The organism is Ruegeria sp. BH8, from assembly GCF_056538065.1.
Genome location: NZ_JBQFSP010000013.1, coordinates 1 through 112,624, shown reverse-complemented (window position 1 = coordinate 112,624; position 112,624 = coordinate 1). Strand labels below are relative to the sequence as shown.

Here is a 112,624-nt window from a genome sequence, read left to right as displayed (position 1 = left end):
CAACTGGAGCTTCGAGTTCTACATGGAACAAAAACACGTCGGCTTCGCAACCGGAAATCACAACATCATGCAGCTCGGGAAACTGTAACCGACTGCACTCGAAATACGCGCGAAAAAACTCTAACTCCAGGAGGAGACCATGGGAGAAATCGTACTTGCCGCCAAAATGACTCACGTGCCTACCCTGCTCATGTCCGAGCAGGAAGGACCGATAAAAGGCAAGCGTCAACCGGCTATTGATGGCCACCGGGAGATTGCTCGTCGCGCCAAGGAACTGGGCGCAACAACTGTTGTCATCTGTGATACGCATTGGGTGTTGAACGCGGGCTTTCACATAAACGCCAACGACCATTTTGAGGGTCTATTCACATCGAATGAATTCCCCCAGTTCATTCAGGACCTGCCCTATAAATATGAGGGCAACCCCGAATTGGGTGATGCGATTGCGCGGATTGCGACCGAAAAGGGTGCTTATACGTTGGCCCATCACCTGGACAGCCTTGAGGTGGAATACGGCACGCTGGTGCCGATGCGGTTCATGAGCCGTGAACACGAAATGAAAGTGGTGTCGATCGGTGCGTGGTGCACCGTGCACGCTCATGACGAGAGCCGTATCGTCGGCGAGGCAATCCGCGAAGCAGTCGAGGCCAGCGACGAAAAGGTGCTGCTGGTTGCGTCGGGTTCGCTGTCGCACAAGATCTGGGCCAACAAGGACTATGCCGCCAATAACGGCACTTTCACAATCAGCTCAGAATTCAATCGCCAGATGGATCTGCACGTGCTGGAAATGTGGAAAAACGGCGATCACGCTACGTTCCTCAAGATGCTGGGTGACTATGCCAACTTCTGCTGCGGTGAAGGTTCGATGCATGATACCGCGATGCTATACGGCGCACTCGGCTGGGACGCTTACGACAAGAAATGCGAGGTTGTGACCGAGTATTTCCCGTCCTCGGGCACCGGTCAGACTAACGTCATATTCCCGGTCTGAGGATCGCGGTTTCCATTCCGATTGCTTGCCCCTGGTGCCTTTTGGCGGGGCAAGCCGTTGATCTATCTAATTCGAACTGATGCAGGTCCCCAAATGCTTCCTTTGAAAGACCCCGGTTTGCTGCGAGAGGCTGCCCTTGTAGGTACACGCTGGATTGAAGCTGACCCGGCCAACGGCCTTGCCGTCACCAACCCCGCCACCGGTGAAGTTATTGGTCATGTTCCCAATCTGGGCGCCGCCGAAACCGCCGAAGCTATTGCTGCCGCCGAGACCGCGCGCCATGAGTGGGCTAAACGCACCGCCAAAACGCGTAGTCAAATTCTGCGTCGCTGGTACGAACTGATGATGGAGAACCAGGACGATCTGGGTGCCATCCTGACAGCTGAGCAGGGCAAGCCACTGGCCGAAGCCAAAGGTGAGATCGCCTATGGTGCCAGCTTCATTGAGTGGTTCGCAGAAGAGGCCCGCCGCGCCTATGGTGATGTCACCCCAGGCCACGCTCCAGACAAACGCATCCTGACGATCAAACAACCCATCGGGGTTGTAGCCGCGATTACGCCGTGGAATTTCCCAAACGCTATGATCACGCGCAAGGCTGGCCCTGCTCTGGCGGCGGGCTGCTCCATGGTTTTGAAACCGGCCAGCCAGACTCCATTCTCAGCTATCGCGTTGGCGGTTCTGGCCGAAAGAGCGGGCCTGCCTGCGGGACTGTTCTCGGTCGTCACCGGCTCAGCCCGTGGCATTGGCGGCGAGATGACCGGGAACCCGACAGTGCAGAAGCTGACCTTTACCGGTTCGACCGAGATCGGAACGCTTCTATATGCGCAATGCGCGCCAACGATCAAAAAACTGGGGTTGGAGCTGGGTGGCAATGCGCCCTTCATTGTATTCGATGATGCTGATCTGGACGCCGCTGTGGAAGGAGCGGTGATCGCCAAGTTTCGAAATAATGGTCAGACCTGCGTTTGCGCCAACCGCATTTACGTGCAGGCCGGTGTCTACGATTCCTTTGCCGCCAAGCTGCGCGACAAAGTAGCGACTTTGCCCACTGGTAATGGCTTTGACGAAGGTATCATATTTGGTCCGCTGATCGATCAGGCGGCTGTCGACAAGGTTGCTGAACACATCGCTGATGCGACCTCGAAAGGTGCCGAAGTCATTCTGGGCGGTAAGTCACACGACATGGGTGGCACATTCTTTGAGCCAACCATTTTGACCGGTGTTACTTCGGAGATGGCGGTCGCGACCGAAGAGACGTTTGGCCCGGTCGCACCCCTTTTTAAGTTCAACACCGAAAGCGAAGTCGTCGCTGCGGCAAATAACACCGAGTTCGGCCTTGCCTCATATTTCTATTCCCGCGACCTGGCTCGCGTTTGGCGAGTTTCCGAGAAGCTGGAATATGGCATGGTCGGAATCAACACCGGCCTGATCTCGACTGCGGAAGCTCCGTTTGGCGGGGTTAAGATGTCTGGTCTGGGCCGTGAAGGCTCGCGCCATGGGCTGGATGACTTCATGGAACTCAAATACCTGTGCATGGGCGGCATCGACACCGCCGAGGAGGCTTAATGCGCTTTGCTACTTTTACCGCCGAAGGGGATACCTTCTTTGGCGCGATTACCGATGATGGTGCGATTGCCCTGAACGGTGATTTCCCCGAGTTTTCCAGCCTGTATGAGGTCATCGCTGCGGGTGAGTTTAGCCGGTTGGCTGCGGCGGCCGAGGGTAAGCCTGTGACCCATTCCGATTTCACCTATGAAATGGTGATGCCGGATGCACGTCGCATTCTGTGCGTCGGCGTGAACTTTCCGGACAGAAATGCGGAATACAAGGATGGCAGCGCGCAACCGGAATATATGTCGCTGTTCCCCCGCTTTGCCAGCGGCTTTACCGGCCACAACCGCCCGCTGATCCGTCCGCCGGAAAACCACACGCTGGATTACGAGGGCGAAGTGGCCATTGTAATCGGCAAGGCGGGTCGCCGGATATCGCAGGACGAAGCCTATGAGCACATCGCCGCGTTGACGCTGTGCAACGAAGGCACGATCCGCGATTGGGTGCGCCATGCCAAGTTCAACGTAACTCAGGGCAAGAACTGGGACAATTCAGGGTCGATCGGCCCTTGGCTGGTGCCCTTCACCGACCCGGCGCAATTGGATGACGCCCGCATTCAAACCCACGTCAATGGTGAGTTGCGTCAGGGCGACACCCTCGACCGCATGATGTTCCCGATCCGGCGCGAGATCGAGTATATCTCGACCTTCATGACCCTGAAGCCGGGTGACCTTATCGTAACCGGCACCCCCACCGGTGCGGGCGCGCGCTTTGACCCGCCAAAATATCTTGCACCGGGTGACGTGGTCGAGGTTTCTGTCGGAGGTATCGGCACCCTGCGCAACACAGTCGAGGATGAGAAGGCATGACACCCGAAGAGCATGCCCGCGCAGCAGCCGACCTGCTTCAGGCCGAACGCACCGGCGACCAGATCGGTCTGCTGAGCCTGCGCCACCCCCAGATGGGTATGGACGACGCTTATGAGGTGCAGAACGCCATCTATCGCCAGAAGCTGGCCGAGGGGCGCAAGGTCATCGGGTGGAAAATCGGTCTGACATCGAAAGCGATGCAAAATGTGCTGAACATCGATATTCCCGACAGCGGCATCCTGTTTGATGATATGGCGTTTGAAAACGGTGGTATGGTCCCTGCGGGCCGGTTCATCCAGCCCCGGATCGAGGCTGAAATCGCCTTTATCATGAAATCCGCCGTCGGTGGCGAGAATGTCAGCCGCGACGACATCGTATCCGCCACGGACTACGTCTCACCGGCGATTGAAATTCTGGACACACGTATTCAGCGTCAGGACCCCGAGACCGGCAAGGCCAGAACCGTCTTTGACACGATCAGCGACAATGCCGCCAATGCAGGGATTGTGCTGGGTACAGAGCGCCACGCGATTGACGAATTCGACCTGCGCTGGGTTGGTGCCTTGACCTTCCGCAACGGTGAGATTGAGGAAACCGGCCTTGGGGCCGGCGTATTGAATGATCCTGTTGAAAGTGTTGTCTGGCTGGCCCGGCGCATGGCGCAATACGGACAAAGTATTGAACCCGGACAAGTGATCCTGTCGGGCAGCTTCATTCGCCCCGTCGAATGCCCGCCAAGCACAGAAATTCACGCCGATTTCGGACCCTTCGGCTCGGTCGATATCAAATTTGATTGAAGGAGCACCTTAATGCCCGCGCCAACAAACCCCTTCAAGGCCGCACTGAAAGCCGGAAAACCCCAGATCGGATGTTGGATTGGGATGGCCAATGCATATGCCGCCGAAATCGCCGCCACATCCAGATTTGACTGGCTGCTTGTTGACGGGGAACATGCCCCGAACGATCTGCGGTCTATCCTTGAGCAAGTGAGGGTCATCGAAGGCACAGGTAGCCAACCGGTAGCGCGCCTGCCAATTGGCGAGACCTGGATGATCAAGCAATATCTCGATGCTGGCGTCCAAAGCATATTGGTGCCAATGGTTGAAAGCGGCGATCAAGCGCGGGAATTGGTGCGCGCGGTGCAATATCCACCACATGGAGTTCGAGGCGTTGGGTCTGCTCTGGCGCGTGCTTCGCGTTTCGCGGCGATCCCGGATTACCTGACAACGGCAGGCGACCAGATTTGCCTGTTGGTTCAGGTGGAAAACCGCCTTGGCCTGGATGCACTGGATGACATTCTGACGACAGATGTCGACGGCGTATTTATCGGTCCGTCAGATTTGGCCGCGGATATGGGGCACATCGGCAATGCTGGCCACCCCGACGTGGTCGAAGCGGTTTTGGACGCGTTGTCAAGGATCGTGGCAGCGGGCAAGGCAGCGGGCATCCTAACGTTGGACCCCGTGATGCAGCGCAAGTGTCTGGATCTTGGGGTTACGTTCCTGGCCACGAATATCGACGTAACACTTTTTGCCAAGTCTATGCGCGGGGCGGCCGAAACTGCGTTGGAAATGTTGCCAGACCAGTGCGCGTCTGGAAATGCGCGAACAGAAATGGCCAGCAAGTATCTTCAGCAGTTATGCAAGCACTGGTCCCACAAAGGGCAAGTCGAATTTGGCGCAACTGAAGGAAACGTTTCGTTTGAAAACCGGCGCGCGGTTGCGATGAAAGCGACGGACGAAGGGCTGGAAATAGTTGCTTCAGTCGGCCCACGTGAGGATTTGAACTTTTGGATGGGTGTTATAGAGGACCACCTGAAACGCTTTGCGTTTCGCGAGGAGTTCGAGGTTGTTTGGAATGCATAGCGCTGGAATGCAAGGGCAACCGAGCGCGCCCGGGACTTTCGGACACCGCCGCAGGCTACGATTTGTAGTCTGCGGGTATTCGACAAGATCCTGCACCGGATTCTGACTCGGGTAAAACAAGCCGCAACTGCGGATTTTCCAAACCTAAAGCGGCATCAACCTCGATAGACGTTGTGACAGTGGAAACAGACAGGCTTGCAACGAGTGATAGATGTCCGGCTTGCCGTCAAAGATGGATGTCACAACAGCCCCTGCCCCATCTACTGCTGGATACCAGCCGCCATGCTGATGATCGACAAATGTTTCATTCGCATAGGTCCAGAGCTTTCTGTACCACTCCTCGTCTTCTGGCCTTCTGTCAAGCACGATCAGAGCGGCAACCGCCCCGATGGCTTCGGTGATGGGCCACCAGAACCGCGAAGCGTTGGCAACGCGGCCATCAAAATCAAGTGTGTAGGCCAACCCGCCATCAGGCAGCCACGCATCTTTCAAAGCCTGCGCAATCAGGTGGCGCGCCGTGTTCGGAGTATTAGGGCTCGTTCGGCCTGACAAATCCCAATGCTGAAGCTGAAGCCGACCCAATTCGAACGAATGCCCCGGCGTTGTTCCGGAAGGCCTGAACATCGGATCGCCCGCATAATCTCGGTTAATTTGCCAATCAGACGAATAGTGTTCGGGAAGCCGCCAGTTTTCACCGGGTGCAATTTTGCCAATGAAAAAGTCCAGAATGCGACCGGCGCGGGACAGGTAGGTTTCGTCCCCTGTTGCCTCAAAGGCAGCCAGCATCGCCTCAACGCCGTGCATATTGGCATTCATTCCACGATATGCGGAAAACGGCGTCCAATCCCTGTTCCATTCATCGCGAAACAGGCCCGCTTCTTCGTCCCAGAAGTGTTTTTCCAGAACATTTCGGACATCTGTCATTAGTTTGTCTGCATCCGGGTGACCCGCCATTTTCGCACTTGCCGAGGCAAGAAGGACAAAGACGTGCCCATAAGCAAGCTTGCGGTCATCCTTGATCTGATCCCCTTCCAGCGCCCAAAGATATCCGCCGTGGTCGCGATCTCGGTGATGGCTTTCAAGATATGCCATACCGTGATCGATGATCCGTTCAGCACCTTGAAAACCAGATAGATGTCCTAATGCATAAGAATGAATCAACCGGGTTGTCGTGTGCAGCTCCTGCAGCTTGCCGAGCAGCGGGCGACCATCGTGACCAAGTATATAGAACCCGGGCTCATCCCGGCAACTTGCGCTGAAGAACGTAAGTTGCCGCTTGGCCTGGTTCATCAACCAATCGCGGTGTCTTGGCGTTTCAATCCAAAACCCGGTCTCGGACTGTGACCCCGGAAGCAATAACTGATTGTCGTTCATCTAAATATCCCGCGGATGGAGTCCTGTCGTGCGCGACTTGGCCCGATCTTCCAAATTGCCCATCATCTCAGCAAGCACGTAGCAACGCTGTACCATCCGAGGCAAACAGATGTGCATTCTGTGCTTGAATGCGCAAACCGAGGCGATCCCCGGATTTCACGGGGATATTGCCATGCTTGCGCACCATCATGGGGCCGATCCCCTCAGCATTGACGTAGATGTTCGTGTCCGACCCCAGATGTTCAACAACATCCGCAACGGCGGACAGATCACCGGCACCGTTTTCCACAACATCGATGTGTTCCGGCCTTACACCCAGTTCTTTGGCCTCAGCGGCAAGGGGTTGATCGAGAATTTTAATTTCAACTCCATTCCCGACATTCACACCAGTTTCAGTTCCCAATACAGGCACAACATTCATGGTGGGTGAGCCGATAAACTGCGCAACAAACTTGTTGGCCGGTCTTTCATAAAGCTCAAGCGGGCTGCCGACTTGCTGGATGTCGCCTGCGTTCAGAACAACGATCCGATCTGCCAGCGTCAACGCTTCGACCTGATCATGGGTCACGTAGATCATGGTCGCGCTGAGCTTTTGATGCAGCCGCGCAATCTCCAGCCGCATCTCGACACGCAAAGCGGCGTCAAGGTTTGACAATGGCTCGTCAAACAGAAATGCGCGCGGGTCTCGGATGATGGCCCGCCCCATAGCAACCCGCTGACGTTGACCACCTGAAAGGGCCTTGGGCAAGCGATCCGTCAATTTGGTCAATCCCAGCGTCTCTGCCGCCTGGGCGACCTTTGATATGCGTTCAGCCACCGGAGCTTTGCGGATTTCCATCGAGAAACCCATGTTCCGAGCGACATCCATATGCGGATAGAGAGCGTAGGATTGGAACACCATCGCGATGTCCCGGTCCCTTGGCCTCACATCGTTCATACGCTCGCCATCGATCAGAAAGTCGCCGCTTGATATCGGTTCAAGACCAGCAACCATGCGCAGCAAAGTGGATTTGCCGCAGCCTGACGGGCCGACCAGAACGATGAACTCACCATCCTGAATTTCAAGATTGATGTTGCGCAGGACCTCGACGGATCCATAGCGTTTTGCAACATCACGAAGTTCGATACGTGCCATGATCTGGCCTCCTATCCTTTGACCGCGCCGGACGTGAGGCCCTGCACGAGATAGCGTTGAATGAAGATGAAAAAGAGGCAACTTGGGATCAGAGCCAGCACGCCAGCCGCCATCATTTGCCCCCAATCGACCGAGAATTTGGAAACAAATGTCAACAAGCCAACCGGGAATGTCATCGCGTCGTTCTTCGAGATCAGCATCAACGCAAACAAGAGCTCGGACCACGCGGCAGTAAAGACAAACCCAAGCGTCGCCCCTAACCCGGGCAATGTCAGCGGGAACACCACTTTGCGCAGCGCCTGAAACCGTGTACAGCCATCCATCATCGCCGCATCTTCCAGATCTTTGGGTATGCCATCAAAAAATGACTGCATCAGGAATGTTGCAAAGGGGATGTTGAACGCAGTGTAGACCACGATAAGGCTTGTCAGCGAATTCAGCAGCCCCAGGTCCGCGATGATCTTGTAGATGGGTGCGATGATCATCAGCAGGGGGAACATCTGGGTGACTAGCATCAAGGCGATGATGATGCGTTTGCCCGCAAAAACGAAGCGGGAAAAGGCATAACCCGCCCCAGCCGCGAACAAGGTCGTAAAGAACGCCGCGCCCAGCGACACCACAAGAGAGTTCCGGAAATAGGCCACAAAATCGGTCTGAAAGATAACCGTTTTGAAGTTTGAAAAGGTCACCTCGCTTGGAAACAGGCGGGTGCCCTCTGAAAAGATCAGTGCGTCCGGCGTCAACCCGATCTTGAGCAACCAATAAAGCGGGAACAACGCAAAGATCAGATAGAACGCAAGTGCCGCGTATTTACCCACAACCAGCAGGGGGTTGGGTTTCCTGACAGCTGACATGGTCAACTCCTCAAATCTTGACCAGCTTCTTGCGAAGCCAGAGCAGGATAACGGCGTAAATCAGAAGGATCAGCAACAGCGCCACAGCAATGGTTGACGCGTAGCCGAAGTCCAATTTTCGAAAAGCGGTGGTGAATATGTAGGTCGACAGGATTTGCGTCGAATTCGCAGGCCCGCCACCGGTCATCACATAGATCAGGTCGGCAAAGTTGGCGATCCAGATCGTCCTCAGCATCACGGTGATCGCGATCATCGGAGCAAGGAACGGCAACGTGATCTTGGTGAAAGTCTGCCAGGGGGTCGCGCCATCGACTTCTGCGGCCTCATAAAGCTCATCGGGTATCGATTGCAAAGCCGCCAGCAGCGTGATCGCAAAGAAAGGAACGCCGAACCAGATATTTGCCGTGATCGGACCCCACATGGCAAGCTTGGGGTCACCAAGGATATTGTAGGGCTCTGACAGAATGCCAAGGGCGGCCAGCCAATGCGGCAGCGGGCCGATGACAGGGTTAAAGAGCCACGCCCAAGTCAGCGCAGAAAGGAAGGTCGGGACAGCCCAGGGTAGGAAAACAAGCGCCTGAAAAAGTTTCTTTCCAAAGAACTGCGTATTCAAAAGCATGGCAAGGCCAAGGCCAAGCAGAAACTGGAACGTTATCGACCAAAAGGTCCAGAACAGCGTGTTCTCCATCGCGATCCAGAACTTGCGGTCTTTCCACAGATCAACGTAGTTTTCAAACCCGATCCAGCCAGAAGCAAAAGGCTTCAACAGCTCAATGGATTGGAACGAATATGAGATTCCGATGATTAACGGAACCATGATCACCGCACTGATCAGAAGAATTGCGGGTGACAAATAGAAAAACGGCTCGACCATGTATTGCAGGTAGAGCGAGCGTCGTGCCCGGGTTTCCCCGGGCCTGACAGTTTTCTGAGTGCGCGAAATCACTGTTTTGCCTTCCACTTGGCATGCTCATCAGTGAGGAACTCAGCCCACTCATCCGCGACGTCCTGCGCGCTGCGCTGCCCCAACAGGGCTTCCTGACTGGTTTCCAGCAGAAGCGTGCTACCAAAATAGCCCCACTGTTCCAGGTTGGTTGGCATTGTTGTCGGCACATATTGCTCGCCGTTCAGTTCCTCAAACCAGCCTTTGAATTGCTCGGTCTGGAAATGAGGATCCTGATCAGCGCCTTTGTGGATCGGAATGACGCCAACGCGTTTTGCCCACGTGGCGTTGGCTTCGGGCGTCGACAAGGCCGCAACCAGATCAAAGGCTTCGTCTTCATGTTCAGTCGCATTGAAGATCGACCAGCCTGCGAACCCAATTGTTGGGAAAGCTTTGCCCGATGGTCCGACAGGCATCGGAATGACCGCGAAATCTTCGGCAGGCATCCGTTCGGCAATAGCGATCAGTGCGTCCGGGTCCTGATCAAGGAATGCACAGGTGCCGGAATAGAAGCCGGCCACGATCTCGTTAAAGCCCCAACTGACGGCATCCTTGGGCGCATACCCGTTCTGATACATATCGATCATGAACTGGATACCTTCGACCGAGCCGGGCTCGTTGATGCGGCTGACACCGTCTTCTGTGAAGAACTCGTTGGTGCCGTTCATGGCTGCGGCGAACATGATCCAGCCATTTGTTCCACCGGGACCACCGCGCAGACAGTATCCGTATTTGCCTTCAAGCTCGGACACCGCGGCAGAGGCAGCCTTGAACTCCTCCATCGTAGTCGGAGGGGTGTCGATACCGGCTTCGGCCAGCAGTTTTTTGTTGTAGAACATCGCCCGCAGGTAGAAGCCGTACGGGATCATATAGAGATCACCCGCCTGGCTGCCCATGGCGACTGTCTTGTCAGTCAGCGAAGCCCCGTGTTCCCATCCGGCGACATGATCCTTGAGACTGACCAGCTGATCGGACCCGGCATAGAGGGCCTGCCAGGTGTCGGGCATTTCAACCACATCCGGGATGTCGCCTCCTGCCACCATTGTTGCCAGCTTTTCGAACGCGTTGCCCCAGGGTAGCGATACAATCTCGACAGTGACGTCTGGGTTATTGGCTTCAAACTCATCAATCAGCCCCTGAAGCACCTCTGTACGCTCGGGGCTTGTAATAACCTCGACCAGTTTCAGTGTGGTCTCGGCATAAGATGCCGAACCCATGAACACGGCCGCAGCCGTCATTCCAGTTAGTAGTTTCTTCATGTTTTCCTCCTGTTGGTTTTTTTGAGCGAACGGTTCTAAGCCGCGCTTTCGGCGAGAGCCGAAGCAAAATCGGCCCATAGATCTTCTGCCGACTCGAGCCCCAAACTCAGGCGCACCAGATTGGGTGAGACCCCAAATTTCTGCATTGAGTTTTGTTCACCAGCCTGAGCAAGCCCGACGCGCGCAGGCAGGATCAGACTTTCGAAGCCCCCCCAGCTCACACCGAGGCGGAAAAGGTTCAAGGCATCAGAAAGTTTTGCGATGTCGACACTGTCATCAAACTCAACCGACATAAGACCGGACCGCCCGGTCAACCCGGGCACGTCGTTGGCACCGGGTGAGTTGACCAGCCTGACCTGCGGAACAGTGGCCAGGCGATCAACAAACGTGTTGGCCGTTGCTTGATGCTGCATCATGCGTGCGTTCAGCGTGCGCAGGCCGCGCGTCAGCAGGAAGGCTTCAAAAGGTGCCAGTTTGGCCCCAAGCAAAGGAAGTGTCAGATCACGGATGCGGGCGATATGGTCCCGGGAGGCAACCACCACGCCCGCAACCGTGTCCGAGTGCCCCGAAATATATTTCGAGGCCGAGTGGATGACGATGTCGATGCCCAATGCGAGGGGGCGTTGGAACACCGGGCTTGCCCATGAATTATCAATCATCGTCAACACATTGTGGCGTCTGGCATGCTCTGCGACGCGACGTAGATCCATCGCCTCAAAAATGATCGATCCGGGGCTCTCCAGATAAGCCACCGTTACATCGGCAAGCAGATCGGGGTCGTTCTCGAAACGCTCCGGCGCATGGTAGTCGATATGCACCCCGAACGGGCGCAGGATGCGCTCCATGAACCGGAATGAATCCGGATAGACATGTTCGACGCAGGCAATCCGGTCACCGGGTTTGACAAATGCCAGCAGCGTTGAGGAAATGGCCGCCATCCCGGAAGCAAATGCAACGGCTGCCTGACCTTGCTCGGCTTCAGCCATAAGCGTTTCAAACGCGGCGACGGTCGGGTTTTCCACGCGCGTGTAGATGGCCGTTTCTGATCTTCCGGCCATCCGGTCTTCAAAACTTTGGTAATTGTCGAAGGTGAACAGTGACGTTTGAACGATCGGCGGCGTGACCGAACCAGCCGCATCCGGGAAGGTTGCTGCAAGACGCGTCGAAAGGTCTTCGTAGTCAGACATTCTGGCTTTCCATGATTTCTAGGACTTCTGCTTCGACCATGTCCATGATCGCGCCGATAATACTTGCGGCTTCGTCTGCACGGCCGGAGACAACTGCTTCGGCCAGCGGCGCATGTATTGGAATTGAGGCCTGCCCCAAGTGTGGTTGACCGAAGGGCGTGTCATATACTTCGTGAAAAGCTTTTTGAATTTGCCGGATCAACTGCCCGAAAAGTGGATTTCCGCACGCTTCATGCAGTGCCGCGTGAAACCGGTAATCGGCCGGCCGCCAATCCTCACCTGCAGAATGAACAGCTATGAGCTCTGCAACGCGGGCCGAAATCAAAAGCCGCTGCGCGTCTGAGCAATTCAGTGCTGCCAACCTTGCTGCCTCGATTTCCAGTGGCCGGCGCACGGCGTGTGTTCGCAAAAGGCTTTCGGCTTCGAGCTTCAGCGTGAGTGGGAGATGGATCGTATTGGCAGATACCTCGGCCGCCAATCGCGTCCCGGCTTTCTTGTTCCGTACAACGATGCCCATATTCTGCCAACTTGTCAGGGCCTCGCGAACCTTCGCCCGTCCGATCCCAAGCTGATTTGCAATTTCGATCTCTGGCGGCAGGCGATCCCCTACTTTCAATCCTTCCACTTCGATCATTCCAGAGAGAGCCTCCAGAACGTCCCGGCCGCTGCTGCCAGCCGGTAGCACCTTCAAGGTGTTGCCGACACTCTCAGCTTTTTCCTTTGGGGGCGTTCTTTTGACCACGCGCGGCTTCTCCGATTCGTATTTCATTCACTTTTACATTTAATGTAGGACAAAATAAACAATAATGTCCGACATTAAAAAAAGCTTGTCATCCTTACAGTTGAAGTCGAAAAATCCGGTCTCGGTCATTTCGCGGCGGGATCAATGCAACCTTAATCGCCTGCGGCTTGTTGGCGGGCTGCGGTCTTCGCGCGTCCGTATATTTGCTGTATTCCGCCCGATTTGCCGTAATCCTGAAACGCCCGCCCAGCGGCGCCTGTAATTGCCGTTAGATTTTTGTCAGCTACGGCTGAATAGTGCTTCTTTACGCTAGGGACCCGCGGTTTCTTGCCCAAAAAAAGATGTGCAAACTTGGCAAGGCTGATCTAACTTTTTAAATGCGGGGGCGCATCTCCGGATAATATGGATTTAAAACATTGAAACCTGAACACCGCGTATCTGCGGCCCCCCGGCATGAACTGCGCAATGTGCGCAATCAGGGGATCGCGTTCCTTGCTTTGGCGTTCTTGTTCAGCATTTTTGTGAACCTGCTTATGCTGACTGGCCCATTGTTCATGTTGCAGGTGTATGACCGGGTATTGGGCTCGCGTGCAGTGGAAACACTGACAGCGCTGTTTTTGTTGGTGGCGTTGCTTTATGCGCTGATGGCGATGCTGGATTTTGCCCGCGGACGCATCGTGGCCCGGTTCGGCGCACGGTTCCAGTCACAGTTGGATGAGCGCGTCTTCGAAGCAACGCTGCGGCGTTCACTTTTGCCGCAAATACGATCTGCCCCGGCAACGGCCTTGCGTGATTTGGAATCCATTCGAAACCTGTGCTCATCCCCCGTTCTGCTGGCGGTGATGGATATTCCATGGACGCCTGTTTTTCTGGGTGCGATTTTCCTGTTTCATCCCTTGCTGGGCTGGCTGGCCGTGGCAAGCGGTGTTCTGCTTGTCGTGATTGCACTGCTCAATCAGGCTCTGACCAGCAGAAAAGTCGCTGAAGCACAAACTGCAGCAGCGCGGGCAAACGCCTTTGCGGAACATGCGAGACAAGCGGCAGAGGTTGTGCGCTCACAGGGTATGCAGGCGGACGTGACAAAGCGGTGGTTGGACCAGCGTTCGAATGCCTTGCGCCAAACCATTTCGGCCAGCGACTGGACAGGCAGTTTTACGTCTTTGACCAAGTCGTTACGACTGTTTCTTCAATCTGCAATGCTTGCCTTGGGCGCGTGGCTGGTTTTGCAAAACGAAATGACACCGGGCGCGATGATCGCGGGTTCAATCCTTTTGGGTCGGGCCCTCGCCCCGGTCGAACAAGCGGTCGGCCAATGGGGCATGATCGAACGTGCGCGAACGGCCTGGACTTCCCTAAGCCGGTTTTTGGATCAGACCCCTCCCGAAGAGCAGCGGATTCGCTTGCCCATCCCGAAAGCGCAGTTGGAAGCCAAATCGCTGACTGTCATTCCCCCCGGGGCAACAACGCCAACGTTGCGGAACGTGAATCTGAAGCTGCAACCGGGCAAGGCGCTGGGTGTCATCGGCAAAAGCGGATCGGGAAAGACGACACTGGCCAAGGCGTTGCTGGGGCTTTGGAATCCGGCAGCCGGTGAAATTCGACTGGGTGGTGCCACTCTGGATCAATATGACTCCAACGATCTGGGCAGCCATATCGGATATTTGCCGCAGCAGGTTACCCTGTTTAACGGGACCGTGGCCGAGAACATCGCCCGGATGTCAGAAAACCCGGATTCCGAAGCGGTGGTGGCCGCAGCCAAGAAAGCCAATGCGCACGACCTGATCCTGTCTTTGGAGAAAGGTTATGGTACCTTCCTTGAAGGCAATGACAGTCAGTTGTCAGGCGGGCAGAAACAGCGCATCGCTCTGGCCCGCGCCCTCTATGGCGACCCTGTTCTGCTTATTCTCGACGAACCAAACTCGGCACTGGACGCGGATGGCACCGAAGCCTTGAACGCGGCCGTGAGGGGGCTCAAGGCGGCAGGCAAAGCCGCCATCATCATGACACACCGCCCGCAGGCCATTTCGGAATGTGACGATCTGGCCGTTGTCGAAAAAGGACAAGTGGTCAGGTTCGGCAGTCGTGACGAGGTTCTCAGCGCAATGGTGCAGAACGCGGGCGCGATTAAGCGCAAGCTTAGCCCCGTAGGTGAATAATGGCAAAAAAGACGACCAAGAAGCAGGCGCAGGCCTGGAGTATGAGAATTCCCGCCCTGGTGGGATTCGCCGCACTTGCCATTTTGGTTGGCGGATTGGGTCTTTGGGCAGTGAAGACGCGCCTCGCAGGTGCGATCGTATCCTCAGGCGTGATCGAGGTACAAAGCAACCGTCAGGTGGTAGAACACCCCGATGGCGGCGTTGTTGGCGAAATATTTGTACGCGATGGTGATGTGGTCGCCTCGGGCGAGATGCTGTTGCGGCTGGATGATACTTTCCTATCGTCCGAACAGACGATTGTGGAAGCGCAGCTTTTTGAGCTTCTGACACGGCGTGTCAGGCTTCAGGCCGAACGCGACGGGCTTTCGTCGCAAGAGTTGGCGGCGCAGTTGCACGAGGTTCAGACGGAATACAGCATTGATCTGGACCTGATCGAAGGTCAGCAAAACCTGTTCGACGCCCGGGTGGAAACCCTATCCAAACAGCAAGAACAGCTGAACAAGCAGCTGGTTCAGATCGAGAGCGAGATTGAAGGCACGCAGGCCCAACTCGTTTCGCTGCGCCGTCAGGTTGAATTGATCGAGGATGAGCTGGAAGACCAGCAAAGCCTGTTGAAACGAGGATTGACGCAAACCAGTCGTGTACTGGCCCTGCAACGGGAAGAAGCCAGCCTGACAGGTGAAATAGGCCGACTGGAAGCTGCTGTCGCCCGCCTCAAAGGGCAGATCGCATCAACCGAGATCCAGATCGTTGAACTGTCTGCAACCCGCCGGGAAGAGGCAATTACCACGTTGCGGGACGTACAGGCGCAAGTTGCTGAACTATCGGAACGCCGACTGTCCCTGTCCGAGCGGCTGACACGATTGGACATCCGCGCACCGGTCAGCGGAACAGTATATGGAAGTCAGGTCTTTGCCCTTCAGTCTGTCGTTCAGCCGGGTGAACCCATGATGTATGTTGTTCCACAGGATACGCCATTGCTTGTCGCCGCGCGCGTTGACGCGATCCATGTGGATCAGCTGCATGTGGGTCAACCTGTCGCCCTGCGGTTTCCGGCCTTCAATCAGCGTGAAACGCCTGAATTGGACGGGCAGGTCAAAAACGTGTCAGCCGATACATTCACGGATGAAAAGTCCGGCTTTACATTCTATCGCGCCGAAGTGGTTATGAATGATGGCGAGCTGGACCGTCTCAACGGTCAGGAGCTTTTGCCGGGTATGCCTGTTGAGACACTGATCAAAACCGATGAACGCACCCCGTTGTCCTATCTGGTCAAGCCGATGGCCGATTACTTCAATCGTGCATTTAGGGAATGACGGCAGGGCTATCTCTGGATAACTGCGCTTTCCCATTCGGCCAGAAAACGGCGGCGTTTTAATCTGTCCAAAAACGTCATCAGCGCTGGATCAAGCCCAATCGTTTCACGTTCTTCGTCCGTGTCAAAAGGTGCCAAAGGCGGGAGGGTGTGGCCCCCACCTGACTGCGTGGATTGCTTTGATACAAGGTGACGAACAAAAGACGCGGCAAATTCGGGTACGGGTGTACCTTCAAGAACCATCACCGTGCGCATCATGGTCGTCTGAAAATCCGACGGCAGGATAACCTCAAGCGTATCCTTGTGCCCGGCGCGCGCATCCGCATAGCTGCCAAGTACATTATAGGCTACGGCGATCTCACCTTTAACAAGATCATCAATCATGTCGCCGGAACAGCAGTACAGACGCACATCCAACCCGCCCATGACTTCCATCAGGCGCCAGAACGTTTCTGACGCACGGGCATCCTGCGTTGCAAACAGATACCCTAGACCGGACTGACGGATGTCATAAGTTCCCACCCGGCCCCGAAAGCTGTCCGGTCGCATTCGAAGAGCTTCAATCAGTTGCTGTCGAGTCTCTGGGACAGGCGCGCCGGAAAAGGCGGCACGGTTGATCACGATGGTCGCGGGCTCGAACGTGAAGGCGAAAAGACTGCGATGCCACTGCGCCCAGGATGGCAGCGATATGTCATCAATCACGCGTCCATAACCGTCATTGGCCAGTTTCAGTTGCAGGTCCATGGCGCTGGAAATGACAATATCGAAATCTTCCGGTGCGGTGCGCACGATCCGATCGATGTCGGCAGTACCCGTCACCAAATACTCGACAGAAATGTCAGGGTTTTCCTTGATAAAGCTGGAAATCATAGGCTCAAACAAAAACGTATCGGTGCTTGAGATGACCCGAATATGTGCCTCGTCTGCTTCGGCGTTGAATACTTGCCGATCCTCCCAGACTTGCGCCTGTGTGACAGCGGGAAACCAAAGGAAGACTAAAGCGATAATGTAACGCATGCGCCGCCTCCCTGTCTGTTGGACAAGGCAAGCGCTCCACCATGCGCTGTTGCAACGTCCTGCGCGATGGTCAGGCCCAAACCGGACCCAATGGTACCACTTGCGTTCTTACCCCGTTCAAACCGACGCGTGAGAGTGTCAATTTCGTTTAAGGGAAACCCCGGGCCACGGTCTTTTACCCGGATTTGAGCCCATGGCTCCGACGTGACTTCGATGCGAACAGAACTGTCGGCCGGAGCATATTTAAGTGCGTTGTCAATCATGTTGCGCACGGCGTTTTGAATGAGGATGGGGTCACCTGAATACATGACCTGTGGGTCGCCACAAAGCGACAACGACAAGTCCTTCATCTCGGCAATTGGTGTCAGGCGCTGCACAAGGTCACTGACCAAAGCGTTCAGGTCAATGTCTTCCCGCTCAAGGTGGTCAGCCCGGAACGTGATCATCGCATGATCCAACAGCTGTCCGGCTGCACGAGAGCTTTCGTCAATGGCACGCACCATCGAGCGCAGCGCCTCGCGGTTTTCTTCTTTTTCAACCCTTTGTAAAGTGGCGTCAGCATAGGACCTGACCGTAGCAAGAGGGGTGCGAACACGGTGGGCCGCCTCGGCAATAAAGTCTTCTGACTGGCTGAGTGACTGATCAAGCCGCCCCATCAATGAGTTCAGTGAAGCAACCAAGGGGGCCATTTCGCGGGGTACCGGCTTTTTGAACGGGCTCAGATCCTGCGGCCCACGGCGGGTGACAGAGGTTGTCAATCTGTTCAGCTGCCCGATGGTCGAGGACGTCGCCCAGAAGGAAAGAGCGGCAGCAAGGGCAAAGAACCCTACGCCCAGAATCGCTGCATTGCGCGAAATCTGGTCCAGAGTTTCGGCCAACGCGTCTTGTGTCTGCCCCAGCGCGACCACCAGTTCGGTTTGCTTATCCAATCCCACCAAAGTCCGGCTGGCGCTGACCTGACGAATGGTTTCACCGCGAATCTGACTGGAACTGAAAAGCGACTTTCCGTCACGCGGTCCAATGGTCGGTGGAAAATCCTCGTATCCGGAAAGAAACGTGCCGTCCTGAAAAATAGAATAGAAGATCCGGTCGTCCGCAGGGGTGCTTAGCATCGCGAAGGCGGCATATGGGATATCGACCTCCAACACCCCTTCCCGCAAAGCGGCCGCATCGAGGATTGAGGCCACCGATGCACCAAGAATGTTGTCTTGTCCCTGTTGCGCGACCTGCGCAGCATAGTTTCGGACTGCGACAAACAGCAGGAACGCAAGTATGGCCGCGCCGCCGATCAGTGTCAGAACCAGCCTGTTCCGCAGCGATCCTGACACATTGGGATCAGGAGGCATGGTCAAGTCTGTATCCCAGCCCACGAAGCGTGGTGATTTTCAGGTCCGAGGGTTCCAGATGCTTGCGCAAACGGCCCACATAAACTTCGATCGCGTTATCAGAGACATCATCATCATAAGAAAACAGCCGGTCCGTTAGTTTTTGCTTCGAAAAAACCTGACCAGGTGCGCTGATGAACAATTCCAACAGGCGCAGTTCACGATTGCGCAGCGACACGGTCTCGTCACCCACGGTCAGATGGCCAGCCAGGGGATCGAATACGATGCCGCCGACTTCTATCGTTGTCTTCGTATTCCCGGATTTGCGACGCAGAACTGCGCGGCAGCGCGCTTCCAGCTCGGCATGATCAAACGGTTTGGTGACATAATCGTCAGCACCAAGATCAAGCGAGCCGATTCGATCCGAAACCTGACTGCGGGCCGTCAAAACGATCACCGGCGTGTCCAAATGGCTCGCGCGATGCCGCTTGAGGAAATCGCGACCGTCCCCATCCGGCAGCATGATATCCAGCAGGATCAGATCGTATTCCTGAGTTTCAACAAAGGCAGTTGCATCACCTAATGTAGACGCGTTATCAACCACATGCCCGTCTAACCTCATGCGGGAACTGATTGCGTTTGCGAGGTCTAGATTGTCTTCGACAAGCAGAAATTTCATCGGGCTTTTATACTATTCTCGCGCGTGACAGGTTGATGTCAGGTTGGTGTGTTTTTGTTCTTCCCAATCTGAGCCGCCATGCGGCCCGTTGTCAAATGGGAGGACATCATGACAACATTCGCACTGGGCCGTCGCGCCCTTATCGCAGCTGTAGCTGCAGTAGGTCTTGCAGGACCTGTTCTGGCTGAAGACCAGGTAGTGGACAGCATCCACTTTCTGATCCCCGGCGGCGCCGGTGGTGGTTGGGACGGTACCGCCCGCGGCACCGGCGAAGCGCTGACGAACGCCGGTCTTGTGGGCACCGCGTCTTATGAAAACATGTCAGGCGGTGGTGGCGGCAAAGCCATCGGCTATCTGATTGAAAACGCCGACAGCAACCACGGGACATTGATGGTAAACTCCACGCCAATCGTGATCCGTTCGTTGACTGGCGTGTTCCCTCACAACTTCCGCGACCTGACGCTGGTGTCGGGTACGATCGGTGATTACGCAGCCATTGTTGTCGGCAAAGACAGCCCCATCAACTCTATGAGTGATCTGCTGGCAGCCTTCGACGCCGACCCGGGCAACACGGCCATCGGCGGTGGCTCGGTTCCTGGTGGTATGGACCACCTGGTCGCAGCCATGGTGATGGAAGCGGCCGGAAAAGATGCGCTTGGCGTGAAGTACATTCCATATGATGCGGGTGGCAAAGCCATGGCTGCCCTTCTGTCCGGTGAGATCGCAGCGCTGTCTACAGGTTTCTCTGAAGCCGTCGATCTGGCCAATGCAGGTGAAGTCAAAATCATCGGCGTCACATCGGCAGATCGCGTAGAGGCCGCCCCAGACGCGATGACCATGAAAGAACAGGGCATCGACACCACCTTTGTGAACTGGCGTGGCTTCTTTGCGGCCCCGGGTCTGCCCGAGGACAAGCTTGCAGCATACCAGGCCGCGATTGCCAAGATGTACGACACCCCGGAATGGGAAGAGGTTCGTGCACGCAACGGTTGGGTGAACATCCACAACTCGGGCGATGATTTCCGGTCATTTCTTGAGCAGCAGGAACAACAGATCGGTGATCTGATGAAGAAGCTGGGCTTCCTCTGAATACAATTTGGGCAGAGCGGTAACCCGCTCTGCCATCCCTGACGACGAAAAAAAGGAGGGGGTCTCATGGCGCTGGATCGCTGGATCGCGCTCATTCTTCTGGGTGTTTGTTTAACATATGGCTACGCCGCTTGGTTCACGATGGACAGTAGTCTTCCCCCTTTCATGCAAAGAAACCCCATATGGCCAAGCACTTTCCCCAAAGTGCTGTCTATTCTGGGGATAATCACGGCCACGATCATTCTGCTGGGTTTCGAAAAAGCTGAACCCAGCGAACCTGAAATCGATTACCGGCGGTTGGGCGATTACCATCTTGGTCAGGCGATCATGCTGCTGGTTCTGATGGTTGTCTACGCGTTGTGCCTGCGTCCCGTCGGGTTCCTGATCTCAACTTCGGCCTTCCTGATCTTTGGGTCTTTTATCCTGGGTGAACGAAAATGGCATATCATGCTGCCCGTCGCTCTGATCGCCACTGGTACGGTCTGGTATCTGGTTCAGGAAGTCCTTGGCATTTACATGCGCCCTTTGCCCGGCATTTTCGGAGGCTGACATGCTTGAAGGACTTCTGATAGGCCTGCAAACGGCATTCTCACTGCAAAATCTGCTGATGGTCGTGGCGGGCTGTCTGATTGGCACATTCATCGGAATGCTGCCGGGTCTGGGCCCGATGTCGATCATCGCCATCATGATCCCGGTAGCTATTTCCATGGGCGACCCGTCCGCTGCGCTGATCCTGCTGGCCGGCGTGTATTATGGCGCCATTTTTGGTGGTTCGACCTCTTCTATTCTGCTGAATGCGCCGGGGGTCGCGGGTACCGTCGCCTCCAGCTTTGACGGCTACCCGATGGCACGTCAGGGCAAAGCGGGCAAAGCCCTGACCATTGCCGCAATCGCGAGCTTTGCAGGTGGCACGTTCGGCGCGTTGCTTTTGATGATCTTCGCCCCTGCCCTGTCTTCTGTCGCGTTGCTTTTCCATTCAGCCGAGTATTTCGCGCTGATGGTTGTCGGCTTGTCGGCCATTGCCGCCTTTGCGGGAACAGGTCAGGTTGCCAAGGCTATCATAATGACAATCCTTGGATTGATCATGGCCACTGTTGGCGAAGGCGTACTGTTCAATATGCCTCGTTTCACCATGGGCATCATGGATTTGCAGTCGGGCTTTGGCTTTATCACACTTGCAATGGCCATGTTCGCGTTACCCGAGGCGCTGTTTCTTGTCCTCAAACCCAAGGACCTTAAGGGGGAAGAAGGCGAAATCAAGGACCTGCGCATAAGCAGGGAGGAAGCCAAAGCCATTGCACCAGTGATTGGCCGCCAGTCTATACAGGGGTTTTTCATCGGCGTTCTGCCGGGTGCGGGCGCAACGATTGCCAGCTTTCTGGGCTACGCGGTTGAGCGTAACATCGCCCCAAAAGCCGAGCAGGACGAATTCGGCAAAGGGTCGATCAAAGGGCTGGCCGCGCCTGAAACGGCGAACAACGCCGCCTGTACAGGCTCATTCGTGCCGCTGCTGACCCTGGGCATTCCCGGATCGGGAACGACGGCAATCCTGCTTGGGGCATTGATTGCTCTGAATGTGACACCGGGCCCACGCCTTATGCTGGACGACCCGCAGATCTTTTGGGCGGTCATCATGTCCATGTTCATTGGCAACCTGGTGCTTCTGATCCTGAATCTGCCGCTGATCCCCTACATAGCCAAAGTACTCTCGGTGCCGCGCAACTATCTGATCCCCTTTATTTTGTTCTTTACTCTGATGGGGGCCTATATCGGACAGAACAATGCAACCGAACTGCTGATACTGGTGGGTTTTGGGGTATGCGCAACGGCGTTGAAATTTGCTGATTACCCACTGGCACCACTGCTGATCGGTTTCATCCTCGGCGGTATGATGGAAGACAACTTCTCACGGTCCATGCAGTTGTACGATGGTATCGCCTTTATCTGGGAACGCCCGATGACGCTGGGTCTGTTGGTTATTGCGGCGCTTCTGGTGCTACTACCCAGCTACCGCGCGCGCCGTGCACAGGCCCGGGCGGAAGGGGTTGCCGAAGGTGACTGACCCGCTGGCGGGAATACGGGTTCTCGATCTGACCAATGTCCTCGCGGGTCCGTATTGTTGCTACCAACTGGCATTGATGGGTGCCGACGTGATCAAGGTCGAGCGCCCCGATGGTGGCGACCTTGCTCGCGTTCTGGGTGCCGATCCCGCCAGAAACAAGGCGGGGATGGGGATCAGTTTTCTGGCGCAGAATGCCGGGAAAAAGTCTGTCACGCTGGACATGAAATCGGAAAAGGGCAAGGCGCTGTTGAAACGCCTTGTCCAGTCAGCTGATGTTCTGGTGGAAAACTTCCGGCCCGGAGTAATGGATCGTCTTGGTCTAGGGTATGAAATTTTGCGCAACTCCAATCCCAACCTGATCTATTGCGCCATCAGCGGGTTCGGGCAGGATGGCCCCCGGCGCGGCGATCCGGCTTATGACCAGATTGTGCAGGGTATCAGCGGCGTGATGTCAATCACCGGAGCCCCCGACACGGCACCGTATCGCGTCGGTTATCCGTTGGCGGACACGGTCGGGGGGATGACGGCCGCCTTTGCAGTCGCGGCGGCATTGAACGCCAACCCACGCGGCACCTATCTGGATGTTGCGATGTCCGAAGCCGTGATTTCGACGATGGGTTGGGTTGTTTCAAATTATCTGGTGGGTGGCGTAACGCCCGGAGCGCATGGGAATGAGAACACAACCTCGGCCCCCTCAGGTACATTTGCCACGCGGGACAACCCGATCAACATCGCGGCCAATCGGGACGAGCAATGGCAGGCACTTGCCCGTTGTCTCGGGCGGGATGACCTGCTGAACAACCCCGACTACGCAACGCGTGAAGATCGCAAAACAAACCGCCACGCCTTACGTACAGAACTGGAACGCACCCTAAAGACGAAGGCCGCGGCCGAGTGGGTGAGTGAATTAAACGCATTGGGGGTACCGACAGGACAAGTTCTGACCGTGCCCGAGGCCCTTGCAGACCCGCAACTTTCCGATCGCGGTCTGATTGGCTCTTTGTTGGTTCACGGCGAACAAATGCAACTTGCAGGCAGTCCCGTCGTAATGAATGGCGCCCGGCGAATGCCGCAAATCGCGCCACCAAAACTTGGGGCCGACAACAAGGCGGTGTGGTCCGAAATCGGATTGACCGACGCGGAAGTCGACGCGCTGAGCAGAGAGGGGATCATATGAGCGATGTGTCAGATTGGTGGGCAACATCCATCATCGATATGGAACCTGGCCGGATAGACCTGCGCGGGGAGCCGATTCAAAACCTGATCGGACGCCTTGGTTTTGCGGAGATGATCTGGTTCATGGTACGCGGCGACCGCCCATCAAAAGCGCAGGCCCAATTGTTCGAAGCCGCGCTGGTCGCGGCAGTCGACCACGGTCCTCAGGCACCGTCGATTGCAACCGCGCGCATGGCGGTTACCTGTGGCCTGCCTCTCAACAACGCGATGGCGAGCGCTGTGAACATGTTGGGCGACATTCATGGAGGGGCTGGCGAGCAGGCCGTGGAACTCTACCACTTTATGGGCCATTACCCTGGCACTTTGGCGCAGGCAATCGATGCGTGGATCGAAAGCCACGGAAAGATACTTCCGGGTTTTGGACACAGGTTTCACACGCCCACAGACCCCCGCGCGCCGCGCCTGATGGATTTGGTCGCCGAAGCGGTGAAAACCCGTGCTTGCGATGGGCAATTCATGCGAATTGCGCAGCAAATCGAGGCAGAACTTGCGCGGCGTAAGGGTAAACCCGTCCCGATGAACATCGATGGCGCAACCGCAGTTATTTATGCCGAGCTTGGGTTTGCGCCACCATTGGCGCGCGGCCTTTTCTGCCTGTCCCGATCAGTAGGTATTCTGGCACATGCCTGGGAGCAGATGCAGCAAGGTGGTCGCAACAAAGGGCCTACCCCACCCTCGTATCGCTGGACGTATCAGCCGGGTTAAGCGCTTTTCCGATGGGACCGATTTGCCAACAGATCGGCGGCCGCACGGGCAATAACCAGCTCTTCATTTGTCGGGATAACCATGGCGACCACTCGGGACAGGTCTGTCGAGATGATCCGATCATTGTCCGCGTTGGCATCGGGATCCAGTTCAATCCCCAGCCACCCCATTCCAGAACATACCCTATCACGTACAAGACGCGAGTTTTCTCCGATACCACCTGTGAAGATCAAGGCATCAATACCGCCCAATATTGCGGCCATTGCCCCAAGTTCGCGGCGGATGCGGAACGTGAAATAGCTGATGGCCTGTCGACTTTCGCGGGTATCTGCGTTTTCAAGGGTGCGCATGTCGCTTGAAAGTCCCGAAAGACCCAGCAACCCTGATTTGCGAAACAGAAGGTCGGAAATCTCTGAGGCGCTCAACCCTTCCTGATCCATTAGATACAACAAAACACCGGGATCAAGCTGACCGCAACGGGATCCCATCGGCAGACCGTCCAACGACGAAAACCCCATGGTAGAACCGACGGATCGCCCCCCAATCATGGCACACATCGACGCACCGTTGCCCAGGTGCGCAACCACGACCCGCCCCGCGTGCAAAAGCGGTGCGGTTTTGGCCAAATGGTCCGAAATGTACTCATAACTAAGCCCGTGAAAACCATAGCGCCGGACGCCTTTGTCGTAATACTCGCGCGGCAGGGCGAATACGTCGTTCTCCCAGGGGTGGTTGCGATGAAAGGCCGTGTCGAAACAGGCAATCTGGGCGGCATTTGGAAAGCGTTCCATAGCTGCCTTGACGCCAGCCAGGTTGTGCGGCTGGTGCAGAGGTGCATACGGAGAAAGCTTGTCCAACTCCTCCAAAGCAGCGGCAGTCAACGGCAAAGGCGTATCGATCTCGGGTCCGCCGTGAACAATACGATGCCCAACCGCGGTGACCTCGCAACTGGGGAAGGCCCGTGACAACAGGTTCAGTACCCAGTCCAGGGCAGCAGCGTGGTCGTGAATATCGCCTGCCGTGCCATTCGCCAGAACTCCACCACCAGATGACCGCGCCTTGACGATTGGCTCAGGCTCACCGATCCGTTCGACCACACCGGCGCACACCATGACTGGATCGTCTTCTGTCAGTTCGAACAGGCCGAACTTCATCGAAGACGATCCGGCATTCAGGGTCACGACATGTGTCATGCATATCCTCTGGTTTGCGAAAAGGTGAAGTTCCTAAGGTTTACTGATCCGCTCTGGTACAAGGTTGAGTTTAAGACATTACCCAAGACTACGAGCCAGCCAACCGCTACAAACCCTGGTCTTTGCAAATCTCCATGGAAGAAAAGATCGTTCAGCCCATTTTTTTCCGGGGTGCCAACATCACCTTCATTCCTGCCAACCTAGTCGTAATCATGGATTGGAACACGTGCAAGGCACTAAGCTGACGCTGTCAAACACGGGTTCCGAAGCAAAGTTCACTTCATCCTCCGCGACGGTTTCCTCCACCCCCTTGTTTTCGCATGGTCAACCCAATGCGTTTTCTCGCGACATCAACATCGACGACACGTACTTTAACCACCTGCCCGGTTTTAACCACGTCATGCGGATCTTTGACAAACCGGTCCGCCAGCTGGCTGACATGAACCAGCCCATCCTGATGCACGCCGATATCCACAAAAGCGCCGAAAGCGGCGACGTTGGTGACTGTGCCTTCCAAAACCATTCCGGGTTTCAGATCGGTGATTTCTTCGATGCCATCGGTGAAAGATGCGGAGACAAAACTGGGTCTGGGGTCGCGTCCGGGCTTTTCAAGTTCGGCAAAGATGTCCCGAACCGTCGGCAGGCCGAAATCCTGAGTTACAAATTGTTCCGCCCGCAACCCCTTTAACGCGCCATCATGGCCCATGATGTGACGGATATCGCGACCGCAGGCGGCAACGACCCGGCGCGCAATGTCATAGGCTTCGGGGTGCACTGAAGACGCGTCTAAAGGCTCTGAACCGTCCCTGATGCGCAGGAAACCGGCGCATTGTTCGAACGCACGTGGTCCAAGGCGGGCGACGGACAGCAAATCCTTCCGCGATAGGAAGGGCCCATTCAGGTCACGGTGGGTGACAATCGCTTCGGCCTGCGCCGGACCCAGACCAGACACGCGTGACAGCAAAGGGGCAGATGCGGTGTTCAGATCAACCCCGACAGCATTCACCACATCCTCGATCGCGGAATCCAGCGACTGTGACAGGCGATGCTGATCCACATCATGCTGATACTGGCCAACACCAATGGATTTCGGTTCGATTTTAACCAGCTCGGCCAAGGGGTCCTGCAATCGGCGCGCAATCGAGACCGCGCCACGTAGCGAGACATCCAGATCCGGAAACTCGCGCGCAGCCAGTTCAGATGCGGAATAAACCGAAGCGCCAGCTTCTGACACCACCACTTTTGTTGGTGCTTTCACCGTCTTGGGTAGAAGTGCAAGAGTGTCTGCAACCAACCTTTCGGTTTCACGGCTGGCCGTCCCGTTCCCGATTGCGATCAGTTCGATCCGATGAGCTGATATCAGATTGAGGATACTGGCCTGTGCACCTCGCAGATCATTCTTCGGCTGAAACGGGTACAAGGTGTCGGTGGCGACAACCTTGCCGGTCGCATCAACAACAGCAGCCTTTACGCCCGTACGAATGCCCGGATCCAGACCCAAGGTCGCCTTGGCACCTGCCGGTGCGGCAAACAGCAGATCCTTGAGGTTTCGCGAGAAGACCTGAATGGCTTCGTCTTGCGCCCGGCTGCGCAGGTCAGCCATCAGTTCGACCATCATGGACAGCGAAAGTTTCACCCGCCAAGTCCAGCCCGCGACTTTGCGCAACCACACGTCTGCTAGCCCAGTGCCACGTGTCTGTAGATGGGCGGCGACAATCGTCTCGGCCCGCGCGGCACCAAACTCCGGTTCAGGCGCGATATCCAGCGTGACGATGCCCTCTTTGGATGCCCGCAGCATCGCCAATGCCCGATGTGACGGCACGTCCGCCCACAATTCGGAATGGTCAAAGTAGTCACTGAACTTGGCGCCGTCCTTTTCCTTGCCTTCTATGACCTTTGCGCTGAGCAGAGCCTCGTGCTGCATGAAACTGCGCAATTCGCCCAGCAGAGCGGCGTTTTCTGTCAACCGCTCGGTCAAAATATCCCGCGCACCGTTCAAAGCATCCCGGGTCGTTGTTACCGCCTCGGTGAGGTACGCCGCGGCTAATATTTCAGGGTCGCAGTTGCGGTCCGCCAGAATAGCGTCAACCAAAGGTTCAAGCCCATTTTCGCGTGCAATCATCGCCTTGGTGCGCCGTTTTGGCTTATACGGCAGATAAATGTCTTCCAACTGCGCTTTGGTTTCCGCGCGCGCAATGGATTTACTCAGATCGTCGGTCAGTTTGCCCTGATCCTTGATCGAGTTCAGAATGGTTTCACGCCGCGCTTCAAGCTCGCGCAGATAAGTCAGCCGCTCAGACAGCAGGCGCAATTGGGTGTCGTCCAATCCTCCGGTTGCTTCTTTCCGGTATCGGGCGACAAAAGGCACGGTTGCTCCTTCGTCCAGTAGCTTGATCGCGGCACCGACCTGCTCGGAACGTGCCTTAATCTCGGTGGCGATAGTGCGGGCGATACGGTCCAATGGTGCCTCCTGAAGCGACGGTGGAAGAACTTCTTAACCAGCCGTTTCGGCAAGGGGAAGACCCTTGGTTCACTCCGCAGTCAGGCCGTTTCAGTTTGGCTGTTCATCAAGTCAGCACGCCAGGCAGTGTCCACATCAAACCCACGGCATAAGTCCGCGATACGGGCTACGCGTGCTTACCGAATGGGCCATATGTGCCAAGGTCACCAGATCATAAACCGGCAGGCTCAATTCCTTCTGAATTGAGGCCGCGTAAGGCGGTAGATCGGTGCATTCCAGTACCAGCGAACGGATTTCCGGTGTATCGCGTTTCAGTTTGCGTACAGCATTCAGAACTTCAGCCTCAATCAGATCGGTATCCATTCGGGTGCGCGTATTGCGCAGGATGACTTCGGCGAACTCGGTCGTGTTCTCAAGACCCTGCACAGCTACGGGGATATCTCCTGCCCCAACCCCATCGAAATGGCGTTGCGTCAGCGCCGAGGAATCGGCGGTTATCACTCCTACCGGTGCACTGGCACCGGTCATGTAATAAGCCAGCGGCACCTGAATCAGGCTTGAGGCAAAAACGGGCACGGACACGGCTTCGGCCAGCTCTTTCTGGAACAATGCAAGAAACCCGCAACTGCCAGTGATGGCCCGCACACCTTCGGATTCAAGCCTCTGCGCGCCTTTGATGAAGGGCTCCAGCAACTCTGGTGTCGGGTTGTTCAGCAGCTTTGGTACTGTGACGCCTTCAATCATCTCATACAGCACCGGGAACGGAAGACTCGATGGGTTTTTGATATGGCCCGGAGGTTTGGGGAAATAGCTTTCCAGGCACAAAACTCCGATGGATGCCCCGCAGATATTCTGTCCACCTGGGTAGATCGGCATGACGTTGTGATCCTTCTCGAGAAGTCGCTTCGCGTGTTTTAAAACCGCGACAAGGCAAATGGGTCCAGACTGATGTTCAGACGCTGTCCAGCTACCAGATCGGCCACAAGCTCTCCGGTTTTAGGCGCCATCATCAGGCCATAGTGGGAATGACCGAAAGCGCTGAACAATCCCTGATGTCCGTCAATCGGCCCGATGGCAGGCAAGCTGTCTGGAAACGATGGGCGGCGCCCCATCCAGAATTGCGTGTCGGCGGTATTAAGATCCGGTATCATTGCCTTGGCTTGTCGCGTCAGTAACGCCTGTTTTCGTGGATCGGGCGGGGCATCTACACGCGCAAACTCGGCGGTGCCTGCCACACGCAGCCCGCCCTGCATCGAACTGGCAACCACTTTGGCATCCACATCCATGACCGAATTCTGAAGGCTCGCCAAAGGTGCGGGGAACTGAACATGGTACCCGCGTTCAGCAGCCAGCGGCACAGACAGACCCAAAGGTTTCAAAAGCTCGGCAGACCACACACCTGCAGCCAATATGACTGTATCAGCCTGAAGCGTATCGGTCTGGGTTGTCAGATGCCACCGCCCCTCGTCGGTACGGTTCAGTTTTCGAACTTCGGCCCGAATAAACTCAGCGCCTTGTTGGCGCGCTTTTTCAGCCAGAACCGCGCCAATCTGACCGGGTGATGTAATCCGTGCCTGACCTTTGATAAGGATCGCTGCTTCGAAATCCTCGGATAGAGCGGGTTCAATTCGGCGCAACTCTGGGCCGTCGATCCTCTCGAGTTGCCCACCTTTCTCCTGTCGGATCAGATATCCCAGCGCCTTCAGGTCAGCTTGATTCGGGTGTCGGAAAGCATGGATGTAGTTGGAATCGACAATCAGGTCTTCATAACCAGTGTTCTGCAAATGACGTCGATACAACTCTATCGACGGTCTGCAAAGAAGCTCCATCGCATCCGAGATTCGGCGGACCGATCGTTCATCAGATGCTTTCAAAAACCTCAGGCCCCAAGGGACCATCCTCGGCCAGAACGAGGCCCTGACGGACAAGGCGCTTTTGGGGTCCAGCAGCATCCGGGGGATTGCCTTCCAGATACCGGGAACCGCTTGGGGGATCACTGACCATGGCGAGACGACACCAGCATTACCGAATGAGGTCTCCTGCCCGGGCTCTCCCCGGTCAATCAACCGCACGGTTTTGCCACGTTCCTGCAATGACAGCGCGCAGCAGATGCCGACGATCCCGGCGCCGATTATGGTAACACGTTCAGACATGTCAGGCCGTTGCTTGAGTTCGGGTGCGGGCGATCAACTGCGCAACGATCACGGGTGACGCCACTGCCAGCGCGATCAGGTCTGCCGTTAACGTGGGTGCCACGAAGATGATCCCGGCAAAGGCAATCAGAATACGAGACAATACGTTGAGCGGTTGCAGCCAATATCCGACGACCGCCGCGGACAGAGCGATGACCCCCGCTATGCAGCTTGTCGCAGTATATGTGAATTCCCAAAAATCAAACCCAGTGGAAGACACGAACAACAAAACCGGCGCATAGACGAATGCCATCGGCGCTATCACCTTGCCCAACCCGAGCGTAAACGCGGACAGCCCGGTGCGGAACGGATTTGAGTTGGCGATCGCAGCTGCCGCATAAGCCGAGGTACAGACCGGAGGTGTAATTTCGGATACCACACCGTAGTAAAGCACGAACAGGTGGCTTGCGATGGGCGGAACACCCAACTGAGCCAGCGCGGGCTGCGCGACAGAAACCAGCATGATGTAAAGCGCGGTGGTCGGAATACCCGCCCCCATCAAGATGCAGACGACAGCGATGAAGATCAGTGAGATGAACAGTTGCAGGTCTTCGATTGCAAACAGCTGGAAGCTGCCGAACGAGATCATATTATAAAGATCCGCCGCCAGATTGCCTGCCCCTTGCGTGACCATAAATCCGATACGAAAGCCGATACCGGTGGTGTTGATCACACCCACAACAATACCGACAGCGGCGGCAGCGGCACCCACCGCCAGCGAGTATTTTACGCCCAGTTCGACAGCAGCCAGCATCTCGGGCACTTCGATACGTTTTTGTGGGTTCAGTGTGGCTGTCACAGACAGCGCGCAGAGTATCGCGGTCATTGTCAGGTCGAACCCGCCATCCGAGAATTTCCACAACACAAAGGCCAGAAACGCCGCCGCGTAAATCAGCGTTGGTGGCTGCTTGATACGCGACATACCCGCGATCACCGCCAGCGATATGCCGCAGAAGGCCGACATGAATGGCGTGTAACCGGTAAACAGCACCACCAGCAGGCCAATCAGGGGCACGATATTGGCCCAACCTTCAGCCCAGACAGCTTTAAGCTGCGGTAATTGCTCTTTCGTCAGACCCTTCAGGTTCAGCTTGCGCGCCATCAGATGCACAACTGCAAAGACACCCACGTAGTGCAGAAGCGCCGGGAAGATCGCCGCAATGACAATAGTGGTGTAAGGCACCTCTAGGAACTCGGCCATGATAAAGGCCGCGGCTCCCATGATGGGCGGGGTGATCTGGCCGCCCGCCGAGGAAGCGGCCTCGACCCCGCCCGCGAAATGGCCCGGATAACCCAGGCGTTTCATGTTCGGGATGGTTAGCGCTCCGGTTGAAACCGTGTTGGCGACTGAAGACCCCGAGATCGTTCCAAAGAATGCCGATGAAACGACCGATACCTTGGCCGGGCCACCTGTATAGCGACCCGCCAGAATGGTGGCATTGTCGATAAACAACTGTCCCAACCCGGTGCGCTGCGCGATCACACCAAACAAAACGAAATGGAAGACTATGGTCGAAACGACCCAAAGCGTGACGCCATAGATGCCTTCCTGCGGAAAGTACATCGACGACACGAAGGTTTTGAAATTTACACCGGGATGCTGCAACAAACCGGGAAAATAAGGACCAAGCAGAGCGTAAGAGATGAATACGCAGATAATCAGCGGCAGCACCCAACCCAGCGTGCGACGGGCGATGTCAAGTACCAGCAGAATGATAACCACGCCAAGAAAGACATCGTAATTGTTGGGATTACCCATACGAAAAGTCTGTTCCTCGATCCCGAGAAAGGGAATACCGCGCCAGGCAAATCCAACGTAAAGCGCCGCAACGATGCCAAATGCCATGAATACCAGGTCATAAAGCGGGACGTTCCCAATACGAAACCTGCTGATTTTGAGCGCATATAGGTTTTTAGCCCCGACAATCGGAATGGTCGCGTAAACCAGTATGAACAACAGGGCCAGATAAATGCCCATGTGCCAGTGGTCCGCCGGCAAGCCGAAACCTGCGGTGAAGAATTCATAGGACGCGAATAACAGGGCAACAACCCGCAGAACCTTGGCCGTGTTCGGTGTAACCTGACGTACTGCGGCGCCTTCGTCGAACTGTTCTTCGATGGCTGCCAGTTCTTCGGCTGTCAGGTCGTGGTCATCGCGTGTTTCGGTCTCGGACATGATGGCCCTCTGATTGCGCGTGTAAGGAGAGTGCGGTGCCCCGCACAGGGGCACCGACGACAGGCTTCAATGAGGTTCGATTACTGCAGAAGGCCTGCTTCTTTGTAGAACTTCTCTGCACCAGGATGCAGGGGGACACCCAGTGCTTCGACTCCGTCCAAAGCTGTGTCAGCTGTGATCTGCTTGCCTTTGGCGTGACCGTTGTCCAGCAGTTTTCGGGTGTTGTCGTTCCACAGTGCTTTGGTCAGCTGATAGACCAGTTCTTCGGACAGATCCGACGACACAACCAGCATAGCGCTGACCGCTGGGGTCTTGGTTTCGGTGTCAATCCCTTCATACACACCGCCCGGTATGGCGGAAGGGATATAGGCCGGAATGATCTCGTTGATCTTAGCAAGGTCTTCGTCACTGAACGAGTGCAGGTTCATACCTTTGGTCGATGACAACTGCACCATAGCGGCGACCGGCCAGCCAGCTGCGTAGAAATACGCGTCCAGCTGCCCATCGGCCAGACGCTCGGCGCTCTGACTGTTGTTCAGCTCTGCTTCGTCCATGTTATCGCGGTTCACGCCCCATGCATCCAGCATCTGCAGCACGGCCACCTGTGTGCCTGAACCCGCCTGTGCGATACCCACGCGCTTGCCTTTGAGATCGCTCAGGTCACCAATGGTCTGACCTGCGGGCAGAACCAGATGCAGATCCTCTGGGAACAGGTTTGCCACAATGCGCAGCTTGGGATGCGGCTTGCCTTCGAACTTGCCTTCGCCCAGATACATCGAACGGGTGACATCAGCGGCGGCCAGACCGGCCTCAAGCTCGCCATTCTCCACTGCCGCGTTGTTAAAGACTGACGCAGTTGTTGATTGTGCAATCGCGATCAGGCCGGGTACGCCGCACTGACCACCTTCTTCGCAGGGGCGCGAGCCCGGAGGGGCCGAGATCCCATTTGCGATGGTTCCGCCAATCGGAAAATAGGTGCCGCCTGCACCACCGGTGCCAATACGGAAAAAAGTTGGGTCCTGTGCAAGTGCGGGCGCGGCCATAGCACCTGCCAAAGCCAGACCTGTCAGGCATTTCATCAGTCTCATCGTAAGCTCCCAGTTTTGGATCATTGGATTCGGTTTGTCCGAACTCTGATCCAATCAGCCTATGGAGATTTACCATAAATACAAATTTGTTATATTTAACTAAACTGAAGTTTGGCTTATGGATTTGGAATGAACCTTACTCAATTGACTGTTTTTCGTGAGGTGATGGAAAGCGGCTCTATCTCTCAAACCGCAAAAAAGCTGAACCGGACACAGCCGGCCATCAGCCTTGCGCTCAAGAACCTAGAAAAAAGTTTGGGGCTGATCCTGTTCGAACGAAGAGGGCGCCGTTTGATTCCAGTACCGGAAGCACACTACCTATTGTCGGAAACCACTGGTATTCTGGACAGATTATCTACGATTTCCAGTACGATGCACGGACTTCTTAAAGGGAGTTCCGGTAGCTTGAATATTGCAGCGATGCCAGGCCCTTCCACTTTTGCCTTTCCGAATTTCATCAGCCGTTCAGTTGGTGGAAACCCCGATATACAAATCACACTTTCAACTCGCAGCTCTCCGCAGATTATGGAACTGGCGGGTACTCAGAACATCGATTTCGGGTTTGCTGATTTTGAACATCCGACAGGTAAGCAACCACAGTTCTCAGCCGAGATCATAAGCGGCGACTGTTTTTGCGCGCTGGACAGAGACAACCCCCTGGCGAAAGAAAGCGCCGTTATGATATCCGATCTTGACGGAGTTCCAATGGGCGGGCTGCATGACACGCATCCGTTTCAGGAAAAAGTGCGACAAGCGTTTCAGATGGTCTCGGCGAATTATACGCCAACCGTGACCTGCCAATATTTTCTGCCGCTTATCCCTTTTGTCGGATCGGGCCAATGCTGCACGATTGTCGATCCGTTGACAGTCGTTACCGAGCGGGAGTTGAACATTTCAAACGACCGTGTCGTGTTTTTGCCCTTCAGTGAACCGTTGAGGTATGAATATGCGATCCTGTCACCGAACCACCGGCCTCCGTCTCAGCTAGCGTTGCAGATCAAAGCCGGCTGGAAGGCAGAGGTTTTGTCGATGCTACATCGAACAGGTGCCAACCCACAGACAGAAATCGCCTGAAAACATACACGTTTCCAGTGCTGCTCAGTTGCGTTGTTCAATTGATGACTCCAGCGTTGACCGCAAAAGTTGCGCATCAAGCGGTTTGTAGAGCAAAGGCAGATTGGCGCGCTTGCAGCGCCTGGCCAGTTCAGGTGATCGGTTGGCCGAAATAACGCAGCCGGGCAGAGGCCCAAACTCGTTCGTCAGGGCATGTATCGCGTCGACACCGGTTCTGTCGTGGTTCAAATGAAAATCGGCAACTATTGCGTCGGGCAGAATGTCAATTTCGCGAAGTAGATTGATTGCTTCGTCTTCGCTTTCGCTCTCCAAAACCTCGACCCCCCAGGATTCGACTGTCATGGTCAGTGCGCTACGAAGATTTTCATCATTCTCAATCAACAATACGACCGTGTTACCAAGTATGTTGTAGCCCGGATCGTGGGCCGCAGGGGCACTGCCGCATGCAGTCTGCTCTTCCTGTGCCAACGGTACTTCGACCGAGAATCCAGTTCCTTTGCCTACTTCGGAATACAGCTGGATTGGATGTTGCAACAGCCCACAGGCGCGCTCTACGATTGCAAGGCCCAATCCCATACCTTCTGCGGCACTGGCATCAGAATGCAGGCGCTGAAATTCCTGAAAAACGAGGTCTCTTTGGTCTGACGCGATTCCGATGCCCGTATCCCAGACCTGCAAGGCAATTGCGCCTTCACGACGCCGCACACCGACCAGAACTTTTCCGGTCTCGGTATACCTGATCGCGTTCGACAGCAGGTTCTGCAAAATCCGACGCAAATAGCTGGCGTCGCTGGTCACACGCGCGTTTGTGTCAACAAATGACAGTTCAAGCCCTTTTGCCTGCGCAACCGGGCGAAATGCGTCTTCCATCTGAGAAAACAGCGCACTCACTGATATGGTGGACAAATGCGCGGTGGCCCGTCCTGAATCCAGCTTCGAGATATCCAGCAGCGCTTCCAGAATGTGTTCAACGCTGTTCAGCGCACTTTCAGCCTTGCCTGCAACAGTCCTTGCGTCGTCTTTGTCCAGGCCGCTGCCCAGCGATGCAACATAAAGCTTTGCCGCGGAAAGAGGTTGTAACAGGTCGTGGCTGGCCGCTGCCACAAATCGCGACTTGGACGCGTTTGCACGCTCGGCCTCGTTCAAAGCGTCAGCCAGTTCCATCGTGCGTGATGTTACGCGTTGTTCCAACAGCTCTTTGGCTTCGTATAAGGCCTGAGCGGACTTTCGTTCTGCGGTAACATCGGTGAAAGATATCACAAAACCCCTGTCGGGCATTTCCTGAGCAAACACAGAAAGTATTTTCGACCTTCCACGGTGCATCTGAAATTGCAGAGGACGGCGATAGGTTTGCCGCGTCACCCAATCCAGCAGATCGGCTTCCGTTATTCCCTTCTGAAACTTGATGTTCGCGCTGAGGCGGTTGGACAGCGATTCAAACCGGGTCCCCATCTGAAACTGCGCGATCGGAATGGCCAGCAACTCGCTGGCGCGGTTGTTCCACCCGATCAGACGGTGTTTGTTGTCAAAAATACAAACGCCCTGTTCGATATGTTCCAGCGTTGCGCGGATCAGCCTGGCCTTGTCATCCAGTATCCGGTCACGTTCCTGCCGTTCGATCCGCATGATATCGGTCACATCGGTTTGCAGAATAACAGTGCCGCCATCCGGCGTGCGGTGTTCGGATACTTGCGACCACCGATTGCCAACAAGCCGGACGTTGAACACCACATGATCGTCCGTGTGCCGATCCAGGCGGCTTTTGGCCCAGTCTGTCGGGGTCATTGTTTCAGGCAGGGACAGAAACCCTGATCGGCTGACCAGTTCGACATATGCGGCAAAGCTCAATCCCGGGCTCAGCCGCTCCTGAATGTCAGGCATATGCAGACCAAAACGGCTGTTACACAGCACCAGTTTTTCGTCGCGATTGAAAAGGGCGAACCCTTCCTGCACCGTTTCGATTGCATTGGCCAGGTCCGCGCGTGCGGCTTCGGTATCCTTGTTCGCCTGTGCCAATCTGGCATTAGAATCGTTCAGCAATTCAAGGGCGCGTTCCAGATCATTCGTCCGGGCGCGGACCTCTTGTTCAAGCACGGCCGCGCGCTGAAACTGCGCATAGGCTGCGCCTGACGCATCGGTGGATTCCTCTACCCGGCGCATCAGCGCTTCGGCGATCTTGCGAAGTTTCTCGTTCTGGCGGTCAACCGAGTCCGAGGGGTCTGTAAGATGCTCGATCATGCGTTACTCTTTCTCGGGTGGATAAATCGCAACACCCGTCAGAGTTTGGTTCACGTGGATGGAATTGTACTGCTCTCCGTAGGTTGAAAATCCGACAACGTGATTGCGGGCCAGAATGTCCGAGATGTCGCGCGTCTTTTGCTTTTCTTGTGCTTCCAGTCGGCGGAGAATGCAGTCGCAACCCAGAATGGTGTCGGGTTGCCGTTTCTCGGTCAGAAGGCCGATTTCTTCCTCAAGGTGCTCGACCATGTCCCTTGGTTCGGCCAGCGTCAGCACAAGCCCTTCATCAATGGCCGAGAAAAAGACAAGGTCCCCGTTGCCCGCCACCTGCTGAATGGCGCGGACGTGATGCTGCCCGCCAATCTGCACAACAACGGGGTGCGCCGCAAAGGTGAATGTCGTCAGTTGTTCCGGGTCCTTGCCAAGGATACGGGCGTACTCGCGGGCGGCGGGCTCGGCGTTGATCTCCTGAACGATGCGTTTTGCCGGATCGGCCTTGGTCACCACCATACGCCGGGTCGTTGGTACCAGATGATCGGTTTTGAACACCTTGATCGGGCACCGCGTACGAACCTGAGTCAGTATGGCAGCATTGCTCAGTGCTTTGCCCTGATGCAGCACATAGGTACGCCCGAACCGGGTTCCATCACCGGCCGATCCGCCAAACAATGGCACCGGCCCCAAGCCGACGGCCAACTCGGAGGTCAACGCATCCTCTTTGGTCGACAATCCGTCGATCATCAGGAATGTAAATTCATGGTTCCAGTCGGGCGCCGTGACCATCATGGCATTTCGGTTGTGGATCATCTCATTGATGATGCTTTCCGCCTCAAAATCGTTCAGATCGGAAACCAGGACCGTACGCGTGTCGAAATGGGATTGCGGAAGGCCGATTGCGACGATCTGATCTTCGCAATAACCGCTATCCGCAAGTTCTCCGGCGGTGGTGCAGCCAACCACCGGCGTAGGCGCAAACACCTGCTCGGCTTTGGCAATGACCGCAGCCGCGTCCGCGTTCGGACTGACGAACAATATCACCAGCGCAAGTGGCTCAGCCCCGAATTGACGTTCGAGCACCCCAAGCGCCTGCCCGGTGTCGTAACGCACGAAAGCCGTTTTGACGATGCCTGTCGCACCGGTCCGGGCTGTCGCCCACCCGACTGCTTGGTCCATCGAGCCTCCTCCCTAAAGCGCGACGATGTGGTGAGAGTATGACGCTTAGCCGTGGTCTTGCAAGACGCTGGCAAACGAAGCTTTCTTTGCAATCAGAACGGCTTGCGTCCGGCTTTGCACACCCAGTTTCCGCATGATTGCCGTGACATGCGCTTTGACCGTGGGTTCCGCAATGGACAGGTCATAGGCAATCTGTTTGTTCAGCTTGCCCTCACAGATCAGTTGCAGAATGCGGGCCTGCTGATTTGTCAGCGTCGCAAGCCGATTGACCGCCTCGGCGTGTTCATCCTCTTCAACATTGATCAGAACGCACCCTTCGGGCACGAAAACTTTGCCGGAATGCACTGTCTCGAATGCCAGGCGAAACACATCGCGTTGGCTATGCTTGGGTACATAACCCGATGCGCCCGCCTGAATCACCTGACTGACAACGCGATTATCCGTCATCGAGGACACCACAATAACCGGGGCATTCGCAGCAGCCTTCAGACGGACAAGGCCGTCCAGCCCCTCCACATCCGGCAGGTTGAGGTCCAGCATGACCGCGTCCGGTTTCAGCCCACCTGACAGAAGTTCCATCGCGCCTTCCAGTCGGTCCGCGGTATGGATTTCGCCGATCTGCGCCACGCTTTGCAAGGTCATCGACAGCGCGTCGCAAAACAGGGGGTGGTCATCGACGATCAGCACTTTCTCGAAGCCAGATCTTTCGACGGAGTCTGCAAGCATTTGGTATTGCCTTTTTTCAATCAGGTTGCCCCCAGTTTATCCAATCCTAACAACGAAAGTAATCTGCGCCTACTGGCCCAAAGTCGTACATAAGATCGGCTCGGCGACACCTACACCCAAGGTCTAATAGGCAGGGCGAAAAACACCACGTAGCGTAAGAAAAAACACCTGGAGAAGAGAAATGGAGCTTAGTGACAGCCGCGTCATTGCCGCGCCGCGATCCAAGGTCTGGGACGCGCTTTTGTCGGCTGAGGTTCTGAAAGAATGCGTTCCGGGATGTCAGGAAATGACGGGCTCGGTCGATGACGGATTCGAAGCGACGGTGGTGCAGAAAGTCGGCCCCGTAAAAGCGACCTTCAAAGGGGCCGTTACCCTTTCTGATATCGTAACGCTTGAAAGCGTGAAGCTCTCGGGTGAAGGTAAGGGTGGGGCTGCTGGTTTTGCCAAGGGTGCGGCCGATGTCAGTTTGTCTGATGTGCCCGAAGGTACTCTGCTGACCTATACCGTCGACGCACGTGTCGGTGGCAAGCTGGCCCAGCTGGGCAGCCGGGTCATCGATGGCGTCGCCAGAAAAATGGCCGACCGGTTCTTTGAAAATTTTCAGAACGCGGTCGAACCCGAAAAAACACCCGATCCGGAAACCTCGGATCAGGTTCAAGCCGAACCTTCTGCCGAGGGTGAAGGCGGCGAAGCAAAAAAAGGTTGGTTCAAGCGCGTATTGGGCGGTTGAACCGTTGGAATTCAGGGAGGAGAAAGTCATGAAAATTTCCATGACCGTGAACGGCAAGGCTGTTAGCGGCGAGGTTGAGGGCCGGACGTTACTGTCCGGCTTTCTGCGCGAGCAACTGTCATTGACGGGCACGCATGTCGGCTGTGATACGGCCCAGTGCGGTGCCTGCGTTGTACATGTGAACGGCCAGGCCGTGAAGTCGTGCAATATACTGGCGGTCGAAGCTGACGGCGCTGACGTTGGCACAATCGAAGGTCAGGCAAATGCGGATGGTTCGCTGAATGTGATCCAGCAAGCCTTTCAGGATCATCACGGCCTTCAATGCGGGTTCTGTACTCCGGGTATGGTGATGAGCGCCGCAGCGCTGCTGAAAGACAACCCACGCCCGTCTGAGGCCGAAATACGGAAATATCTGGAAGGCAACCTGTGCCGCTGCACAGGCTACCACAATATCGTCAAGGCGATCATGGCCGCCTCAGGTCAGGACGTCGGCAGTATCGCCGCGGAATGATGCCGCTGCGGGCGTAAACGTTGCGCCCGTGGGACAAGTGAAGGGTGCAGCAGCATCCGTTTATGGGAGGAGAACAAGCAATGCCCAAAGACAGTGGCATCGGAGCCAGTTCCAAGCGACGCGAGGACGTCCGCTTTCTGACCGGAGCAGGCAACTATACCGACGACATCAACGTACGTGGTCAGGCTTACGTATATTTCCTGCGGTCCGACATCGCGCATGGTCGGATCAATTCTGTAGATACATCATCTGCCGAAGGTATGCCCGGTGTGGTCAGAGTATTCACCGGCAAAGACTTTGAAGGCGTGGGCGGAATGCCCTGTGGCTGGGAAGTGACCGACAAGCACGGCGCGCCGATGCAGGAACCACCACACCCAATTCTGGCACAGGGCAAGGTGCGCCATGTGGGCGATCCCATTGCCGCCGTGGTGGCTGACAGCCTGGAACAGGCCCGTGACGCGGCCGAGGCTATTGATCTGGATATCGAGGAACTGCCCGCCGTGATCGACATGAAATCCGCGGCGCAGGAAGGCGCGACGCTGGTTCATGACGATCTGAAAAACAACATCTGCTATGACTGGCAGCTGGGTGAGGTCGACGACGCCAAGGTGAACGACGTCTTTGCCAATGCCGCGCATGTCACCACTTTGGATCTGGTGAACAATCGGCTGGTCGCCAACCCGATGGAGCCGCGCGTGGCTGTGGCCGAGTACAGCCGGGGCACGGATGAATATACGCTCTATACCACTTCGCAGAACCCGCATGTCATCCGCTTGTTGATGTGCGCGTTCGTTCTGGGTCTGCCGGAACATAAAGTCCGCGTCGTAGCCCCGGATGTGGGCGGTGGTTTTGGCACCAAGATTTTCCATTACGCAGAAGAAGCGTTCTGCACCTTTGCCGCCAAGGCCTGCAACCGCCCCGTCAAGTGGACAGCCAGCCGGTCCGAGGCATTCATGTCGGATGCGCAGGGTCGTGACCATGTCAGCACGATTGAACTGGCTCTGGATGCGGATAACAATTTCATCGGCCTGCGGACCAACACCTATGCCAATCTGGGCGCCTATCTGTCGACCTTCTCCAGCTCGGTTCCGACATGGCTGCACGGGACGCTGATGGCAGGCAACTATAAGACCCCGGTCATTCAGGTGAATGTGAAGGCGATGTTCACAAACACGGTGCCGGTGGACGCCTATCGCGGCGCTGGTCGACCGGAAGCAACCTTCCAGCTGGAGCGTGTCATCGACAAGGCTGCGCGCGAGTTAGGTGTCGATCCGATCGCCCTGCGTCGCCAGAATTTTGTCACGCAGTTCCCCTATGACACGCCAGTCGCGCTGACCTATGACACCGGGGATTATAACGGGACCATGGACAAGCTTGAGGCCGCTGCCGATCTGGCGGGTTTTGCCGCACGACGCGCGCAGAGTGAGGCCAAAGGCAAGCTGCGCGGTCTCGGCGTCAATTGCTATATCGAGGCTTGTGGTATCGCGCCTTCGAATATCGTCGGCATGTTGGGAGCCCGTGCAGGTCTTTACGACGCGGCGACAGTTCGGGTGAACGCCACTGGTTCGATCAGTGTTATGGTCGGCGCACACAGCCACGGGCAAGGCCATGAAACAGCCTTCCCGCAGGTCGTGGCCGACATGATCGGCATCGACGAGTCAATGGTCGAGATCGTGCACGGCGACACTTCGAAGATCCCGTTCGGCATGGGCACCTATGGCTCACGCTCGCTGGCGGTCTGCGGCTCGGCTATGGTCAAGGCCACCGAAAAGGTGATCGACAAGGCCAAAAAGATCGCAGCCCATTTGCTGGAAGCGTCCGAGGCAGATATCGAACTTAAGGACGGTCAGTTCAGTGTTGCGGGGACCGACAAGTCGGTGGCGTGGGGGGATGTGACCCTTACGGCCTATGTCCCGCACAACTATCCGCTGGAAGTTGAACCGGGACTGGAGGAAACCGCGTTCTATGACCCGGCCAACTTTACTTTCCCGGCAGGGGCTTATGCCTGTGAGGTCGAGGTTGATCCAGACACAGGTCAGGTCACGATTGAGAAGTTCACGGCGGCGGATGACTTTGGCAATATCGTCAATCCAATGATCGTTGACGGACAAGTGCATGGCGGTATTGGTCAGGGCATCGGTCAGGCCCTGCTGGAGAACTGCGCCTATGACGAGAACGGCCAATTGCTGAGCGCGTCGTTCATGGACTATGCGATGCCACGCGCCGATGATGTCCCGTTCTACGGCGTGGATCATTCCAGCCAGACGCCCTGTACGCACAATCCGCTGGGCGTGAAGGGTTGCGGCGAGGCCGGAGCGATCGGCTCACCGCCAGCGGTGGTCAACGCGGTGCTGGATGCGTTGAACTCGGGTGGAAGGGCTGTTGATCATATCGACATGCCGATGAGCCCGTCACGCGTTTGGACTGCGATGCATGGTTGAGAGGTTGGGGTGCGAGGGGCCAGCCCCTCGCGCTCCCTGGGATATTTATAGCCAGATGAAGGGCGGATCAGCGCCTTTCGGAAAGGAAGAACGAAATGTACAATTTCGAGTTTGAGAAGCCCTCGACCATTGCTGACGCAGTTGCAGCATTGGCAACAGAGGATGCGCAGGCGTTGGGAGGCGGGCAAACCCTGATCCCGACATTGAAACAGCGATTGGCGGCACCGTCCAAACTGGTGTCGATGGGCGGCATTGCCGAGATGCAAGGCGTCTGCGTTGATGATGACGGCTCGGTCTCTGTTGGGGGTGCAACACCTCACGCTGTCGTTGCTCGCGACGCTGCAGGATCTTATCCCGCGCTGGCGGCATTGGCTGGACAAATTGGCGACCCGGCAGTGCGCAATCGCGGAACCATCGGTGGTTCGGTTGCGAACAATGACCCGGCTGCCTGCTATCCGGCGGGTGTGCTGGGATCGGGCGCAACCGTGGTGACCAACGCGCGTCAAATTGCGGCAGATGACTTTTTTCAGGGCATGTTCACCACAGCCCTGGATGAAGGAGAGATCATCACCTCGATCCGCTTTCCGGTTCCGCAGGCGGCAAGCTATCAAAAATTCCAGCAACCAGCATCGCGGTTTGCACTTGTTGGGGTATATCTGGCCCGTTTCACGGACGGCGTGCGCGTGGCGGTGACCGGCGCAAGTGAGGATGGCGTCTTCCGTTGGAGCGAAGCCGAGCAGGCGCTGAACAAGGAGTTTCGCCCGGACGCCTTGATGGACCTTCGGATTAACCCCGCCAACATGATCGCTGATTTACATGGCAGCAAGAAATACCGGGCGCATCTTGTGTCGGTCATGACCAAACGCGCCGTGGAAGCCTGCATGTAGGCATTTCACGACAAGATGCTCAAAAGCCCCGGTTTTTACCGGGGCTTTTTCGTTGAGATATGGTTTTGATGTCTCACCAAGGTCGGGCTGGCCAGCACTTTTCCGTTGTTTGAGGGTCGTGGCCAGTGTCTGCGCAAAATGAAATCAGGCCGCCCATTTCCGGGCGGCCTGATCAAGTCATAAACTAAGCTTTCGCTTTATTCGGCGGCTTGTGCACCTGTAGCGGCGTGTTTGTCACGCTGGCTGTCGCGGAACAAAGCTTTGGCCAGAGCAATACACATCAGACCCATCACAGCAGTAAAGGGCAATGCACCGATGATCATCGCGTTTCGCAGCGCATCCATCGGGTTGTTTTCACCGGCTGCGAGGATCAGAGCGCCGATCACAGCCGTCAGGATGACACCCCAGATGATGCGGTGCTTGATGCCCGTCTCCTGGCTGCCACCCGACATGATGGTGTTCATCACGAGAATGCCCGAGTCTGCCGACGTGACGAGGAATGTCATGATCAGGATCACGCACATCACGTTCAACATTGACAGCAGACCACCGTCAATCATGTAAGATAGTGTCACGAACAGCTTGTTGGTGTTCGATGCGCCGATGATTGCACCTTCTGCAGCGCCTGCCAGTTCCAGATCAATCGCAGTTCCTCCCAGAACAGTCATCCATGCAAAGCACACCAAAGCCGGGGCGAACACACAGCCTACGATGAACTCGCGGACAGAGCGTCCTTTCGAAATGCGCGCGAGGAACAGGCCCACGAAGGGCGAGAACGCGATCCACCAGGCCCAGTAGAACGTGGTCCAACCCGACTGCCAGCCGAACTGACGCCCCTGCTCACCCGCCGCATAAACGGCTGCCAGGGTTGCTTCATCCAACTCTGCTGCTGCCCCTTCCAGGCCGCTCTTGAAACCGTCAAAGCTGCCCCACGCATTGGTAGCTCCGCCCATCAAATCATTGGCATGGGCTTGTGCTTCGGCAGGCAAAGCCGCAGCGAAGGCTTCAACTGACAGCGGGCCATAGGCGTTAAAGCTGAGCGACAGGATATGCAGGATATAGTCGACCATTGCCGTGCCATAAGTGGTCATGGCAAAGACGAACGAGCCGAAGACGATAAATGTGCCCAATAGGATGATCGACAATACGAGGTTCAGGTTCGACAGATATTTAACACCACGACCAACGCCTGATACGGCCGAAATAATCGACAGACTCATGATGATGACCAGACCGGCGATCAAACCTACTTTGCTTGGGGTTGGAACTTCGCCACCCAGATCCATGACCCATTCCATACCGGTGATGGCATAAAGCCCGTCGATGAACTGGCTGACACCATAGCCGATGGTGACGGAAACACCGAGGATCGTCGCAACAACACCCAGAACGTCAACCACATGGCCGAAGAATCCATTGACGAAGCGGCCGAACAGGGGCGTCAGCGCCGAGCGGATGGTGAGAGGCATGTCGCGTGTATAAGCGTAATATGCCAGCGACAAACCGGTCACCACATAGATGGCCCAAGCGTGAAACCCGTAGTGCAAGAAGGTATAGCGGTAAGCCGACTGCAGCGCTTCGGGTGTATTTCCAACGACCGCCTCGGATACGACTTCGGGGTTCGAACCCCACAGCCCCAACGGTTCTGCGGTTGCAAAAACCATCAGACCAACACCCAGGCCGGCGCCGAACATCATGGAGAACCATGAGAAGTTTGAAAACTCGGGCTTTTCACCGGGTGTTCCCATCACACGGCGACCCGTGGACGGAATAGCGGCGACAACGGCCAGAAAAACGAGGAACAACCCGACAATGACAATGTAGAAGCTGTTGAAAAGCTCAAGCAGCCGCCCGTTCAGGCTGCCAAGCGTGCCGTTTGCATTTGCAGGGAATACCAATGCCCACAGAACCAGCGCGACCATGATGGCCTTGCTGATCAGGGCAATTGGGACGCTGTAGTTTTCATAAAAACCGGCATCCGCCGTCTTTATCTCAACGTCCGTGAATGGATCGGGTATCGACATATTGCGTTTTCCTCCGTGTGTTCGCCGTTTCTTGTTCTTTGGATTTCTGCTTGGGGTGCACCGCGCGGGACGGCGTAAACAAACATGCCCAATGCACCAAACGATCAGCGAGTTGACTGCAACTCAGCTGAGATTTACGGGGAAGACCACACACCATGTGGGATCGCCCACCGCTCTTTTCCTCCCAGATTGTGTTCGCTTGCAAAAGCTGTTGGTTCGTTGTGGCAAGTCTGTCTGCCGTTGAACCTGGTAGCAGCTTCGCAAGAAGTGGTTGCGCCCTTCAATTCGGGAAAACCTATGACAGAGGTTAGGGCAGCTCACCCAAGAATCCGACCCTTATGCTACTCGAAACGACGCTCTCGGTTACTCGAAACACGTGTTAGCGAGAACAAGTAAAGGGCGTGATTGTGGTTCCTTCTACAGTTTCAATACCAGTTTGTCCGACTTGGCCCGCGAAACGCATGTGCACAGGAACTCATGCGTTTCCTGCTCTTGCGGAGTAAGTATACCGTCGCGATGATCAACTTCGCCGGACACGACATCAACGATACAGGTTCCGCAAAGCCCTTCGGAGCAGCCGAAATCAACCTGCACACCATTGGCCTGCAAAACCTCCAGAATAGATTGGTCCTTGCCAACGGGATAGACCGCGCCGGTCGACTGGATCTCGATCTGGAAATCGGCGTTCGGGGCATGTTCAATGTCCGACGCGGCGGCGAACCGTTCAAAGTGTATCGCGCCGCCACGCAGCAAGGCACCTGCTTCCAGTACCGCATTCAGCATCGGTTCCGGGCCGCAGGTATAAACGTCTGCGCCCATCGGCATCGATTGCATGACCGATCTCAGATCGAATACCCCGTCTGTGTTATCACAATGCAAATGATACCATTCATCCAGTCCAAGCGCCCGGAATTGCGCATCCATCGCCGCGTATTCTTTCGAACGAACAAGATAGTAGACACGAAAATCCTGCCCTCGGTTCAGCAACTCACGTGCCATTGCAACCAATGGTGTGGCCCCGATACCGCCAGCGATCAAAGTGACGTGCCGATCATGGCTTTCGAGTTTGAAATGGTTGCGGGGACCGCCAATTTCCACGGTCGCGCACTCTTGCAGGTCATGCATCGCCAGTGACCCGCCTCGCCCTTCGTCTTCGCGTTTGACGGCCACGTTGATCAGGCGTCCATCCTGGCTCCAGCTCCACAGCGAGTATTGCCGTATCAGACCGTCTTCAAGATGGATGTCCACATGCGCCCCGGGCTCGAGGCTGGTGAAGCGCCCGCTTTCGATCTCGAAGCAGAAATCAGAGGTGTCGGGACTGAGTGGTGTTTTTCGCACAAGGCGGGCAACTTGAGTATCCATCACTTGTCCTGTTCGGTCTCACGTGGCGTACATTCTGCGTCTTTCAGCAAACAACAGGAAAAAAGATAGATTTCAATTGCAAAATTTCTAACATTCGGGTGAATTGAGCTCACCCAGAGTTCAAAAGCCAACAAACCTCCATGTCTCGACGCCACTACAACCTTCCTCCACTTACGACACTATCGGCCTTTGAAGCCGCCGCTCGGCATCTCAGTTTCAAGGAAGCCGCAAGCGAGCTTTCCGTGACGCCTGGTGCCGTCAGTCATCAGATTAAGGCGCTGGAAAGCGAGCTGGGCGCGGCCCTTTTTGTCCGAAAGCACCGCGGCGTGGAACTGACCGAGGATGGGCAAGACCTGTTTGAGGCACTCGGCACTTCGTTCCGGCAGATTTCAAAGGCACTTGAAAAGATTCGCAGCAATGATTCCGAGAACCACGTAACCGTTGGATCAACCACTGCAGTCGCCGCACTTTGGCTGTCGCCATCTGTCATCCGGTTCTGGCAGGATTTTCCGCACGTGAAAGTGAACCAGATGGCGCAGGACAAGGCCTTCACGGACCGGCCGGATATCGACCTGTTCATCCGCTATGGCCGGGACGCCAACGCGCAACTCACGCACACGAAACTGTATCGCGATATCCTGACACCCGTTTGCAGCCCCCAGATGGCCGCGGACCTTAAAGGGGCCAGCCTTGAAGACCTCGTGCAGCGGCGGCTGATCCATCTCGAAACTCAGGACAGCACCTGGACGACCTGGTCATCCTGGTTCCACGACCTCGGGTTTTCTGGAGTTGTTCCCGTGGAATCGCGGGTGAACAGCTACGCGCTTGCCCTTCAGGTGGCGCGTAAAGGGGCGGGCCTTGCGCTGGGATGGAAACGTCTGGTCCAGCCCATGCTGGCTTCGGGGAAACTCGTCGCGCTGGAGGAATTCAGCCTGCCCGCCCCGGACAACTTCTATCTTGTCGGTCGCCCGGACGATCAGCTTTCGGAAGGGGCGCTGGCTCTCAAGAATTGGTTGCTCAACGAACTGTCTGAAGGTTCGGTTTAGCCTGCCTCAATTTGCCATTAGGTTTTTTAGTATTGAACGTGGGCGGCCTCAGCCGCCAATGGATGCAGCGATAAACTCATTCAAAATCACTCAGGAGTGGCCGATGAACAAGCACGCACCGCTTTCGTCTGTTCTGACACCGGTAAACACCGCAAAGGGTCTGCCGAACGAGCATTATATTGATCCCGCAGTTTTTGCCGAAGAACGGGATGCGGTCTTGTTTGCGAACTGGTCCGGCATCGGCTTTGGCAAAGACATTCCCGAGGCGGGAGATGCATATCCGATCGATTTCCTCGGTGTGCCGCTGTTGATGGTTCGTGATCGCGACGGTCAGATCGGCGTGTTCCAGAACACCTGTCGTCATCGCGGCATGATTTTGGTCGACAAGCCGCAAAAAATCCGCGGCGCGATCCGCTGCCCCTATCACAGCTGGTGCTACGGCCTGAATGGTGAATTGCGGACTGCCCCTCATGTCGGTGGCCCTGGGCAGAACACCCATGAGGATCTGGACTTCGCCGAGTTGGGCCTTATCCGCATCCGCTCGTATGTCTGGCGGGATGTTGTCTTTGTCAATGTCAGCGGCGACGCGCCGGAATTCGAAGATGTCCATGGCGAGTTGATGGAACGCTGGAAAGAATTCGATCAACCGATGTATCACGGTGGCGCTGGCGCATCGGTTTATCTTGAGTTGAACTCGAACTGGAAACTGGCTGTTGAGAACTACTGCGAAAGCTATCACCTGCCCTGGGTTCATCCCGGCCTGAACAGCTATTCGCGTCTGGAAGACCACTACAACATCAACGAACTGGGCAAATATTCGGGTCAGGGCACCTATGTCTACCGCCAGTTCGAGGGTCACGATGGCGAAAAGCTGGATGATTTCGAGAATCTGAGTGAGCAGTGGAATGACGGCGCGGAATATATCGTCGTTTACCCGAATACCCTGCTGGGTGTTCAGCGTGACCACGGCTTTGCCTTCCTCATCGATCCGATCACGCATGAGCGTTCGAACGAACGGATTGAGCTCTACTACGCCAAAAAACCCGAAGACGCACCCGAACACGAAGCGCTGCGTGCCAAGAATGCGCAACTGTGGAAAACAGTGTTCGAGGAAGACGTCTTTGTGGTTGAAGGCATGCAGAAAGGCCGTCACGGCGTGAAATTCGATGGCGGCCGTTTCTCGCCCGCGATGGACGGCCCGACCCATTGTTTTCATCATTGGGTGGCCACGCAAATCGAAAAAGCCCGCGCTGAAGTGTAAGCAATCCTGAAAATGTTGATCTGGTCAGGCCCTTCTGACCAGATCGCGGATCGGTTGTAACAACAGCAGACGGGACGGCGTTGCGTCTTTTGTCTCCTAGTGGACAGCCGGTGAATTCGCTGAAAGGGTCACAGTGGATCTGGACGAACTCGACAAACACCTCTTGCGGGCCCATGCGGAAAAAGATGTACCCGCATTGATCCGGCTGTATCACCAAGCGGCGATTCTCGCCGAAGAGCGCCAGCATCATGAAGCCGCGTGCTTCTATCTGACCCACGCATTTGTGTTTGCGCTGGAATACGGCGCGCCGGAGGCAGATGAGTTGAACCTGAAGTTGTTTGAACGTGGCCGCGCACACCGATTGACGTTCTGACGAGCTCATTTGCTTAAGCGTACCGCGACGCTAGGCAATTTTCAAAGTTTGAGTTTAGCTGACTTCATTCGATCTCGAATTTTGTCGACATTGTCGATGGGCCAGTCTTCATGAAAGAACAGGCGCGAACGAAAACGCGCGAGATAGCCAAAATGCGAAACGAAGCTCAGGCCGTGGTCATCGGCGGGGGAGTGATCGGGTGCTCGATCCTGTATCATTTGACCAAACTGGGATGGTCGGATGTTGTTCTGTTAGAGCGGGACGAGCTGACCTCGGGGTCAACCTGGCACGCAGCCGCCAACATTCACGGATTGCACGACAGTACCAATATCAGCCGCATCCAACATTACACGATGAGCCTGTATAAAGCGCTGGAAGCTGAAACCGGTCAAAGCTGCGGAGTATTCCAGCCCGGCTCGTTATACTTGGCCCAGACAGAAGAACGCGAACATCAGCTGAAGCTACAGGCCGCAAAGGCCAGGCTGTATGGCATGAATTTCTATGAGATCAGCATCGAGGAAGCCCAGAAGCTGAACCCGCTGGTCAATTACGAGGGCATCCGTTGCGTGATGTTCGAACCCGATGGCGGCAATGTGGACCCGTCGGGCGTGACCAATGCCTATGCGGTCGGCGCACGTCAACGTGGGGCGCAGATTCACCGTTTCACTCCGGTCACCGCAACCGAGCAGCAGGAGGATGGTAGTTGGATCGTCAGAACGCCAAAAGGTGACATCAGGACACGCTGGGTGGTGAACGCAGCGGGCCTGTGGGGGCGCGAGGTTGCTGCACTGGCTGGAATCGAACTGCCGCTGCAACCTACAGAGCACCAGTATTTCGTAACCGAATCCATGGCGGATGTGAAAAGCCACGGCACCCGCCTGCCGTCTGTGTCGGACCGGGATGGAGAGTATTACCTGCGTCAGGAAGGCAACGGCTTGCTGGTCGGCGCCTATGAGAAAGACATGAGGTTCTGGGCCGAAGAAGGCACGCCGCTGGATTTTGCCCACGACCTGTTCCCTGATGATCTGGAACGGATCGAAGAGAACGTGATGAACGCCATCGAACGCCTGCCCGCGGTTGGTGAAGCCGGGATCAAGCGTGTCATCAACGGCCCAATGATCTGGTCTCCGGATTCGAACGTTCTGATGGGGCCGGTGCCCGAGGTCGACGGCTATTTCTGCTGCAATGGTATCATCCCCGGCTTCTCGCAATCGGGTGGCATGGGCCTGATGGCAGCGCAATGGATCATCGAGGGTGAAACGGAATACGACATGTTCGCCTGGGATCTGGCGCGTTTTGACAGCTGGGCCACCAAGGCATTCACCAAAGCGCGCGTGGCAGATCAGTACAGTCATCGGTTCGCGATCCATTTCCCCAATGAAGAACGCAGCGCCGGTCGTCCGGCACGGGTTCGCCCGATCTATGAGGCGCAGAAAGCCATGGGCGCGGTTTTTGGCCTGAACGCCGGTTGGGAACATCCGCTGTGGTTTGCCGCAACGCCCGGCACCAAAGACACCAATGGCTTTACCCGTCAGAACTGGTGGGGACCGGTGGGCGAGGAATGCAGGATGTTGCGCGACCGTGCCGGGATCATCGATATCTCGAATTTCGCCAAATATGTCTGCAAGGGTCCGGGTGCAGCAGACTGGCTGAATGCCGTCTTTGCAAACACCATGCCCAAAACCGTTGGTCGGTCCTGTCTGACCCCACTGATTTCAAAGCGCGGCGGTATTGCAGGCGACTTTACCGTCACCCGCGTGGCTGATGACGAGTTCTGGGTGATCGGCTCGGGCATGGCAGAACGGTATCACAAACGCTTTTTCAAACAGGTTCCGCTGCCTGAAGGCACCGCTTTCGAAAGCAAAACCGAAGCGATGTGCGGCTTTAACGTGGCCGGGCCCAAATCCCGTGACATCCTGCAACGTCTGACCAACACATCGCTGGCAACCGAAGATTTCCCGTTCATGCGGTCCGCCAAGATCGAGCTGGCGGGAGTCCAGGTCCTTGCCCTGCGCGTCTCCTTTACTGGCGATCTGGGGTGGGAGCTGCATTGCGCCACCCAAGATCAAGCACGACTGTACAATGCCTTGATTGAGGCAGGCAAAGAGTTCGGGGCTGGCCCTGTTGGCAGTCGGGCACTGATGTCTATGCGGGTCGAAAAGGGCTATGGGTCTTGGAGCCGCGAATACAGCCCGGAATACTGGCCGCATGAAGTGGATCTTGATCGCCTCTGCAAATTCGAAAAGGACTTCCTCAACAAGGCAGCTGCGCAGAAAGTATTGCAGAACCCGGCTCGGGAAGACCTGGTGATCCTGCACCTTAACGAAACGGATGTGACAGCGTCCAACGCGGATGCAACAGGTGGCGAGCCGATCTTCAAGAACGGTGAAGGGATCGGTCGGGTGACCTCAGGCACCTATGGCTACACCGTCGGAATGTCGTTGGCCTTGGGATATGTAAAAAATGCCCAGCCAGGTGATGAGGTCGAGGTTATGGTTCTGGGGCGCCCACACAGGGCCACAATCCTGCATGAACCGCCCTTTGATGCCGCAGGAAGAGCGCTTAGGGCTTAAAACCGCAATAGCTCAAGGCGTTGCCCTTCGGGATATTCCGTCACTTCTGCCGGGATGATCGCCAATCCATCCGCTTGCGCAAGCAAAGCAACACGACCACTGTAGGACGGCTCCATCAGACGCAATCGGGGCCGTCCGTCCAGTGTGTGACCGTCAATCTGAACCGGGCGATATTCCTGTCGGCCTGCGGTGCGGTACAAAGGTTCCGACAGAACTGCTTGTACGGCTGCGTGCGGTGTGTGGTGCAGACCGGCGCGGCGCGCCATCATCTGCGATCCGAAAATTTGCCAGGTCACAAAAGCAGAAACCGTGTTACCAGGCAGACCGATGTAAAGCGCACGGCCACGCCGACCGAACATGATGGGCTTGCCCGGTTTCATTGCGACTTTCATCACATCCGTCACGCCACCGATCTCGGTGAACAGACGCGGCATATGATCTTCATCGCCGACAGAAACACCACCGGTTGTGATAATCAGGTCAGAGGTTTCAGTCGCGTCCAGCAAGACCTGTTTCAAAAGCTCGGGATCATCTTCAACCTGCCCCCGGTCCGTGAGTTCAATCCAAGGCTTCTGCAACAGCGCAAGCAGCATGTAACGGTTCGAATTATAGATCTGCCCCGGCCCAAGGGGCTCACCCGGTTGGCGCAATTCACTGCCGGTTGAAAAGATCAAAACCTTCAGCTTGCGGAGGACCACGACCTCGCCATACCCGGCGGAAGCAAGGGCTGCCACCTCACGCGGGCCAATCTCGCAGCCGCGCCGCAGGATCGGCGCTCCGGCACGAAGGTCTTCACCGGCACGCCGGATATGTTGCCCGGGCTTTGGACGGCGGCTGAAGCGAATTTGTCCCTCCACAAAATCACAATCTTCCTGCATGACGATGGCGTCGTAATCAGAGGGAACGGGCGCTCCGGTAAAAATCCTCAGCGCGCTACCCACAGGTGCAGCATGAGATCCGCTGTCCCCCGCCGCGATGCGACCCGCCACCGGCATCTGGAACAGGTCGGTATCGCCAAGATCGGCTGTTCGAACCGCATAGCCATCCATTGCCGAATTGTCGAAAGCGGGCATATCGACCTTGCTGAAACAGTCGCAGGCCAATACTCGCCCAATTGCAGCGGCCAAAGGCAGCGTTTCCGTTTCTGTGATCGGATCAGCAGCGGACAGGCCCCGGCGCAGGGCCTCATCCACGCTCAGATACATATGCGCGTGTCGATCACAGCCGCATCCATCAGCCATATCCAGCCTCCAACTCTGCGAACATGCCTTCCATCCATTCTAAGGTGGGCTAGGCTCGCTCAACCGACACGACATCCGCGGTACTGTCATTGACATAGGTCACGTGAAACCGCGTCGCGCGCTTCGAAACGACGAGTTGGCTGGCCAAGCGCGACTTCCGCTACAGTGGCTTCCCGGATGGCTCTCAGGCCGGGAACAGCTCTTCCTGATATGCGAACAGCGCGGGTTGCCCACCCGTATGCAACAGCACAACTTTCTGGCCCTGTTGAATTGTGCCGTTTTCAAGTAATTCCAACAAACCTGCAAAGGTTTTGGCCGAGTAGACCGGATCAAGAAAAACACCCTCGGCACGCGCCATCTGTTCAAGCGCCCTCCGTGTGGACGGACCTATCCGCCCGTATCCAGGGGGCAATGCGCCGTCCCATGTGAGGATGTCTTTCATGACCAGAGCCGGGTCAAAATTCATCATACCCGCCAACCGTTCCAATACCTTTTGCAACCGCGCATGTTGCAGGTGGCGGTCGCGGCGAACGCAGATGCCATAAACAGGTGCCGTGTTGCCAGCCAGCCGCAGCCCGGCCAATAACCCGCCGTGGGTCGAACCGCTGCCGGATGGCACCACCGCCACGTCGAAATCGGCGATCTGATCCAGTAGTTCGGCAGCCCCGGCCACATAACCTAACGCCCCCAAGGGCGGATGATCGATGCCCAAGTGAATTACATACGGCTTTCGGCCCTCAGCGATCAGCTGATCTGCCCGCGCGTGAAGGGCATTGTCGGCCCCGGCCTCGTCTTCTCCGGTATCGTAGTGCATGTGCTCGGCACCCAGAAGCCGGGCCAGAAGTACATTTCCCGAGGAATAATAATGTTCTCCCATATCCGGCACACGCTCTTCCAATTGAAGCACGGCCTCCATCCCAAGCTTCGATGCAGCCATGGCAGCCGTGCGCACGAAATTGGATTGCACAGCGCCGGTGATCAGAATGGTGTCTGCCCCCTGTATCTGTGCCTCACCCATATAGAACTCGAGCTGCCGGGTTTTGTTGCCGCCAAAGCTCAACCCTGTCAGATCATCCCGTTTGATCCACAGATCCAGACCAAGCTGGTCGGACAGACGATCAAGCCGTTCGACCGGCGTGGCAGCTGTCATCAGTCTCGCGCGGGGATAACCGGCTAGTTTCTGTTCAATCGTCATGTCTGCGTTCCATCACCTCACCCATTCAGGATCGCGCCGAATAGGGCATATCCAGCAAGAATAGTAAGGATAGTGATTGCCGGAAAGATCGCAGACCGGAAATGGCCAGTTTACTGCCCAGAGAAACAGCCACACGGCTCTATTTCTCGCTCGGGTCGCTTTCCGCGTAATTCCGCAATACATCCATATCTGCAATTTCCGCGTGGTTTCGGTTGATCTTCACCCCGACTGGTTTCAACCTCGAAAACGCTCGGCTCAGGCTTTCGGGTTTCATCCCCAGACGCCCGGCGATCAGCATCTTGTCATACGGCAGTTCAACTTCGCACTGGCCGGCATCGCAATCACACAGGTTCAGCAGGAATTCCGCGACACGCTGCGCACCGGTCTGGGCTTTGAGCTGTTCGAGCTGCGCCACCAGGGAATGCAGATGCGTGAATGTGGCCGCCAGGATCGATACGCAGATTTCCGGGTCTTGCTTCATCAGCGACAGCAGCACCGGACTTGGGATGTGCATGATCTCGCAGGGAGATACCGCCTCGGCCGAAACGGGATAGCGCACATTGCGCAGCGCAACGGCTTCGCCAAAGCTTTCACCACGCGTGAAAACGCTCACCACGGCTTCGGCACCGGTCGGGGAAATGCGAAACAGCTTGACCCAACCAGCCAGTACAACATGTACGGCCTTGGCCTCTTCCTCTTGCAGAAAGATCGTCTCGCCCCGGTCGTATTGCCGCCAGACGGCCTGACGCAGCAGAGTATCGACATGTTGCTCTGGCAGGCTTCGCAAGAGCAGTGACTGCCGCGCAATTATCTTTTGTGCCTCGTGTGACAAGAAGGCAGCCCCTTATTCGTCCGCTCCGGGAACACCCCCGGATGATCAACCCCGAGATATGCTATGCCAAAGCCAGCGCGGGGGTGCCACCCTTTTCTCAGTCTCCAACTTGACTATTGTCATGTAAGGGCGGGCGCCTCTGGCATAGGTTCAACGAAATTTCAGTTATCCGGGGAGCACGCCAGATGGACTTCGAGCAATTTTTCAGCCAGAGCCTCGACACTTTGAAAGACGAAGGCAACTACCGGATTTTCATCGACCTGCAACGCCGTCGTGGCGCGTTTCCGAACGCGCGTCAAACCGACGGGCCGGTTCAGCGGGATGTGCGGATCTGGTGCTCAAATGACTATCTGGGCATGGGGCAGCACCCTTCGGTGATCTCTGCCATGCACGACGCACTGGATCGCTGCGGAGCAGGCGCTGGCGGTACGCGCAATATCTCGGGCACCACGCATGATCACGTTCTGCTTGAGGCTGAGCTGGCTGATCTGCATGGGAAAGAAGCCGCGTTGCTGTTCACCTCGGGATATGTGTCGAACTGGGCTGCTTTGGGGACATTGGCTGCGCGAATTCCCGGGCTGATCGTGTTTTCTGACGCGCTCAACCACGCCTCGATGATCGAAGGTATCCGGCATTCGCGTGCCCAGAAGGTGATTTGGAAACATAACGACTTGGCGGATTTGGACGCCAAATTGGCCGCAGCGGATCCCGACGCACCCAAAATGATCGCATTTGAATCGGTTTACTCCATGGATGGCGATATCGCTCCCATCAAGGAAATCTGCGATCTGGCTGACAAATACGGCGCGATGACCTATCTGGACGAGGTTCATGCCGTCGGCCTTTACGGCCCGCGCGGTGGCGGGATTGCTGAACGCGATGGATTGATGGATCGCCTGACTGTCATCGAAGGTACATTGGGCAAAGCGTTCGGCGTGGTTGGTGGGTATATCGCGGCCTCAGCCGCGCTGTGTGATTTTGTCCGCAGCTTTGCCAGTGGCTTCATCTTCACCACTGCCCTACCCCCATCGATTGCAGCCGGCGCTGCCGCATCGATCCGGCATTTGAAGCATTCAAGTGCAGAGCGTGACTTGCAAAAGACCCGCGTGGCGCAGGTACGCGCCCGATTGGATGCCGAGGGCATTCCGCATTTGCCCAACCCCAGCCATATCATCCCGGTGATGGTTGGCGACCCTGTGAAGTGTAAATTCATTTCGGACACCCTGCTTGAGGAGTTTGGCATCTACATTCAGCCGATCAACTATCCTACAGTTCCCAAAGGAACCGAGCGCCTGCGGATCACGCCGTCACCCGTTCATACGGATGAGGATATCGATCATCTGGTGGGCGCCCTGTCGGCGCTGTGGCAGCGCTGTCAGATCGCGCGGATGCCAATGGCCGCACAATAACCTAAGCGTCCCTTTGCTTGGTAACCTGCCGTCCCTTTTAGGGGCGGCTTTTTTCAGATCAGGTAAAGTGCGAAGATCACAGCAGAGAACCCCGTCAGAACCAAGGTGAAGCCTCGCAGCCAGCCCGGGCTTTCAGCCAGGTCCAGATATCGGGCCAGAATCACACGGGTTTTGATCAGGGCAAGGAGCAGGATACCGCCTGCAATGAGTGCGTCAGGCGTTTTCATCAGGGTCAAAAGCGTTGAAGCCAGACTGAGCGCCAAAAGCGCCAGCCACGCGCCGGTGAGTGAGTTCGGACGCCTCCGGCGGGAGTATTTAGCAAAAGATGAAGTTGCCGGCATATTGTTTATCCCAGAAGATAAATCACGGGAAACAGCACGATCCAAACCAGATCGACCATGTGCCAGAACTGTGCGCCCGCCTCGATGTTACGAGGATCATCGCGCCACGCGACCAGCAACAGGATACACACCCCGGCCAGAACATGCGCCGCGTGAAATCCTGTCAGCAGGTAGTAGAACATGAAAAACGGGTGGGTTTCATAGGTAATGCCCTGCCCCGCCTTTCCAGCATATTCCACGCTTTTGACAACCAGGAATGCGATCCCAAGTACGGCCGCCCCTGTCAGGGCAAGTCTGGCCTTGAACCGGAATGCTGCGCGGCGCCAGTTCAGGGCCTGCGCGGCCAGGTAGCCAGATGTGACCAGTATTGCAGTGTTAAAGGCTGCACCTGTTCGATAAAGATGCGATTGCGCCTCGGCAAAGCCTGCAGGGTCGGTCAGGCGAACGCCCATGAACGCGATCAGCCCCGCACCAAAAACCAGCAGCTCACTAATAATCAGAACCCACATCAGCAATTCGCCCGGAAGCTCGTCGATGAAGGAGGTTTCGCTCATGCACCGACCAATTGGCGATATATTTGCGGCAACGCCATGGTCAGGCGATGCGGATCTGGGATAACAGCGAAACCGCCGTGTCCGAACATGCGGGGGAACCAGCTTTTGCCGGTTTTATCGATGGTGACGCCAAAAACCGATTGCCCGGCGCGGCGTGCCTCACGCACGGCCATGCAGGTGTCTTCAATACCGTGACGCCCTTCGTAATGGTCAAGGTCATTGGGTTTGCCATCGGTGATCACCAGCAACAGGCGGCGTTTGCGGGTCTGACTTGCCAGATCCTTTGAACAGTGGCGGATCGCGGCCCCAAGCCGCGTGTAGTGACCGGGTCGCAGTGACGCGATACGTTGTTCAACTTTGGCGTCCATCGGCTCATCAAACCGTTTGCATCGCTGGATATAGACGCGCTGACGTTTCAGCGAACTGAAGGCATGAATGGCGAAATCGTCACCGCAGGCGTTCAGGCCCCAGGCCAAAGCAGCCAGGGCTTCACGTTCAATGTCGATCACGGCGCGACCGGTTACGGCACTTTCAGTGGACCGGCTGACATCCAGCAGGATCGAGACTGCCAGATCGCGCGCCTCGGGGCGGGATTGTTGCCAAATGCGGTCGTTGCTTTCGCCACTGGCCATGCGGTCAGTTTCGGCGCGCACGGCGGCTTCGATATCCAACTGGTCACCGTCCAGATGGCCGCGTGTCATCACGCGTCCAGGGCGCAGCGCCTCGAACTGGCGTTTGACCGCGCGGATACGGCGGGCGGTGGCAGGGTCCTTGCCAAACGCGGCAGCATCGTCGCGGATATCCGCATCCGACAGCAGGACGTTGACGTGATCTGCTAGATATCGGCCCGAACGCACGTCCCATTCGGGATAAAGGATGCGACCGGACAGACGCTCCCGGTTCACATCCTCGGGTGCCAGATCAAGGTGCAGTTTCAGCCGCGTTGGCGGGGCTTTTGATATCTGACCCAGGCCAATCTCTTCCTGGTCATCGGCCGCTTTCTTGGCATTGTCGGGATCATCATCGTCGATGCGGCGGTTGATGTTCAGGAACTCGGCCCAGCTGAGGATGGCTTCGAACTTATGCAGAATGAAACTGTCGCTGCGCTCGGCCTGATCCGATTTGCGACGACGGGCGCGGTGGGTTTTCTCACCGGATTCCTCGGGTGGACCTTCAGTTTCGGGGTTTTCCACCTCGTTATGTTCGGAAAAGCCAACTGCGCGCAGTTCGGGCCACAGGGGAACCGGGCGCATAGGCTGATAGCCGCGAGGGGCGATCAGGTCCTCGTCCAGTGTCAGAAGCTGCTCGGCTTTCGCCGACAGCGGTTGAGGGTCACCCAACTTATGGCGGATCAGCTCTTCAACTGCGTCTTCAATCGGTGGCAGGTTGGGGATATCGCGCTGATGCAGCACGCCCTTGCAAAGTTCGGTGTAAAGCGGGCGCAGGCCGGGGGCGTCGTCCAGCGTCGTATCAACCATTCTCTGCGCAGCGATCAACGCGCGCAGGTCGGCGCGCAGCGGATCGTCTTCATCAATTCGCGTTCCCGCATGGGCAGCCGCAGCGGCCAGCCAGACATACAGCGCGCCATTGGCTTCGCGCGCAGGAAAAACCGCCAACCGGTCCGGCAAGCGCAAGACTTCGCCATCAAACGAAGCGCGCGGCATCAGCTCCACTTCGGTCGCCAGACGCCGACGCCAACTTAGGCGGTGATGTGAAACCTCGGGCGAGACCGGGCGCAATTCTACGCCCGGACCACCGCCCAGCCCTCGAAAGAGGACGGCCAGCCGCCCCGCGACCTCAGAGAGGTCGACCGCGGCTCCATCGTGCACCTGGGGTGCATCGAGGCGGCTGGCAAGGGTGTGCCACAGTTTCCCGATCGTTTCTTCGGGTTCCCATGGCTCAAAATCGATCTTGACCATCGGCCGGCCTCACCCAAAGACAGCCGTAACAAGATCGAGGAGCCCGCGTTTGATATCCTCGTCATCTGTCAGAGGTTCAATCATGGCCGCGAGGATGGCGCGGTCGGTGGACATGCCTTGTGCGATAAGTGTTGCGGCATAAACAACCAGTCGGGTGGAAACGCCTTCCTCAAGATCCTGACCCTTAAGCCCGCGCAGCTTACCCGCCAGCCGAACCAGCGGCTTGCAACGTTCCAGCGGCAGACCGCTTTCCTGTGCGACCACTTCGGCTTCCATCTGCGCGGATGGGAAATCAAACTCCAAAGAGATGAACCGCTGCCGGGTCGAGGGTTTCAGGGTTTTCAGGATATTCTGGTATCCGGGGTTGTACGACGCCACCAGCATGAAGCCAGGTGCGGCTTCAAGCTCTTCGCCAGTGCGGTCGATTGGCAGGATGCGCCGGTCATCGGTCAGCGGGTGCAGAACGACAGTCACATCCTTACGGGCCTCGACCACCTCGTCGAGGTAGCAGATCGCGCCTTCGCGCACTGCGCGGGTCAGGGGGCCATCGACCCAGACGGTTTCCCCGCCTTTCAGCAGATAACGGCCAATCAGGTCAGCAGCCGCCAGATCATCATGGCAGGCTACGGTATAAAGCGGGCGGCCAAGTTTTGCGGCCATGTGGGCCACAAAGCGGGTCTTGCCGCAGCCCGTCGGACCTTTCAGCAGAACTGGCAAGTCGTTGTTATAAGCCGCGGTGAACACATCGCATTCATCGCCTTGGGGCAGGTAGAAGGGGGCGTTTGCCGCCCCCTCATTCAGTTTTATGGAGCCATCCATATCCATCATCACTCCGCAGGGGTTTCGGCGGCGCCGGGTTCAATAACTTCTTTCCGGGGAACCCAGATCGAGTAGATGAACAGCAGCGCGCCAAGGACCACGACGATACCGGAACCCAGACGCATCCAGTAGAAGATTGCGATCTGGTCTTGTACGTCCATGAAGTAATCTCCGACCACACGCTGCATGTGCGTCTGCACGGTTCCGCCGAAGGTCAGCACGAAGGTCATAAAGACCATACCGCTGGTCATCAGCCAGAACGATCCCATGTTCAGCACCTGATTGTAAGGATCACGGTTTTTGAGGATCGGCATCGCATAGCTGAAGATCGCCAGGTTGAGGCAGACATAGGCACCGTAGAAGGCCAGGTGACCGTGGGCCGCAGTGATCTGTGTGCCGTGGGTATAGTAGTTTACCCCGTGCAGCGTATGCAAGAAACCCCAGACGCCGGCACCAAAGAAGGCAAGCGTTGCACAACCCAGAGACCACAGCAGAGCGGCCTTGTTGGGATGGTCACGACGGCCTTTCCAGACCATGACGAAGGCAAAGGCCATCATCGCGAAGAACGGGATCACCTCGAGGCTTGAGAAGATCGACCCAATCCACTGCCAGTAACCGGGGGTGCCGATCCAATAGTAGTGGTGACCTGTTCCAAGAATTCCCGAGAATAGCGCAGCGGCCACGATGACATAAAGCCATTTCTCGACGATCTCTCGGTCCACACCGGTCAGCTTCAGCATCAGGTAGGCCAGGATCGACGCCATGATCAGTTCCCACACACCTTCGACCCACAGGTGGACAACATACCACCAGTATTGCTTGTCCAGGGACAGGTTGCCTGGGTTGTAGAAGGCAAACAGGAACAGCAGCGCCAGACCCCACAGGCCCAACAACAGGATATTGGTGATTGCGGTCTTCTTGCCCTTCAGAACGGTCATCGACACGTTGTAAAGGAACATCAGCGCGGCGACGACGATACCGGCCTTGACCCATTTGGGTTGCTCAAGGAACTCGCGCCCTTCTTTGCCCAGCAGCCAGTTGCCTTCGAACAGGTTGAAGACATAGGTCAGAACCACGCCCAACGTACCGACCACAAGGATGATCAGCTGCAGATAAGCCAACTTGGGCGAATGGATTTCACGCTCGGCCTCTTCCGGGATCAGGAAATAGGCCGCACCGAAAAAGCCCAGTATCAACCAGACGATCAGCGCGTTGGTGTGCAGCATCCGCACGATGTTGAACGGCAGAAGCTCGCTCAGGAAGTTAGGCGACACATAGATCAGACCAGCCAGCAGCCCGCCGATCACCTGTATCGCGAACAGTGCCATGGCTACCGCAAAGTAGGCATAGGCGATTTTTTGGGATTCGTATTTCATTGCTCCATTCCCCTTCTCAGCCAGCCTCGTTGGGCGGCCAGTCCTGAGCGTCGATGTTGTCCGTCCAGATCAGGAAGTTGGTCAGATCCCGGATCTCTTCGTCGCTGAGGTTGAATTGCGGCATCTGCCGACGACCGGGAATGCCGGTGGGTTGTGCCTCCATCCAGCCCTTGAGGGATTCAAAGGCCGATTCCGGGTCGTCCAACACGCCCCAACGTGTCATCACATTGCCGACCTCAGGGGCAAAGTACGCCCCTTCACCAAGGATCGTGTGGCAGTTGATACAGGCGTGTTTTTCCCAAACATGTTTGCCCCGAACCACACTTTCGTCGAGCTTCGCGGCATTTTCGGAATTGACGATATACAGGTGTGAATGGGCTGATAGAGCCAGAAAGATAAGGATGAAGAACAGTGACCCGCCATAGAATATGTTGCGAGCCATGCTCTTTGTCATGACTTCTCGCATCGCGCTCTCCTTTGCGCAGATTAGCTAGTGCAGGCAACATGACGTGCGGGTCACAGGGCTGCCTTAACGAAAGTCAAGACTTCTAAAGTATCCTCAGGAACGAGATCAGAGATCCGCAAACAGCGAGAATAACGAAATGACCTTAGGGTCGCCTTGAAATCTGAGGCAATTGTGAACACTTTCGCGTCGACTTCTTGATATACCGGACGTAATCAACCACCTGAGAAAAGGTGAAAATTCCGCTTCAAAGATTGATGGGCAAAAATGGCGAACTATTCCTATATCGGTTATACACCCGGTGTCATCACGGTGAATACGATTGGGCCGGACACGGTTACGTTGGATGTCAATTTTGATCCCGACACGGATCGTCGTTTGTTCAGCGTGACTGACGCAGCCGGTGGTTTTATTCAAAACGGCGGCGGACCACCTATCCCCGATACAGGGGATGTTTTCAACGGTGACCGCTTTGACAACGAAGACGGTGATGACCTGACGCAGACCGGTACTATCACCACCCTCGATGGTTCGACCACCTTTCTAAGCGGCCCAATATACCTGGAAGAATCCTACGTTCTGTCCAAACCAGGCGGGGGCACAATCACTGTATATCGCGTCGAAGTTGACGGCGTATTGGGCGGCTATATTACCTCTGAACCTCTTGTGCCCGGTACGACCTACTCGATGAACATCGTGAACGTCACGCCGACCAATGCGCCCGACACAACTGACCCGGCTGCCATCATTGACGTGCCGTGCTTTACTGCCGGAACACTTATCATGACGCCAGAAGGTCCGATGCCCATCGAGGATCTGAAGGTGGGTGACATGGTCGTGACTGCCGACAATGGACCGCAACATATACGTTGGATCGGAAAGCGAAATCTATCGCATGAGGAGCTGGTGAAAAAACCCAAGCTGCTTCCAATCCTCATCAAAGCCGGGGCCTTGGGGTGTGACTTGCCAAAACGCGACCTGCTTGTTTCGCCACAGCACCGGATGCTGGTTCGATCCCGGATCGCCGTCAGAATGTTTGACGCAGAGGAAATCCTGGTCCCCGCGCGCATTCTTACTGCCAGCCCCGGTATCAGCGTTGCAGAAGACACTGTGTCAGTCACGTATTACCATCTTTTGTTCGACCGTCATGAAATCATCTTCGCAGAAGGTGCCCCGTCGGAAAGCCTTTTTGTCGGCGCACAGGCTCTGTCCAGCGTTCCCCCAGAAGCAAGGGCAGAAATCTTCGACCTGTTTCCGGAACTAGAGACCCCTTGGCACGTTCCTCAGTCTGTGCGGCACATACCTGAAAACGGAAGACGCGCTCGTGCGCTCGTGTCCCGCCACGTAAAGAACGAACGCCCCTTAATATTCTGAACTGCAATCCGCGCTTAAGGTTCCGTGTCAGCCGTGCTTTGCTGCGCGCGGACCCGTCAGCGCTGGCCACATGGCAAACAGGTACAACCCAATTGCGGCAATCCATAACCCGTCAGCCGTCAGCATGGCGGTCATATATCCACCTGCTAGCCCGGACCCCAGCCAGCGGACCAAAGCCGCCGCCGCCATAAGCCCGTATCCGACCGCCATGGGCGACGGTGCAACAAGGGGGCGGCCACTGTGGCCAAGGGCAGCGCGGCTCATGACGGCAAGGGTCATGCCACCAACGCACCCAATCCCCAAAATGTGCAGCGCGCCGATCTCATTACCATATCCGATGACGGCAGACCCCCACAGCAACAACCCGAGGGCCAGCATCATCAGGCCCAGGTGCAGAGCAATCAGGATCGGCTGCCGCAGCGCCCAACCCGCTCTCCACCGTGCCATGCGCATCAGCTGGGCGCCGCCCAGCAACAACGCGCAGATACCCGCCAAGGAAACACTGCCCAAGCTCAGCACCAACAACGGCAGCACAAGGGCAAGCGCCATCACGGCCTTTTCCAGCGCCGCGTTTGAAGCCGGCCACAGGGCCTCGGGAACACCCTCGCGTTTCATTGCATTGCGCGTAAAGGCCGGAGTTATACGTCCCCCCAGTATCGCTATCATTGAACACAAGGTCAGTAGCCCTGCACGAACCCCGGTATTCAACGTGTCTGCGGCGACACCTATCCATTCCAGATGAACCATCAGGTTGGCCACCCACACCAAACTCAGAAGATACAGAAATATCATGTTCTGTGGCTTGGGCCTTCGTACCAGCTGGCTGGCAATTTTCAGGACAAGAATCGGAACAAAGCTCAGGTCAACAATCGCGACGGTAATCGGAGAGAGCGATCCTGAAAACCACACCGCCAACCGCCCCGCCATCCAGATCAGCGCTACGATCGTGACAAAGCGCGCCCGCACTTCCGGCGTGCCGGTCCAGTTCGGAACTGCCGTCAGAAAGAACCCACCCAGTGCTGCCGTTGCATAGCCAAAAATCATCTCATGGGCATGCCACATGACCGGGGGCATTCCATAACTTTGCTCGTCATAAGGTAAAAGCCCATCCAGTGAGGCCAGCCAAACACCCCAGGCGACACCGGCAAACACACCATAAAGACCGGCGGAAAGGAAAAATATCCGAAATCCTTCGCTGAAAATGCGCGATATTGCAGATGACATGCCTGCTCTCCATGGCTCATCTTATCGTTCAACAAGCAGTACCGTCCGACGGGATTGGGGCACTTAACCGAAATCAAGACGCCATAAACATGTGTGAAAAAAACAGGTTTTATTGGTGAAATCTGCACCTGGTTTTTGTCCAAAGAACAAAGTTAGCGGCGCGCCCGTTGACTTTGGTCAAGGATGACAATCCCGTGATGGATCAGTCTCTGCATTGCCTCACCACGCAAATGGAGAGTGATCATGTCACTTGGAATCAGCTACAACAAGACCGGCCGCGCTTTTGGGGTCGGATTGGCAATGTTGTTGGGCAGCGTCGCTGCTCCAGCTTTTGCCGACGAGCCAACGCTTAGCGACGAAGCCTTTGAAGCTTCGAAACAACTGTACTTTGAACAATGTGCAGGCTGCCACGGGGTTTTGCGCAAAGGCGCTACCGGAAAAAACCTGGAACCACATTGGAAGAAGACCGCAGCCGACGGCACCGTAACCGAAGGCGGCACCCTGAAACTGGGTCAGGAACGCCTAGAGAAAATTATCGCCTGGGGAACTGAAGGCGGGATGAACAACTTCTCGGACATCATGTCCGAGCAGGAAATCAAGGATATGGCGACCTACATCATGATGGAGGCCCCAAAGCCGCCTGAAATGTCGCTGGAACAGATGAAGGCGACCCGCAAGGTCTACGTCGAAGAAGCGGACTATCCGACCGAGCCGCTTCACGGCCGCAACTGGGAAAACTTCTTTGTCGTCATCGAACGCGATGTGGGCAAGGTTGCCGTCATCGACGGTGACACGAAAGAAGTGCTGACGCACATTCCGACCGGCTATGCCGTGCACGTCCTGAAGGCTTCGGAACATCACAACATCACCGAACCCGAAACACCTGGACGTTTCTGGTACACAATGGGCCGTGACGGCAAGATGACCAAGATCGACCTCTGGCAAACGCCGGACAAAATGCTGGTTTCGGAAGTCAAGATCGCCTATGACGCGCGCGATGTCGCCGTGTCGGGTGACGGCAAATACGTCATCGGTGGTGGGTACTGGCCGCCTCACTTTGCGATCGTTGATGCGCAGACCATGGAGCCGGTCAAAGTCGTTTCGACCCGTGGCACAAACGTAGATGGCGAGTATGTGGAAGAAGCCCGTGTGGCCGCTATCTACACCACGCCGAACGAACCCACCTGGATCGTTGCCGTGAAAGAGCTGGGTCAGCTTTGGCAGGTTGACTACACCGACCTCGACAACTTGCGGATTGACAAGATCAACTCGGCCAAGTTCCTGCATGACGGGTTCTTCGACCCGACAGGCCGGTACTTCCAGATCGCGGCAAACGCATCGAACAAGATGGTCGTTGTCGATACCGAAACGCACAAGCTTGAGGCGATGATCGACACCGCTGCCCTGCCGCACCCCGGCCCGGGCGCGAACTGGATTGACCCGAACTGCGGACCTGTGGCGGGCACAACCCACCTGGGTGTCGGTACCGTGACAGTCTGGGGCAACGACCCAGAAGGTCACCCGGATCAAGCGTGGAAAACCTGTTACGAGGTGGAAACCGACGGCCCCGGCCTGTTTGTCCGCACCCACCCGAACTCGGATTACATCTGGGCTGATCAGACCAAACACCCCGAGCCGGAAATTCAACAATCGGTTCAGGTCATCTCGAAAGAGACCGGCGAGATCGTGAAAACGATCCAGATCACCGAAGATGAAGGCAGCGCCGCTGTTCACTTCGAATTCAACGCCGATGGTACCGAGGTCTGGGTTTCCAAGTGGAACCTGTCGGATTCGAAAGAACCCAACGGCCAGATTGTGATCTTCGACGCCAAGACATTGGAAGAAATCGGTCGGATTGACGGGCTTTATGCGCCAACCGGCAAATTCAATGTCCACAACCGGTCGAACCACGTCACCTGACGGGTTCGCAACCTAAACCGGAAAGGGCGGGCCCCTCGCCCGCCCTTTCCTCGTTTGACAGATCCGCCAAACTCACCGGCCTGCCACCCAAGGCCAGACAAGACAGCCAAAACGGAGCCCGGATATGACTTCCGAACCGGATAAGAAAAAACCGATCTGGCGCCGGTATTTCCTGTGGGGAATGCCCGTGGCCGGCATTGCTGCGGCTTTCGCCGCCGGCATCATCTTCTGGGGTGGGTTCAACACCGCCATGGAAGCCACGAATACCAAGGAATTCTGTGTCTCGTGCCACGAGATGCGGGATTTTGTTTATGCGGAATATCAGGGCACGATCCACGACGTGAACCGGTCGGGCGTTGGTGCGGTCTGCTCAGACTGTCACGTGCCTAAGGACTGGACCCATAAGATCATTCGAAAAATAAAAGCCTCGAAAGAGCTTTATGGAAAGATGGTCGGCACCATCAACACCCGAGAGAAATTCGAAGCCAAGCGCATTCATCTTGCCATGAATGAGTGGGAGAGGATGAAATCAACGGACTCGCGTGAATGTCGAAACTGCCATGACTTTGAATCGATGATGCCTGAATTCCAGCGTCCGCGTGCACGTCAGCAGCACCTGAACGCAATGGAAACCGGTCAGACCTGTATCGACTGCCACAAGGGCATTGCACACTCGAACATCCGAGACCGCGCATCCGACGAATATCTGGAAGAGCTTGAAGCGCCAAATCCGGCCTTCATTCGACCAATTCCGCCAGAATACCTTGCCAGCCTTGAGCGGATCGAAGCCAAGGAAGCTGCCGAGGCCGAGGCTGAGAAAGCTGCAAAAAAAGCCCAGCAGGAGGCCGTTCAGGCCCAGATTGCGGCAGCAGTTGATGCCGCTGTCGCGGAAGAGCGGGCAGCGGCTGCAACCGATGGTTCGGCAACACCTGCCAGCAATGAAAGCGGCGATGTCGGAGGCAACATCGACTGGAATGCAGTGGCCAGTGCCGACTTGAAACTGTTCTATCCAGGCCAGGCGTCGTTTGAATGGGTGCAGAACGGAAAAACCCATGGCGGGGCCCGTCCGCTGACCAAAGGTGGCGATCAATGTTCGACCTGTCATGCCAAGGAACTGGATGCGATTGGTAACAAGATTGTTGCCGGTGGCGAGCTGGAACCCACTCCGATCCCCGGCAAACGCGGTGTGATCGACGCAACCGTTCAGGCGGCACATGATGACGAAAACCTGTACATCCGTCTGCAATGGCCGGATGTGGGGCACAACCCTGCTCCGTTTGTCGATGGCGGCAAAATGGATCCTGAAAACCAGATCAAGGTCGCTATGATGATCACTGGAACCGGTATCGAACTGGGCGATCAGGTCGGGTGCTGGGCGTCGTGCCACGCCGACAACACCTATATGCCCTTTGCGCCTGAGGCCGATGCAATTGCCGCAAACGGGGATGTTTCCGGTCGCCTGACCGCTCAGGACACCGTGACCAAGTACCTCAGCGAAAGCCGCACCGAGATCGAGATCAAAGGTCGAGGCGGCAAGGCTTTGGGCGGTTGGGACAAGTTGCAGGCCGCCGAACAAATCGAGCAGTATCTGGCTGACGGCACCTATCTTGACCTGATGCGTGTCTACGCGGACGGCAGCGCCACAAATGGTTATCTGCTGGAACAGCGGGTGGTCAATGATGGTGAGATTGCAGCCTCGGCAAACCTGTCTGGTGGCATGTGGACGGTTGTTTTCACACGTCCGCTGAACTCGGGCGCACCCGGCGATGTTCCGCTGGAGGCCGGTCAAACCTATACGGTCGGTTTTGCCATCCATGATGACTTTGCCGCCGCACGGTTCCACCACGTAACGCTGGATACCAGCCTAGCGCTCGACGACGACAGCGCGTTTATCAACGTGGTCAAGCAATAACAGTTTGGGGCCGGTTCTCCCGGCCCCAATTACTTTGGAAAGGAGACATGGACCATGAAACCCCACCGCCTTCTTCCCGCGCTGCTGCTTCTTGCCGCGCCAGCCTGGTCAGATGAAACCGCCGAGATCTGCGCCGAAGCCGAAGAACGTTATGTCGAGCTGTTCGGCCACCCCTCGGCCTCGGTCGAGGACGCCAAAGTGGTTTTGATGTACAACTACAATTTCTGCCCGTTCGAACTGACCGTAAAGGCAGGTACAACTGTCCGATGGGTGAATGTCGACAAGCGCACCAGCCACAGTGTGTTGCTGAAAGATGGCAGCGAACCCGAAAGCGACCGGTTGTTCCCGGAAGAAACGGTTGAAATGACCTTCCTGACACCCGGCCCTCAGGATTATCTCTGCGGGCCCCATTGGGAGACACAGAACATGATCGGGGTGATCACTGTCGAGCCCTGATCCCGGGTGTTTTCATAGGCTGAACAGAGGGGCGCGGGCGCAAATCCCGCGCTCCTTAACTTATGTCAAGGAGGTTGGTTTTCGATTGCGCCAATCTGCCCTCATGACACGCCCGGCCTACCCAGCAACGTCCCGCAAAAGCATTGGATTCGCGCAGGAAACCCCGGGTTTCGAAGACATTCAGACCCAGCGAGTTTGAACATGAGCGGTAAGGTTTTTCTGATTGGTGCAGGCCCCGGCGACCCCGAGCTGATGACGCTGCGTGCCCTGCGAATGCTGCAGGAAGCAGATGTGGTGGTCTATGACAGGCTGGTGTCTGCTGATATCCTGAATCTGCACGCCGAAGGCGCGCGGCTGATCCCTGTTGGGAAAGCGCCCAAATGCCACACCGTCCCACAGGACCGGATCAACGAAATCCTTCTGGAAGAGGCCAGCGCAGGTCACACGGTCGCCCGTCTGAAAGGTGGCGATCCGATGATCTTTGGCCGCGGCTCGGAAGAAGCCGCTTATCTGATGGCCCATGGCGTGGCGGTCGAATACGCACCGGGGATAACGGCGGCGCAGGGCGCGTCCTGCTCGACCGGCGTGCCGCTGACCCATCGCGGTCTGGCCACCTCGGTTCAATATGTTACCGGACACCGGCAGGCAGACAAAGTGCTGGATCTGGACTGGAAACGCCTGGCCGACCCGGACACGACACTGGTGGTCTATATGGGTGTGGCCAATATCGGCCAGATCGCCATGGGGCTGATGACCGAAAACCTACCGGGATCAACACCGGTTCTGGCCATCGGAAATGCGACGACACCCGATGAACGCCGGCTGGTGTCACGGCTGGACCAATTGGCCAACGACGTGCGCACCTCCGGGTTGAAGGCACCAACGCTTTTCATCATCGGCAAAGTTGTCTCACTCTACGCCGAACAGCCCGTGGCGAACATTCTGGAACGGGCTCATGGCTAAGCTAGGGTGCAGAAATCGTGTGCCGTGTCCCGCGCCGAACAGAAATGTGCCCGGCCACAAGGGGTGGGTCGCCCGAACCTTTCTGACAACTGCGGTTCTGGCCGCAACGTCCGCCTTTGCTGCCGATGTCATTGATCCCAACGCACTGAAAAGACTTGTGCATCAGGATTGCGGCTCGTGCCACGGGTTATCGCTGAAAGGCGGCCTGGGGCCTGATCTGCGCTCGAAAACACTGGAGCATTATGACGCCGAGGTTTTGACCGGCGTCATCCTTGACGGCATCCCCGATACGGCGATGCCCCCGTGGCGGCCCCTGATCAGCGAAGAAGAGGCCGAATGGATTGCCCGATACCTGCTGGAACAGGAGGCACAATGAAACACCTTATCCTCAGCCTTGCGGCGACATTGATGATGACCACGGCCCAGGCCGAGCCGATGGCGACAGGAGACCTTGGGCTGGTGATCGAACGTGCCAGCGGATCGGTCCTGTTGGTGGACCAGTCCGACCGTGCAGCTCTGGCCCGGATAGAAGGATTGGGCGATCTGTCCCACGCCTCGTTGGTCTATTCACCGGATGAACGTTTTGCCTATGTCTTTGGCCGTGACGGAGGCCTGACCAAGGTTGACATTGTCACCCGCCAGATCGTGAACCGTGTTGTGCAGTCCGGAAACGCCATTGGTGGCGCAATCTCGGACGATGGCGCCTTTGTAGCTGTATCGAATTACGAACCCGGCGGTGTGCGCGTGTTTGATGCGCAAACGCTGGAGATGGTGGCTGACATTCCCACCGGCAGCAAAACGATTGGTCTGGTCGACGCGCCGGGCCGCCGTTTCGTTTTCACAATGTGGGACACCGGCGAGACATGGATCGCGGATTTCGCACAAGGCGCGCCCGAGATCACCAAGATCCCCGATATCGGCAAGAACCCTTATGACGCGCTGATCACTGCCAATGGCCGCACCTATATCACCGGCCTGTTTGGCGAGGATGGTCTGACCGCGCTTGATCTGTGGTCCGACAACCCGGAACCGATCCGCGTTCTACCCGGCTATGGCCGTGGTCAGGAGGAAATGCCGGTCTACAAGATGCCCCATCTGGAAGGTTGGGCGCTGACAGGGTCCGAATTTGTCTTGCCCGCCGTTGGCCACCACGAGGTTTTGTGGATCGACGCCACCACCCTGACCGAGACCGGACGCACGCAAACCTACGGACAGCCGGTTTTTGCCATGGCCCGCCCGGACGGGCGGCAGGTCTGGGTTAACTTTGCCCACCCGCTGAACGATACCATTCAGGTCATCGATACCGTCAGCAAACAGATCATCCACGAATTCAAGCCCGGCCCGGCCGTTTTGCACATGGAATTCACGCCGCGCGGGCACGAGGTTTGGATCAGTGTGCGCGATGCGAACAAGGTCATGGTTTATGACACGCATAGTTTTGAAAAGCTGCGCGAGATCGAGGCCGAAAGCCCTTCGGGTATCTTCTTTACCGCGCGTGCGCACAAGACGGGTCTGTAAGTCATGCAACACATTACAGACCCGATCGACCGCCGCTTGCTGGATGAATTTCAGCGCGATTTCCCGGTGACCGAACGCCCGTTTCAGGTTCTTGGAAACGCACTTGGACTTGACGAAAGCGAAGTCATCCACCGCCTTTCAAGAATGCGCACTACGGGTCGCATCACGCGGGTTGGCGCAACCATCACGCCCGGCGTGGTGACGGCCAGTACGCTGGCGGCAGTGTCCGTCCCGGAGGAGCGGCTGGAAGAGGTCGCCGCCCTGATCGACGCCGAACCGGGTGTAAACCACAATTATCAGCGTGAGGATACCTGGAACCTCTGGTTCGTTGCAACCGGCCCGGATCGGGCGCATGTGGATGCTACCCTCGCACGGATCAGCCGGGTCACCGGGCTGCGGGTGCTGGATTTGCGGCTGGTGCGCCCTTTCAACGTTGATCTTGGGTTCCGCATGATCGGCGGGGTCAAAACCGTGCCTACAGCACGCCAGGTGGATGCAACTGCGATGCGCGAAGGTGATCGGTGTCTACTGCAGACGCTGAGTTCGGGACTGTCTCTGGTCGCTGAACCCTATGCAGATTTGGCACATTCACTGAACCGGGACGTTGATGATGTGATGGCGCGAGTCATCGCGTTGCATTCGGCCGGTATCATCTCGCGGCTGGGCGTCATCGTACGTCACCGGGCGCTTGGCTGGTCGGCCAATGCGATGGTGGTCTGGGACCTGCCGGCAGAGCAGATCGACATCGCTGGCCCCGCTTTGGCCGCTTTCCCAGGGGTGACCTTGTGTTACGAGCGCAACCCGGTGCCCGATGTGTGGCCATATCGCCTGTATTCCATGATCCACGCGCGGTCCCGCAGCGAAGCTTTGGACGTACTGGCCCGTGCGACGACCCTGTCCGAACTGACAGGTGCACGGAACAAGGTTCTGTTCTCTACCCGCTGTTTCAAGCAGACCGGTGCACTGATTCAAACCAAAGAGGTCGCCGCATGACGCTGGACCAAACTGACCGTGCGATCCTGAACCGTATGCAGGACGATCTGCCACTGGTTTCACATCCTTACGCAACAGTCGCCAAAGAACTTGACCTGTCCGAGGCCGAATTGCTGGCGCGCCTGACGCGCATGAAAGAGACACGCGTCATCACACGTTTTGGGCCGTTCTTCGATGCCGCTGCAATGGGCGGTGCCTTCTGCCTCTGCGCGATGGCCGTTCCAGCCGGGGAATTTGAAGCCGTAGTGACCAAAGTCAATGCACACCCCGAGGTCGCCCATAATTATGAACGCACGCACCGGCTGAACATGTGGTTCGTACTGGCCACTGAAACGCCCGAAGGAATCAGGGCCACAGCCGATGCAATCGAACGGGAAACGGTGATCGAGGTTCTTTGTTTCCCCAAACTTCAGGAATTCTACATCGGCTTTCGGGTGGCGGCATGATCGACGCAACAGACAGACAGATTATCCAAGCGCTACAGGGCGGATTGCCTCTGGTTTCTGCCCCATATGCTCAGGTTGCTGATGATCTGGGGATGCAGGAAGCCGATCTGCTTGAGAGGCTGTCAGCCCTCAAAGCGCGCGGCGTAATCCGCCGCATCGCGGCCGCCCCCAACCACTACAAGCTTGGCATGACCTCGAACGGCATGACTGTCTGGGATGTCGAAGATGACCGCATCGCCGAATTGGGCGCTCAGATCGGTGCTCTACCCTTTGTCACCCATTGCTATGAACGCCCGCGCGCCCTGCCCGACTGGCCCTACAATCTGTTTGCCATGGTTCACGGATCGGATCGGGATGAAGTCGAGGAAAAACGCGCCCAGATCACTATGATCCTGGGTGATGCCTGCCGGGCCAAGGATATCCTCTATTCCACGCGCATCCTGAAAAAGACCGGGCTGCGCCTGAAAAAGAAAGGCTGAGACGATGTTCCGCCTGACCGAATACATGCACCAGCTGGTCAAACCGACCCCGGTGCGAAAACGCCGCCCCGGTCCTGTGAAACCGGTTGTAATCTGGAACCTGACGCGGCGCTGCAATCTGAAGTGTCGTCATTGCTACACCGTCTCGGCGGATGTTGCGTTCCCGGGCGAGCTCAGCCACGAGCAAGCCATGGTAACCCTTGAGGATCTGGGCCAGTTTCGCGTCCCGGCCCTGATCCTCTCGGGTGGGGAACCACTGGACAGGTTCGATTTCTTCGACATTGCCAAACGTGCCCGCGACATTGTGCCGATGCTGGCGCTGTCGACCAACGGGACACGCATTCATGATGAAACAGCCGACATGATTGCCGACGTTGGTTTCAACTACGTTGGCATCTCGTTGGATGGGATCGGGGCCACGAATGACTGGTTCCGCGGTGTTGAAGGGGCTTTTGCCGACGCCCTGCGCGGTGTGCGCGAATGCAAGAGGCGCGGCATCAAGGTTGGCTTGCGGTTCTGCCTGACCGAAGGCACGCAGCATCACCTGCCGGACCTGCTTCAGCTATGCGATGACGAGGGCGTCGACAAGTTTTACCTGTCGCACCTGGTTTATGCCGGGCGTGGTGACAAGAACCGTGGTGAAGATGCCGAGCATCAGCGCACCCGCAAGGGAATGGATCTGCTGTTGGAGCGCGCGTGGGAGGCTGCCTCGGGCGGTCGCCCGCTGGACATCGTAACCGGCAACAATGACGCAGATGCGGGGTATTTTCTGAACTGGATTCGTGCGCATTTCGACGTTGACAAGGCTGCGCATGTCCGCGAGCATCTGGCCGCTTGGGGAGGAAATTCCAGCGGTTTGGGTGTGGCCAATATCGATAATCTGGGCCGGGTCCATCCTGACACCTACTGGTCTGATTACACAGTCGGCAACGTCAAGACGACATCGTTTTCCGAGCTTTGGACCAGCGACGATCCGATGCTGGCCATGCTGCGCACGCGTCCGCGCCCCCTCAAGGGGCGCTGTGGGGCCTGTGAGCTAAAGGATGTCTGCGGTGGCAACACCCGCATCCGGGCCCTGCAACTGACCGGTGATCCCTGGGCCGAAGATCCGGCCTGTTACCTGACAAACGAAGAAATCGGTGTTGACGACGCAGGCGAGCGTCTGCGGGTCACGCCGTTCCGGGGGAAAAGCCATGATCCGGCGCATCAGTTCTTTTGATCCTGTCTGCTTTGAGCCTTCGACATGGGCGCCAGAGACACGTAGCGGAGCCTCCGGCGGGAGTATTTTTGAAAAGATGAAGGTCGTGTTGATGTGTTCTGTACTGGGCGCCGGTGGTGCCTGGGCGGATGCACCAACGGATTATGCCGAGCATTGTGCGTCCTGCCACGGTGAAAACCGCCTGGGCGGTGTGGGTCCGGCACTGATCCCAGAGACGCTGCAGCGCATGCGTGGGCCGCGTATCGCGGCGGTGATTGCGGAAGGGCGCGCGGCGACGCAAATGCCTGCTTTCTCGCACGAACTCGATGCTTTGCAGATTGAAGAGCTGGCCGGCTGGTTGAAATCACCGCTGGAAACCGACCCCGAATGGGGCGAGGCCCATATTATGGACAGCCGCACGCTGGATGACGGTTATGTCCCGGTTGATGCGCCAGTGTGGTCAAGTGACCCGATGAACATCACCCTGGTGGTCGAAACCGGGGATCATCATGTCAGCGTGCTGGATGGTGACACGTTTGAGGTTTTGGACCGGTTCGAGACACCCTTCGCGGTTCACGGCGGGCCGAAGTTCAGCCCGGATGGGCGTTACGTTTTCATCATGTCCCGGGATGGCTGGGTTCAGAAATACGACATCTGGGCCCTGCAACAGGTGGGGCGCGTACGGGCGGGGCTTAACAGCCGAAACATCGCAATGTCCGGTGACGGCAAGTGGCTGGCCGTTGCGAATTATCTGCCAAACAGTCTGACCCTGCTGTCGACCGAAGACCTGTCGGTGGCAAAAGTCATTGCGATCAAAGGAAAAGCGGGGAAATCCAGCCGCGTATCCGCGGTGTATCAGGCCCCCCCGCGCGAGAGCTTTGTTCTGGCGCTCAAGGATGTTCCCGAGATCTGGGAGGTCTTTTACGGAGCCAACCCGCCGCAATCCGGGTTGGGTCACGACTTCCGCATCGAAGGGCAGTTCAAGAACACCGACCCCTTCCCGGTGCGCAAGATCACCACGCCCGACTATCTGGACGATTTCTTTTTCGATCAAAGCTATGAATACGTCATGGGTGCCGCGCGCGATGGCAAGGGCGGACAGGTGATCGACCTTGTTATTGGGCACAAGGTGGCCGATCTGGACTTGCCGGGGATGCCGCATCTGGGCTCGGGAATTACGTGGAAACATGGCGATACGACCGTTATGGCCACACCGCATCTGACCGACGGCACGGTGTCGGTGATCGACATGGAGACTTGGGAAACCGTCAAGCGGATCAAGACCGAAGGGCCGGGCTTCTTCATGCGGAGCCACGAAAATTCGCCTTACGTCTGGGCCGATGTCTTCTTTGGCCCCAACAAGGATGCCATGCATGTGATCGACAAGCAAAGCCTTGAAATCGTAAGGACTTTGCGCCCTGCACAGGGCAAGACCGTGGCACATGTCGAGTTCACAAAGGATGGCCGCCACGCGCTTGTATCAATCTGGGAAGATGACGGCGCGGTGATTGTTTATGATGCGCAGACGCTGGAAGAAGTGCGCCGCCTGCCGATGCGAAAACCGTCTGGGAAGTACAATGTCTGGAACAAAATCACCTTCTCGGAAGGCACCAGCCACTGAAGGCAAATGGCCGGTCTGGAAACTGGCAATTCTGCTTTATCCAGCCACCATGTTGACCGTGGCCATCAACCTGTTTCTGGCCGGTCTGATCCTGCACAGCGCCGGTTTCGGGGTGATTGGACCGGTTCCGGCAATCCTTTGGTCAATACCTTTAGGCATACCCGCGTCCTGGTTGGCAGGGCGATGGGTGCGTGGGTTGATGGACGAAGCGGACGGCTGAAGGGAAATTCCAAAGGCCTGACGAAAGTCAAGTATCGGACAGGGAAAACCGCCTACGACTCGGGAAAGAATACCGAGTTGGATTCTCCATGCCTGCCTTTAACTCTTTCCACACCCTCCCTGTTCGCGCATTACGCGCGGCGTGTGGACTGGCAGGTATTTTCCTTCTGTTGTTGCAAATGCTTGGCCCGGTTCTGGCGAGTCCCGGTGAGAGCATGTGGGTGGAGATCTGCTCGGAGGCGGGCGCGGTCTGGGTTCAAGTTGACCTTGAAGAAGAAGGCGACAACGATCCAACCGCGCCCTGCCCGAAATGCGCGGACTGTGCGCTTTGTGCGGTGACGGTGTCAGCACCGATGCCGGGCGCTTTGCAGCCCGCAAGCGTCGGAAATGTTCAAAATGTACGTTTTGAACATGGGGGGCAGTGCATTTTGTACAGCCCCAAACACCTGTGGCCCGAAACCCGGGGGCCCCCGTTCACGACCCTAGAAGAATCTGAACGCGCCCCGCGCGCGTCCATGGCGTCCACCCAATTGATCGGAGGTGCGCCGTGGTCATAAGTCGCGCAATCCATTTCCTTCTGGCCCTCATTCTGTCCTGCGGTGTCGCAATCAGTGCACGCGCCGACAGTCTTGCCAGCTTTCTTCCTGACATCGATCCGGCTGACCTGGCCCCGGGTGCCGACGCGTTTGGCCCGGTACGCAGCGACGTGAAGGTTGCCCCGGTCCTTCGGGGTGGCGAGACCATTGCGTGGGCTTTTCTGACTTCGGACTTTGTCGGCACAACCGGATATTCCGGCAAACCCATTCACGTGGTTGCCGCCATCGACGCGGATGCTGTTCTGACCGGTGTTCAGCTGGTCAAGCATTCCGAACCCATCGTGCTGATCGGCATTCCCAATTCCCGGATGGTTGAACTGACCGAAGGCTATGCGGGCCTTGACCTGAAACGAGAGGCCGAGACCGGGGGTGAGGGGCATGACCTAGACATTATCTCGGGTGCGACCGTGACGATCATGGTGATCGATGACAGCCTTGTGCGCGGAGGGATCAAAGTGGCCCGCGCGCTGGGGCTGGGCGGATTGTCTCCGGTGCAGGCTGGAGGTCCGAAGCGCGAAGTCGATATGGCGCAGGATGCCATTTACGACTGGACCACATTGTCTGGAGACGGCTCGGTCCGGCGGATGACGCTGGATGTCGGGCAGGTCAATGCCGCCTTTGAAGCCACCGGGGATCAGCGCGCGATCAAGCGACCCGAACCGGGCGCGCCGGATGACACCTTCATCGACATGCACATGGCGCTTGTTTCGGTCCCGTCTATCGGCAAGTCGCTGCTGGGTGAGGCTGAATACCAGAACCTGACCAACTGGCTGGACGAAGGTGAACAGGCCATTCTGGTTCTGGGGCGCGGGGCCTATAGCTTCAAGGGCTCGGGCTATGTCCGGGGTGGGATCTTTGACCGGATTCAACTGATCCAGGGCGACAGCTCGGTGCGGTTCTTTGACAAGCAGCAGCGCCGTCTGGGTGAGGTTGCCGCGCCAGATGCCCCCAGCTTTACCGAATTGGATATCTTCAAGATTCCCGCTGATGCCGAGTTTGACCCGGCCGAGCCGTTCCGCCTGCAATTGCTGGTGCAGCGTGCCGTCGGGGCGGTTGAAAAGACCTTTCTGACCTTCGATCTGGGATACAAACTGCCGGAACAGTACCTGTTGCCCGTCACCGCGCCTTCGGTCGTGGATGATGCAACAGGCGAAGCGGCCGCCAAGGCCGCCCTGTGGCAGCGCATCTGGAAGGATCGCACCGTCGAGATCGCCGGGCTTGGTGTCATGCTGCTGGTGCTGACGGCCACGTTCTTCTTCCAGTTCCACGCCACGATGAATGCGCGCGTCTTCTACTGGTTCCGCATCGGGTACCTGACGATAACCCTGTTCTTCATCGGCTGGTATGCCAATGCACAGCTGAGCGTGGTGAACCTGATGGCGCTGGCGGGCAGTTTGCGCACGGGGTTCTCGTGGGATGCGTTCCTGCTGGATCCGCTGGTCTTTATCCAGTGGTTTGCCGTGGCCGCAGCCCTGTTGTTCTGGGGTCGTGGGGCCTATTGCGGATGGCTGTGCCCGTTTGGCGCGCTTCAGGAGCTGACCAACAAGATCGCGCGGGCGCTGAAAGTGCCGCAATGGACTTTGCCCTGGGGCCTGAACGAGCGTCTCTGGCCTGCGAAATACATGATCTTTCTGGGTCTTTTTGGCCTGAGTTTCGTATCGATCCCGCTGGCCGAGCAATATGCCGAGATCGAGCCGTTCAAGACCGCGATCATTCTGAAATTCATGCGCGACTGGCCGTTTGTGGTCTTTGCGCTGGTCCTGCTGGGGATCGGGCTGTTCGTTGAACGGTTCTATTGCCGCTATCTTTGCCCGCTGGGCGGAGCGCTGGCGATCCCTGCCCGTATCCGCATGTTCGACTGGCTGCGCCGCTACAACGATTGTGGCACGCCCTGTCAGACCTGCGCCAATGAATGCCCCGTTCAGGCGATCCACCCCACCGGTGAGATCAATCCGAACGAGTGCGTCACCTGCCTGCATTGTCAGGTGCTCTATCAGTCCGAGGACAAATGTCCCGTCGTTATCCGCCAACTGAAACGGCGGGCCAAGACCGGGTCGGTCACACCTAAGACCCCCCTCGGGCAACCACCGGCGAACCATCCGAACGCCAAACCGAAAACCGTTTCCTAAAAAGGAGGAACGACCATGTCGGACCAAGAAAACAAACTGAACATCACGCGCCGCGGAATGCTGGGGGCCACTGCCACCGGTGCCGTCATCGCCGGGACCGGTCTGGGATCGACCCTGATGACCGCGAAAGAGGCCAGCGCTGCCGCCAAGCAGCATCTGGAACCGGGCGAGCTGGACGAATATTACGGCTTCTGGTCGTCGGGCCAGACTGGCGAGCTGCGCATTCTGGGCGTGCCGTCCATGCGCGAGCTGATGCGGGTGCCGGTGTTCAACCGCTGCTCGGCCACGGGCTGGGGCCAGACCAACGAGTCGCTGAAGGTTCTGACCGAAGGCCTGCTGCCTGAAACCAAGGAATTCCTGGCTGCAAACGGCAAGGTCACCTATGACAACGGCGACCTGCACCACCCGCATATGTCGTTCACCGACGGCACCTATGATGGCCGTTATCTGTTCATGAACGACAAGGCCAACACCCGCGTGGCCCGTGTGCGTTGTGACGTGATGAAATGCGACAAGATCATCGAGATCCCGAACGCGCATGACATCCACGGCCTGCGTCCGCAGAAATTCCCGCGCACCGGCTATGTCTTTGCCAATGGTGAGCACGAGGCCCCGCTGGTCAATGACGGCCAGATCCTTGATGATCCGTCGCAATATGTGAACATCTTTACCGCCATCGACGGCGACAGCATGGAAGTTGCATGGCAGGTGATGGTGTCGGGCAACCTCGACAACACCGACTGCGACTATCAGGGCAAATACGCCTTCTCGACCTCGTATAACTCGGAAATGGGTATGAACCTGGCCGAGATGACCGAGAACGAGCTGGACCATGTGGTCGTGTTCAACCTCAAAGGTATCGAAGAAGCCGTAGCGGCCGGGAACTATCAGGAACTGAACGGCGTCAAGGTCGTGGACGGGCGTAAAGAGGCGGGTGGAAACCTGACCCGGTACATCCCGATCCCGAACTCGCCGCACGGTGTGAACGCGGCACCCGACAAGAAACACATCATGATCAACGGCAAGCTGTCGCCGACCGTGTCCGTGATCGATGTGGAAAAGGTCGATGCGCTGTTCAGCGAAAACGCCGATCCGCGTTCCGCTGTTGTCGCCGAGCCGCAGCTGGGTCTTGGCCCGCTTCACACGGCATTCGACGGCAAGGGCAACGCCTATACCACCCTGTTCCTGGACAGCCAGGTGGTGAAGTGGGACATCGCCAAGGCGATCGAGGCCTATGCGGGTGCCGATGTTGACCCGATCGTCGACAAGGTCGACGTGCATTACCAGCCGGGCCACAACTCGACCTCGATGGGTGAAACTGCCGAAGCCGATGGCAAGTGGCTGATTTCGATGAACAAGTTCTCGAAAGACCGCTTCCTGAACGTGGGTCCTCTGAAGCCCGAGAATGAGCAGCTGATCGATATTTCCGGCGACAAGATGAAGGTGGTCCATGACGGCCCGACCTTTGCCGAGCCGCATGACTCGATCATTGTTCACCGGTCCAAGGTGAACCCGGTCAACGTCTGGGACCGCAACGACCCGATGTGGGAAGAGGCGCGCGCGCAGGCTGCCGCTGACGGTGTCGATCTGGACGAAGGTGCCGAGGAGCCGATCCGGGATGGCAACAAGGTGCGGGTCTACATGACCTCGACTGCGCCCGTGTTCAGCATGGAGAAGTTCACTGTCAAACAGGGTGACGAAGTGACCGTTTATGTCACCAACCTCGATGACGTGGATGATGTGACCCACGGCTTCTGCCTGTCGAACTTCGGTATCGCGATGGAAGTTGCACCACAGGCCACCGCCTCGGTCACGTTCATTGCCGACCGGCCGGGCGTGCACTGGTTCTATTGCCAGTGGTTCTGCCACGCGCTGCACATGGAGATGCGCGGCCGGATGTTTGTTGAGCCGCGGAGCGCATAAACATGCGTTGGCCCCTGCTCATACCGCTCCTGCTCGGCTCGCCCCTTTGGGCGGCGGACTGGGATGTGCCCAATCGGGCGGGGGCCATCAACGAGATACTGGCGCAGGCGGCGGATGGGGACACCCTTCGCCTGAGCCCCGGCGTTTACGTCGAGCAGTTGGTTCTGGACCGGCCCGTGACCCTCGACGGGCTGGGACAGGCCACCATCGACGGCCAAGGCCAAGGCAGTGTGATCACAGTGACCGGGCCGGGCGTGACCGTACGCGGTCTGACGGTGATCGGATCGGGATCGGACCATGACGGGATCGACAGCGGCATCCAGCTGACCAAGACGGCGCGCGCGCCGGTGGTCGAGGATAACGTGCTGCTGGGCAATCTTTACGGCATCGACATCCACGGTGCGAAGGACAGCATCGTGCGCGGCAACCGGATTGAAGGGCGGCAGGATCGCCATATGAACGCGCGCGGCAATGGTGTCTATGTCTGGAACGCGCCGGGTGCGGTGGTTGAAGGCAATGACATCCGCTATGGCCGCGACGGGATCTTTGTGAATTCGTCCAAGAAGAACACCTTTACCGGCAACCTGTTCCGCGATCTGCGGTTTGCCGTTCACTACATGTATGCCGACGACTCGGTCGTCAGCGACAATGTCTCGATCGGCAACGATCTGGGCTATGCGGTGATGTTCACGACCAATGTGCGGGTTGCCAACAATGTCTCGATCGGGGACCGCGAACATGGCGTGATGCTAAACTATGCCAACAAGAGCGTCATCACCGGTAATGTGGTGAAAGGTGCCAAGGAAAAATGCACCTTCCTGTATAACTCGAACAAGAACGAATTCACCGACAACTGGTTCGAGGGATGTGGCATCGGTATCCACTTTACCGCTGGCAGTGAACGCAACCGCATCGTTGGCAATTCATTCATCGGCAACCGGACGCAGGTGAAATACGTCTCGACCAAGTGGGTCGAGTGGTCCGAAGACGGGCGCGGCAATTACTGGTCCGATTTTGCCGCCTATGATGTGGATGGCAACGGAATCGCCGATGTCCCCTATCGACCCAATGACAGTATGGACCATGTGTTGTGGACCCAACCCGCAGCCAAATTGCTGCTCGGCTCGCCTGCCGTGCAGCTGGTGCGCTGGTCGCAATCGGCCTTCCCGGCACTGTTGCCGGGGGGTGTGATGGACAGCAACCCATTGATGCAAGCCCCTGAACCCCCAGCTATGAAAAAGGTGCCTCATGACGGATAAGGCCCTGTCAATTGACCATGTTTGCAAGAACCGGGGGAAAACCCGCGTTCTTGACGATATCACCCTGTCCCTTGCCCCCGGTCAGCGCGTGGCGCTGCTGGGCCATAACGGCGCGGGCAAGTCGACCCTGATCAAATCCATCCTTGGCCTGACACCAATTCAGGACGGGACCATTCGGATCGGGAACGCCACCCCCGGCAGCGCGCAGGCACGACGGGATACGGCCTATCTGCCCGAGGCGGTCTCGTTTCACCCGGCGTTGACCGGACGCGAGCAGCTGACGCTGTTTGCAAAACTGTCCGGGTCAAAAGCCGATGTGCCCGGCCTGTTGGAGCGCGTTGGCCTGAGCGACGCATTGGACCGCCGGATCGGTGCCTATTCCAAGGGGATGCGGCAGCGTCTGGGGCTGGCGCAGGTGCTGCTGGGACAGCCGAAAGTGGCGCTGCTGGATGAGCCAACATCGGGCCTGGACCCGATCTCGCGGCAGGACCTCTATGCCATTATTGACGAATTGGCCGCGCAGGGTACCGCCGTGCTGATTGCCAGCCATGCCTTGACCGAGGTTGAGGCGCGCACCGACCGGATCGCCATCATGCGCAAGGGTCGGATGGTGGCCGATGACACGCTGAACAACCTGTCGGCGCTGGCCGGTCTGCCGATCCGCCTGAAGGTGCGCGCCACCGCCAATGCGGATGCCCTGGCCGCCGAACTGGGCGGCAACCGGATCAACGGCGCATCGGTCGAGCTGCTGTGCACACCCGAAGACAAGATGGAGGCCCTGCGCCGGATCGCCGGATTGGGCGATGCGGTGGCGGATGTGGAAATGACACCGCCCAAGCTGGAGGACCTTTATCGCCACTACGCACAGGAGGAGAGGACATGACCCGCTTCCTTGCCATTTCCCGAACTGAAATGCTGATCCTGCGCCGCAACCGCTGGCTGCTGGTTGCCACGCTGATCATGGTGCTGTTCGCCTTGGCGCTGACCTTTGCGGGCAGTGCGCCCACCGGCACTTTGGGTGTTGATATGCTGACCGTCTCGGTCGCGTCGATGACCACATTGTCGGTTTACCTTGCGCCTTTGCTGGCGCTGATGATTTCCTTTGACGCCATCGCGGGCGATGTGGACCGGGGCAGCCTGTCGCTGCTGCTGTCCTATCCGGCTGGACGCGGGGAAATCCTGTTGGGCAAGTTCTGCGCCCATCTGGCCGCGCTGGCCTTTGCCATGACCGTGGGTTTTGGCACCGCAGGTGCGGTAGCCGCGTTCTTTGGTGGTGCCGGGCCGGAAAGCCTGATGGCGCTGGTGCGACTTATCCTGACATCAATCCTACTGGGCGCCGTGTTTCTGGCGCTTGGATACCTGCTGTCCGCTTTGGCGAGGGGCGCCACCGCGGCGGCGGGTCTGTCGGCCGGGCTTTGGCTGGTTTTTGTCGTCCTTTATGATCTGGGCCTGTTGGGGGCCGTCGTCATGGACAAGGGCGGCGCATTCACCCAATCCGTCTTTCCATGGGTGATGGTGGCCAACCCGGCCGACGCGTTCCGTTTGTGGAACATCGCCGCGACGGAAGGCGTTGCCATGGCCTCGGGCATGACCGGGGCCGCACAGGCGCTGCCGGTCTGGGCCGCACCCGCGTCGCTGCTGATCTGGCCGGTGCTGGGCTTTGCCCTCGCCCGGCTGGCTTTCCGGAGGGTCGAGCCATGAGGCATCTTGCCCTGATCGCATTGCTTGCACTGGCGGCCTGCAAGGAAGAGCTGGCAGAGGCCCCTGACCCGGTCGATCTGACACCCGATGCGCTGAGCTATTTCTGTCAGATGAATGTCACCGAGCATGGCGGCCCCAAGGGGCAGGTTCATCTGGAAGGCTATCCGGCCCCGCTGTTTTTCGCGCAGGTGCGGGACATGGTGGCCTATCTGAAAAGCCCCGAGCGCGATGCGGATATCACTGCCATATATGTCAGCGATATGGGTGTCGCGCCAAGCTGGCGGCAGCCAGGGATTTCGAACTGGATCGCTGCGGATGGTGCGACTTTTGTCGTTGGTGCCGATGTGGCAGGTGGCATGGGGGCGCGCGAAGTGGTGCCCTTTGCTGATCCTGCCGATGCGCAGGTTTTCGCGGAGACCTATGGCGGGACCGCGATGCGCCTGCCCGACATTCCCGACGCCGAAGTGCTTGGCCCTGTCGATCTTGATCTGACATTGGAGACCCCCGTATGACCGCCCTGTCCCGTCGCCGTTTTCTGATCATTTCAGCTGCCTGTGCGGCCACCCCGGCCATGGCTTCGGACGCGCATTGGCGCGGCACAGCCCTTGGGGCTGCGGCCAGCCTGCGGCTGGTTGGGCTGGCGGATGTCGAGGCCGCACCGATCATTGCCGCCGTCGAGGGTGAGGTGACCCGGCTGGAGGATATCTTCAGCCTGTACCGTCCGCAGTCACAGCTGAGCCGCCTGAACCGCGACGGTGTTTTGACCGCACCCGCGCCTGAGCTGTTGAATGTGCTGAGCCTGAGCAGTGCGCTGCATCAGGCCTCCGGCGGCGCTTTCGATCCCAGCATTCAGCCCCTGTGGTATGCTTTGGCAACAGGGGCAGGCCCCGGAGATCTGGCTGCCGCCCGCGCTGCTGTGGGTTGGGAACGGGTGTCTTTCGATGCTGCGTCGGTGCGGCTGCCGGTGCCGGGCCAGTCGGCCCTGACGCTGAACGGAATCGCCCAAGGAGCGATCACGGATCGGATCGCCGCGCTGCTGCGTGGCTTTGGTTTGCGTGATGTTCTGGTCGATATGGGAGAGGTTGCCGCCTTGGGTGCGCGAGGCGACGGCGCCCCCTGGAAAGTCGGGTTGGTCGCGCCGGACCAGCGGGTTTTGAAACGGGTCGCGCTGCGTGACCGCGCGGTCGCGACATCATCGTCGCTGGGGACGCAGCTGGGACAGGGTTTGGGCCACATCATCACCCCGGACGGGCCTGCAAACCGGGACAGAACGGTTTCGGTTTCTGCCCCTGACGCGGTGATCGCAGATGGGCTGTCTACTGCGATATGCGCGGCGCCCGAAAGCCAAGTAGCTGAAATCTTGAGATATTTTATCGGATCCCGTGTCGAGCTGAATGTATGACGCATGGTCGCAAATCTCAGGTGGGTCAGGAAAATTCACCAAGAACATGATATTCGCGAAAAACATGATATAGGTCAATTCGTGCGCTGCTTCGCGCAGTTAGGAAGTAAGGACGCGAACCAATCTATCCACACTCGAGTCGCCAGCCATGAGCCAGTTGACCAGCAGACGCGCTTTTCTGAGCGCACGTATCCTACGGGAGGATCCTGATGCGATCCGACCGCCGGGTGCGGGCGTGACAGGCTTTGCCGATCTGTGCACAGGCTGCGAAGACTGCGCCGGGGCCTGCCCGGAAGAGATCATCACATTCGACAACAGCGGCTTTCCGGTTCTGGATCTTTCCGCAGGCGGCTGCACCTTATGCGGTGCATGTGCCGAGGTTTGCCCGACCCCGGCGTTGTTGCCCGAGCGTGTGACCGAGTGGCCGTGGCGCGCACGGATCGAGGCTGCAAGCTGCCTGTCGATGAACGGGGTAAGCTGCCGCCTGTGTCAGGACACTTGCGAACAGGAAGCCATCCGCTTTCGCCTGCAACTGGGCGGGCGGGCTGAACCAGCGCTTGAAACCGAAACCTGCATCGGATGCGGCACATGTTCTGCCGCCTGCCCCGCCGGGGCCATCACGATGCACCGCCCCGCCCCTTTGCACCCGGAGGTGACCCAATGAATATCTGTGGCTGTCTTGTCCACATCGCCCCCGATCACACCGACGCCGCACGCGCGGCGATGACCGGCACCGATGGCGTCGAGCTTCATGCCGAGGCCGAGGATGGCCGGTTCGTCGTGGTTGTCGAGGATACAGCCGACCGGCTGGCCTCGGAAACCATCATGGATCTGCACCAGATCCCCGGCGTGATCTCGCTATCGCTGACCTATCACCATTTCGAAGATCCCGCGGAGGCTGCTCCGCGTCCTGATGCTCCAAGCCAACCGTCCAGCAGGAGGCCCATGCAATGACCATCTCTGAATCCCGTCGTACATTTCTGAAAGCGTCCGCAGCGGCTGCCACGGCCTCGGCTGCCGGCATTCCAATGGCCGCTGGTTCGGCCAGCGCCCAGGCCGCCGCGCCCGATATCCGCTGGGACAAGGCCGCCTGCCGGTTCTGCGGCACGGGCTGTTCGGTTCTGGTGGGCACCAAGGATGGCCGCGTAGTCGCCACGCAGGGCGACCCGGATGCGCCGGTCAACCGGGGTCTGAACTGTATCAAGGGCTATTTCCTGTCCAAGATCATGTATGGCAAGGACCGCCTGACCACGCCGCTTTTGCGCAAAACCAACGGCGAATATGACAAGAATGGCGAGTTTGAGCCGGTCAGCTGGGACGAAGCCTTTGACGTCATGGCTGCCAAGTGGAAAGAGGCGCTGGCCAAGAAAGGCCCGACCAGCGTGGGTATGTTCGGTTCCGGTCAGTGGACCGTCTGGGAAGGTTATGCGGCGGCCAAGATGATGAAGGCCGGGTTCCGGTCGAACAACATCGACCCCAACGCGCGTCACTGCATGGCTTCTGCCGTGGTCGGCTTTATCCGCACCTTCGGCATCGACGAGCCTATGGGCTGCTATGACGACCTTGAGCACGCGGATACGTTTGTTCTGTGGGGGTCGAACATGGCCGAGATGCACCCGATCCTGTGGTCGCGTCTGACCGATACGCGCCTGACCAAGCCGGGATGCGAAGTGCATGTTCTTTCGACCTTCGAGCACCGCTCGTTCGAGCTGGCCGACAATGGCATGGTGTTCAACCCGCAGACCGATCTGGCGATCCTGAACTATATCGCCAATTACATCATCCAGAATGGCGCGGTGAACGAAGAGTTCGTCAAGAACCACGTCAACATCACCAAAACAGCCACCGATATCGGTTATGGCCTGCGCGACAATCATCCGCTGCAACAAGAGGCCGCGAACCCCAATGTCGGCAAGATGGAACCGATCAGCTTTGAGGAATATGCCGAGGCGGTATCGGAATACACGCTGGAATACACTTCGGAACTGTCCGGTGTTCCGGCGGACAAGCTGGAGCGTCTGGCCCAGCAATATGCCGACCCGAACCGCAAGGTCATGAGCCTGTGGACCATGGGGTTCAACCAGCATACCCGCGGGTCGTGGGTGAACTCGTTGATGTACAACGTGCACCTGCTGGTGGGCAAGATTTCCGAGCCCGGAAACTCGCCCTTCTCGCTGACCGGTCAGCCGTCGGCCTGCGGGACCGCGCGTGAGGTTGGCACCTTTGCCCACCGTCTGCCTGCCGACATGGTTGTCATGAATGACGAGCACCGCAAGATTTGCGAAACCGCCTGGAATGTGCCTGCGGGTACCATTCCGGCCAAGCCCGGTTTTCACGCCGTGCTGCAGCACCGCAAGCTGAAGGATGGTGATCTGAACGCCTATTGGGTGCAGTGCAACAACAACATGCAGGCCGCACCGAACATCAACGAAGAAGGCTATCCCGGGTATCGCAACCCCGAGAATTTCATCACCGTATCAGACCCCTACCCGACCGTCACGGCCGTGTCCGCCGACCTGATCCTGCCCACCGCCATGTGGGTCGAGAAGGAAGGTGCCTATGGCAACGCGGAACGCCGCACCCAGTTCTGGCGGCAGCAGGTCAAGGCACCGGGCGAGGCCAAGTCGGACGTGTGGCAGGTGATGGAATTCTCGAAACGCTTTACCGTTGAGGAGGTCTGGGGTGAAGAGCTGCTGGCCACCATGCCGGAGCATCGCGGCAAGACCATGTACGAGGTTCTGTTTGCCAATGGCAGCGTCGACAAGTTCCCGCTGTCGGAAACGGCCGAGGGCTTTGACAACGACGAATCCGAGCATTTCGGGTTCTACGTTCAGAAGGGCCTGTTCGAGGAATATGCCAATTTCGGACGCGGCCACGCGCACGATCTGGCACCGTTTGAAACCTATCACCAAGCCCGTGGTCTGCGCTGGCCGGTCGTGGATGGCAAGGAAACGCTGTATCGTTTCCGCGAAGGCTATGACCCTTATGTGCCCGAAGGTGCGGGCGTGAAGTTCTATGGCAAGAAGGATGGCAAGGCGAGCATCATCTTTGCGCCTTACGAACCTGCGGCCGAGGAACCGGATGCCGAATATGATCTGTGGCTGTGCACCGGTCGTGTGCTGGAACACTGGCATTCGGGGTCGATGACACGCCGTGTGCCAGAGCTGCACCGCGCCTACCCGGCGGCTGTGGTTTACATGCATCCGCAGGACGCCAAGGATCGGGATCTGCGCCGGGGTCAGGAGATTGTTCTGTCCACCCGTCGGGGCGAGGTCACCAGCCGGGTCGAGACCCGTGGGCGCAACAAGGTGCCGCGCGGTCTGGTGTTCATGCCGTGGTTCGACGAAGGCCAGTTGACCAACAAGCTGACGCTGGACGCGACCTGCCCGCTGTCGAAAGAGACCGACTTCAAGAAATGCGCCTGCAAGGTCGAGCGCGCATAGGCAACAAGGATCGTACGGGTATATCCTCATGTCTTTTGCCGACAAACCCCTTTCGCCGCAGCGGCGCCGGTTCCTGCAGGATTCGGCGCGGGCGGCGGGCGGCTGCGTGGTCGCCGGGACGGTGCTGGCCTATCTGGCCCGCGACGCCCGCGCCCTGCCGGCCGAGGCTTTGCGCCCGCCCGGCGCGCTGCCGGAAAAGGAGTTTCTGTCGGCCTGTATCCGCTGCGGATTATGCGTGCGGGATTGCCCATACGATACGTTGAAACTGGCCGAGTTGGGCTCGGACGCGGTGGCGACGGGAACCCCATATTTCACCGCCCGGGATATTCCCTGTGAGATGTGCGACGACATCCCTTGCGTCGCTGCATGTCCGACCGGGGCACTGGACCCCGCGCTGGACAATATCGATGATGCGAAGATGGGGGTCGCGGTTCTGGTCGATCAGGAGAACTGCCTGAACTTCCTCGGGTTGCGCTGCGACGTCTGTTACCGCGTCTGCCCCGTCATTGACGAGGCGATCACGCTGGACACCACGCACAACACGCGGTCGGGCCATCACGCGATGTTCATCCCGACCGTCCACGCCGACCGCTGTACCGGCTGCGGCATGTGCGAGAAAAGCTGTGTTCTGCCTGAGGCCGCTATCAAAGTGCTGCCTGCCCGGCTGGCGCGGGGCAGTTCGGCAGAGCATTACCGCAAGGGTTGGGAAGAAAAGGCCGCGAAAGGCGCGCCGGTGGTCGAGGGGATCATCGATCTGCCGGACCGTTTGCCCGGACCGGGCACAGACAATCTGGCCACGCCCGGCGGCTTTGCACCGGGATATGATCTGCCGGGGGTGGGACAATGAGCGCCCGCACAGATATGCCCACAGGTCACGAGGCCATCGCCAGCAAGGGCTGGATCGGCGCGCATCGCTATCTGCTGCTGCGCCGGGCAAGCCAGCTGTTCTTTCTGGTTCTGTTTCTGCTGGGCCCATGGTTCGGCATCTGGGTCGTTCAGGGCACGCTGGCCGGGTCGCTGACGCTGGGCGTGTTGCCTTTGACCGATCCGTTCATCCTGTTGCAGAGCATGGTTGCGGGCCACTGGCCCGAGGTGACGGCACTGATCGGTGGGCTGATCGTTCTGGTGGTCTATGCCCTGATTGGTGGCCGTGTCTATTGTTCCTGGGTCTGCCCGATCAATCCGGTGACGGATGCGGCCAACTGGTTGCACCGCAAGCTGGACCTGCCGAAAGGTTGGCAACCCAAGCGCGGGACGCGCCTGTGGATTCTGGCAACCGTTCTGCTTGTTTCGGGTCTGAGCGGCATGATCGCGTGGGAGTTGATCAACCCGATCACCATGCTGCATCGCGGGCTGGTCTTTGGAATGGGCTTTGTCTGGGCCCTGATCACAGCCATCTTTGTCTTTGACGTTTTTGTCTCGCGCCACGGATGGTGCGGACACCTGTGCCCGGTGGGCGCGTTCTATGGCCTGATCGGAGCAAAAAGCCTGCTGCGGATCAGCGCCACAAACCGCGCCGCCTGCGATGACTGCATGGATTGTTACGCGGTCTGCCCGGAAAATCAGGTGATCTCGCCCGCGCTGAAGGGTAAGCCGGGAAGTACCCCGCTGATCCTGTCACCCGACTGCACGAATTGTGGCCGCTGCATCGATGTCTGCGCGGTCGACGTCTTTACCTTTACTCACCGGTTTGACGACCACGTCGTCCAACCTTCCGATCCAGTTGCCGCGCCCGAGCCGCGCGCCGCCAGACCTATCTAGGGGAGTGCCAAGATGAAAAAATCAATCGTTACAGGCGGAATTGCCCTTCTACCCGTATTATTGCTGAGCGGATGGGCCCTCGCGCAATCTGCTCAGGTTGAATCCCTGCGCGGTGCGGATGTGGACGAGCCGGTGCCGCTGGACCAGATCCACCGCAATGTCGAAGGGCGCCAGCAGCGCAATTACCGGCAGCAGCCGCCGGTGATCCCGCATTCGGTCGAACAGTACCAGATCGACATCCGTACCAACCAGTGCCTGTCCTGCCATGACTGGACCAAAGCCGGTGACCGCAACGCGCCGACGCTGTCGATGACCCATTATCTGGACCGCGAAGGCCGCGAACTGGATCGGATCGCCGGAACCCGGTATTTCTGCAACCAGTGCCACGTACCGCAGGCCGACGCCCCGCCGCTGGTCGACAACGTGTTCCAGCCCTCCGCCGGCAATTGATCCAACGCAAGACTGAAAGGAGCACCGATATGGCCGACTCTCCTGAAAACCGCGGCTTGCTTGGTCGCCTCTGGAACGCGATCTGGACGCCGACGGTGCTGTTCAGTTCAGGCTTTCTGGTCCTGGCCGGATTTCTGGCCGGTATCCTGTTCTGGGGTGGATTTCACTGGACCCTTGAGCTGACGAATACCGAAGAATTCTGTACCTCGTGCCACACGATGGAAACCAACCTGGGCGAGTATCGCGAAACGGTTCATTACAACAACCATTCCGGCGTTCGCGCGATCTGTTCCGACTGCCACGTGCCGGATGAATGGAGCCACAAGATCAAAGCCAAGATCATGGCCGTCAAAGACGTCTATCATGAGCTGGCCGGAACCATCAGCACACCCGAGCAGTACGAAGAGCATCGCCTGAGCATGGCTTCGGCCGTCTGGAAGAAGATGAAGGAATCGGACAGCCGTGAATGCCGCAACTGTCATAACTTTGACTACATGGACTTTACCATTCAGGAAACCCGCGCCGCGTCGGAGCACCAGCGCGCCATCGACACCGGCATGACATGCATCGATTGCCATCAGGGCATCGCGCATAATCTGCCCGCGAACTATCTGGAACAGTACCAGAAGATAAGCGAGGCCGTGGAGGGCGAGGTTCTTCAGGAACATGCTTCCGCCTCGGGCAGCGACATCCGCGCGTTTCTGAACAACAGCTCGAATTAGGGTGGGGGCAGACATGTTAGACTTACTTGGAACAATCGGCGCCAATGTCCTGGGCCTGCCCGGCATACTGGGACTGGCGCTTGGAATGATGACCCGCAAGCTATGGTTGGGCGCGGTACTGGGGGCCGGTGTCGGCATTCTGGAAACGCTGGTTTTTGCGGGCTTTCAGTTTGCCCATGTGGAAGCGCTGGAACTGGGCATCTCGGTTCTGGTCGGGCTTTGCGCGGGCAGCCTTGGCACTGCCATCCGCCTGAAAGGCGCAACCGTCTGAAGAAGACACCGGTTCTGCCCATTTGGTGGAACCGGTATCCTGTCAGGTAAACTTTCCAGCGCCAAAGCGGGTGCTTGTACCGCGCGCGACACGTCCATTGACGTAGCGGAAGCGTTTAAGGAGCGCGGCAGCAACGAAAATCGGCAGGGTCTGGTTTTCGCATTTCCACAACTTCGATAAAAGCGCACGAGGCCCTAGCGCCTATGGGAAAACACCCTTCCCCATTACGCGCGGCAAGGCAGCAGGCCAGGCCCAAAACTGCGCGTGAAAAATCTATATGAAATCGAAAGCCAATGATTTGACACGAAAAACTCAAAGTGGAGTGGAATTTCAACCCTACATCTGTCACAGCAGATAACAAGTTAACAATGGTGTCCCTGCGTCATGTGGATTGAACGTAAATTCCTCTCTATTTTTGCTTATACAAATACAATATGTTTTGAGGGGAGTAAGGGGAGAAGGAAAATGGGCGGGGGCGCAGAACGATGACGGGGGTCCTTGAGGCATCGCCGCGTATCTCAAAAGTTCTTCGACTGGCTGATCTGGAAAACCATGCCACGCTGTTTCGGCAGGAAGGCGTGGATGATGATATTCTGGACGAGCTGACAGATCCCGAACTGCGCGATCTGGGGCTGACGGTTGGTGAAAGAAAGCGGTTTCGCAAGGCGCAGGCCCGTCTGAAATCTGAGGAAGCATCGACCCGGCAGGAGCTTAGGTCCGAAGCCGAACGGCGGCAGCTTACGCTGGTTTTCTGCGATCTCGTGGGGTCGACGCAGCTGGCCCAGCGGTATGACCCGGAAGACCTGATGCAGATCATGAACCTGTATCTGGATACGGCGATCGGCACCCTGAAACAGCATGGCTGTCATCTGGCCTACAGGCAGGGCGACGGGATCATGGTCTACTTCGGATATCCCAAAGCCATGGAGGACGATGCCGAACGCGCGGTTCGCGCTGTGCTGGAAACCATCGAAGCCGTACAAAACCTTGAAAACAGGTTTGGCGAAAAACTGGATCTGCGCGCGGGAATTGCCACCGGTATGGTTGTTGTGGGAGTGGTCTCGTCAACAAGTCTTGGTTCGCAGGACTTTCTGGTCGGTGAAACCGCGAACCTTGCATCCCGCCTGCAAGGTCTGGCCGAGCCGGGCGAGGTGATCGTTTCCGCAGAGACGTGGCGATTGACACAGGGCGCATTCGAGTTCGAGCCCCGTGGCAGCCAGAACCTGAAAGGGTTTGACAATCAGCGCACCGTCTATCGCGCAATTTCCGAAAGCGTCGCGACCAGCCGGTTCGATGCGCGTGTCGGACAGTCAGCCGTTGATCTTGTCGCCCGTGGCGACGATCTTTCGGTCCTGACCCAGCTTTGGAAAGACGCACAGGCGGGGTCCGGCAAGTTTGCGTTTGTCGGTGGCGCCGCAGGCATTGGCAAATCGCGGCTGATCAAGTCCTTGTCTGAAACAATTGGCGTCAAACCCTTTACCTTGCAGTGCATTCCGCATCTGGCCAGCCTTCCGCTTCACCCGATCGTGGGTGAGTTGAGGCGGGTTTCAGGCGACAAATCCGATGACAGCATCAGGGCCGCGATTTCCGATTTTGTTCAGGCCGCCTCTCGTCTGAGCGACGCGGATTTGCCTGTTCTTCTCGATATGGCCGGGGTCGAAACGGGCGCAGCGCCGGATCCCGACCCCCTGAAGAAGGCCCGCAAGTCGCTGGACGTGTTGTTGCGCAGCCTTGGCAGCCTGTGTGACAGGCGCGGCACCTTGTTGCTGGTGGTGGAAGACGTGCACTGGGCTGACGCAACCACGCTGGACGTGCTGGAGGCGCTGGCATCAGGACTGGACGGGTTCCCGATACTGGTGGTCCTGTCGCATCGCCCTGAATATGAACCGCCTGAGCATTACGAGGGCCGCGCGGCGCGCATCGATCTGACGCCTTTGGCCAGCAGTGAAGCCTCGGAACTGGTCCGGCGCGTGGCCGAGCCATACAGTTTGCCGGTCATCCTGATCAGGCAGATTGTCGAAAAAGCCGATGGCGTGCCGCTTTACATCGAAGAGATGACAAAGGCGGTTCTGGACCAGCTGCCGCAAGATGCGCCGATCAACGCCGAGGTTCTGGATGCCCTGAGTATCCCCGCGACCCTTCAGGATTCGTTGATGTCGCGTCTTGACCGGATGGAAAACGCAAAGCCCATCGCGCAGCTTGGGTCTGTTATCGGGCGCAGCTTCACCTCGGCGATGATCCAGGCGGTGGCGCAGGAAGACATGGATGTGGAAAGCGCGCTGATGCAGCTGATGGCGGCTGGCGTTGTGCTGATCACGGGCGAAGCCGGAACGGCCACCTATACGTTCAACCACGCGCTGGTTCAGGATACGGCCTATAACTCGCTGCTGCGCGAAGACCGACAGAAGGTTCATCTGAAAATCGCCCGGGCCTTGCTGGCCGGACATAACGCATTCGGGAACCCCGCCCCCGATACCGTGGCGCATCACTGCGACCATGGCGGGTTGAAGGATGAGGCGGTGTCCAACTGGTTTACGGCAGGCGAACAAGCCCTGACGCGGTTGGCGAACCTGCCTGCGATCTCGGCGTTTCGCGCGGCACTGCGTAATATCGGAACGATGCCCGCCAATGCCGAGCGTGACGGATTCGAGCTTCGGGTGCAGATGAATATCCTTCCGGCTTACATGGCGATCTATGGATGGTCCTCCGACCAGGTCGGAGAGACAGCCGCCCGCGCGATGGAGCTTGCCCATGCATTGGGCGATGGCGAAACCCTTTTCGCGGCCACCTTCTGCCGCTGGACCAATTTCTTTGTCGCGGGCCAGATGAACCGCGCAATGGAGATGGGACAGGCCCTGGACGCGATGGCCGGTATGAGTGGCGATCCTGTCGCCAACGTGCTGGCGGCCCGCGCGCTGAGCTTTACGCATTACTTCCGCGGGGAATTCGCGGATTGCGAGCAGCAGCTTGACCGTGCCTTTGCCCTGATTACCCCCGAGCTGGACATGGCCATGATGCCGATGACCCAGTCCTCGACCACGGCGTCTTTGCTGGCCATTCAGGGGTGCCTTCTGTGGCAGCAGGGCAAGTTTGATGAGGCGGAGGCGGCGCGCCTGAAAGCCATCGACGTCAGCCGGGCACTGAACCACGCACCCAACCTTGTCTACATCATGGGCGCGTGCAGCATGTTTCTGCCCTACGCGGGCGAGTGGGACCGGCTGGATGTGACCATGAAGGAAGCGCGCAAGATCGCCGATGAGGAAGGGTTCCTGTATCTTCACGCCATGCAGGATATCTACATGGGTCTTGCGCAGGCGGGAAAAGGTGACATCGAGGGCGTCCCGGCCCATATCGAGGCCTGCATGAACCTGATCTCAAAGTCTGGTGGAAACTTTACTTTTCCGCAGAATCAGATTGTTCTGTCTGAGTTGATGATCGATCACGGGGATATTGATCAGGCCCTGGACCGGCTTGAAACCGTGTGTACCCCCGGTTGGGAACGAGGAGAAACGCTGAACAAACCGGAATATCACCGCGTGCGGGCCAAAGCCTTTGCTGCCAAGGGTGATCGGGACAGCGCGATTGCCGAGGGTGAACTGGCATTGGCGCTTGCCCGCGAATGTGGTGCCGTTGTTCAGGAACAACGCGCCGAGGCACTTCTGGACAGTTTGACGAAAGCCGAATGAACGAGACGGACTGCCCGGCCAAACAGGGCAGCATCACCAAGAGGGATTTACAATGACCGACGCATTGGATTGGAACACCGAACAGTGGAATGCCGTTAACAAGGCCGTCCATGATGAAGCGCTGCGTGCGCGGGTGGCTGCGAGCTTTCTGCCGCTTTATGGGCCGCTGCCGGCGGACACGCAATCTGTTCCCCTGAACAAGCTGGGTCTGGTCGACAACGCATCAGGCGCGGCCAAGCGTCTGGAAGTGAATGATTATGACACCCTGCGGCTGACGACTGTTTCCGTCAACGTCTACCTGAAAGGCGCGCAGGTGGCTGATCCGGAACTGGCCGCGGCCATGATCATGTTCCGCCGGGCCGCCGCCGTCGTGGCCAAGGTCGAGGATGACATCGTTTTCAACGGCCAGCCAGGCAGCAGCGAAGCGCCCAAACATGCCGGTGGCGCACCTGCGGATCTACCGCCTATCTATACCGTCAGCGGTGGCGGCAAATATCCGGGGCTGCTGGAGGCTGGCGAAGGTCAATCCATATCGATCAACGGGAAGAAAAAGCCCTGTTCCGGCCCCGAGGTTTTCGAGGCCGTGGTCGCGGGCATCAACAAGCTGGAAGCGCATGGATACCTTGGGCCTTTTGCCTGTGTGATGGGCAATGGGCTGTTTCAGGCCGTGACCACGCCGATCGAAAACTCGATGGTGCTGCCGCGTGACAGTATTCTTCCGTTCCTTGACGGCCCGCTGCTGCGATCGGGCACCCTGCCCGCAAACAAGGCAGCACTTGTATCGCTGCAAGGTGCGCCGGTCGAGATTGTCGTGCCTTCGGATATCGCGGTGAAGTATCTGCAAACCTCGTCTGACGGTGAGCACATCTTCCGCGTGCAGCAGAAGTTCCACCTTAGGATCAAGGAAGCACAGGCGATCTGCACCATCACGTGCTGACCGGAGAACTGGTCATGCGAGAATTCACAGACCGGGGTGTGACATTGCGTTGGTCCGAATTGATCAACGAAAATGGGTTAAATCGGGTGCTGATCGAAGCCGGACCCGCCGTGTCTTCGCATGACGTGGTGCGTGTGATCTGTTCCGAAGATGGCGGCCCCGAACGCGCCATTCGCGGCTGGCCCTTGCAATGCAACCCGATGACGGGGTTTCAGCAGTTTGCAGCCATGCTGCCATCTGTGACCCAGGAAAAGACATTGACCTGGCGACCGGTGCTGACGACCGGTGGTCGCGAATATGATCCCGGCCCCGGAAAACCCCCCGAACCTGCGCCGCCAAGCCCGGCAAAGCCAGTCACGCAAGTGCCCGCGCTTGAACATGTGGGCAGGTTTGTGGTGCCGTTCACCGACGAGTTCTATCCTTCGGGTGAAACACCGGACGGCATCTGGCTGCATTTCGGGATCAAAGGGGGCGGAACGGTTGAAGGGCCTCATCTGAAGGGGACGATCGATCCGCTGGGGGGCGACTGGATGCGCGTGCGGTCCGACGGAGTTGGGCTTTTGCACGCCCGAGCGCTTATTCAACCCGTTGAAGGGGGTGCGCCGATCCTGTTTGAAGATACCGGCGTGTGTGACTTTGGGCCGGATGGGTATGCCGGGCTGGCGAAGGGCAATCTGCCCGCCTCAGCCCCGGTCCGGCTTGCGCCGCGATACCTGACGTCAAACCCGAATTATGCCTGGATGAACAGGTTGCAGGGGTTCGGCATCGGCGAAGCCAGCCTGTCCGATATCACCCTGCGCTTTGACGTCTATGCCGCGAAAGGAACATCCGATGGCTGAAAAGGTTGTCATATTGGGCGGTGGCGTGGCCGGAATGAGCGCCGCGCATGAGCTGATCGAGCGCGGGTACGAGGTCGAGATTCACGAGCGCCAGCTGATCCCCGGCGGTAAGGCACGCAGCATCCCCGTGATGAAGGGCGAAGGCGATCACGGGTCCAAGGCGAAACACATCAAGGCGCTTGAACAATGGGCCGAGATGGACGGCGCCAGTTATCCCCCAGGCGTGAAACGCCCCTGGCTGCCCGGCGAGCACGGGTTCCGGTTCTTTCCGAATTTCTACCGCCATATCACCGATACGATGGCGCGCACGCCCTATTACGGCAAAGGCACCTGTTACGATAATCTGGTATCGACCACTCAGGTTCTGGTCAGCCAGTTCGACGACCCAGGCATCATCGTTCCCGAACGGTTTCCCCGCACGCTGAAAGACGTGGCCGATGCGCTCAAGACAGTTGCATTCACGCTCTCGCCCCGTGACCAGATCGCATATGAGGATGTCGAACATTTCATCGCCTGCATGTGGCGCATCGCGACATCCTGCAAGGAACGCCGGTTCGACGAATATGAACGCATCGGGTGGTGGGACTTCATCGGTGCCGAACAACGCTCGGAAGCGTATCAGAAGTTTCTGGCCATTGGCCTGACCCGTTCGCTAGTGGCCGCGAAGGCGACAACTGCCAGTACAAAGACGGTGGGCGACATTGCCGTTCAGCTTCAACTGGGTATCGCAACGCCCGAGCCACATGGCAACCGGCTGTTGAACGGTCCCACCAACCTTGTCTGGATACAGCCGTGGCTGGATTACCTCAAAAGCAAGGGGGTCGTGTACAAGTTCAACTCAAAGGTCACGGGCATCGACTGCCAGGATGGCCGCATCGTCAGCGCGACGGTTGAACAGGATGGCGAAGAAAAGCAGGTCACCGGGGATTGGTTCATCAGTGCGATGCCGATCGAACGGATCGCGCCGCTGATCACCCCTGCGATGACGGCAATCGACCCGTCTCTGGCCAAGCTGCCCCTGCTGGCCGAAGACGTGCAATGGATGAACGGAATTCAGTTCTATCTGACAAAGGATGTTGAACTGACGCACGGCCATGTCATTTTCATTGACAGCCCATGGGCCCTGACCGCGGTTTCGCAAAAACAGTTCTGGTCGGCCATCAACTTTGAAAACTGGGCAGAAGGCAAGACCAAGGGTTTGCTTTCAATAGATATTTCGGAATGGGACAAGCCGGGCCTGAACGGAAAAACCGCGCGTGATTGCAGCCGCGAGGAGATTGCGCAAGAGGTTTGGGAACAGCTCAAGCGGAGCGTCAACGTGGATGGCCAGACCGTCCTGCGCGACGAGGACATGCATTACTGGTTCCTTGATCCGGATATTGTGCAGGATCCCAACGACCCCAAGCGCCAAACCAATGTGGAGCCGCTGTTGGTCAATCGCATCAACAGCTGGCGGTTGCGCCCTGAGGCGGCCACATTAATCCCGAACTTCATGCTGGCGTCGGATTATGTGCGCACCTACACCGATCTTGCCACCATGGAAGGGGCGAACGAAGCGGCGCGCCGGGCGGTCAATGCCATCCTGCAACGCGGTGGATCAAAAGCTGAGCCCTGCCAGATCTGGGACCTGCACGAGCCGGATATCCTGAAACCGCTGCGCGCCTATGATTTTGCCCGTTATCAGGCCGGCCTGCCCTGGGACAACCGGTTTGCGGTTGCGGTCGAAGCCGCGCTGAGGATGGGACAGGATTCCGTGGGTGTTGAGCGTGGCGGCGAAGGGCCGCTTGCCGTCATTGCGAAACCGGCTACGGAATATTCAAAACCCGGCGGGATTACCGAAGACCCTGCGATTGCGGACGCGTTGCGCATGATCTGCCCTCCGAAAGAGCTGTTTGACCTGATGGTGGCCTACGAGCCGACCGCTGATCTTCCGATCCCGGGAGAGGAGATTGCAGAGGATGTTGCCTTTGATCTGGGCCGGGACAGCGGCCAGACGGGGGTGTTGTCCAAAGCCTTGCCGCTGACGGATTCACCTTTTTCCGCCACCGGACCAAACCTTGCCGAGACGGGCAGGAACGAGACCAAAACCCGTGTGATCATCACCCAGAAGGGATGACCCTGTGGCCACTGGCACAGCACATCTGGATCCTGCGGCACAGCAGGACTTTCTGAAAACCCTGACCTCATACGGGGATCGGGCCCGTGAGACGCTTTTGCAACTGCTGCCGACGGGCGAACCGCAGGCCTATCTGTACGGGCCGATGCGGGATTACATCGAAACCTCGGGCAAGGGGTTGCGGCCCGCGCTGTTGCTGGCCACATGCGAGGCTTTCGGCGGTGACAGCGAAAACGCACGGGTGTCTGCCGCCGTTCTTGAACTGCTGCACAACGCATTTCTGATCCATGACGATATCGAGGATCAAAGCGATTTCAGGCGCGGGCGCGAATGTATGCACAAGCGGCTTGGGGTTCCTCTGGCGATCAATACCGGCGACGGGATGCAATCGCTGGCCCTGCGCCTGTTGCGCCAGAACCTTGGGCCGCTGGGCCCTGAAACGGGTATACGCGTGGTGGACGAGTTCGATCACCTTTTGCAGCAGTCCATTGAAGGTCAGGCGCTGGAGCTTGGCTGGATACGGGACAACCGGCTGAACGTGGATGCATCGGATTATCTGACGATGTGTCTGAAAAAGACCTGCTGGTACAGCTTCATTCACCCCATGCGCATCGGGGCGCTGATTGCCCGGCCACATGATGTGGCGTCTGGCGCGTTGAACCTGGACGATTTCAACGCGTTTGGGTTTTTTCTGGGGGCCGCGTTTCAGATACAGGATGATGTTCTGAACCTCGTGGGCTCGCAGGACAAATATGGCAAAGAGATCGGCGGGGACATTTACGAAGGCAAACGCACGCTGATGCTGGGGCGGCTTAGCTTGCAGGCGGATGAGCCCGAAAAAGCGCGCCTGTCGGAGATGCTGTCAAACCCGCGTGACAACCGTTCGACGCAGGATGTCAGCTGGGTTCTGGATCGCATGGATCACTATGGCTGCATCAGATATGCACAGGACGCGGCCAATGACTTGCTGGCCTCGGCCCGTCAGGAGTTTGCGCAGGTTTTTGCAGCCACCGAAGAGGTGCCGCGCGCGTTTCTGGGTCATTTCATGGACTATCTCGTAACCCGTCAGGTTTGAGCGCCCGCCACCTCATACATCACGACGATCGAGGTTTGCACTGTGCCTGTGCAGGCAATCCGACCGTGATATTCGCCGGGATCGGCGAGGTCCGGCACGGTTACAATGACGGCAACATCTGTTGACTCGCCGGGGTTTAGCTGGATTTGCGGGGGGACAACATTGACCCGGTTTGCCGGAAGAGTGTCGCCGTTCCGGTTGATCAGGTCGCCCGGTTCGAACTGTAGTGCGACGGGCCCGCCATCGTTTGGTGCGTCAAAGGACAGCAATATGGTCGCGGTGCCGCCGGGGTGGCAGGTTTTGCGGCACGCAAATGGCCCTTCAAGCGGCTGTTGCGCGCCCCGTTCAGCCCCAAGCACGCGGCGGGCAATGTCCGAGATCGGTTGCGCATCCGGCTGCGGCGCGATCGGGCTGACCGGAAGTGGCGTGCTAACGTATGGTTTTCGTTCGAAATAAGGCATGCCTAACTGTGCACCTGTGGCGCGGATCAGTAAATGGGAAATTTACCGGATCCGCGCGACAAACACACCGCGTTATTATTTGCCTTTCCAGACCGGATCGCGTTTTTCAGCAAATGCACGCGCGCCTTCAAGCTGGTCCTCGCTGGAATAGAGGACATCCACGCTGCGCAGTTGCCGTTTGGTGATGCGGTTCATGGCGTCCTGAAACTTGGCGTCTTCGGCATCGCGCACGATTTCCTTGATGGCCGCATAGACCAGCGGCGGCCCTGACGCCAGCAGTCGGGCGAGGTCCCACGCGCGGTCCATCAGCCGATCAGCGGCGACAATCTCGTTCACCAGACCCCAGCGGTTGGCTTCTTCGGCATCAAACCAGCGGCCTGTCAGAAGCAGCTCCATCGCGATGTGATAGGGAATGCGCTTGGGCAGTTTGACGCTGGCGGCATCCGCAACGGTGCCCGAGCGGATTTCCGGCAAGGCAAAAGTGGCGTGGTCAGCTGCAAGGATCATGTCTGCTGACAAGGCCAGCTCTAGCCCGCCGCCGCAGGCGATACCGTTGACGGCGGCAATCACGGGTTTGTTCAGGTCGCGCAGCTCTTGCAGGCCTCCGAACCCGCCGACGCCGTAATCTCCGTCCACCGCGTCGCCGTCGGCGGCAGCTTTCAGATCCCAGCCGGGGCAAAAGAATTTTTCGCCCGCGCCGGTCAGGATGGCCACGCGCAGGTCCGGGTCGTCGCGGAACTCGGCAAAGACATCGCCCATTCTGCGGCTGGTGATCAGATCAATCGCGTTTGCCTTGGGGCGGTCCAGCGTGACCTCGAGGATCGAACCATCGCGGCGGGTTTTGATCGGGTCCATATCTCAGGCCTTTCTTATCAGGGCGTCCACGGCAACAGCCTTGTCCGGCGTGCACAGGAGCGGGTTAATCTCGACCTCGCCAAGCGTGTCGGCATTTTGCATGACATAGGTCTGAACGGCCTCGACCGCGGCAACAATCGCATCCATATCAGCCGCCGGTTGGCCGCGATAGCCCGCCAGCAGTGGGGCGATCTTCAATTGACCGAGGGCGGAGCGGATGTCTCCGGGCGGGCTGGGCACCAGCAAGGATACCGTGTCGCGCAGCAGTTCGGTCAGCACGCCCCCTGCCCCAAAGGTCAGAACAAACCCATGGGCGGGATCACGCACCACGCCAATCAGAAGCTCGGCAACGGGTCCGGTGACCATCTCTTCGATCAGGATGTCTTCGGTGCCGATATCTGCCGCGACAGCCGCGACGTCCTGGGCCCGGATGCCCAGCCGAACGGCGCTGTGTTCGGATTTATGCGCAAGCCCGACACCTTTGACGGCAAAGGGGCCTTCCATCTGCTCCGCTGCGGCACGGGCAGCTTCCGCGCCCCGCACCGTCCGGTTCTGCGGGATACGCAGGCCGCATTCCGCCAGCGCCGCCTTCGAGGCGCCTTCGGTAAGGGTTTGGGTTGGTTCCATCATGCCCGGTTGCAAAACGGGCGCAGCGGATGGGGCCTTGACCTGCCCTGCGGCGCGGGTCGCAGATAGCGCCTCGCGCAGGCCCATGAAGGGGACAACACCCCCGGCCATCAGCTGTTGTGCGATGTCTTCCGGCAAAAGTTCCGGCAAGGTGGCGACAATCGCAAACCGGGCGCCGGTTTCTGCCCGTACGTTCAGCGCTGCCTGCGTTGCGCAGGCCCAATCGGTGGAGTCGGTGGTCGGGTAGTCGACGATCGAGAATGTCATGTCGATATCGTCGCCCGTCATGCCCGACCAGGCCCGCGTCATCGCCAGCTCGTCACGCCAGATATAGGTGTGATAATCCAGCGGGTTGTTCAGTGCGACCATGGGCCCGAGCGCGCCGCGCAGGCGTGTCAGCTTTTCACCGCTCAGCCGTGGAAAATGTAACCCCGTGCCGACAGCCATATCGGCAATCAGGCTCGCCTCGCCCCCCGAACAGCTGATCGAGGAAATGTTGCCCCCCGGCAGCGGCCCGTAGCAGTGCAACAGTTTAAGCGTTTCAAGGAAGTCAGGCAGCGCCGAAAGGCGTGGAATGCCAAGCCGGTCAAGCAGCGCCTGCGCCCCGGCATCGCTGCCCGCCAGTGACGCGGTATGGGAAACGGTTGCCGCCTGCGCCTGTTCCGATGCGCCGACCTTGAGGGCAACCAGCGGGACGCCCTTTGCATGGGCTTTGGCGGCCAGAGCCTCCCACTCGCGGATGTTCTTGAAGCCTTCGATATGCAGGCCCACGGCAGTCACGCGCGGGTCATCGATCAGGGCCGAGGCGATCTGCGCCTGACTGGTCTGAGCCATGTTCCCGCAAGTGACCATATAGGCAATCGGCAACCCGCGTTTCTGCATGGTCAGGTTGATCGAGATGTTCGAGCTTTGCGTCAGGATCGCCACGCCCTTGTCGACGGGCACAACCCCGTGCTGATCCGGCCACAACAATGCCCCGTCCAGCGCGTTGATGAAGCCATAGCAGTTCGGGCCCAGAATGGGCATGTCACCGGCCGCGGCGATCAGTTGATCCTGCAAATCCCCGCCGGTGTCGTCCTCGGCCACGGCCTCGGAAAAGCCCGAGGCGAAGCAGACAGCGCCACCTGCACCCATGCTGGACAGGACTTGAACCGCTTCAATCGTGGCATGGCGGTTGATGCCGATAAAAACCGCGTCAGGTGCGTTGGGCAGGTCTTCGATATGCCCATAAACCTTGTGGCCCGCAGTGTCCGAAGCCTTGGGATGGACCGGCCAGATCTGACCAGCATATCCCATGCGTTCGGATTGCAGAATAACCTGTTGGCACCATGCACCGCCGCCAATGACTGCGATGGATTTCGGGCGCAGCAGCCGGGTCAGGTCTTTGGTCATGGTCAGGCGCCCAGCGGACGCAGAAGATCGCGGCTGATGATGTGGCGCTGAATCTCGCTGGTGCCGTCCCAGATCCGTTCGACCCGGGCGTCGCGCCAAAACCGTTCGATCGGGAAATCATCCATCAGGCCCATGCCGCCGAAGATTTGCAGCGTCGTGTCGGTGACCCGCGCCAATGCCTCGGAGGCATAGAGCTTGGCCGAGGCGATCTCGCGGTTTGCGGGCAGGTTCTGATCCAGACGCCAAGCGGCGGCAAGGGTCAGCCAATCGGCGGCGTCAATCTCGGTGATCATGTCGGCAATCTGGAAGCCAACGCCCTGAAACTTGCCGATGGGCTGGCCGAATTGCTTGCGCTCGGCGGCGTAATTCAGCGCATAGTCAAAGCAGCGCCGCGCGCGCCCGACCGAGAAGGCCGCAACCGTCAGACGGGTCGCGTAAAGCCATTCGTTCATCACCGCAAAACCGCCATCGACCTCGCCCAGAACCTGCGCATCGGACAGGCGGCAATTGTCGAAATACAGGATACAGTTTTTATAGCCCCTGTGGCTGACGGATCTGTAGCCGTCGCGTACTTCAAAGCCCGGTGTGCCGCGATCCACTAGGAAGGTGGTGATGCGTTTTTTGGGGCCTTTAGGGGTCTCATCCACGCCGGTGGCAACGAAGACAATGAAGAAATCCGCGTGTTCCGCGCCCGAGATGAAGTGTTTTGATCCGTTGACGACCCAGTCGCCACCGTCGCGCACCGCCTGACATTTCATGCCGCGCACGTCCGATCCGGCATCCGGTTCAGTCATCGCCAGCGCGTCCATCTTTTCCCCGCGTACAGCAGGCAGCAGATAGCGTTCGCGCTGTTCATCGCTGCAGGCCATCAGGATGTTCTGCGGGCGGCCAAAGAAATGCGTCAGCGCCATCGACCCACGACCCAGCTCACGCTCGACCAGTGTAAAATCCAGGTGCGACAGGCCCGCGCCGCCCACTTCTTCGGGGAAGTTGCAAGCATAGAACCCCAGATCGATACATTTCTGCTTGATCTCATTGCCAAGCTCCAGCGGGACCGTTCCGCTGCGTTCCACCGCGTCTTCATGCGGGTAGATTTCTTTTTCTACAAAGCTGCGGACCGTCGAAACGATCATGTCCTGTTCTTCTGTCAGACCAAACTGCATGGCGCGTGTTCCCTGGATCGGTGGTTGACCAACCAAACGCCATCGCTCATGGTCGCGGCATGCAGAGATAGATCAGTTTCATGCCAAATTCGAAAATATTAACGCAGCAGTACAATGTCCTGCTGTTCAACGGGTTCTCGAACCATTGCCTTGCGAACATGGTCGAACCGTTGCGGGCGGCAAACACCCTGTCGCGGCAGGCGTTATATGCGTGGCGCTTCTGTTCGCTTGACGGCAACCCTGTTCAAAGCTCCAGCGGCCTTGTCGTCACCCCGAACGGGGCCATCGGCGATCAACAGGGGGATTTTCTTGTTGTCATGCCGTCATATGGATACCTGAAGCTGGATACGCGGTCGACCATGCGTGCCGTGCTGGCTGCGGCCAAGAAACACAAGCACCTGGCCGGGCTGGATACGGGAAGCTGGCTGCTTGCCAGCGCCGGATTGCTGGATGACCACAGGGCAACCATTCATTGGGACGAATTTTCGCGGTTCGAAGAAAGGTTTCCGGCGGTAGAGGCCGTGCGGGAACGGTTTGTCATCGATGGCAACCGTCTGACCTGTTCCGGGGCCATGGCAGCCTTCGATCTGGCCCTGACCCTTATCCGCCGGGATCACGGCCCGCTGCTGGCGATGGAGGTCGAGCACCTGTTCATGAGTCGGAACGGGCGTGGCCATTATGACCTGCCCCTGAAATCCGAGGACACGCTGGTCAATCGTGCGCTGACCGTCATGCAGGCGCATCTTGAAGCACCGCTGTCAGTCCGGAGTGTGGCCCGGAAAATCGGGTGTTCGCAAAAACGGCTTGAAACGCGTGTTCAGGCGGAATTGAAAACAACTCCGCAAGCGCTGTACCGGCGTCTGCGCCTGAACCGCGCGCGCAATCTGGCCGAGGATACGGAACAATCCATCGCCGAAATCGCGGGGCGCTGTGGATATGAAAACGCCAGCGCCATGACCCGCGCGTTCAAGGCCGAATTCGGTCAAACGCCGACCGCATTTCGGAATGGAAACCTGTCGGGGCGATGAGCCCGGACTGGCGGGAAGCCGTTTGTTGCTTTTCACAACCTGCAATAAAGCATGCGGTTTTCTGATATCACTCCAGCGAAACCCACAGAATCCTGGCGTCTTCGTCGCTGGTCGAGATACAGCCATGGCCCATTCCACTGTCGTAATACAGTGAATCCCCGGCCTTCATGGGCAAGGGTCGGTAATGTTCGGAAAGGAAAATCAGCTCGCCGCTGAGTACATACATGAATTCTTCGCCAGAGTGCCGAATCCAAGTGTCGAACTCGGATACATCCCGCGCCTTGATCGTTGCGATATAGGGTAGCATCCGTTTGCTGGTCAGTTCGGAACACAGCAGTTCGTGATGATAGGTGGGCGTGGTCTTGAATTCCCCCTCGCCTTTTGGGGTGAAATCGCGGCGACCCGAGATGCCCGACTGACCCGATTGCAGGAACAGCTGTGGCGTGCTCATGTCGAGCGCCTGTGTCAAGCGCCGCACGATTTCAAAACTGGGCCGTGTCTGGTTGTTTTCGATCTTAGACAGAGTGGACCGACCAATACCCGCAGCACGGCCAGCCTCTTCCAAAGTCCAACCTTTTGATCGTCGCGCATCGCGAATGGAGCGGCCCAAAGCCTCGCCTTCGTCCGGTTCTTCCAGCCCGGAAACATCGTTTTGGCTTTCATCGACCATGGATTTCCCCCTGTTTTTCAAAGGCTACAGGTTTTCCCATACATACGCAACTTCTTGAATAAGAGATTCATGTTGCCTTATTGGATCATTTTCCACTATTGGAAACAAAGTTTCGTACTGAGGATTCGGAACCGAAGGAGGGGATAATGTTCAAAACGTCGCTGAATGAGGCTGACCCGGTAATCGCCGCGTCGATCGCGCGCGAAGGAATACGGCAGGCGGAACAGATTGAATTGATCGCGTCCGAGAACATCGTCTCGAAAGCTGTGATCGAGGCTCAGGGCTCAGTCCTGACCAATAAATACGCCGAAGGTTATCCTGCGCGCCGCTATTATGGCGGGTGCGAATATGTCGACGAGGTCGAAGTCGAGGCCATCGAAAGGCTGAAACAGCTGTTCGGTTGTGAATACGCCAACGTTCAACCCCATTCCGGCGCTCAGGCGAACGGGGCGGTCAAACTGGCGTTGCTGAGCCCCGGTGACACCATCCTGGGCATGTCGCTGGATGCGGGCGGGCACCTGACACACGGTGCAAAACCTGCCCAATCCGGCAAGTGGTTCCGGCCGGTACAATACGGTCTGACCCAAGCCGGCCTGATCGATTACGACCAGGTGGCCGAGCTGGCCCGGGCGGAAAAGCCCAAGCTGATCATCGCAGGCGCATCGGCCTATTCCCAGAAGATCGACTTTGTCCGTTTCCGCGAGATCGCAGATGAAGTTGGTGCGTGGTTGCTGGCGGACATGGCGCATATCGCGGGTCTGGTCGCAACTGGCCTGCACCCTTCGCCCATTGGGCACGCGCATATCGTCACCTCAACCACCCACAAGACACTGCGCGGCCCGCGGGGCGGGATCATTCTGACCAATGACGAAGCGCTGGCGAAAAAGATCAACTCTGCCGTATTCCCGGGCTTGCAAGGTGGACCGCTGATGCATGTGATCGCCGGCAAGGCGGTTGCATTCGGAGAGGCGCTGAAGCCGGAGTTCAAAGAATACATGCAGCGCGTTGTCGACAGTGCATCGGCTTTGGCCAATGTCATGATGGCGCGCGGATGTGACATCGTTTCGGGTGGCACCGAAAACCACCTGATGCTGGTCGATCTGCGCCCGATCGGTGTGACCGGCAAGGATGCCGAGGCCGCGCTGGAACGTGCCGGGTTCACCTGTAACAAGAACAGCGTTCCGGGCGATCCCCAGAAGCCCACCATCACCAGCGGCATCCGTCTGGGCACTGCCGCCGGGTGCAGCCGGGGTTTTGGCCCTGAAGAGTTCAAACAGATCGGCCATCTGATCGGCGATGTTCTGGACGCGTTGGCGCAGTCGCCCGAAGGCGACGCGGCCATCGAAAAAGAAACCCGCGAAAAGGTTCGCGCGCTTTGCGCAAGCCACCCGATCTACTGAAAGTGCGCGAAATGAACTCCTACGATCTGATTGTCATCGGAGGCGGACCGGGCGGCTATGTTGCCGCGATCCGCGCGGCTCAGCTGGGACTGAAAGTTGCCTGCGTCGAAGGGCGCGGCGCTCTTGGCGGCACCTGTCTGAACGTGGGGTGCATCCCCTCCAAAGCGTTGCTGACCTCCTCGGCCAAATATGCCGAGCTTGCACATCTCTCCTCCCACGGTGTTGCGGTCGAGGGGGCCAGCATCAATGTCGGCGCGATGATGGAGCGCAAGGACAAGATCGTGGGCGACCTGACCAAAGGCATCGCATTCCTGTTCAAGAAGAACGGCGTTGACCTGATCGAAGGTTGGGCCAGCATCCCTTCAGTCGGGCAGATCAAGGTTGGCGCTGACATCTATGAGGCAAAGAACATTCTGATCGCGACCGGGTCGGAACCTACCACGCTACCGGGGATCGAGATTGATGAGCAGGACGTCCTGAGTTCGACCGGCGCGATTGCGATGGAAAGCGTGCCGGATCATCTGGTGGTGGTCGGCGCAGGTGTGATCGGTCTGGAACTTGGTCAGGTCTGGGCGCGTCTGGGCGCGAAAGTCACCGTCGTCGAATATCTGGACCGTGTGCTGCCCGGCATAGATGGCGAGATTGCAAAACTGGCGCAGCGGGCGCTGGCCAAGCGCGGCCTGAAGTTCCAGCTTGGTCGGGCATTGAAATCCGTCAACAAGACCGCGGCCGGACTGACGCTTGCTCTGGATCGGGTTGGCAAAGACAAGGAAGAGGTGATCGAGGCCGACAAGGTTCTGATCGCCGTCGGACGCCGACCGGTAACGCGCGGGTTGGGGCTGGAAGAACTGGGGATAGCCTGCGACCCGCGCGGCTTTATTCAGGTGGATGACACATTCTGTACCTCTGTTCCCGGTATCTATGCCATTGGCGACTGCGTTCCAGGGCCGATGCTGGCGCACAAAGCCGAAGAGGATGGCGTTGCCTGTGTCGAGATGCTGGCAGACGAAGCGGGGCATGTTGACTACAATACCGTGCCCGGCGTGGTTTACACCGACCCCGAGGTCGCCTCGGTCGGGCTGACCGAAGAAGCCTTGCAAGAAACGGGCATTGAATACGTGGTCGGGAAGTTTGCCTTCATGGCCAATTCGCGGGCGCGTTCGACCGGCGAGACCGACGGGGCCGTCAAGGTGCTGGCCAGTTCCGAAGGCAAGATCCTGGGCGCGCATATTTGCGGTGCGCATGGGGGAGATCTGATTGCCGAGCTGGTTCTGGCCATGGCCAAGGGCATCACGGTCGCCGAGGTCGCAGCCACCTGCCATGCCCACCCGGCGATGGGCGAGGCTGTGAAAGAAGCCTGCCTTGACGCCATGGGCCGGGCAATTCACGCGTAGCGGGGACCAGCCAGATGACCATCCAGCTAAGACCACGTCACCCGGAAAAAGCCAAAAAGGCCGACAGCGTCATTCCGCGCAAACCCAAGTGGATACGCAAGAAAAAAGGCGACAGCTCCGCCTATTACGAAACCCGGCGCCTGATGCGGGATCACAATCTGGCGACGGTCTGCGAAGAGGCGGCCTGCCCCAATATCGGCGAGTGTTGGTCCAAGCGCCACGCAACCATGATGATTATGGGCGAGGTCTGCACACGCGGATGCTCGTTCTGCAACGTATCGACTGGCCGCCCCGACGCGCTGGACGCTTTCGAACCCGGTCGCGTTGCAGCGGCGGTCAGGAAGCTGGGCCTGCGCCATGTCGTCATCACCTCGGTCGATCGCGACGATCTGGCCGATGGCGGGGCCGAGCATATTGCCCAGACCATCCGGGCGGTACGCCACCAAAACCCCGGCACCACGGTCGAAGTTCTGACCCCCGATTTTCTGGGCAAGGGCGACGCCGCCAAGGCAGTCTTTGACGCCGCACCGGACGTGTTCAACCACAATCTGGAAACCGTGCCGCACCTATATCCGACCGTCCGTCCTGGCGCGCGGTATTACACGTCGCTGCGGCTGCTGGATGATGCCAAGCGCGCCAATCCGGAACTATTCACCAAATCCGGCCTGATGGTGGGCCTGGGGGAAACACTCGCGGATGTGCGTCAGGTCATGGATGATCTGCGTGCAGCGCAGGTCGATTTCCTGACCGTTGGCCAATATCTGCAACCAACCCCGAAACACCATCCAATCGACCGGTTCTGGACACCGGAAGAGTTCGCCCAGCTGGAACAGATTGCCCGGTCCAAGGGCTTTTTGCACGTGTCAGCAACCCCGCTGACCCGGTCGTCGTTCCATGCGGACGAAGATTTCGCTGCTCTCAGGCAGGCTCGCCAGCGGGCTATCGCCAAAGGGGCATAAACCAAACGCAAATGGGAGGGAATCCATGGAAGCGTTAAATTCAATCGTAGGGGCCATCAATGGCGTCGTGTGGGGGCCGCTGATGCTGGTTCTCATCCTTGGCGTCGGCTTCTTCCTGCAGGTCGGACTGAAGTTCATGCCGATCCTGCGCATTGGCACGGGCTTCAGCCTGCTGTTCAAAGGCCGTGAAGGTCAGGGCGAAGGGCAGATCAGCCCGTTCAACGCGTTGATGACTTCGCTGTCGGCCACCATCGGTACGGGGAACATCGCCGGTGTTGCCACTGCTGTCTTCCTGGGCGGTCCGGGCGCATTGTTCTGGATGTGGATGACCGCCCTGGTGGGCATGGCCACCAAATATGCCGAGGCTGTCTGCGCGGTGAAATACCGCGAAAAGGACGAGCTGGGCAACTTCGTCGGCGGCCCGATGTACTACATCAAGAATGGTCTGGGCGCGAAATGGGCGTGGCTGGGTGTTGCCTTTGCCCTGTTTGGCGCAGTTGCGGCCTTTGGCATTGGTAACGGTGTGCAGGCCAATGGTGTTGCACAGGTTCTGGAATCGAATTTCGGAGTAAACACCTCGGTCACCGGTGTCGCTCTGATGGTTCTGACCGCCGCTGTTATTCTGGGTGGTATCACCCGTATCGGTGCGGTCGCCGGTAAACTGGTTCCGTTCATGGCGATTGCCTATATCGTTGCCGGACTGCTGGTCCTGATCATCAACATCGGCAACATCGGTCATGCGCTGTCGCTGGTCTTCACCTACGCCTTCACTCCATCAGCCGCCGAAGGTGGTTTCGCAGGTGCAGCCGTCTGGGCCGCCATCCGCTTTGGTGTTGCGCGCGGTGTTTTCTCGAACGAAGCGGGTCTGGGTTCCGCTCCGATCGCGCACGCGGCAGCCGAGACCAAAGGCCCGGTCAATCAGGGCCTGATCGCGATGCTGGGAACGTTCATCGACACTATCATCGTCTGTTCGATTACCGGTCTGGCGATCATCTCGTCAGGTGCTTGGACATCGGGGGAATCCGGTGCGGCGCTGACCTCGCTGGCGTTCGAGACCACTCTGCCGGGTATCGGCGGGTCGATCATCGCCATCGCTCTGTCGATCTTTGCATTTACCACCATCCTCGGCTGGTCCTTCTATGGCGAGAAATGCGTCGAGTTCCTGCTGGGCGTGAAATCCCTGCTTCCCTACCGAATCCTGTGGATCATCGCGATCTACTTCGGTGCAACCGCGGATCTGGGCTTTGTCTGGCTGCTGGCCGACACGCTGAACGCCATGATGGCCATTCCGAACCTGATCGCCCTGGCCCTGCTGAGCCCGATCGTCTTCAAGCTGACGAAAGAGTTCTTCGCCTCGGGCGGCAAGTCCGAAGAGCCGGGCGGCGCGCCTGCCGAATAAGCTTGGTCTGACTTGAAACCGGGGGGCCATTCCGGCCCCCCGCCTTTAAAAACAGAATTCCATATCTCGAGGAGAGACGTGATGGTCACGAAAATCCTGCTGCCCATTGATCACACCGACGACCGTTCGTGGAAAAATGCCCTGCCAGTCGCCTTGGAACAGGCCAGGTTCTACGGGGCTGAACTGCACGCGGTTGCCGTTATCCCCGAGATCATCCAGCTGCCGAACCTTCCCGCAAACTATGGTGCCGGTGCCAAAGACCACGTGCGAAATGCGGTTCAGGCCATTCTGGATCATGGCAACGCATCGGACGTGCCTATCCATGTTGAAGAAGGCAGCGTTTACCGTGAAATCCTCAAGCGCGCCTACAAGGACGGCTTTGACCTGATCGTCATGGCCTCGACCAAGGGTGATTTTCCGAATTATGAAATCGGTCCGAACCTGGCCCGTGTCGTGCGCAACGCGCATTGCACCGTCATGGTTGTTCGCGACCAGTCCCGTTGAGTGAAAGGTTGGATCAATGACCGAGATTAGACGCACGTCGCTTTTTGGGCTTCACGTTGAGTTGGGCGGCAAGATGGTTGATTTTGCCGGGTGGGAGATGCCGGTTC

97 protein-coding genes are annotated in these 112,624 nt (G+C 57.8%); 61 read left to right on the top strand and 36 right to left on the bottom strand.

Features of this window, described 5'->3' with window-relative positions; all coding sequences use genetic code 11:
* The first annotated feature begins 139 nt into the window (after positions 1-139).
* The 5 genes from hpaD to ACR0AD_RS17880 all read left to right on the top strand — a co-directional run bounded on the left by hpaD (position 140) and on the right by ACR0AD_RS17880 (position 5,276).
* Positions 140-991, top strand: coding sequence for a 3,4-dihydroxyphenylacetate 2,3-dioxygenase (hpaD, locus tag ACR0AD_RS17900; protein WP_480488665.1), 852 nt, complete (start codon positions 140-142; stop codon positions 989-991).
* Positions 992-1,084: 93 nt separating this feature from the next.
* A complete protein-coding gene (locus ACR0AD_RS17895) occupies positions 1,085-2,557 on the top strand; it encodes an NAD-dependent succinate-semialdehyde dehydrogenase (protein ID WP_480488667.1) in 1,473 nt (490 codons plus the stop codon).
* The gene (locus tag ACR0AD_RS17890) at positions 2,557-3,411 is read left to right on the top strand and encodes a fumarylacetoacetate hydrolase family protein (RefSeq protein ID WP_480488669.1); all 855 of its coding nucleotides are present in this window, start codon (positions 2,557-2,559) and stop codon (positions 3,409-3,411) included. Before ACR0AD_RS17895 ends, ACR0AD_RS17890 begins: the two co-directional genes overlap by 1 nt.
* The gene (gene hpaH / locus ACR0AD_RS17885; RefSeq protein ID WP_480488671.1) at positions 3,408-4,208 is read left to right on the top strand and encodes a 2-oxo-hept-4-ene-1,7-dioate hydratase; all 801 of its coding nucleotides are present in this window, start codon (positions 3,408-3,410) and stop codon (positions 4,206-4,208) included. Before ACR0AD_RS17890 ends, hpaH begins: the two co-directional genes overlap by 4 nt.
* A gap of 12 nt (positions 4,209-4,220) precedes the next feature.
* The gene (locus ACR0AD_RS17880) at positions 4,221-5,276 is read left to right on the top strand and encodes an aldolase/citrate lyase family protein (protein ID WP_480484353.1); all 1,056 of its coding nucleotides are present in this window, start codon (positions 4,221-4,223) and stop codon (positions 5,274-5,276) included.
* A gap of 144 nt (positions 5,277-5,420) precedes the next feature.
* Here ACR0AD_RS17880 and ACR0AD_RS17875 read toward each other — a convergent pair whose 3' ends face one another.
* The 7 genes from ACR0AD_RS17875 to ACR0AD_RS17845 all read right to left on the bottom strand — a co-directional run bounded on the left by ACR0AD_RS17875 (position 5,421) and on the right by ACR0AD_RS17845 (position 12,797).
* Positions 5,421-6,650 (bottom strand): AGE family epimerase/isomerase, encoded by a 1,230-nt coding sequence (locus tag ACR0AD_RS17875; RefSeq protein ID WP_480484352.1) that lies wholly within the window; start codon positions 6,648-6,650, stop codon positions 5,421-5,423.
* A 67-nt stretch (positions 6,651-6,717) separates the two neighbouring features.
* Positions 6,718-7,785, bottom strand: coding sequence for an ABC transporter ATP-binding protein (locus ACR0AD_RS17870; protein ID WP_480484351.1), 1,068 nt, complete (start codon positions 7,783-7,785; stop codon positions 6,718-6,720).
* Between the two features lie 11 nt (positions 7,786-7,796).
* Positions 7,797-8,639 (bottom strand): carbohydrate ABC transporter permease, encoded by an 843-nt coding sequence (locus ACR0AD_RS17865; protein ID WP_480477286.1) that lies wholly within the window; start codon positions 8,637-8,639, stop codon positions 7,797-7,799.
* 10 nt (positions 8,640-8,649) lie between these two features.
* A complete protein-coding gene (locus ACR0AD_RS17860; RefSeq protein WP_480488673.1) occupies positions 8,650-9,600 on the bottom strand; it encodes a carbohydrate ABC transporter permease in 951 nt (316 codons plus the stop codon).
* Positions 9,582-10,841, bottom strand: coding sequence for an ABC transporter substrate-binding protein (locus ACR0AD_RS17855; protein WP_480488675.1), 1,260 nt, complete (start codon positions 10,839-10,841; stop codon positions 9,582-9,584). The genes ACR0AD_RS17860 and ACR0AD_RS17855 overlap by 19 nt, the downstream gene beginning before the upstream one ends.
* A 35-nt stretch (positions 10,842-10,876) precedes the next feature.
* Positions 10,877-12,028, bottom strand: a complete 1,152-nt coding sequence (locus ACR0AD_RS17850; RefSeq protein WP_480488678.1) for an aminotransferase class I/II-fold pyridoxal phosphate-dependent enzyme — start codon at positions 12,026-12,028, stop codon at positions 10,877-10,879.
* Positions 12,021-12,797, bottom strand: coding sequence for a FadR/GntR family transcriptional regulator (locus tag ACR0AD_RS17845; protein ID WP_480488680.1), 777 nt, complete (start codon positions 12,795-12,797; stop codon positions 12,021-12,023). Before ACR0AD_RS17845 ends, ACR0AD_RS17850 begins: the two co-directional genes overlap by 8 nt.
* A gap of 389 nt (positions 12,798-13,186) precedes the next feature.
* Between ACR0AD_RS17845 and ACR0AD_RS17840 the strand changes: the two genes are divergently transcribed.
* Positions 13,187-14,926 (top strand): type I secretion system permease/ATPase, encoded by a 1,740-nt coding sequence (locus ACR0AD_RS17840; protein WP_480484348.1) that lies wholly within the window; start codon positions 13,187-13,189, stop codon positions 14,924-14,926.
* A 41-nt stretch (positions 14,927-14,967) separates the two neighbouring features.
* The gene (locus ACR0AD_RS17835) at positions 14,968-16,242 is read left to right on the top strand and encodes an HlyD family type I secretion periplasmic adaptor subunit (RefSeq protein WP_480484347.1); all 1,275 of its coding nucleotides are present in this window, start codon (positions 14,968-14,970) and stop codon (positions 16,240-16,242) included.
* 8 nt (positions 16,243-16,250) lie between these two features.
* Here ACR0AD_RS17835 and ACR0AD_RS17830 read toward each other — a convergent pair whose 3' ends face one another.
* From ACR0AD_RS17830 to ACR0AD_RS17820, 3 genes are read right to left on the bottom strand one after another with little or no spacing between them, the layout of a single operon-like run.
* Positions 16,251-17,258 (bottom strand): ABC transporter substrate-binding protein, encoded by a 1,008-nt coding sequence (locus ACR0AD_RS17830; protein ID WP_480484346.1) that lies wholly within the window; start codon positions 17,256-17,258, stop codon positions 16,251-16,253.
* Entirely contained in the window at positions 17,237-18,604 is a 1,368-nt protein-coding gene (locus ACR0AD_RS17825; RefSeq protein ID WP_480484358.1) for a sensor histidine kinase, read from the bottom strand. The genes ACR0AD_RS17830 and ACR0AD_RS17825 overlap by 22 nt, the downstream gene beginning before the upstream one ends.
* Entirely contained in the window at positions 18,594-19,262 is a 669-nt protein-coding gene (locus ACR0AD_RS17820) for a response regulator transcription factor (RefSeq protein ID WP_267366073.1), read from the bottom strand. Before ACR0AD_RS17820 ends, ACR0AD_RS17825 begins: the two co-directional genes overlap by 11 nt.
* 108 nt (positions 19,263-19,370) lie before the next feature.
* Between ACR0AD_RS17820 and ACR0AD_RS17815 the strand changes: the two genes are divergently transcribed.
* The 5 genes from ACR0AD_RS17815 (at position 19,371) to ACR0AD_RS17795 (ending at position 24,354) form a co-directional block, all read left to right on the top strand.
* A complete protein-coding gene (locus ACR0AD_RS17815; protein ID WP_480484345.1) occupies positions 19,371-20,351 on the top strand; it encodes a tripartite tricarboxylate transporter substrate binding protein in 981 nt (326 codons plus the stop codon).
* A gap of 66 nt (positions 20,352-20,417) precedes the next feature.
* Positions 20,418-20,900 (top strand): tripartite tricarboxylate transporter TctB family protein, encoded by a 483-nt coding sequence (locus ACR0AD_RS17810; protein WP_267366075.1) that lies wholly within the window; start codon positions 20,418-20,420, stop codon positions 20,898-20,900.
* 1 nt (position 20,901) lies between these two features.
* Complete coding sequence (locus tag ACR0AD_RS17805; RefSeq protein ID WP_480484344.1) at positions 20,902-22,413, top strand: tripartite tricarboxylate transporter permease; 1,512 nt, start codon at positions 20,902-20,904, stop codon at positions 22,411-22,413.
* Positions 22,406-23,590 (top strand): CaiB/BaiF CoA transferase family protein, encoded by a 1,185-nt coding sequence (locus tag ACR0AD_RS17800; protein ID WP_480484343.1) that lies wholly within the window; start codon positions 22,406-22,408, stop codon positions 23,588-23,590. The genes ACR0AD_RS17805 and ACR0AD_RS17800 overlap by 8 nt, the downstream gene beginning before the upstream one ends.
* Positions 23,587-24,354 carry a citryl-CoA lyase gene (locus tag ACR0AD_RS17795; RefSeq protein ID WP_480484342.1) on the top strand — a complete coding sequence of 256 codons (768 nt, stop codon included), beginning with the start codon at positions 23,587-23,589 and terminating at the stop codon, positions 24,352-24,354. The genes ACR0AD_RS17800 and ACR0AD_RS17795 overlap by 4 nt, the downstream gene beginning before the upstream one ends.
* Here the strand turns inward: ACR0AD_RS17795 and ACR0AD_RS17790 are convergent.
* From ACR0AD_RS17790 to ACR0AD_RS17765, 6 genes are all read right to left on the bottom strand, one after another.
* Positions 24,351-25,547, bottom strand: coding sequence for an acetate/propionate family kinase (locus ACR0AD_RS17790; protein ID WP_480488682.1), 1,197 nt, complete (start codon positions 25,545-25,547; stop codon positions 24,351-24,353). The two genes, ACR0AD_RS17795 and ACR0AD_RS17790, sit on opposite strands and share 4 nt — an antisense overlap.
* A gap of 280 nt (positions 25,548-25,827) precedes the next feature.
* Positions 25,828-28,008 carry a Tex family protein gene (locus ACR0AD_RS17785; RefSeq protein WP_480488684.1) on the bottom strand — a complete coding sequence of 727 codons (2,181 nt, stop codon included), beginning with the start codon at positions 28,006-28,008 and terminating at the stop codon, positions 25,828-25,830.
* 135 nt (positions 28,009-28,143) lie between these two features.
* A complete protein-coding gene (locus ACR0AD_RS17780) occupies positions 28,144-28,884 on the bottom strand; it encodes an aspartate/glutamate racemase family protein (protein WP_480484339.1) in 741 nt (246 codons plus the stop codon).
* 38 nt (positions 28,885-28,922) lie between these two features.
* On the bottom strand, positions 28,923-30,161 hold the full coding sequence (locus ACR0AD_RS17775) for an NAD(P)/FAD-dependent oxidoreductase (RefSeq protein ID WP_480488686.1): 1,239 nt from the start codon (positions 30,159-30,161) through the stop codon (positions 28,923-28,925).
* Position 30,162: 1 nt separating this feature from the next.
* Positions 30,163-32,376 (bottom strand): TRAP transporter permease, encoded by a 2,214-nt coding sequence (locus tag ACR0AD_RS17770; protein WP_480484337.1) that lies wholly within the window; start codon positions 32,374-32,376, stop codon positions 30,163-30,165.
* An 80-nt stretch (positions 32,377-32,456) separates the two neighbouring features.
* Positions 32,457-33,464 (bottom strand): TAXI family TRAP transporter solute-binding subunit, encoded by a 1,008-nt coding sequence (locus ACR0AD_RS17765; protein ID WP_480484336.1) that lies wholly within the window; start codon positions 33,462-33,464, stop codon positions 32,457-32,459.
* A 129-nt stretch (positions 33,465-33,593) separates the two neighbouring features.
* Here ACR0AD_RS17765 and ACR0AD_RS17760 point away from each other — a divergent pair, with 129 nt between their 5' ends.
* Positions 33,594-34,538 (top strand): LysR family transcriptional regulator, encoded by a 945-nt coding sequence (locus ACR0AD_RS17760; RefSeq protein ID WP_480488688.1) that lies wholly within the window; start codon positions 33,594-33,596, stop codon positions 34,536-34,538.
* 24 nt (positions 34,539-34,562) lie between these two features.
* Here ACR0AD_RS17760 and ACR0AD_RS17755 read toward each other — a convergent pair whose 3' ends face one another.
* The 3 genes from ACR0AD_RS17755 to ACR0AD_RS17745 are packed head-to-tail and all read right to left on the bottom strand — an operon-like array spanning position 34,563 to position 38,675.
* Complete coding sequence (locus ACR0AD_RS17755; RefSeq protein ID WP_480488689.1) at positions 34,563-36,776, bottom strand: hybrid sensor histidine kinase/response regulator; 2,214 nt, start codon at positions 36,774-36,776, stop codon at positions 34,563-34,565.
* A 3-nt stretch (positions 36,777-36,779) separates the two neighbouring features.
* On the bottom strand, positions 36,780-37,949 hold the full coding sequence (locus ACR0AD_RS17750) for an FIST N-terminal domain-containing protein (RefSeq protein WP_480488692.1): 1,170 nt from the start codon (positions 37,947-37,949) through the stop codon (positions 36,780-36,782).
* Positions 37,950-37,994: 45 nt separating this feature from the next.
* A complete protein-coding gene (locus tag ACR0AD_RS17745) occupies positions 37,995-38,675 on the bottom strand; it encodes a response regulator (RefSeq protein ID WP_480488693.1) in 681 nt (226 codons plus the stop codon).
* Positions 38,676-38,856: 181 nt separating this feature from the next.
* On the opposite strand from ACR0AD_RS17745, the gene ACR0AD_RS17740 reads away from it, so the two are divergent.
* The 4 genes from ACR0AD_RS17740 to ACR0AD_RS17725 all read left to right on the top strand — a co-directional run bounded on the left by ACR0AD_RS17740 (position 38,857) and on the right by ACR0AD_RS17725 (position 43,244).
* Complete coding sequence (locus ACR0AD_RS17740) at positions 38,857-39,405, top strand: SRPBCC family protein (RefSeq protein WP_267367516.1); 549 nt, start codon at positions 38,857-38,859, stop codon at positions 39,403-39,405.
* A 28-nt stretch (positions 39,406-39,433) separates the two neighbouring features.
* A complete protein-coding gene (locus tag ACR0AD_RS17735; RefSeq protein WP_480488696.1) occupies positions 39,434-39,916 on the top strand; it encodes a (2Fe-2S)-binding protein in 483 nt (160 codons plus the stop codon).
* 80 nt (positions 39,917-39,996) lie between these two features.
* Entirely contained in the window at positions 39,997-42,357 is a 2,361-nt protein-coding gene (locus ACR0AD_RS17730; RefSeq protein ID WP_480488698.1) for a xanthine dehydrogenase family protein molybdopterin-binding subunit, read from the top strand.
* Between the two features lie 95 nt (positions 42,358-42,452).
* Positions 42,453-43,244, top strand: coding sequence for an FAD binding domain-containing protein (locus ACR0AD_RS17725; RefSeq protein WP_480488699.1), 792 nt, complete (start codon positions 42,453-42,455; stop codon positions 43,242-43,244).
* Between the two features lie 197 nt (positions 43,245-43,441).
* Here ACR0AD_RS17725 and ACR0AD_RS17720 read toward each other — a convergent pair whose 3' ends face one another.
* Both ACR0AD_RS17720 and ACR0AD_RS17715 read right to left on the bottom strand, forming a co-directional pair.
* Positions 43,442-45,268, bottom strand: a complete 1,827-nt coding sequence (locus ACR0AD_RS17720) for a BCCT family transporter (protein ID WP_480477333.1) — start codon at positions 45,266-45,268, stop codon at positions 43,442-43,444.
* Between the two features lie 417 nt (positions 45,269-45,685).
* Positions 45,686-46,630 carry a PDR/VanB family oxidoreductase gene (locus tag ACR0AD_RS17715; RefSeq protein ID WP_480488701.1) on the bottom strand — a complete coding sequence of 315 codons (945 nt, stop codon included), beginning with the start codon at positions 46,628-46,630 and terminating at the stop codon, positions 45,686-45,688.
* A gap of 140 nt (positions 46,631-46,770) precedes the next feature.
* On the opposite strand from ACR0AD_RS17715, the gene ACR0AD_RS17710 reads away from it, so the two are divergent.
* The 4 genes from ACR0AD_RS17710 (at position 46,771) to ACR0AD_RS17695 (ending at position 51,883) form a co-directional block, all read left to right on the top strand.
* Positions 46,771-47,676: a LysR substrate-binding domain-containing protein gene (locus ACR0AD_RS17710; protein ID WP_480488703.1), complete on the top strand. Its 906-nt coding sequence runs from the start codon at positions 46,771-46,773 to the stop codon at positions 47,674-47,676.
* A gap of 103 nt (positions 47,677-47,779) precedes the next feature.
* Positions 47,780-48,937: an aromatic ring-hydroxylating oxygenase subunit alpha gene (locus ACR0AD_RS17705; RefSeq protein ID WP_480488705.1), complete on the top strand. Its 1,158-nt coding sequence runs from the start codon at positions 47,780-47,782 to the stop codon at positions 48,935-48,937.
* Positions 48,938-49,070: 133 nt separating this feature from the next.
* Entirely contained in the window at positions 49,071-49,310 is a 240-nt protein-coding gene (locus ACR0AD_RS17700; protein ID WP_480488707.1) for a hypothetical protein, read from the top strand.
* Between the two features lie 152 nt (positions 49,311-49,462).
* A complete protein-coding gene (locus tag ACR0AD_RS17695; protein WP_480488708.1) occupies positions 49,463-51,883 on the top strand; it encodes a GcvT family protein in 2,421 nt (806 codons plus the stop codon).
* Here ACR0AD_RS17695 and ACR0AD_RS17690 read toward each other — a convergent pair.
* From ACR0AD_RS17690 to ACR0AD_RS17680, 3 genes are all read right to left on the bottom strand, one after another.
* Positions 51,880-53,124 carry a molybdopterin molybdotransferase MoeA gene (locus tag ACR0AD_RS17690; protein ID WP_480484322.1) on the bottom strand — a complete coding sequence of 415 codons (1,245 nt, stop codon included), beginning with the start codon at positions 53,122-53,124 and terminating at the stop codon, positions 51,880-51,882. The genes ACR0AD_RS17695 and ACR0AD_RS17690 overlap by 4 nt on opposite strands.
* A gap of 184 nt (positions 53,125-53,308) precedes the next feature.
* The gene (locus ACR0AD_RS17685) at positions 53,309-54,319 is read right to left on the bottom strand and encodes a D-cysteine desulfhydrase family protein (protein WP_480488710.1); all 1,011 of its coding nucleotides are present in this window, start codon (positions 54,317-54,319) and stop codon (positions 53,309-53,311) included.
* Positions 54,320-54,458: 139 nt separating this feature from the next.
* On the bottom strand, positions 54,459-55,151 hold the full coding sequence (locus ACR0AD_RS17680; RefSeq protein WP_267365173.1) for a Crp/Fnr family transcriptional regulator: 693 nt from the start codon (positions 55,149-55,151) through the stop codon (positions 54,459-54,461).
* A gap of 185 nt (positions 55,152-55,336) precedes the next feature.
* Between ACR0AD_RS17680 and hemA the strand changes: the two genes are divergently transcribed.
* A complete protein-coding gene (hemA, locus tag ACR0AD_RS17675; RefSeq protein ID WP_480488712.1) occupies positions 55,337-56,560 on the top strand; it encodes a 5-aminolevulinate synthase in 1,224 nt (407 codons plus the stop codon).
* A gap of 53 nt (positions 56,561-56,613) precedes the next feature.
* On the opposite strand, the gene ACR0AD_RS17670 is transcribed toward hemA, so the two are convergent.
* The 6 genes from ACR0AD_RS17670 to ACR0AD_RS17645 are packed head-to-tail and all read right to left on the bottom strand — an operon-like array spanning position 56,614 to position 62,035.
* Positions 56,614-56,901, bottom strand: coding sequence for a cytochrome C oxidase subunit IV family protein (locus ACR0AD_RS17670; protein WP_267365170.1), 288 nt, complete (start codon positions 56,899-56,901; stop codon positions 56,614-56,616).
* 5 nt (positions 56,902-56,906) lie between these two features.
* Entirely contained in the window at positions 56,907-57,455 is a 549-nt protein-coding gene (locus ACR0AD_RS17665) for a cytochrome c oxidase subunit 3 (RefSeq protein ID WP_480488714.1), read from the bottom strand.
* Entirely contained in the window at positions 57,452-59,374 is a 1,923-nt protein-coding gene (locus ACR0AD_RS17660) for a nitric oxide reductase activation protein NorD (RefSeq protein WP_480488716.1), read from the bottom strand. Before ACR0AD_RS17660 ends, ACR0AD_RS17665 begins: the two co-directional genes overlap by 4 nt.
* 9 nt (positions 59,375-59,383) lie before the next feature.
* Positions 59,384-60,193, bottom strand: coding sequence for a CbbQ/NirQ/NorQ/GpvN family protein (locus tag ACR0AD_RS17655; protein WP_267365163.1), 810 nt, complete (start codon positions 60,191-60,193; stop codon positions 59,384-59,386).
* A gap of 8 nt (positions 60,194-60,201) precedes the next feature.
* Positions 60,202-61,569 (bottom strand): cbb3-type cytochrome c oxidase subunit I, encoded by a 1,368-nt coding sequence (locus ACR0AD_RS17650; protein ID WP_480488717.1) that lies wholly within the window; start codon positions 61,567-61,569, stop codon positions 60,202-60,204.
* A 16-nt stretch (positions 61,570-61,585) separates the two neighbouring features.
* On the bottom strand, positions 61,586-62,035 hold the full coding sequence (locus tag ACR0AD_RS17645; RefSeq protein WP_209597154.1) for a c-type cytochrome: 450 nt from the start codon (positions 62,033-62,035) through the stop codon (positions 61,586-61,588).
* Between the two features lie 264 nt (positions 62,036-62,299).
* Here ACR0AD_RS17645 and ACR0AD_RS17640 point away from each other — a divergent pair, with 264 nt between their 5' ends.
* Positions 62,300-63,406: a Hint domain-containing protein gene (locus ACR0AD_RS17640; RefSeq protein WP_480488719.1), complete on the top strand. Its 1,107-nt coding sequence runs from the start codon at positions 62,300-62,302 to the stop codon at positions 63,404-63,406.
* A 27-nt stretch (positions 63,407-63,433) separates the two neighbouring features.
* Here ACR0AD_RS17640 and ACR0AD_RS17635 read toward each other — a convergent pair whose 3' ends face one another.
* Positions 63,434-64,630, bottom strand: coding sequence for an NnrS family protein (locus ACR0AD_RS17635; RefSeq protein ID WP_480488721.1), 1,197 nt, complete (start codon positions 64,628-64,630; stop codon positions 63,434-63,436).
* 243 nt (positions 64,631-64,873) lie between these two features.
* Between ACR0AD_RS17635 and ACR0AD_RS17630 the strand changes: the two genes are divergently transcribed.
* The 32 genes from ACR0AD_RS17630 (at position 64,874) to ACR0AD_RS17475 (ending at position 100,665) form a co-directional block, all read left to right on the top strand.
* Positions 64,874-66,550, top strand: a complete 1,677-nt coding sequence (locus ACR0AD_RS17630) for a cytochrome D1 domain-containing protein (RefSeq protein WP_480484314.1) — start codon at positions 64,874-64,876, stop codon at positions 66,548-66,550.
* Positions 66,551-66,674: 124 nt separating this feature from the next.
* On the top strand, positions 66,675-68,462 hold the full coding sequence (locus tag ACR0AD_RS17625) for a NapC/NirT family cytochrome c (protein ID WP_480488723.1): 1,788 nt from the start codon (positions 66,675-66,677) through the stop codon (positions 68,460-68,462).
* Positions 68,463-68,516: 54 nt separating this feature from the next.
* A complete protein-coding gene (locus ACR0AD_RS17620; RefSeq protein ID WP_480488725.1) occupies positions 68,517-68,918 on the top strand; it encodes a cupredoxin domain-containing protein in 402 nt (133 codons plus the stop codon).
* Positions 68,919-69,119: 201 nt separating this feature from the next.
* Positions 69,120-69,881: a uroporphyrinogen-III C-methyltransferase gene (cobA, locus tag ACR0AD_RS17615; protein ID WP_480484311.1), complete on the top strand. Its 762-nt coding sequence runs from the start codon at positions 69,120-69,122 to the stop codon at positions 69,879-69,881.
* A 46-nt stretch (positions 69,882-69,927) separates the two neighbouring features.
* Complete coding sequence (locus ACR0AD_RS17610; protein ID WP_480488726.1) at positions 69,928-70,257, top strand: c-type cytochrome; 330 nt, start codon at positions 69,928-69,930, stop codon at positions 70,255-70,257.
* Positions 70,254-71,399, top strand: coding sequence for a cytochrome D1 domain-containing protein (locus ACR0AD_RS17605; RefSeq protein ID WP_480488728.1), 1,146 nt, complete (start codon positions 70,254-70,256; stop codon positions 71,397-71,399). The genes ACR0AD_RS17610 and ACR0AD_RS17605 overlap by 4 nt, the downstream gene beginning before the upstream one ends.
* Before the next feature lie 3 nt (positions 71,400-71,402).
* Positions 71,403-72,392, top strand: coding sequence for a siroheme decarboxylase subunit beta (ahbB, locus tag ACR0AD_RS17600; protein ID WP_480488730.1), 990 nt, complete (start codon positions 71,403-71,405; stop codon positions 72,390-72,392).
* Positions 72,389-72,838, top strand: a complete 450-nt coding sequence (locus ACR0AD_RS17595) for an Lrp/AsnC family transcriptional regulator (RefSeq protein WP_480488731.1) — start codon at positions 72,389-72,391, stop codon at positions 72,836-72,838. Before ahbB (ACR0AD_RS17600) ends, ACR0AD_RS17595 begins: the two co-directional genes overlap by 4 nt.
* A complete protein-coding gene (gene ahbB / locus ACR0AD_RS17590; protein WP_480484307.1) occupies positions 72,835-73,317 on the top strand; it encodes a siroheme decarboxylase subunit beta in 483 nt (160 codons plus the stop codon). The genes ACR0AD_RS17595 and ahbB (ACR0AD_RS17590) overlap by 4 nt, the downstream gene beginning before the upstream one ends.
* Positions 73,318-73,321: 4 nt before the next feature.
* The gene (gene nirJ, locus ACR0AD_RS17585) at positions 73,322-74,536 is read left to right on the top strand and encodes a heme d1 biosynthesis radical SAM protein NirJ (RefSeq protein WP_480484306.1); all 1,215 of its coding nucleotides are present in this window, start codon (positions 73,322-73,324) and stop codon (positions 74,534-74,536) included.
* 76 nt (positions 74,537-74,612) lie between these two features.
* Complete coding sequence (locus ACR0AD_RS17580; protein ID WP_480488733.1) at positions 74,613-76,136, top strand: cytochrome D1 domain-containing protein; 1,524 nt, start codon at positions 74,613-74,615, stop codon at positions 76,134-76,136.
* The gene (locus ACR0AD_RS17575; RefSeq protein ID WP_209507042.1) at positions 76,093-76,356 is read left to right on the top strand and encodes a hypothetical protein; all 264 of its coding nucleotides are present in this window, start codon (positions 76,093-76,095) and stop codon (positions 76,354-76,356) included. The genes ACR0AD_RS17580 and ACR0AD_RS17575 overlap by 44 nt, the downstream gene beginning before the upstream one ends.
* Positions 76,357-76,902: 546 nt before the next feature.
* Positions 76,903-79,080 carry a 4Fe-4S binding protein gene (locus tag ACR0AD_RS17570; protein ID WP_480488735.1) on the top strand — a complete coding sequence of 726 codons (2,178 nt, stop codon included), beginning with the start codon at positions 76,903-76,905 and terminating at the stop codon, positions 79,078-79,080.
* Positions 79,081-79,095: 15 nt separating this feature from the next.
* Positions 79,096-81,003: a TAT-dependent nitrous-oxide reductase gene (gene nosZ / locus ACR0AD_RS17565; RefSeq protein ID WP_480488737.1), complete on the top strand. Its 1,908-nt coding sequence runs from the start codon at positions 79,096-79,098 to the stop codon at positions 81,001-81,003.
* Between the two features lie 2 nt (positions 81,004-81,005).
* A complete protein-coding gene (locus ACR0AD_RS17560; protein WP_480488739.1) occupies positions 81,006-82,262 on the top strand; it encodes a nitrous oxide reductase family maturation protein NosD in 1,257 nt (418 codons plus the stop codon).
* A complete protein-coding gene (locus ACR0AD_RS17555; RefSeq protein WP_480488741.1) occupies positions 82,252-83,145 on the top strand; it encodes an ABC transporter ATP-binding protein in 894 nt (297 codons plus the stop codon). Before ACR0AD_RS17560 ends, ACR0AD_RS17555 begins: the two co-directional genes overlap by 11 nt.
* Entirely contained in the window at positions 83,142-83,963 is an 822-nt protein-coding gene (locus tag ACR0AD_RS17550) for an ABC transporter permease (protein WP_480484300.1), read from the top strand. The genes ACR0AD_RS17555 and ACR0AD_RS17550 overlap by 4 nt, the downstream gene beginning before the upstream one ends.
* Positions 83,960-84,475, top strand: coding sequence for a nitrous oxide reductase accessory protein NosL (locus ACR0AD_RS17545; RefSeq protein WP_480488743.1), 516 nt, complete (start codon positions 83,960-83,962; stop codon positions 84,473-84,475). Before ACR0AD_RS17550 ends, ACR0AD_RS17545 begins: the two co-directional genes overlap by 4 nt.
* Positions 84,472-85,365, top strand: a complete 894-nt coding sequence (locus tag ACR0AD_RS17540) for an FAD:protein FMN transferase (RefSeq protein WP_480488744.1) — start codon at positions 84,472-84,474, stop codon at positions 85,363-85,365. Before ACR0AD_RS17545 ends, ACR0AD_RS17540 begins: the two co-directional genes overlap by 4 nt.
* Positions 85,366-85,513: 148 nt before the next feature.
* A complete protein-coding gene (gene napF / locus ACR0AD_RS17535; RefSeq protein WP_480484297.1) occupies positions 85,514-86,029 on the top strand; it encodes a ferredoxin-type protein NapF in 516 nt (171 codons plus the stop codon).
* Positions 86,026-86,319, top strand: a complete 294-nt coding sequence (locus ACR0AD_RS17530) for a chaperone NapD (RefSeq protein ID WP_267363554.1) — start codon at positions 86,026-86,028, stop codon at positions 86,317-86,319. Before napF ends, ACR0AD_RS17530 begins: the two co-directional genes overlap by 4 nt.
* Positions 86,316-88,808 (top strand): nitrate reductase catalytic subunit NapA, encoded by a 2,493-nt coding sequence (napA, locus tag ACR0AD_RS17525; protein ID WP_480488747.1) that lies wholly within the window; start codon positions 86,316-86,318, stop codon positions 88,806-88,808. The genes ACR0AD_RS17530 and napA overlap by 4 nt, the downstream gene beginning before the upstream one ends.
* Before the next feature lie 28 nt (positions 88,809-88,836).
* The gene (gene napG, locus ACR0AD_RS17520) at positions 88,837-89,655 is read left to right on the top strand and encodes a ferredoxin-type protein NapG (protein ID WP_480484295.1); all 819 of its coding nucleotides are present in this window, start codon (positions 88,837-88,839) and stop codon (positions 89,653-89,655) included.
* Positions 89,652-90,569, top strand: a complete 918-nt coding sequence (gene napH, locus ACR0AD_RS17515) for a quinol dehydrogenase ferredoxin subunit NapH (protein ID WP_480488749.1) — start codon at positions 89,652-89,654, stop codon at positions 90,567-90,569. The genes napG and napH overlap by 4 nt, the downstream gene beginning before the upstream one ends.
* Positions 90,570-90,581: 12 nt before the next feature.
* Complete coding sequence (locus ACR0AD_RS17510) at positions 90,582-91,019, top strand: nitrate reductase cytochrome c-type subunit (RefSeq protein WP_209507029.1); 438 nt, start codon at positions 90,582-90,584, stop codon at positions 91,017-91,019.
* 29 nt (positions 91,020-91,048) lie between these two features.
* Entirely contained in the window at positions 91,049-91,741 is a 693-nt protein-coding gene (locus tag ACR0AD_RS17505; protein ID WP_480488751.1) for a NapC/NirT family cytochrome c, read from the top strand.
* Positions 91,742-91,754: 13 nt separating this feature from the next.
* Entirely contained in the window at positions 91,755-92,012 is a 258-nt protein-coding gene (locus tag ACR0AD_RS17500) for a hypothetical protein (RefSeq protein ID WP_480484292.1), read from the top strand.
* Between the two features lie 485 nt (positions 92,013-92,497).
* Positions 92,498-95,698, top strand: coding sequence for an adenylate/guanylate cyclase domain-containing protein (locus ACR0AD_RS17495; protein ID WP_480488753.1), 3,201 nt, complete (start codon positions 92,498-92,500; stop codon positions 95,696-95,698).
* Positions 95,699-95,750: 52 nt separating this feature from the next.
* Positions 95,751-96,635: an encapsulin gene (locus ACR0AD_RS17490; RefSeq protein ID WP_209507025.1), complete on the top strand. Its 885-nt coding sequence runs from the start codon at positions 95,751-95,753 to the stop codon at positions 96,633-96,635.
* A 14-nt stretch (positions 96,636-96,649) separates the two neighbouring features.
* The gene (locus ACR0AD_RS17485) at positions 96,650-97,474 is read left to right on the top strand and encodes a DUF3237 domain-containing protein (protein ID WP_480488755.1); all 825 of its coding nucleotides are present in this window, start codon (positions 96,650-96,652) and stop codon (positions 97,472-97,474) included.
* Entirely contained in the window at positions 97,467-99,590 is a 2,124-nt protein-coding gene (locus ACR0AD_RS17480) for a hydroxysqualene dehydroxylase (protein WP_480488757.1), read from the top strand. The genes ACR0AD_RS17485 and ACR0AD_RS17480 overlap by 8 nt, the downstream gene beginning before the upstream one ends.
* A 4-nt stretch (positions 99,591-99,594) precedes the next feature.
* Positions 99,595-100,665: a polyprenyl synthetase family protein gene (locus ACR0AD_RS17475; protein WP_209507022.1), complete on the top strand. Its 1,071-nt coding sequence runs from the start codon at positions 99,595-99,597 to the stop codon at positions 100,663-100,665.
* On the opposite strand, the gene ACR0AD_RS17470 is transcribed toward ACR0AD_RS17475, so the two are convergent.
* The 4 genes from ACR0AD_RS17470 to ACR0AD_RS17455 form a co-directional block, all read right to left on the bottom strand.
* Positions 100,656-101,126 (bottom strand): hypothetical protein, encoded by a 471-nt coding sequence (locus tag ACR0AD_RS17470; RefSeq protein ID WP_480484288.1) that lies wholly within the window; start codon positions 101,124-101,126, stop codon positions 100,656-100,658. The two genes, ACR0AD_RS17475 and ACR0AD_RS17470, sit on opposite strands and share 10 nt — an antisense overlap.
* Positions 101,127-101,201: 75 nt before the next feature.
* A complete protein-coding gene (locus ACR0AD_RS17465) occupies positions 101,202-101,981 on the bottom strand; it encodes a carnitinyl-CoA dehydratase (RefSeq protein WP_480488759.1) in 780 nt (259 codons plus the stop codon).
* Between the two features lie 3 nt (positions 101,982-101,984).
* Positions 101,985-104,000, bottom strand: a complete 2,016-nt coding sequence (locus tag ACR0AD_RS17460) for an acetate--CoA ligase family protein (RefSeq protein WP_480488761.1) — start codon at positions 103,998-104,000, stop codon at positions 101,985-101,987.
* A gap of 2 nt (positions 104,001-104,002) precedes the next feature.
* Positions 104,003-105,163, bottom strand: coding sequence for an acyl-CoA dehydrogenase family protein (locus ACR0AD_RS17455; RefSeq protein WP_480488763.1), 1,161 nt, complete (start codon positions 105,161-105,163; stop codon positions 104,003-104,005).
* A gap of 80 nt (positions 105,164-105,243) precedes the next feature.
* Here ACR0AD_RS17455 and ACR0AD_RS17450 point away from each other — a divergent pair, with 80 nt between their 5' ends.
* A complete protein-coding gene (locus ACR0AD_RS17450; RefSeq protein WP_480488765.1) occupies positions 105,244-106,191 on the top strand; it encodes a GlxA family transcriptional regulator in 948 nt (315 codons plus the stop codon).
* 67 nt (positions 106,192-106,258) lie between these two features.
* On the opposite strand, the gene ACR0AD_RS17445 is transcribed toward ACR0AD_RS17450, so the two are convergent.
* Positions 106,259-106,861 (bottom strand): helix-turn-helix domain-containing protein, encoded by a 603-nt coding sequence (locus ACR0AD_RS17445; RefSeq protein ID WP_480484283.1) that lies wholly within the window; start codon positions 106,859-106,861, stop codon positions 106,259-106,261.
* 146 nt (positions 106,862-107,007) lie between these two features.
* On the opposite strand from ACR0AD_RS17445, the gene glyA reads away from it, so the two are divergent.
* From glyA to ACR0AD_RS17420, 5 genes are all read left to right on the top strand, one after another.
* The gene (gene glyA, locus ACR0AD_RS17440) at positions 107,008-108,261 is read left to right on the top strand and encodes a serine hydroxymethyltransferase (protein WP_480484282.1); all 1,254 of its coding nucleotides are present in this window, start codon (positions 107,008-107,010) and stop codon (positions 108,259-108,261) included.
* A gap of 11 nt (positions 108,262-108,272) precedes the next feature.
* Complete coding sequence (gene lpdA / locus ACR0AD_RS17435) at positions 108,273-109,655, top strand: dihydrolipoyl dehydrogenase (protein WP_480488767.1); 1,383 nt, start codon at positions 108,273-108,275, stop codon at positions 109,653-109,655.
* A 14-nt stretch (positions 109,656-109,669) separates the two neighbouring features.
* The gene (gene lipA, locus ACR0AD_RS17430; RefSeq protein ID WP_480488769.1) at positions 109,670-110,614 is read left to right on the top strand and encodes a lipoyl synthase; all 945 of its coding nucleotides are present in this window, start codon (positions 109,670-109,672) and stop codon (positions 110,612-110,614) included.
* A gap of 25 nt (positions 110,615-110,639) precedes the next feature.
* Complete coding sequence (locus ACR0AD_RS17425) at positions 110,640-112,013, top strand: alanine/glycine:cation symporter family protein (RefSeq protein WP_480488771.1); 1,374 nt, start codon at positions 110,640-110,642, stop codon at positions 112,011-112,013.
* An 81-nt stretch (positions 112,014-112,094) separates the two neighbouring features.
* A complete protein-coding gene (locus ACR0AD_RS17420) occupies positions 112,095-112,517 on the top strand; it encodes a universal stress protein (protein ID WP_480488773.1) in 423 nt (140 codons plus the stop codon).
* Positions 112,518-112,624 lie beyond the last annotated feature (107 nt).

What these genes read in the sequence shown, in the direction of transcription:
- lpdA (WP_480488767.1), top strand. Translation starts at nt 108,273, where the DNA reads ATGAACTCCTACGATCTGATTGTCATCGGAGGCGGACCGGGCGGCTAT.
- ACR0AD_RS17560 (WP_480488739.1), top strand. Translation starts at nt 81,006, where the DNA reads ATGCGTTGGCCCCTGCTCATACCGCTCCTGCTCGGCTCGCCCCTTTGG.
- ACR0AD_RS17625 (WP_480488723.1), top strand. Translation starts at nt 66,675, where the DNA reads ATGACTTCCGAACCGGATAAGAAAAAACCGATCTGGCGCCGGTATTTC.
- ACR0AD_RS17760 (WP_480488688.1), top strand. Translation starts at nt 33,594, where the DNA reads ATGAACCTTACTCAATTGACTGTTTTTCGTGAGGTGATGGAAAGCGGC.
- ACR0AD_RS17445 (WP_480484283.1), bottom strand. Translation starts at nt 106,861, where the DNA reads ATGGTCGATGAAAGCCAAAACGATGTTTCCGGGCTGGAAGAACCGGAC.
- ACR0AD_RS17460 (WP_480488761.1), bottom strand. Translation starts at nt 104,000, where the DNA reads ATGACCAAAGACCTGACCCGGCTGCTGCGCCCGAAATCCATCGCAGTC.
- napF (WP_480484297.1), top strand. Translation starts at nt 85,514, where the DNA reads ATGAGCCAGTTGACCAGCAGACGCGCTTTTCTGAGCGCACGTATCCTA.
- ACR0AD_RS17580 (WP_480488733.1), top strand. Translation starts at nt 74,613, where the DNA reads ATGAAGGTCGTGTTGATGTGTTCTGTACTGGGCGCCGGTGGTGCCTGG.
- ACR0AD_RS17850 (WP_480488678.1), bottom strand. Translation starts at nt 12,028, where the DNA reads ATGTCTGACTACGAAGACCTTTCGACGCGTCTTGCAGCAACCTTCCCG.
- ACR0AD_RS17500 (WP_480484292.1), top strand. Translation starts at nt 91,755, where the DNA reads ATGTTAGACTTACTTGGAACAATCGGCGCCAATGTCCTGGGCCTGCCC.
- ACR0AD_RS17725 (WP_480488699.1), top strand. Translation starts at nt 42,453, where the DNA reads ATGTACAATTTCGAGTTTGAGAAGCCCTCGACCATTGCTGACGCAGTT.
- ACR0AD_RS17470 (WP_480484288.1), bottom strand. Translation starts at nt 101,126, where the DNA reads ATGCCTTATTTCGAACGAAAACCATACGTTAGCACGCCACTTCCGGTC.
- ACR0AD_RS17655 (WP_267365163.1), bottom strand. Translation starts at nt 60,193, where the DNA reads ATGGATGGCTCCATAAAACTGAATGAGGGGGCGGCAAACGCCCCCTTC.
- ACR0AD_RS17820 (WP_267366073.1), bottom strand. Translation starts at nt 19,262, where the DNA reads ATGAAATTTCTGCTTGTCGAAGACAATCTAGACCTCGCAAACGCAATC.
- cobA (WP_480484311.1), top strand. Translation starts at nt 69,120, where the DNA reads ATGAGCGGTAAGGTTTTTCTGATTGGTGCAGGCCCCGGCGACCCCGAG.
- napG (WP_480484295.1), top strand. Translation starts at nt 88,837, where the DNA reads ATGTCTTTTGCCGACAAACCCCTTTCGCCGCAGCGGCGCCGGTTCCTG.
- ACR0AD_RS17450 (WP_480488765.1), top strand. Translation starts at nt 105,244, where the DNA reads ATGCCAAATTCGAAAATATTAACGCAGCAGTACAATGTCCTGCTGTTC.
- hemA (WP_480488712.1), top strand. Translation starts at nt 55,337, where the DNA reads ATGGACTTCGAGCAATTTTTCAGCCAGAGCCTCGACACTTTGAAAGAC.
- ACR0AD_RS17665 (WP_480488714.1), bottom strand. Translation starts at nt 57,455, where the DNA reads ATGAGCGAAACCTCCTTCATCGACGAGCTTCCGGGCGAATTGCTGATG.
- ACR0AD_RS17495 (WP_480488753.1), top strand. Translation starts at nt 92,498, where the DNA reads ATGACGGGGGTCCTTGAGGCATCGCCGCGTATCTCAAAAGTTCTTCGA.
- ACR0AD_RS17465 (WP_480488759.1), bottom strand. Translation starts at nt 101,981, where the DNA reads ATGGACCCGATCAAAACCCGCCGCGATGGTTCGATCCTCGAGGTCACG.
- ACR0AD_RS17485 (WP_480488755.1), top strand. Translation starts at nt 96,650, where the DNA reads ATGCGAGAATTCACAGACCGGGGTGTGACATTGCGTTGGTCCGAATTG.
- ACR0AD_RS17710 (WP_480488703.1), top strand. Translation starts at nt 46,771, where the DNA reads ATGTCTCGACGCCACTACAACCTTCCTCCACTTACGACACTATCGGCC.
- ACR0AD_RS17660 (WP_480488716.1), bottom strand. Translation starts at nt 59,374, where the DNA reads ATGGTCAAGATCGATTTTGAGCCATGGGAACCCGAAGAAACGATCGGG.
- ACR0AD_RS17890 (WP_480488669.1), top strand. Translation starts at nt 2,557, where the DNA reads ATGCGCTTTGCTACTTTTACCGCCGAAGGGGATACCTTCTTTGGCGCG.
- ACR0AD_RS17550 (WP_480484300.1), top strand. Translation starts at nt 83,142, where the DNA reads ATGACCCGCTTCCTTGCCATTTCCCGAACTGAAATGCTGATCCTGCGC.
- ACR0AD_RS17635 (WP_480488721.1), bottom strand. Translation starts at nt 64,630, where the DNA reads ATGTCATCTGCAATATCGCGCATTTTCAGCGAAGGATTTCGGATATTT.
- ACR0AD_RS17685 (WP_480488710.1), bottom strand. Translation starts at nt 54,319, where the DNA reads ATGACGATTGAACAGAAACTAGCCGGTTATCCCCGCGCGAGACTGATG.
- ACR0AD_RS17650 (WP_480488717.1), bottom strand. Translation starts at nt 61,569, where the DNA reads ATGAAATACGAATCCCAAAAAATCGCCTATGCCTACTTTGCGGTAGCC.
- ahbB (WP_480484307.1), top strand. Translation starts at nt 72,835, where the DNA reads ATGATCGACGCAACAGACAGACAGATTATCCAAGCGCTACAGGGCGGA.
- ACR0AD_RS17750 (WP_480488692.1), bottom strand. Translation starts at nt 37,949, where the DNA reads ATGGACCAAGCAGTCGGGTGGGCGACAGCCCGGACCGGTGCGACAGGC.
- ACR0AD_RS17810 (WP_267366075.1), top strand. Translation starts at nt 20,418, where the DNA reads ATGGCGCTGGATCGCTGGATCGCGCTCATTCTTCTGGGTGTTTGTTTA.
- ACR0AD_RS17455 (WP_480488763.1), bottom strand. Translation starts at nt 105,163, where the DNA reads ATGCAGTTTGGTCTGACAGAAGAACAGGACATGATCGTTTCGACGGTC.
- ACR0AD_RS17755 (WP_480488689.1), bottom strand. Translation starts at nt 36,776, where the DNA reads ATGATCGAGCATCTTACAGACCCCTCGGACTCGGTTGACCGCCAGAAC.
- ACR0AD_RS17420 (WP_480488773.1), top strand. Translation starts at nt 112,095, where the DNA reads ATGGTCACGAAAATCCTGCTGCCCATTGATCACACCGACGACCGTTCG.
- ACR0AD_RS17735 (WP_480488696.1), top strand. Translation starts at nt 39,434, where the DNA reads ATGAAAATTTCCATGACCGTGAACGGCAAGGCTGTTAGCGGCGAGGTT.
- ACR0AD_RS17490 (WP_209507025.1), top strand. Translation starts at nt 95,751, where the DNA reads ATGACCGACGCATTGGATTGGAACACCGAACAGTGGAATGCCGTTAAC.
- ACR0AD_RS17645 (WP_209597154.1), bottom strand. Translation starts at nt 62,035, where the DNA reads ATGCGAGAAGTCATGACAAAGAGCATGGCTCGCAACATATTCTATGGC.
- ACR0AD_RS17605 (WP_480488728.1), top strand. Translation starts at nt 70,254, where the DNA reads ATGAAACACCTTATCCTCAGCCTTGCGGCGACATTGATGATGACCACG.
- hpaD (WP_480488665.1), top strand. Translation starts at nt 140, where the DNA reads ATGGGAGAAATCGTACTTGCCGCCAAAATGACTCACGTGCCTACCCTG.
- ACR0AD_RS17620 (WP_480488725.1), top strand. Translation starts at nt 68,517, where the DNA reads ATGAAACCCCACCGCCTTCTTCCCGCGCTGCTGCTTCTTGCCGCGCCA.
- ACR0AD_RS17875 (WP_480484352.1), bottom strand. Translation starts at nt 6,650, where the DNA reads ATGAACGACAATCAGTTATTGCTTCCGGGGTCACAGTCCGAGACCGGG.
- ACR0AD_RS17545 (WP_480488743.1), top strand. Translation starts at nt 83,960, where the DNA reads ATGAGGCATCTTGCCCTGATCGCATTGCTTGCACTGGCGGCCTGCAAG.
- nosZ (WP_480488737.1), top strand. Translation starts at nt 79,096, where the DNA reads ATGTCGGACCAAGAAAACAAACTGAACATCACGCGCCGCGGAATGCTG.
- ACR0AD_RS17795 (WP_480484342.1), top strand. Translation starts at nt 23,587, where the DNA reads ATGAGCGATGTGTCAGATTGGTGGGCAACATCCATCATCGATATGGAA.
- ACR0AD_RS17595 (WP_480488731.1), top strand. Translation starts at nt 72,389, where the DNA reads ATGACGCTGGACCAAACTGACCGTGCGATCCTGAACCGTATGCAGGAC.
- ACR0AD_RS17670 (WP_267365170.1), bottom strand. Translation starts at nt 56,901, where the DNA reads ATGCCGGCAACTTCATCTTTTGCTAAATACTCCCGCCGGAGGCGTCCG.
- ACR0AD_RS17530 (WP_267363554.1), top strand. Translation starts at nt 86,026, where the DNA reads ATGAATATCTGTGGCTGTCTTGTCCACATCGCCCCCGATCACACCGAC.
- ACR0AD_RS17865 (WP_480477286.1), bottom strand. Translation starts at nt 8,639, where the DNA reads ATGTCAGCTGTCAGGAAACCCAACCCCCTGCTGGTTGTGGGTAAATAC.
- lipA (WP_480488769.1), top strand. Translation starts at nt 109,670, where the DNA reads ATGACCATCCAGCTAAGACCACGTCACCCGGAAAAAGCCAAAAAGGCC.
- ACR0AD_RS17830 (WP_480484346.1), bottom strand. Translation starts at nt 17,258, where the DNA reads ATGCGTTACATTATCGCTTTAGTCTTCCTTTGGTTTCCCGCTGTCACA.
- napH (WP_480488749.1), top strand. Translation starts at nt 89,652, where the DNA reads ATGAGCGCCCGCACAGATATGCCCACAGGTCACGAGGCCATCGCCAGC.
- ACR0AD_RS17775 (WP_480488686.1), bottom strand. Translation starts at nt 30,161, where the DNA reads ATGTCTGAACGTGTTACCATAATCGGCGCCGGGATCGTCGGCATCTGC.
- ACR0AD_RS17425 (WP_480488771.1), top strand. Translation starts at nt 110,640, where the DNA reads ATGGAAGCGTTAAATTCAATCGTAGGGGCCATCAATGGCGTCGTGTGG.
- hpaH (WP_480488671.1), top strand. Translation starts at nt 3,408, where the DNA reads ATGACACCCGAAGAGCATGCCCGCGCAGCAGCCGACCTGCTTCAGGCC.
- ACR0AD_RS17705 (WP_480488705.1), top strand. Translation starts at nt 47,780, where the DNA reads ATGAACAAGCACGCACCGCTTTCGTCTGTTCTGACACCGGTAAACACC.
- ACR0AD_RS17805 (WP_480484344.1), top strand. Translation starts at nt 20,902, where the DNA reads ATGCTTGAAGGACTTCTGATAGGCCTGCAAACGGCATTCTCACTGCAA.
- ACR0AD_RS17505 (WP_480488751.1), top strand. Translation starts at nt 91,049, where the DNA reads ATGGCCGACTCTCCTGAAAACCGCGGCTTGCTTGGTCGCCTCTGGAAC.
- ACR0AD_RS17640 (WP_480488719.1), top strand. Translation starts at nt 62,300, where the DNA reads ATGGCGAACTATTCCTATATCGGTTATACACCCGGTGTCATCACGGTG.
- ACR0AD_RS17895 (WP_480488667.1), top strand. Translation starts at nt 1,085, where the DNA reads ATGCTTCCTTTGAAAGACCCCGGTTTGCTGCGAGAGGCTGCCCTTGTA.
- ACR0AD_RS17780 (WP_480484339.1), bottom strand. Translation starts at nt 28,884, where the DNA reads ATGCCGATCTACCCAGGTGGACAGAATATCTGCGGGGCATCCATCGGA.
- ACR0AD_RS17765 (WP_480484336.1), bottom strand. Translation starts at nt 33,464, where the DNA reads ATGAGACTGATGAAATGCCTGACAGGTCTGGCTTTGGCAGGTGCTATG.
- ACR0AD_RS17480 (WP_480488757.1), top strand. Translation starts at nt 97,467, where the DNA reads ATGGCTGAAAAGGTTGTCATATTGGGCGGTGGCGTGGCCGGAATGAGC.
- glyA (WP_480484282.1), top strand. Translation starts at nt 107,008, where the DNA reads ATGTTCAAAACGTCGCTGAATGAGGCTGACCCGGTAATCGCCGCGTCG.
- ACR0AD_RS17720 (WP_480477333.1), bottom strand. Translation starts at nt 45,268, where the DNA reads ATGTCGATACCCGATCCATTCACGGACGTTGAGATAAAGACGGCGGAT.
- nirJ (WP_480484306.1), top strand. Translation starts at nt 73,322, where the DNA reads ATGTTCCGCCTGACCGAATACATGCACCAGCTGGTCAAACCGACCCCG.
- ACR0AD_RS17845 (WP_480488680.1), bottom strand. Translation starts at nt 12,797, where the DNA reads ATGAAATACGAATCGGAGAAGCCGCGCGTGGTCAAAAGAACGCCCCCA.
- ACR0AD_RS17770 (WP_480484337.1), bottom strand. Translation starts at nt 32,376, where the DNA reads ATGTCCGAGACCGAAACACGCGATGACCACGACCTGACAGCCGAAGAA.
- ACR0AD_RS17855 (WP_480488675.1), bottom strand. Translation starts at nt 10,841, where the DNA reads ATGAAGAAACTACTAACTGGAATGACGGCTGCGGCCGTGTTCATGGGT.
- ACR0AD_RS17835 (WP_480484347.1), top strand. Translation starts at nt 14,968, where the DNA reads ATGAGAATTCCCGCCCTGGTGGGATTCGCCGCACTTGCCATTTTGGTT.
- ACR0AD_RS17555 (WP_480488741.1), top strand. Translation starts at nt 82,252, where the DNA reads ATGACGGATAAGGCCCTGTCAATTGACCATGTTTGCAAGAACCGGGGG.
- ACR0AD_RS17815 (WP_480484345.1), top strand. Translation starts at nt 19,371, where the DNA reads ATGACAACATTCGCACTGGGCCGTCGCGCCCTTATCGCAGCTGTAGCT.
- ACR0AD_RS17730 (WP_480488698.1), top strand. Translation starts at nt 39,997, where the DNA reads ATGCCCAAAGACAGTGGCATCGGAGCCAGTTCCAAGCGACGCGAGGAC.
- ahbB (WP_480488730.1), top strand. Translation starts at nt 71,403, where the DNA reads ATGCAACACATTACAGACCCGATCGACCGCCGCTTGCTGGATGAATTT.
- ACR0AD_RS17740 (WP_267367516.1), top strand. Translation starts at nt 38,857, where the DNA reads ATGGAGCTTAGTGACAGCCGCGTCATTGCCGCGCCGCGATCCAAGGTC.
- ACR0AD_RS17510 (WP_209507029.1), top strand. Translation starts at nt 90,582, where the DNA reads ATGAAAAAATCAATCGTTACAGGCGGAATTGCCCTTCTACCCGTATTA.
- napA (WP_480488747.1), top strand. Translation starts at nt 86,316, where the DNA reads ATGACCATCTCTGAATCCCGTCGTACATTTCTGAAAGCGTCCGCAGCG.
- ACR0AD_RS17715 (WP_480488701.1), bottom strand. Translation starts at nt 46,630, where the DNA reads ATGGATACTCAAGTTGCCCGCCTTGTGCGAAAAACACCACTCAGTCCC.
- ACR0AD_RS17540 (WP_480488744.1), top strand. Translation starts at nt 84,472, where the DNA reads ATGACCGCCCTGTCCCGTCGCCGTTTTCTGATCATTTCAGCTGCCTGT.
- ACR0AD_RS17630 (WP_480484314.1), top strand. Translation starts at nt 64,874, where the DNA reads ATGTCACTTGGAATCAGCTACAACAAGACCGGCCGCGCTTTTGGGGTC.
- ACR0AD_RS17745 (WP_480488693.1), bottom strand. Translation starts at nt 38,675, where the DNA reads ATGCTTGCAGACTCCGTCGAAAGATCTGGCTTCGAGAAAGTGCTGATC.
- ACR0AD_RS17695 (WP_480488708.1), top strand. Translation starts at nt 49,463, where the DNA reads ATGCGAAACGAAGCTCAGGCCGTGGTCATCGGCGGGGGAGTGATCGGG.
- ACR0AD_RS17690 (WP_480484322.1), bottom strand. Translation starts at nt 53,124, where the DNA reads ATGGCTGATGGATGCGGCTGTGATCGACACGCGCATATGTATCTGAGC.
- ACR0AD_RS17825 (WP_480484358.1), bottom strand. Translation starts at nt 18,604, where the DNA reads ATGCCTCCTGATCCCAATGTGTCAGGATCGCTGCGGAACAGGCTGGTT.
- ACR0AD_RS17880 (WP_480484353.1), top strand. Translation starts at nt 4,221, where the DNA reads ATGCCCGCGCCAACAAACCCCTTCAAGGCCGCACTGAAAGCCGGAAAA.
- ACR0AD_RS17870 (WP_480484351.1), bottom strand. Translation starts at nt 7,785, where the DNA reads ATGGCACGTATCGAACTTCGTGATGTTGCAAAACGCTATGGATCCGTC.
- ACR0AD_RS17790 (WP_480488682.1), bottom strand. Translation starts at nt 25,547, where the DNA reads ATGACACATGTCGTGACCCTGAATGCCGGATCGTCTTCGATGAAGTTC.
- ACR0AD_RS17575 (WP_209507042.1), top strand. Translation starts at nt 76,093, where the DNA reads ATGTCTGGAACAAAATCACCTTCTCGGAAGGCACCAGCCACTGAAGGC.